The 113,197-nt window shown below is 48.1% G+C and carries 114 protein-coding genes and 2 tRNA genes (2 of these 116 only partly in view); 59 read left to right on the top strand and 57 right to left on the bottom strand.

The features are described 5' to 3' along the window. Positions 1–516, top strand: partial view of a multidrug resistance efflux transporter family protein gene (locus ACNI29_RS02675; RefSeq protein ID WP_419780643.1) — the 3' portion only. 417 nt of this gene lie to the left of the window's left edge; only the last 516 of its 933 coding nucleotides appear in the window; the start codon falls outside the window, past its left edge; it ends in the stop codon at positions 514–516. Here the strand turns inward: ACNI29_RS02675 and ACNI29_RS02670 are convergent. After that, positions 513–1,058, bottom strand: coding sequence for a cysteine hydrolase family protein (locus ACNI29_RS02670; RefSeq protein ID WP_419780642.1), 546 nt, complete (start codon positions 1,056–1,058; stop codon positions 513–515). The two genes, ACNI29_RS02675 and ACNI29_RS02670, sit on opposite strands and share 4 nt — an antisense overlap. Before the next feature lie 114 nt (positions 1,059–1,172). On the opposite strand from ACNI29_RS02670, the gene ACNI29_RS02665 reads away from it, so the two are divergent. Continuing rightward, on the top strand, positions 1,173–2,150 hold the full coding sequence (locus ACNI29_RS02665; protein ID WP_419780641.1) for a GlxA family transcriptional regulator: 978 nt from the start codon (positions 1,173–1,175) through the stop codon (positions 2,148–2,150). 149 nt (positions 2,151–2,299) lie between these two features. Continuing rightward, positions 2,300–3,097: a DUF4198 domain-containing protein gene (locus tag ACNI29_RS02660; RefSeq protein WP_419780640.1), complete on the top strand. Its 798-nt coding sequence runs from the start codon at positions 2,300–2,302 to the stop codon at positions 3,095–3,097. 47 nt (positions 3,098–3,144) lie between these two features. Here ACNI29_RS02660 and ACNI29_RS02655 read toward each other — a convergent pair whose 3' ends face one another. Then, positions 3,145–4,026: an MlaA family lipoprotein gene (locus ACNI29_RS02655; protein ID WP_419780639.1), complete on the bottom strand. Its 882-nt coding sequence runs from the start codon at positions 4,024–4,026 to the stop codon at positions 3,145–3,147. Further along, positions 4,023–5,261, bottom strand: coding sequence for an alpha/beta hydrolase family protein (locus ACNI29_RS02650; RefSeq protein WP_419780637.1), 1,239 nt, complete (start codon positions 5,259–5,261; stop codon positions 4,023–4,025). Before ACNI29_RS02650 ends, ACNI29_RS02655 begins: the two co-directional genes overlap by 4 nt. A gap of 136 nt (positions 5,262–5,397) precedes the next feature. Here ACNI29_RS02650 and ACNI29_RS02645 point away from each other — a divergent pair, with 136 nt between their 5' ends. Both ACNI29_RS02645 and ACNI29_RS02640 read left to right on the top strand, forming a co-directional pair. After that, complete coding sequence (locus ACNI29_RS02645; RefSeq protein WP_419780636.1) at positions 5,398–5,856, top strand: MarR family winged helix-turn-helix transcriptional regulator; 459 nt, start codon at positions 5,398–5,400, stop codon at positions 5,854–5,856. A 47-nt stretch (positions 5,857–5,903) separates the two neighbouring features. Continuing rightward, complete coding sequence (locus tag ACNI29_RS02640) at positions 5,904–6,920, top strand: methyltransferase (RefSeq protein WP_419780635.1); 1,017 nt, start codon at positions 5,904–5,906, stop codon at positions 6,918–6,920. A 72-nt stretch (positions 6,921–6,992) separates the two neighbouring features. On the opposite strand, the gene ACNI29_RS02635 is transcribed toward ACNI29_RS02640, so the two are convergent. From ACNI29_RS02635 to ACNI29_RS02595, 9 genes are all read right to left on the bottom strand, one after another. Then, the gene (locus ACNI29_RS02635; RefSeq protein WP_419780634.1) at positions 6,993–7,424 is read right to left on the bottom strand and encodes a hypothetical protein; all 432 of its coding nucleotides are present in this window, start codon (positions 7,422–7,424) and stop codon (positions 6,993–6,995) included. Positions 7,425–7,444: 20 nt separating this feature from the next. Continuing rightward, positions 7,445–7,978, bottom strand: a complete 534-nt coding sequence (gmhB, locus tag ACNI29_RS02630) for a D-glycero-beta-D-manno-heptose 1,7-bisphosphate 7-phosphatase (RefSeq protein ID WP_419780633.1) — start codon at positions 7,976–7,978, stop codon at positions 7,445–7,447. A 169-nt stretch (positions 7,979–8,147) separates the two neighbouring features. Continuing rightward, a complete protein-coding gene (locus ACNI29_RS02625; RefSeq protein ID WP_419780632.1) occupies positions 8,148–8,948 on the bottom strand; it encodes a tetratricopeptide repeat protein in 801 nt (266 codons plus the stop codon). A gap of 29 nt (positions 8,949–8,977) precedes the next feature. Then, on the bottom strand, positions 8,978–10,102 hold the full coding sequence (carA, locus tag ACNI29_RS02620) for a glutamine-hydrolyzing carbamoyl-phosphate synthase small subunit (protein WP_419780631.1): 1,125 nt from the start codon (positions 10,100–10,102) through the stop codon (positions 8,978–8,980). After that, positions 10,099–10,842: a 3-deoxy-manno-octulosonate cytidylyltransferase gene (gene kdsB / locus ACNI29_RS02615; protein ID WP_419780630.1), complete on the bottom strand. Its 744-nt coding sequence runs from the start codon at positions 10,840–10,842 to the stop codon at positions 10,099–10,101. The genes carA and kdsB overlap by 4 nt, the downstream gene beginning before the upstream one ends. Positions 10,843–10,863: 21 nt before the next feature. After that, on the bottom strand, positions 10,864–12,138 hold the full coding sequence (locus ACNI29_RS02610) for a 3-deoxy-D-manno-octulosonic acid transferase (RefSeq protein ID WP_419780629.1): 1,275 nt from the start codon (positions 12,136–12,138) through the stop codon (positions 10,864–10,866). A 61-nt stretch (positions 12,139–12,199) separates the two neighbouring features. Continuing rightward, complete coding sequence (locus tag ACNI29_RS02605) at positions 12,200–13,108, bottom strand: D-alanine--D-alanine ligase family protein (RefSeq protein WP_419780628.1); 909 nt, start codon at positions 13,106–13,108, stop codon at positions 12,200–12,202. Further along, the gene (locus ACNI29_RS02600) at positions 13,074–13,733 is read right to left on the bottom strand and encodes an HD domain-containing protein (protein ID WP_419780627.1); all 660 of its coding nucleotides are present in this window, start codon (positions 13,731–13,733) and stop codon (positions 13,074–13,076) included. The genes ACNI29_RS02605 and ACNI29_RS02600 overlap by 35 nt, the downstream gene beginning before the upstream one ends. 156 nt (positions 13,734–13,889) lie before the next feature. Then, positions 13,890–14,174, bottom strand: a complete 285-nt coding sequence (locus ACNI29_RS02595; protein WP_419780626.1) for a hypothetical protein — start codon at positions 14,172–14,174, stop codon at positions 13,890–13,892. Between the two features lie 407 nt (positions 14,175–14,581). Between ACNI29_RS02595 and ACNI29_RS02590 the strand changes: the two genes are divergently transcribed. The 3 genes from ACNI29_RS02590 (at position 14,582) to ACNI29_RS02580 (ending at position 16,807) form a co-directional block, all read left to right on the top strand. Beyond that, the gene (locus tag ACNI29_RS02590; protein ID WP_419780625.1) at positions 14,582–14,899 is read left to right on the top strand and encodes a TusE/DsrC/DsvC family sulfur relay protein; all 318 of its coding nucleotides are present in this window, start codon (positions 14,582–14,584) and stop codon (positions 14,897–14,899) included. A 252-nt stretch (positions 14,900–15,151) separates the two neighbouring features. Beyond that, positions 15,152–15,658 carry a Crp/Fnr family transcriptional regulator gene (locus tag ACNI29_RS02585; RefSeq protein ID WP_419780624.1) on the top strand — a complete coding sequence of 169 codons (507 nt, stop codon included), beginning with the start codon at positions 15,152–15,154 and terminating at the stop codon, positions 15,656–15,658. A 42-nt stretch (positions 15,659–15,700) separates the two neighbouring features. Next, a complete protein-coding gene (locus tag ACNI29_RS02580; protein WP_419780623.1) occupies positions 15,701–16,807 on the top strand; it encodes an endonuclease NucS domain-containing protein in 1,107 nt (368 codons plus the stop codon). An 89-nt stretch (positions 16,808–16,896) separates the two neighbouring features. Here the strand turns inward: ACNI29_RS02580 and ACNI29_RS02575 are convergent, their stop codons facing one another. Both ACNI29_RS02575 and lpxB read right to left on the bottom strand, forming a co-directional pair. Then, positions 16,897–17,607: a hypothetical protein gene (locus tag ACNI29_RS02575; RefSeq protein ID WP_419780622.1), complete on the bottom strand. Its 711-nt coding sequence runs from the start codon at positions 17,605–17,607 to the stop codon at positions 16,897–16,899. A 30-nt stretch (positions 17,608–17,637) separates the two neighbouring features. Continuing rightward, complete coding sequence (lpxB, locus tag ACNI29_RS02570; protein ID WP_419780621.1) at positions 17,638–18,765, bottom strand: lipid-A-disaccharide synthase; 1,128 nt, start codon at positions 18,763–18,765, stop codon at positions 17,638–17,640. 213 nt (positions 18,766–18,978) lie between these two features. Here lpxB and ACNI29_RS02565 point away from each other — a divergent pair, with 213 nt between their 5' ends. Next, a complete protein-coding gene (locus tag ACNI29_RS02565; protein WP_419780620.1) occupies positions 18,979–19,239 on the top strand; it encodes a hypothetical protein in 261 nt (86 codons plus the stop codon). A gap of 72 nt (positions 19,240–19,311) precedes the next feature. On the opposite strand, the gene ACNI29_RS02560 is transcribed toward ACNI29_RS02565, so the two are convergent. Next, positions 19,312–20,094 carry a prepilin peptidase gene (locus tag ACNI29_RS02560; protein ID WP_419780619.1) on the bottom strand — a complete coding sequence of 261 codons (783 nt, stop codon included), beginning with the start codon at positions 20,092–20,094 and terminating at the stop codon, positions 19,312–19,314. A gap of 107 nt (positions 20,095–20,201) precedes the next feature. Here ACNI29_RS02560 and ACNI29_RS02555 point away from each other — a divergent pair, with 107 nt between their 5' ends. After that, entirely contained in the window at positions 20,202–21,491 is a 1,290-nt protein-coding gene (locus tag ACNI29_RS02555; protein WP_419780618.1) for a phenylacetate--CoA ligase family protein, read from the top strand. A gap of 155 nt (positions 21,492–21,646) precedes the next feature. Here the strand turns inward: ACNI29_RS02555 and ACNI29_RS02550 are convergent, their stop codons facing one another. From ACNI29_RS02550 to rimP, 15 genes are all read right to left on the bottom strand, one after another. Next, positions 21,647–22,567, bottom strand: a complete 921-nt coding sequence (locus ACNI29_RS02550; protein WP_419780617.1) for a metal ABC transporter solute-binding protein, Zn/Mn family — start codon at positions 22,565–22,567, stop codon at positions 21,647–21,649. Positions 22,568–22,694: 127 nt separating this feature from the next. Then, entirely contained in the window at positions 22,695–23,600 is a 906-nt protein-coding gene (locus tag ACNI29_RS02545; RefSeq protein WP_419780616.1) for a metal ABC transporter permease, read from the bottom strand. Further along, positions 23,600–24,328, bottom strand: coding sequence for a metal ABC transporter ATP-binding protein (locus tag ACNI29_RS02540; RefSeq protein ID WP_419780615.1), 729 nt, complete (start codon positions 24,326–24,328; stop codon positions 23,600–23,602). The genes ACNI29_RS02545 and ACNI29_RS02540 overlap by 1 nt, the downstream gene beginning before the upstream one ends. After that, complete coding sequence (locus ACNI29_RS02535; RefSeq protein ID WP_419780614.1) at positions 24,329–25,243, bottom strand: metal ABC transporter solute-binding protein, Zn/Mn family; 915 nt, start codon at positions 25,241–25,243, stop codon at positions 24,329–24,331. A 3-nt stretch (positions 25,244–25,246) separates the two neighbouring features. Continuing rightward, a complete protein-coding gene (locus ACNI29_RS02530; RefSeq protein ID WP_419780613.1) occupies positions 25,247–25,876 on the bottom strand; it encodes a DUF6162 family protein in 630 nt (209 codons plus the stop codon). Between the two features lie 179 nt (positions 25,877–26,055). Next, positions 26,056–28,305: a polyribonucleotide nucleotidyltransferase gene (pnp, locus tag ACNI29_RS02525; RefSeq protein ID WP_419780612.1), complete on the bottom strand. Its 2,250-nt coding sequence runs from the start codon at positions 28,303–28,305 to the stop codon at positions 26,056–26,058. A 245-nt stretch (positions 28,306–28,550) separates the two neighbouring features. Then, positions 28,551–28,820 (bottom strand): 30S ribosomal protein S15, encoded by a 270-nt coding sequence (gene rpsO / locus ACNI29_RS02520; RefSeq protein WP_163292042.1) that lies wholly within the window; start codon positions 28,818–28,820, stop codon positions 28,551–28,553. Positions 28,821–28,892: 72 nt separating this feature from the next. Then, positions 28,893–29,825, bottom strand: coding sequence for a tRNA pseudouridine(55) synthase TruB (truB, locus tag ACNI29_RS02515; RefSeq protein WP_419780611.1), 933 nt, complete (start codon positions 29,823–29,825; stop codon positions 28,893–28,895). 184 nt (positions 29,826–30,009) lie between these two features. Next, positions 30,010–30,975, bottom strand: a complete 966-nt coding sequence (locus tag ACNI29_RS02510) for a DHH family phosphoesterase (protein ID WP_419780610.1) — start codon at positions 30,973–30,975, stop codon at positions 30,010–30,012. Then, a complete protein-coding gene (rbfA, locus tag ACNI29_RS02505; protein WP_419780609.1) occupies positions 30,938–31,291 on the bottom strand; it encodes a 30S ribosome-binding factor RbfA in 354 nt (117 codons plus the stop codon). The genes ACNI29_RS02510 and rbfA overlap by 38 nt, the downstream gene beginning before the upstream one ends. Before the next feature lie 44 nt (positions 31,292–31,335). Further along, positions 31,336–31,623: a DUF503 domain-containing protein gene (locus ACNI29_RS02500; protein ID WP_419780608.1), complete on the bottom strand. Its 288-nt coding sequence runs from the start codon at positions 31,621–31,623 to the stop codon at positions 31,336–31,338. 53 nt (positions 31,624–31,676) lie between these two features. Further along, on the bottom strand, positions 31,677–34,601 hold the full coding sequence (infB, locus tag ACNI29_RS02495; RefSeq protein WP_419780607.1) for a translation initiation factor IF-2: 2,925 nt from the start codon (positions 34,599–34,601) through the stop codon (positions 31,677–31,679). Between the two features lie 6 nt (positions 34,602–34,607). Beyond that, positions 34,608–34,847 carry a YlxR family protein gene (locus tag ACNI29_RS02490; protein ID WP_419780606.1) on the bottom strand — a complete coding sequence of 80 codons (240 nt, stop codon included), beginning with the start codon at positions 34,845–34,847 and terminating at the stop codon, positions 34,608–34,610. A 46-nt stretch (positions 34,848–34,893) separates the two neighbouring features. After that, on the bottom strand, positions 34,894–36,306 hold the full coding sequence (gene nusA / locus ACNI29_RS02485; protein WP_419780605.1) for a transcription termination factor NusA: 1,413 nt from the start codon (positions 36,304–36,306) through the stop codon (positions 34,894–34,896). 76 nt (positions 36,307–36,382) lie between these two features. Next, entirely contained in the window at positions 36,383–36,850 is a 468-nt protein-coding gene (gene rimP, locus ACNI29_RS02480; RefSeq protein WP_419780604.1) for a ribosome maturation factor RimP, read from the bottom strand. A gap of 423 nt (positions 36,851–37,273) precedes the next feature. On the opposite strand from rimP, the gene ACNI29_RS02475 reads away from it, so the two are divergent. The 12 genes from ACNI29_RS02475 (at position 37,274) to fliW (ending at position 48,409) form a co-directional block, all read left to right on the top strand. Then, on the top strand, positions 37,274–37,546 hold the full coding sequence (locus tag ACNI29_RS02475) for a hypothetical protein (protein WP_419780603.1): 273 nt from the start codon (positions 37,274–37,276) through the stop codon (positions 37,544–37,546). A 147-nt stretch (positions 37,547–37,693) separates the two neighbouring features. After that, the gene (gene flgF / locus ACNI29_RS02470; protein ID WP_419780602.1) at positions 37,694–38,461 is read left to right on the top strand and encodes a flagellar basal-body rod protein FlgF; all 768 of its coding nucleotides are present in this window, start codon (positions 37,694–37,696) and stop codon (positions 38,459–38,461) included. 24 nt (positions 38,462–38,485) lie between these two features. Continuing rightward, on the top strand, positions 38,486–39,268 hold the full coding sequence (gene flgG, locus ACNI29_RS02465; RefSeq protein WP_419780601.1) for a flagellar basal-body rod protein FlgG: 783 nt from the start codon (positions 38,486–38,488) through the stop codon (positions 39,266–39,268). A 132-nt stretch (positions 39,269–39,400) separates the two neighbouring features. Next, positions 39,401–40,405, top strand: a complete 1,005-nt coding sequence (gene flgA, locus ACNI29_RS02460) for a flagellar basal body P-ring formation chaperone FlgA (protein ID WP_419780600.1) — start codon at positions 39,401–39,403, stop codon at positions 40,403–40,405. 21 nt (positions 40,406–40,426) lie between these two features. After that, positions 40,427–41,125, top strand: coding sequence for a flagellar basal body L-ring protein FlgH (locus ACNI29_RS02455; RefSeq protein WP_419780599.1), 699 nt, complete (start codon positions 40,427–40,429; stop codon positions 41,123–41,125). Positions 41,126–41,183: 58 nt separating this feature from the next. Next, on the top strand, positions 41,184–42,317 hold the full coding sequence (locus ACNI29_RS02450) for a flagellar basal body P-ring protein FlgI (protein ID WP_419780598.1): 1,134 nt from the start codon (positions 41,184–41,186) through the stop codon (positions 42,315–42,317). 281 nt (positions 42,318–42,598) lie between these two features. Beyond that, the gene (locus ACNI29_RS02445; RefSeq protein ID WP_419780597.1) at positions 42,599–43,321 is read left to right on the top strand and encodes a rod-binding protein; all 723 of its coding nucleotides are present in this window, start codon (positions 42,599–42,601) and stop codon (positions 43,319–43,321) included. A 78-nt stretch (positions 43,322–43,399) separates the two neighbouring features. Continuing rightward, positions 43,400–43,879, top strand: coding sequence for a flagellar export chaperone FlgN (gene flgN / locus ACNI29_RS02440; protein WP_419780596.1), 480 nt, complete (start codon positions 43,400–43,402; stop codon positions 43,877–43,879). Continuing rightward, the gene (gene flgK / locus ACNI29_RS02435) at positions 43,879–46,002 is read left to right on the top strand and encodes a flagellar hook-associated protein FlgK (protein WP_419780595.1); all 2,124 of its coding nucleotides are present in this window, start codon (positions 43,879–43,881) and stop codon (positions 46,000–46,002) included. The genes flgN and flgK overlap by 1 nt, the downstream gene beginning before the upstream one ends. Positions 46,003–46,036: 34 nt before the next feature. Further along, entirely contained in the window at positions 46,037–47,605 is a 1,569-nt protein-coding gene (gene flgL, locus ACNI29_RS02430; protein ID WP_419780594.1) for a flagellar hook-associated protein FlgL, read from the top strand. Between the two features lie 145 nt (positions 47,606–47,750). After that, positions 47,751–47,990, top strand: coding sequence for a carbon storage regulator CsrA (gene csrA / locus ACNI29_RS02425; protein WP_419780593.1), 240 nt, complete (start codon positions 47,751–47,753; stop codon positions 47,988–47,990). Continuing rightward, positions 47,966–48,409, top strand: coding sequence for a flagellar assembly protein FliW (fliW, locus tag ACNI29_RS02420; RefSeq protein ID WP_419780592.1), 444 nt, complete (start codon positions 47,966–47,968; stop codon positions 48,407–48,409). The genes csrA and fliW overlap by 25 nt, the downstream gene beginning before the upstream one ends. A gap of 140 nt (positions 48,410–48,549) precedes the next feature. On the opposite strand, the gene flgM is transcribed toward fliW, so the two are convergent. Together flgM and ACNI29_RS02410 are read right to left on the bottom strand one after the other, a co-directional pair. Continuing rightward, a complete protein-coding gene (gene flgM, locus ACNI29_RS02415; protein ID WP_419780591.1) occupies positions 48,550–48,849 on the bottom strand; it encodes a flagellar biosynthesis anti-sigma factor FlgM in 300 nt (99 codons plus the stop codon). A gap of 58 nt (positions 48,850–48,907) precedes the next feature. After that, entirely contained in the window at positions 48,908–49,324 is a 417-nt protein-coding gene (locus tag ACNI29_RS02410) for a DVU0524 family FlgM-associated protein (RefSeq protein ID WP_419780590.1), read from the bottom strand. 233 nt (positions 49,325–49,557) lie between these two features. Here ACNI29_RS02410 and ACNI29_RS02405 point away from each other — a divergent pair, with 233 nt between their 5' ends. The 5 genes from ACNI29_RS02405 to mtnA are packed head-to-tail and all read left to right on the top strand — an operon-like array spanning position 49,558 to position 55,989. After that, positions 49,558–50,409, top strand: a complete 852-nt coding sequence (locus ACNI29_RS02405; RefSeq protein ID WP_419780589.1) for an NAD(+)/NADH kinase — start codon at positions 49,558–49,560, stop codon at positions 50,407–50,409. 6 nt (positions 50,410–50,415) lie between these two features. Further along, positions 50,416–52,161, top strand: coding sequence for an ARMT1-like domain-containing protein (locus tag ACNI29_RS02400; protein WP_419780588.1), 1,746 nt, complete (start codon positions 50,416–50,418; stop codon positions 52,159–52,161). Between the two features lie 6 nt (positions 52,162–52,167). After that, positions 52,168–53,448: an MltA domain-containing protein gene (locus tag ACNI29_RS02395; protein WP_419780587.1), complete on the top strand. Its 1,281-nt coding sequence runs from the start codon at positions 52,168–52,170 to the stop codon at positions 53,446–53,448. 39 nt (positions 53,449–53,487) lie between these two features. Further along, positions 53,488–54,933: an Asp-tRNA(Asn)/Glu-tRNA(Gln) amidotransferase subunit GatB gene (gene gatB, locus ACNI29_RS02390; RefSeq protein WP_419780586.1), complete on the top strand. Its 1,446-nt coding sequence runs from the start codon at positions 53,488–53,490 to the stop codon at positions 54,931–54,933. Positions 54,934–54,948: 15 nt separating this feature from the next. Then, positions 54,949–55,989 (top strand): S-methyl-5-thioribose-1-phosphate isomerase, encoded by a 1,041-nt coding sequence (gene mtnA / locus ACNI29_RS02385; RefSeq protein WP_419780585.1) that lies wholly within the window; start codon positions 54,949–54,951, stop codon positions 55,987–55,989. Positions 55,990–56,132: 143 nt separating this feature from the next. On the opposite strand, the gene ACNI29_RS02380 is transcribed toward mtnA, so the two are convergent. Further along, complete coding sequence (locus ACNI29_RS02380) at positions 56,133–56,813, bottom strand: substrate-binding periplasmic protein (RefSeq protein ID WP_419780584.1); 681 nt, start codon at positions 56,811–56,813, stop codon at positions 56,133–56,135. A 307-nt stretch (positions 56,814–57,120) separates the two neighbouring features. Here ACNI29_RS02380 and der point away from each other — a divergent pair, with 307 nt between their 5' ends. The 5 genes from der to ACNI29_RS02355 all read left to right on the top strand — a co-directional run bounded on the left by der (position 57,121) and on the right by ACNI29_RS02355 (position 61,085). Then, positions 57,121–58,473: a ribosome biogenesis GTPase Der gene (gene der, locus ACNI29_RS02375; RefSeq protein WP_419780583.1), complete on the top strand. Its 1,353-nt coding sequence runs from the start codon at positions 57,121–57,123 to the stop codon at positions 58,471–58,473. A 102-nt stretch (positions 58,474–58,575) separates the two neighbouring features. Continuing rightward, positions 58,576–58,670, top strand: a tRNA-Ser gene (locus ACNI29_RS02370). A gap of 171 nt (positions 58,671–58,841) precedes the next feature. Then, a complete protein-coding gene (locus ACNI29_RS02365; protein WP_419780582.1) occupies positions 58,842–59,498 on the top strand; it encodes a response regulator in 657 nt (218 codons plus the stop codon). A 119-nt stretch (positions 59,499–59,617) separates the two neighbouring features. Next, positions 59,618–59,709 (top strand) — tRNA-Ser (locus tag ACNI29_RS02360). A gap of 188 nt (positions 59,710–59,897) precedes the next feature. Next, entirely contained in the window at positions 59,898–61,085 is a 1,188-nt protein-coding gene (locus tag ACNI29_RS02355; RefSeq protein WP_419780581.1) for a tyrosine-type recombinase/integrase, read from the top strand. 20 nt (positions 61,086–61,105) lie between these two features. Here the strand turns inward: ACNI29_RS02355 and ACNI29_RS02350 are convergent, their stop codons facing one another. The 3 genes from ACNI29_RS02350 to ACNI29_RS02340 form a co-directional block, all read right to left on the bottom strand. Continuing rightward, positions 61,106–61,276 carry a hypothetical protein gene (locus ACNI29_RS02350; RefSeq protein ID WP_419780580.1) on the bottom strand — a complete coding sequence of 57 codons (171 nt, stop codon included), beginning with the start codon at positions 61,274–61,276 and terminating at the stop codon, positions 61,106–61,108. 282 nt (positions 61,277–61,558) lie between these two features. After that, the gene (locus ACNI29_RS02345) at positions 61,559–62,404 is read right to left on the bottom strand and encodes a hypothetical protein (protein WP_419780579.1); all 846 of its coding nucleotides are present in this window, start codon (positions 62,402–62,404) and stop codon (positions 61,559–61,561) included. Between the two features lie 393 nt (positions 62,405–62,797). Further along, positions 62,798–65,074: a putative bifunctional diguanylate cyclase/phosphodiesterase gene (locus tag ACNI29_RS02340; protein WP_419780578.1), complete on the bottom strand. Its 2,277-nt coding sequence runs from the start codon at positions 65,072–65,074 to the stop codon at positions 62,798–62,800. Between the two features lie 551 nt (positions 65,075–65,625). Between ACNI29_RS02340 and ACNI29_RS02335 the strand changes: the two genes are divergently transcribed. Continuing rightward, positions 65,626–65,862 (top strand): hypothetical protein, encoded by a 237-nt coding sequence (locus ACNI29_RS02335; protein ID WP_419780577.1) that lies wholly within the window; start codon positions 65,626–65,628, stop codon positions 65,860–65,862. Positions 65,863–65,900: 38 nt separating this feature from the next. Here ACNI29_RS02335 and ACNI29_RS02330 read toward each other — a convergent pair whose 3' ends face one another. After that, positions 65,901–66,200 carry a hypothetical protein gene (locus ACNI29_RS02330; RefSeq protein WP_419780576.1) on the bottom strand — a complete coding sequence of 100 codons (300 nt, stop codon included), beginning with the start codon at positions 66,198–66,200 and terminating at the stop codon, positions 65,901–65,903. Between the two features lie 322 nt (positions 66,201–66,522). Further along, the gene (locus tag ACNI29_RS02325; protein ID WP_419780575.1) at positions 66,523–67,491 is read right to left on the bottom strand and encodes a relaxase/mobilization nuclease domain-containing protein; all 969 of its coding nucleotides are present in this window, start codon (positions 67,489–67,491) and stop codon (positions 66,523–66,525) included. Positions 67,492–67,745: 254 nt separating this feature from the next. Between ACNI29_RS02325 and ACNI29_RS02320 the strand changes: the two genes are divergently transcribed. Together ACNI29_RS02320 and ACNI29_RS02315 are read left to right on the top strand one after the other, a co-directional pair. After that, positions 67,746–68,833, top strand: a protein-coding gene (locus ACNI29_RS02320) for an IS3 family transposase (protein WP_419780574.1) whose coding sequence is annotated in 2 segments (ribosomal slippage) — positions 67,746–67,998 and positions 67,998–68,833 — 1,089 coding nt in all. Because the reading frame shifts where the segments join, the coding sequence is not laid out codon by codon here. Between the two features lie 183 nt (positions 68,834–69,016). Next, positions 69,017–70,135, top strand: coding sequence for a carbon-nitrogen hydrolase family protein (locus ACNI29_RS02315; RefSeq protein ID WP_419780573.1), 1,119 nt, complete (start codon positions 69,017–69,019; stop codon positions 70,133–70,135). Positions 70,136–70,143: 8 nt separating this feature from the next. Here ACNI29_RS02315 and ACNI29_RS02310 read toward each other — a convergent pair whose 3' ends face one another. The 4 genes from ACNI29_RS02310 to ACNI29_RS02295 form a co-directional block, all read right to left on the bottom strand. Then, on the bottom strand, positions 70,144–72,819 hold the full coding sequence (locus tag ACNI29_RS02310) for a sulfatase-like hydrolase/transferase (protein WP_419780572.1): 2,676 nt from the start codon (positions 72,817–72,819) through the stop codon (positions 70,144–70,146). A 212-nt stretch (positions 72,820–73,031) separates the two neighbouring features. Next, complete coding sequence (locus tag ACNI29_RS02305) at positions 73,032–73,241, bottom strand: hypothetical protein (protein ID WP_320009258.1); 210 nt, start codon at positions 73,239–73,241, stop codon at positions 73,032–73,034. A gap of 183 nt (positions 73,242–73,424) precedes the next feature. Continuing rightward, complete coding sequence (gene mazG, locus ACNI29_RS02300) at positions 73,425–74,189, bottom strand: nucleoside triphosphate pyrophosphohydrolase (protein ID WP_419780571.1); 765 nt, start codon at positions 74,187–74,189, stop codon at positions 73,425–73,427. Position 74,190: 1 nt separating this feature from the next. After that, positions 74,191–74,751 (bottom strand): CvpA family protein, encoded by a 561-nt coding sequence (locus ACNI29_RS02295; RefSeq protein ID WP_419780570.1) that lies wholly within the window; start codon positions 74,749–74,751, stop codon positions 74,191–74,193. 259 nt (positions 74,752–75,010) lie between these two features. Here ACNI29_RS02295 and rfbC point away from each other — a divergent pair, with 259 nt between their 5' ends. From rfbC to qrcD, 5 genes are all read left to right on the top strand, one after another. After that, a complete protein-coding gene (gene rfbC, locus ACNI29_RS02290; protein WP_419780569.1) occupies positions 75,011–75,562 on the top strand; it encodes a dTDP-4-dehydrorhamnose 3,5-epimerase in 552 nt (183 codons plus the stop codon). A gap of 192 nt (positions 75,563–75,754) precedes the next feature. Further along, entirely contained in the window at positions 75,755–76,306 is a 552-nt protein-coding gene (gene qrcA, locus ACNI29_RS02285; RefSeq protein WP_163292081.1) for a menaquinone reductase multiheme cytochrome c subunit QrcA, read from the top strand. 13 nt (positions 76,307–76,319) lie between these two features. Then, positions 76,320–78,389 (top strand): menaquinone reductase molybdopterin-binding-like subunit QrcB, encoded by a 2,070-nt coding sequence (qrcB, locus tag ACNI29_RS02280; protein WP_419780568.1) that lies wholly within the window; start codon positions 76,320–76,322, stop codon positions 78,387–78,389. Positions 78,390–78,412: 23 nt separating this feature from the next. Next, positions 78,413–79,198, top strand: coding sequence for a menaquinone reductase iron-sulfur cluster-binding subunit QrcC (gene qrcC / locus ACNI29_RS02275; protein WP_419780567.1), 786 nt, complete (start codon positions 78,413–78,415; stop codon positions 79,196–79,198). Between the two features lie 14 nt (positions 79,199–79,212). Further along, on the top strand, positions 79,213–80,445 hold the full coding sequence (gene qrcD / locus ACNI29_RS02270) for a menaquinone reductase integral membrane subunit QrcD (RefSeq protein WP_419780566.1): 1,233 nt from the start codon (positions 79,213–79,215) through the stop codon (positions 80,443–80,445). A gap of 386 nt (positions 80,446–80,831) precedes the next feature. On the opposite strand, the gene ACNI29_RS02265 is transcribed toward qrcD, so the two are convergent. Genes ACNI29_RS02265 through ACNI29_RS02255 form a run of 3 tightly spaced genes read right to left on the bottom strand, consistent with a single transcriptional unit; the run spans position 80,832 to position 84,460 of the window. Next, on the bottom strand, positions 80,832–81,434 hold the full coding sequence (locus ACNI29_RS02265) for a hypothetical protein (protein WP_419780565.1): 603 nt from the start codon (positions 81,432–81,434) through the stop codon (positions 80,832–80,834). A 30-nt stretch (positions 81,435–81,464) separates the two neighbouring features. Further along, entirely contained in the window at positions 81,465–81,962 is a 498-nt protein-coding gene (locus tag ACNI29_RS02260; protein WP_419780564.1) for a Crp/Fnr family transcriptional regulator, read from the bottom strand. 2 nt (positions 81,963–81,964) lie between these two features. Then, entirely contained in the window at positions 81,965–84,460 is a 2,496-nt protein-coding gene (locus tag ACNI29_RS02255) for an ABC transporter ATP-binding protein/permease (RefSeq protein WP_419780563.1), read from the bottom strand. 126 nt (positions 84,461–84,586) lie between these two features. Here ACNI29_RS02255 and ACNI29_RS02250 point away from each other — a divergent pair, with 126 nt between their 5' ends. The 6 genes from ACNI29_RS02250 (at position 84,587) to aroC (ending at position 89,346) form a co-directional block, all read left to right on the top strand. Next, positions 84,587–85,036, top strand: a complete 450-nt coding sequence (locus tag ACNI29_RS02250) for an ATP-binding protein (protein WP_419780562.1) — start codon at positions 84,587–84,589, stop codon at positions 85,034–85,036. 99 nt (positions 85,037–85,135) lie between these two features. Continuing rightward, positions 85,136–85,474: an STAS domain-containing protein gene (locus ACNI29_RS02245; protein ID WP_419780561.1), complete on the top strand. Its 339-nt coding sequence runs from the start codon at positions 85,136–85,138 to the stop codon at positions 85,472–85,474. 155 nt (positions 85,475–85,629) lie between these two features. Beyond that, positions 85,630–86,982: an APC family permease gene (locus ACNI29_RS02240; RefSeq protein ID WP_419780560.1), complete on the top strand. Its 1,353-nt coding sequence runs from the start codon at positions 85,630–85,632 to the stop codon at positions 86,980–86,982. A 108-nt stretch (positions 86,983–87,090) separates the two neighbouring features. Beyond that, positions 87,091–87,507 carry a rhodanese-related (seleno)protein gene (locus tag ACNI29_RS02235; protein WP_419780559.1) on the top strand — a complete coding sequence of 139 codons (417 nt, stop codon included), beginning with the start codon at positions 87,091–87,093 and terminating at the stop codon, positions 87,505–87,507. A gap of 254 nt (positions 87,508–87,761) precedes the next feature. Further along, on the top strand, positions 87,762–88,292 hold the full coding sequence (gene aroL, locus ACNI29_RS02230) for a shikimate kinase AroL (protein WP_419780558.1): 531 nt from the start codon (positions 87,762–87,764) through the stop codon (positions 88,290–88,292). Between the two features lies 1 nt (position 88,293). Continuing rightward, the gene (gene aroC, locus ACNI29_RS02225) at positions 88,294–89,346 is read left to right on the top strand and encodes a chorismate synthase (protein WP_419780557.1); all 1,053 of its coding nucleotides are present in this window, start codon (positions 88,294–88,296) and stop codon (positions 89,344–89,346) included. A 42-nt stretch (positions 89,347–89,388) separates the two neighbouring features. On the opposite strand, the gene ACNI29_RS02220 is transcribed toward aroC, so the two are convergent. Next, entirely contained in the window at positions 89,389–90,312 is a 924-nt protein-coding gene (locus tag ACNI29_RS02220; protein WP_419780556.1) for a radical SAM/SPASM domain-containing protein, read from the bottom strand. 111 nt (positions 90,313–90,423) lie between these two features. On the opposite strand from ACNI29_RS02220, the gene ACNI29_RS02215 reads away from it, so the two are divergent. Both ACNI29_RS02215 and ACNI29_RS02210 read left to right on the top strand, forming a co-directional pair. Further along, entirely contained in the window at positions 90,424–90,717 is a 294-nt protein-coding gene (locus ACNI29_RS02215) for an MTH1187 family thiamine-binding protein (RefSeq protein ID WP_419780555.1), read from the top strand. 22 nt (positions 90,718–90,739) lie between these two features. Continuing rightward, a complete protein-coding gene (locus ACNI29_RS02210) occupies positions 90,740–91,231 on the top strand; it encodes a hypothetical protein (protein ID WP_419780554.1) in 492 nt (163 codons plus the stop codon). A gap of 8 nt (positions 91,232–91,239) precedes the next feature. Here ACNI29_RS02210 and ACNI29_RS02205 read toward each other — a convergent pair whose 3' ends face one another. Together ACNI29_RS02205 and ACNI29_RS02200 are read right to left on the bottom strand one after the other, a co-directional pair. Further along, positions 91,240–91,986 (bottom strand): UPF0280 family protein, encoded by a 747-nt coding sequence (locus ACNI29_RS02205; RefSeq protein WP_419780553.1) that lies wholly within the window; start codon positions 91,984–91,986, stop codon positions 91,240–91,242. 134 nt (positions 91,987–92,120) lie between these two features. Beyond that, positions 92,121–92,771: a lactate utilization protein gene (locus ACNI29_RS02200; RefSeq protein ID WP_419780552.1), complete on the bottom strand. Its 651-nt coding sequence runs from the start codon at positions 92,769–92,771 to the stop codon at positions 92,121–92,123. 372 nt (positions 92,772–93,143) lie between these two features. On the opposite strand from ACNI29_RS02200, the gene rpmH reads away from it, so the two are divergent. The 7 genes from rpmH (at position 93,144) to ACNI29_RS02165 (ending at position 98,876) form a co-directional block, all read left to right on the top strand. Then, complete coding sequence (rpmH, locus tag ACNI29_RS02195) at positions 93,144–93,278, top strand: 50S ribosomal protein L34 (protein ID WP_015850946.1); 135 nt, start codon at positions 93,144–93,146, stop codon at positions 93,276–93,278. Further along, positions 93,266–93,640, top strand: coding sequence for a ribonuclease P protein component (rnpA, locus tag ACNI29_RS02190; protein ID WP_419782077.1), 375 nt, complete (start codon positions 93,266–93,268; stop codon positions 93,638–93,640). The genes rpmH and rnpA overlap by 13 nt, the downstream gene beginning before the upstream one ends. After that, on the top strand, positions 93,640–93,903 hold the full coding sequence (gene yidD / locus ACNI29_RS02185; protein WP_419780551.1) for a membrane protein insertion efficiency factor YidD: 264 nt from the start codon (positions 93,640–93,642) through the stop codon (positions 93,901–93,903). Before rnpA ends, yidD begins: the two co-directional genes overlap by 1 nt. 29 nt (positions 93,904–93,932) lie before the next feature. Then, positions 93,933–95,552, top strand: a complete 1,620-nt coding sequence (gene yidC / locus ACNI29_RS02180) for a membrane protein insertase YidC (protein ID WP_419780550.1) — start codon at positions 93,933–93,935, stop codon at positions 95,550–95,552. Positions 95,553–95,603: 51 nt separating this feature from the next. Beyond that, positions 95,604–97,148, top strand: a complete 1,545-nt coding sequence (jag, locus tag ACNI29_RS02175) for an RNA-binding cell elongation regulator Jag/EloR (RefSeq protein WP_419780549.1) — start codon at positions 95,604–95,606, stop codon at positions 97,146–97,148. 89 nt (positions 97,149–97,237) lie between these two features. Beyond that, positions 97,238–98,617, top strand: coding sequence for a tRNA uridine-5-carboxymethylaminomethyl(34) synthesis GTPase MnmE (gene mnmE, locus ACNI29_RS02170; RefSeq protein WP_419782076.1), 1,380 nt, complete (start codon positions 97,238–97,240; stop codon positions 98,615–98,617). Position 98,618: 1 nt separating this feature from the next. Further along, positions 98,619–98,876 carry a hypothetical protein gene (locus ACNI29_RS02165; RefSeq protein WP_419780548.1) on the top strand — a complete coding sequence of 86 codons (258 nt, stop codon included), beginning with the start codon at positions 98,619–98,621 and terminating at the stop codon, positions 98,874–98,876. 123 nt (positions 98,877–98,999) lie between these two features. On the opposite strand, the gene ACNI29_RS02160 is transcribed toward ACNI29_RS02165, so the two are convergent. The 5 genes from ACNI29_RS02160 to ACNI29_RS02140 all read right to left on the bottom strand — a co-directional run bounded on the left by ACNI29_RS02160 (position 99,000) and on the right by ACNI29_RS02140 (position 104,473). Beyond that, on the bottom strand, positions 99,000–99,668 hold the full coding sequence (locus ACNI29_RS02160; RefSeq protein ID WP_419780547.1) for a TIGR04282 family arsenosugar biosynthesis glycosyltransferase: 669 nt from the start codon (positions 99,666–99,668) through the stop codon (positions 99,000–99,002). After that, on the bottom strand, positions 99,665–100,372 hold the full coding sequence (locus ACNI29_RS02155) for a TIGR04283 family arsenosugar biosynthesis glycosyltransferase (RefSeq protein WP_419780546.1): 708 nt from the start codon (positions 100,370–100,372) through the stop codon (positions 99,665–99,667). Before ACNI29_RS02155 ends, ACNI29_RS02160 begins: the two co-directional genes overlap by 4 nt. Before the next feature lie 179 nt (positions 100,373–100,551). Next, a complete protein-coding gene (locus tag ACNI29_RS02150; protein ID WP_419780545.1) occupies positions 100,552–100,902 on the bottom strand; it encodes a TraR/DksA family transcriptional regulator in 351 nt (116 codons plus the stop codon). Positions 100,903–101,064: 162 nt separating this feature from the next. Then, the gene (gene malQ / locus ACNI29_RS02145) at positions 101,065–102,576 is read right to left on the bottom strand and encodes a 4-alpha-glucanotransferase (RefSeq protein WP_419780544.1); all 1,512 of its coding nucleotides are present in this window, start codon (positions 102,574–102,576) and stop codon (positions 101,065–101,067) included. 103 nt (positions 102,577–102,679) lie between these two features. Then, positions 102,680–104,473, bottom strand: coding sequence for an alpha-amylase family glycosyl hydrolase (locus ACNI29_RS02140; protein ID WP_419780543.1), 1,794 nt, complete (start codon positions 104,471–104,473; stop codon positions 102,680–102,682). Positions 104,474–104,599: 126 nt separating this feature from the next. Here ACNI29_RS02140 and ACNI29_RS02135 point away from each other — a divergent pair, with 126 nt between their 5' ends. Together ACNI29_RS02135 and ACNI29_RS02130 are read left to right on the top strand one after the other, a co-directional pair. Beyond that, on the top strand, positions 104,600–104,953 hold the full coding sequence (locus ACNI29_RS02135; protein ID WP_419780542.1) for a hypothetical protein: 354 nt from the start codon (positions 104,600–104,602) through the stop codon (positions 104,951–104,953). Between the two features lie 324 nt (positions 104,954–105,277). Beyond that, positions 105,278–107,017 (top strand): bifunctional lysophospholipid acyltransferase family protein/GNAT family N-acetyltransferase, encoded by a 1,740-nt coding sequence (locus tag ACNI29_RS02130; RefSeq protein WP_419780541.1) that lies wholly within the window; start codon positions 105,278–105,280, stop codon positions 107,015–107,017. Between the two features lie 71 nt (positions 107,018–107,088). Here the strand turns inward: ACNI29_RS02130 and ACNI29_RS02125 are convergent, their stop codons facing one another. Then, positions 107,089–108,105, bottom strand: a complete 1,017-nt coding sequence (locus ACNI29_RS02125; RefSeq protein WP_419780540.1) for a threonine aldolase family protein — start codon at positions 108,103–108,105, stop codon at positions 107,089–107,091. 85 nt (positions 108,106–108,190) lie between these two features. Continuing rightward, positions 108,191–108,769 carry an SGNH/GDSL hydrolase family protein gene (locus tag ACNI29_RS02120; protein ID WP_419780539.1) on the bottom strand — a complete coding sequence of 193 codons (579 nt, stop codon included), beginning with the start codon at positions 108,767–108,769 and terminating at the stop codon, positions 108,191–108,193. A 202-nt stretch (positions 108,770–108,971) separates the two neighbouring features. Between ACNI29_RS02120 and ACNI29_RS02115 the strand changes: the two genes are divergently transcribed. After that, complete coding sequence (locus tag ACNI29_RS02115) at positions 108,972–109,799, top strand: metal ABC transporter ATP-binding protein (protein WP_419780538.1); 828 nt, start codon at positions 108,972–108,974, stop codon at positions 109,797–109,799. After that, a complete protein-coding gene (locus ACNI29_RS02110; RefSeq protein ID WP_419780537.1) occupies positions 109,792–110,601 on the top strand; it encodes a metal ABC transporter permease in 810 nt (269 codons plus the stop codon). The genes ACNI29_RS02115 and ACNI29_RS02110 overlap by 8 nt, the downstream gene beginning before the upstream one ends. A 63-nt stretch (positions 110,602–110,664) precedes the next feature. Here the strand turns inward: ACNI29_RS02110 and asnB are convergent, their stop codons facing one another. Together asnB and ACNI29_RS02100 are read right to left on the bottom strand one after the other, a co-directional pair. Beyond that, positions 110,665–112,536, bottom strand: a complete 1,872-nt coding sequence (gene asnB / locus ACNI29_RS02105; protein WP_419780536.1) for an asparagine synthase (glutamine-hydrolyzing) — start codon at positions 112,534–112,536, stop codon at positions 110,665–110,667. 144 nt (positions 112,537–112,680) lie between these two features. Then, positions 112,681–113,197: the end of a methyl-accepting chemotaxis protein gene (locus tag ACNI29_RS02100; RefSeq protein WP_419780535.1), read on the bottom strand. Its footprint extends 1,889 nt past the window's final position; 517 of the gene's 2,406 nt are visible here — the last part of the coding sequence; its start codon lies beyond the right edge, outside the window; it ends in the stop codon at positions 112,681–112,683.

Raw genomic sequence — 113,197 nt, 5'->3', positions numbered from 1 at the left:
AATATCGAGAGCGTGCAGGACAGCACTTGGAACGCGGTGTTGCTTGGTGCAGTTCCGGTATTTGCGGCGGCCTTTGCATATCCTTTCGGCAACCAGCTGGTCTGGGAAGCGCGTAATGGAGGCGGGGGGCGTATCCCCGCCCTTGATGATCCGGTCATGGATGATCCCTTTTGCCGGGTGTTGTTGCTCACGCTCGGATCTTTGCCGCTCTGGGCTGTTCTGATTGCTTTTACCCGGCCACCGCTTCCGCAGGCAGGGCAGATTTTAAATACCGCATTGGTTGCTGTTTTCTCCGGTATTGCCGCGACCAGTCTATTTCTCTACGCACGTCACAAGGCCCGTAACGCTGCTGAACTGGCCGCGGCAGATTGCACACAATCCATGGAAGTGCTCTTTTCGCTGGCTGGTGAAGTTGTGCTTTTGCACGGAGTCATGCCCGGGATGCTGGGCTGGTCCGGCATAGGGCTGACCATGCTCGGGCTGATTCTTTATCTCCGGGTCCAGAATGTGCGTTAGGCGGTTAATTCGTCTGCGCTGACCATTTGTGCATAGAACATTCCCAAAGATGCCATGAATCCGGCATGGACTTCAGCTGATCCGGCTTTCACTCCTTCAAATTCAAGGCTTGCCCCGCAGCAGGCATCATGTATCACTGTGCATTTGTAGTCCATATCCGCAGCTGCGCGGGTAGTGGCATCCACGCACATGTTGCTCATCATTCCACAGATGACCAGTTCTTCTGCGCCCAGTTTTTTTAGCACGCTATCGAGATTGGTTTGCAGGAAGCTGTTGGGGAAGTGCTTGAGCACAACAGTTTCATCTTCCAGTGGTTTTACGCATTCATGAATCTCTACACCCTCGGTTCCGAGCAGGAAAAAGAATGCCCCTTCTTTTATTGAGATGTGCTGGATGTGGATTACCGGAAGACCATTTCCCCTGAAATAGTTGAGGACCTGCGCGGCCTTGGTTCCGGTTTTCTCGCTATTGTCGAGGGTAAACTTGCCGCCCGGAAAATAGTCGTTCTGGATGTCGATGATGATAAGTGCTTTTTTACTCATTTTAATTCTCCTTGGTGGGGGTTTTGCTTTCAAGTTGAATTAATGCTGCCAGAAACGTGAAATCTTATAAGTGTCGCTATTGACAATAAACGCGTCTAAAACGACAGTGAAGTTATGAAGAACGTTGCAATCCTAGCTTACGATAATTGTCTGTCCAGTGCTGTTTCCGGCGTTTTGGAGATTCTGGCCATTGCTAATTCATATGCGCTGGAATCCGGGAACGGGATGCAGTTCTGCGGATTTGAGATAGTCAGTCCCGATGGGGAGAATGTAAGGGGATTTACTGGGCTTCCGGTGCAGGTGGCTGGTAGCCTGCATGATGTAGAGCCGGATATTCTGGTGCTCCCCCCGGTGTTCGGGGAAATTGATCTGTTGCTGAATGATGACGCATTGATGGAGCGTATTGCCTTTCTGGAAAAGCAGGGGACAATCATAACTTCAGCCTGCGCGGGATCGTTCCTCATGGCCCGGGCCGGATTGCTGGATGGAAAGCCTGCAACCACGCATTGGAAGCTTGCGCCTGATTTTTCAGCCCGTTTTGAAAATGTAGATCTTCAGGCCGGGCGCATGCTTATTGATGGCGGCAGTTATATCTGTGCTGGGGGTGCAATGGCTTGGCAGGATCTGGCCCTGCACCTTGTTTCCCGATTCATGGGCCGGGAGACGGCCGCAGCTTGCGCAAAGATACTGGTTATGGATTCCACCCGTGATGTGCAGAGCCCGTATTTTATGTTTGAAGCCAAGTCCGGGGGGCAGGGATTCAGTGATCAGCAGATTGCAGTGGTGCAGGAATGGATGCAGGAGAACTACAACCAGCCTATGCAGAATGCCCTGCTTGCAGATAAAGCCGGACTGGGGGAACGAACTTTCCTGCGTCGTTTCAAATCGGCAACAGGCATGACCCCTAATTCATATTTGCAGCAGTTGCGCATTGAAGCCGCAAGGCATTTGCTGGAAGTAAGCACCAATAGCGTTGAAGAGATTACGCTTGCGGTTGGTTATGACAACGGTTCATCATTCAGACGCTTATTTAAACGCATGACCGGGGTCAGCCCGCGAGAATACCGCAGTCGGTTCAGCAGGCTTGGTTAGTTTCGATTGCATGGGGCATGAGTGGTAATGATATTTACTTGATAATGAAAACGAAATTCGTTAGCAATTCAAAGGCAAAGTCTAACTGTATAAATATTGAGGATCACCAGATGATGAAAAAGTTGCTCTCTTTTCTTATGATGTTAAGTATGTTCTTGCCGGCAGCTGCCTCGGCCCATTCGTTGTATATTCAGTCCGGGCGCTACCATGTTTCTGAAGGCAAAAAGTCTCCGATGTTTTTTTGCTATGGACATCATGTTCCGGTTGATGATGCCGTGCGCATGAAGAAGCTTAATCATGTGAATGTGTTGCAGCCGGATTCCAAAACTTATAAGATCAAGCTCCGTGACGAGAAATCGCTGCATTCCTATGTCATCAATTATGACATGCCCGGAACTTATGTTCTCACGGCTGCAACCAATCCCGGTAATTTCACTACCTGGATGGATAAGAAAAACCGCAAGCGCCATTCCATCAAGCCCATGAGCGCCGTCACAGACCGGGCTTCGAAAATTGTTTCCAGCCTACGCAGCAGTCAGTGGACTAAGACCTATGTTGTCTGCGAAAATCCTTCCGCTGTTTTTCCGGCCATAGTGGGTATGCCCATGGAGTTGGTTCCGGCAAAAGATGTGTCTATGCTCAAGAAGGGGGATATTTTGGAAATGCAGGTCTATATGGATGGCAAGCCTTACCATGGTGATGGCTACTGGGATGCAACCTACAATGGTTTTTCCACCCAGGCCGAAGATATGTACATCCAGCGTCAGCAGATTTTTGACGGCAAAGTTAAACTTCCTATTGATGTAACCGGACGTTGGTTCGTCCGCTTCTTCACCAAGAAGAAACCGATTAAGGAAAGCCCGGATTTCCTGCAGGAAAAGAAAACCGCGACTCTGGTATTTGAAGTGCCTAATGAACGCAGAAGACCTAAAATTGATAGCCACTAAATCTATAAGCTAACAAAAAAGGGACCATTTGGTCCCTTTTTTGTTAGCTATTTTTTCACTTCGCGGTTCTTACGCGGCGTATCGAATTCTCGTTTCAAGTATGGTTTACCCCCGCTGGTGATGCCCAGTTCTTCCCGTTCCATGTCCAACTCGCGTTTCTTGGAGTACAGAAAACGGATCATGTCATACTCAAATGGAGAACCTGTCTGGTAGTAGCGGAAGGGGACGTTGGCGCGCAGGTCAAGGCCACGTATTGTGGATTCTCCCATTGCTATTGCTGTGCGGCCATCCGTTACCCCGGCAAGGTCGTAGACGTAGTTCATTTCATAAAAGAGGAGTGCGAAGTCACCGAGAGCACCGCCACTGTCTCGCACACTGGAAGGGCCGAGCAGCGGGAGTACTACATATGGTCCGGGGGGTACTCCCCAGACTCCGAGAGTATCCGCAAATCCTGTTTCCAGCTTTTTCAGATCCCATATGCTTGCGACATCGAAGATCCCCAGCACCCCGATAGAAGAGTTGATCAGGAAGCGGGAAAAAGCCCTGCCGACTTTGAGTCCGTTGAATTGCAGGATGCCGTTGGTAAAAGATTTCACTTCGTTCAGGTTGTTGATCGCATTGGTTACGCCGTGGCGCAAAGGCTGGGGCAGAACCGTGGTGTAGACATCTACCGCCGGAATATAAACGGCCCGGTCAAAGCGGGCGTTGAATGAATAAATATAGCGGTTCATGGAATCCCAAGGGTCGTAGACATTCAGGAAATCCAGCTCGGCCTCCTTTGTTTTTGCCTTGCCTCTGAAAGGTGCATGGGAAACCGGAGCGATAAAGCCTTGCGGTTTTAGATTAAGGGAAGGATCATCCTTGATGATGGTAGCACAGCCCGGCAGAAGCATGCAGAACAGCAGGAGTAAGATAAATTTGCGCATCATCTGATCAGCTCCTGTGCTTTACGCGCAAAAGGTCCGAACATTATATTTCCGCAATGTCCGCCGTGGGGAAAGAGGAAGGCCCGCTCACCGAAGGTGTTGCGCAGGAATTCTACATCCGCATCGTTCAGGATGATATCGTCTTCATTACCGAGTACGAAAATTTTGTCCGAGTTGCTCAGGTAATCCCTGATGCTCTCAAGATCGCAGTTTTTGACAAATTCTCCCTTGGTTGTTCCCGGCTTCAGGAATTGCAGGTAGGGCAGCAGGTATTCATCAATGTAATCCTCAAAGGTGATGGCCGCCGCGACCCGCATGTAAGGCATCAGGTTGTCAGTAACCCCTAACTGGCGGTTTACCGGGACGATGTATCCGGCGTTGAGGCAGACATCGGAGCTGAAAATCATGCTCGCTGATGACATTCTGAATGCTCCGGCAATAATGGCTTTCATGTCCATCTTGGAAAAGTTGATGTGCTGAGAGAGTGCGTAGAGGAAGTTGTCATCAAGGTCGATTATGTCGGACTGTACATAGATTTCCGAGAAGGCCTCGATGAGTTCGTTGACCACCTGCCGGGGTGTTTTGTTGCCGAGATTTTCCGGGCTGAGCCATGAATCAAAGCGCAGGGCTGATGAATAAAGGCTGACCGGAGGGTTGAGCATGAGTACCCGCTGGAAGTTGAAATCATGCCGCTCTTCATCCAGCTTGGACAGAAAAGCGGAGTGCAGTCCTCCAAGGCTGTATCCGGTAATGCTATACCCGTTTATTTTATATGCTTCTTCCAAATTTTGTTTGATCCAGCGCATGGCCCGGTATAGGTCTTCCACATCATGCGGAACGTATCCGGGTGCACCGTACTTGGAAAAACTGACCACGAAATTCATATGTGTAGGTGAAGACAGGGCGACCACGTGGAACCCGGCTTCATAAAAAAGCTGGGTCAGGAAATTCATTTTGGTCGAGTTATGCTCTGAACCGGTCCCGGCAACGATGAAAAGCAGCGGGGCTTCTTCATCATGCATAGCTGTGGAGTAGTAGAATTCTTCATTGTACCAGAAAATGTCCGGAATCCTGCGTTTCTCGATTACTATTTCACATTTTTCCGGGCTGGTTTTTTCTTTGAACTTATACATAAGTTCCGGCGGAGTGCCGAAAATGGTGGCTTTATAAGGATCAGCAATGGGAAATTCCGTTGTTTCTGCATGTGCATAACAGGCCATACTGAGTATGGTCAGCATTAATGCATAAAATAAAAAGAAAATATTTTTCCCCGGCCTCTTAATAGTACTTTGCATGGTCTATGTGTATCAACAGTCAAAAAATTTGTAAATTAGCGGTTGACGTTAATCTGTTTAGCTACTAAACACTATGATTATGAGAACGGTAGAAGAAATAATTCCCCACATGCGCGAGCTCGGCAGGGTGCTGGTCAAATACAATATGGTCGAGCGCAGGGCATTTGACTTTGGGATCGGTATTAAGCTGTACCCATCTGAAATTCATACTCTTTCTGCTGTTGATCAGCTTGGCGGGTGCGGGATAACAGAATTGGCCCGTGAATCAGGGATTACTAAAGGGGCTGCCTCACAATTGGTCAGCAAGTTGGTCAAAAAAGGTTTGATGGTCAAGGAGCCTGATCCGCAGAATGGTTCTAAAGTTGTCCTGCGGCTTACTGAGCTGGGGAAGAAGGCCAGTGTAAACCATTACAAGTTTCATTTGGATCACGATCGCGCATTTATAGACTATCTGCGTGCAATGCCTGAAGAGGAACTGCATATGTTTGATGAAATCTGTAGTAAGATGAATGAATGGATGGATAATTACCTAAAATAATTTTTTTACCCTAAGTGTTTAGTTACTAAACTCTTTTGGAGGATTCCATGAACTATCCCAAACCTGAGCAGGATTTTTCCCCGGTACACAGCCTGATCATCCGTGGCGTTACTTCGCAGGCAATAATGGAAGCGGTAAATTTCAAACTTTTCGATACGCTTGAGATGAAACCGGCCAGCGTGAAAGAGCTGGCAGAATTTTTTGAGTTCGATGAACTAAAGCTCGGAGCCATGCTTGATCTTCTGGAGGCTTGCGATTTGGTTCAAAGCTCGGAGGGCATGTATTCAAATACCCATCTCTCAACAGAATATATGGTCAGCACTTCGCCGCTGTATCAAGGGTTGGCAATGGGCCTGACTATGGACTTCTGCTCACTGATCAATAAGGATATGGGAGAATTGTTACGGGGTAAAGCCAGCAAGCGTGATGAGAGTGATACAAAATGGGCGGCAAAGGATGCCATGGAAGGGACCGCACAGGAATCACTCAGCAGCGGGCTGCATGAAACTGTTTATGCTATCAGCAATCTGCCGGGGTTTGACGGTTTTCGGCTCATGGGGGATCTTGGCGGCAATCATGGCAACTACACCATGTCGTTGCTGGCCCGCAATCCGCAGATGGATGGAATTATTCTTGATCTTCCACACGTGGTCCCGCTTGCAGAAGATCGCTGCCGGGAAATGGGTTACGGGGAGCGGGTTAGTGCTATCGGCCTTGATATGCGCAAGGATGAGCTGCCGCAGAAGGATTTTGACCTGATCTTCGCTTCGCATGTGCTTTACGCCTGCCAGGGTAATTTGAAGCCGATACTGCAAAAAATGGCTAAATCACTTAGACCCGGCGGCTGGTTTTGCGCTAACCATTACGCCAAGACCGGAAGTCCGATGTCGACCCAGACCATCGCATCCTTGGAAGTGATCACCACCTTTGCGGGGTATTTCTCTCATTTCATTGAGCCCGATGTGCTGGAAGCAGAATTGCGTGAGTGCGGGTTCGGGAATTTCCGTAGGGCGTGGAGCGATTCCAGTAAAGGTATAATGCTGGTCTCTGCCCAGAAGATTTAGCTTAACCCAACAGGAACGGCCCGTAATCATGAGTGATAACGGGCCGTTTAAAATTGTAGGCGTAGCCTAAGTTTAATCTTCCATCTCTACCAGCATGCGTGGTTCAGGAAGGTATTCGACGATCCATTTTGTCCATTGTTCCGGCTTGAGCAGTTCCAGAATTTTCTGGGCTATCTCGTGCCCTTCGAAAGGTTCTTTGTAGTCATCGAGAACTACGGCTCCTTTGAAGATTGGGCAGAAGTCGCCTTTCTTGTAATCTTCAATGGTAAAATCGAACATGTCGATCAGGAAGCCGTCCAGATTTCCTTTGGCAACCCAGTCAAAAATAATCTCATAGCCGGGTTTGCTGTGTCGGGAAAATCCATAGACCTCGGCGACTTTTTCAATTCCCTTTTCTTCGTCACCCATGTGGAAGCTTTCAGCCGTGATTTCCACATGAGGCTCAAGGGTTACCATTTCCAGAACAAGGTCTTGAAATTGTTTTAAGGTAAGGACTTTATTCATTTTAAATTTGCTTTTATGGATTACTTGTTCTTGATTATGAAATCTGCTGCATCAAGCAGGTCGTCGGCAATGTAGTCTGCCTTATCTATGCACTGAGGTTCTTCTTTTTGCCCCTTTCCGGTGCGGACCAGAATTGATTTGGCTTTGCGGGCCATGCCCAGTTCTACATCACAGAGCTTGTCTCCTATCACATAACACTCTTCCGGATTCATGCCGAACTCGGCAATGGCCTGATCGAACATGCCGGGGCCGGGCTTGCGGCAATCGCAATCCTGATCGGGGGCATGCGGGCAAAAGTAGACAGCCTTGAATTCAACCCCGTATTCGGCCAGAAGTTCAGCCATACGACTATTTACAGCGTGCATTTCTTTTTCCGAGTAGTAACCGCGGCCAATGCCTGATTGGTTGGTTGTGACCAGAAGTTCATATCCGGCATCCTGCATGGCCTTTAATCCCTGCGCTGTGTTCGGGAAAAGTTCAACCCCTTCAGGGTCACTCAAGTAGTGCTTATCAACAATAATTGTCCCGTCACGGTCAAGTAAAATATACTTCATAAGTGTTCTCATTAAAAAAGGAGAACTGAAAAAATCAGTCCTCCTTGAGTCTTTATATTATGCACCCGAGGCTCTACCGGAAAAGCCTGTTGAAAGGTTTTGGTAGAGTCCAGAGACCCTTTTTGCAAAAGGGGTGCTTTGGCCCCGTAGGGCCGTCGGGGGCATCCGTCTATCCTATTTTTTTCTGGGCAAATTTGAGCATCTTTTCTGCTTCAGCAAAACTGGGGTTAATGGCCAGAGCTTTTTCAGCTGCTATCGCCATTTTGCTCCATTTCTTCCAGTCGTAATAGAGACGGCCGGTATTGAAGTAGAGATACTCATCTTTCTGATTGATTTTGAGTGCTCTGAGATAATATTTCTCGGCAGCTTCAAAATCTTTCATTTTGCGCAATACGATTCCGATACGGTTATAAAGGAATATTGCGTTGGGATCGTTCTTGAGCGCTTCTTCAAGATATTCAAGTGCTTCGTTGTAGAGTCCGGATTTAATGAATTTGTCTGCAATTTCAGCACGTAGTTCAGTGTCATCCTTGAATTCACGGATAAGGGCGTTGAACAGTTTTTGGGCTTCGGAGACTTTGTCTTCAGCAAGAAGTGCCTGACCTTTGTCCAACTGGTCGGCTTTCCGCTTCTCCATGGCAGCCAGCAGTTGCTGCGCTCCGTCGCTGACTTTCTTCTGCAATTCATGCAGAATTTCACGCAGTGTTTCAAGGAGTGGCTTTTCTTGACCGGGAGCGTAGTTGATGATCAGCGGATAGTCTTCCCGCAGTTTTTTGTCACTGTTAAGGATGTGGACAGTGCTGTCGATCAGCTCCTGAAACTCCTCGCGCTCGGCTTTCATCAGCCCGCCTTTGAGCATGATTAGGACAGCATCATAGGCTGCCTGCACTGCAGGCATGGCTTTCTGCTGCTTGAGCAGGGAAGGGACAGTTGCCAGCTTTTTTCTGGCATTGGTCAGTTCACCGGACATATGTGTCTCCGACGTTTATTTATCGCATGTTATTTTCCGGTTGCTTCTTTTACCAGATTACGGAATCTGGCGAAGAAGTAGCAGCTGTCGTGCGGGCCGGGTGCTGCTTCCGGGTGAAACTGGATTGCGATGACCGGCTTGGTTTTGTGGGCAAAGCCTTCCAATGTTTCGTCATTAAGGTTCTTGTGGGTGATTTTAAGATCGGAACAGCCAGAAATGTCAACGCAAAACCCATGGTTTTGTGAAGAAATCTCAATTTTCTTGCTTTCCATGTCCATAACAGGATGGTTGCAGCCGTGGTGTCCGAATTTCAGCTTGAAGGCTTTTCCGCCCAGAGCCTGTCCCAGAATCTGGTGTCCGAGGCAGATGCCGGCCACGGGCAGGTCTTCACAGTAGGACTTGGCGTTCTTGACAGCCTGATCCAGAACTGCCGGGTCACCGGGGCCGTTGGAAAGGAATATTGCATCGGGATTGAGTGCTCTGACCTGTTCCTCGCTATAATGGGAGGGAACGGAAAGAATTTCAAAGCCCTGTTCGTCCAGCAGACGCAGAATGTTCCATTTTACACCGTAATCAATGAGGACAAGGCGTGGGCCTTTGCCGCTCCATTCGTAACCGTTGGCTACATCTACAGGGACGGGCTTGCCGTCTTTCCATGCATAGCAGCTTTCGGCAGTTACGGTATCAGCAAGGTTCTGGCCTTCCATGGTGGGCAGTTGTTTTGCCTTTTCGGCCAGTTTTGCGGGATCAAGTTCTTCGGTGGAAATAATGCCGCGCATTGCGCCGTTGATACGCAGGTGGCGGGTCAGCGCACGGGTGTCAATGCCCTCAATACCCATGACTCCTGCTTCTTTCAGGTAGTCGGGCAGGGACATTACAGAGCGCCAGTTTGAAGGGTGCTTACAGCACTCTTTTACGATAAAGGCGGCAACATGGACTTTTGCGGATTCGATGTCTTCTTCAGTGATGCCGTAGTTGCCGATAAGCGGATAGGTCATGCAGACCATCTGTCCGGTGTAGGAGGGGTCGGTAAGGACTTCCTGATATCCGGTCATGCCGGTATTGAAGATGGCCTCACCACCGGACTCTCCGGGGCCGGTAAAGGAAGTTCCTTCGAAGTAGGTGCCGTCTTCAAGTGCCAGAATGGCTTTCATATTTTCTCCCTCTCAAGAATCTTTATGGCTGTATCCAAGTCTTCTGGACGGTCCACTCCGTGGCAGGAGTGTTCGGTAATGGTGACATGGATGGGTATTCCGTTTTCCAGCAGTCGGAGTTGTTCCAGACGCTCTCTCTTTTCGAGAGGCGAAACGTCCGTGCCGGCAAAGGTTTCAAGGGCTTCCATGCGGAAGCCGTAAAGGCCGATATGTAGAAGGTAATCCCCGTCACCCTGATGGGAAAATGGAATGGGTGAGCGGGAAAAGTATAACGCCCGGCCATCTTTTGCAAGTGCTACTTTTACCCGATCTGGACTTTTGGCCTCGGCTGCACTGATGGGGGAAGCCAGTGTGGTGACCCGGACCCCGTCTTTTGCAAAGGGCAAAACCAGCTCTGAGATCATGGCCGGGTCCAGGCAGGGTTCATCGCCCTGAATATTGACCACAACAGAATTAGACGGCAGCTCCAGTTTGCGGGCCGCTTCCAGAACACGGTCAGTGCCGCTGGTATGGTCGGCAGCGGTCATCACCGCCGGGACTCCATGTTTTTCAGCCGCTTCCATGATAATTTCGCTGTCCGTAGCCAGCACAACCTTGTCCATCTCCGGACATTTGGAAGCCCGGTTCCAGACATGCCAGAACATGGGCTTGCCGCAGATATCTGCCAGAGGCTTGCCCGGAAAGCGGCTCGAATCATAGCGGGCCGGGATAATGCCGTAACATCCGTAAGTTATACTCATTTATTAAATATACTCTCAAATCTACAAATTACGTTTAATAGCTTCGCAAACAGCTTCGGTTCCGCCGCGCATGTCTGCGAGATATTTTTCAAAATCTTTCTTAACTTTTTCGGGTTTGAAGGCCCGTTTGCTAATATCGAGAAGGCCTTTAAGAACACCTTCCCAATCCTGCTCCTGACGGGCCAGTTTCTTCTCGAAAATTTCATCGCCGACCCATGTGAAGTTGGACCAGTAGGGGCCGATAACCGGGGTCACACCGTAGGCAAGCGGCTCAAGGAAGTTCTGCCCGCCTACCGGAGCCAGTGATCCACCGATGAAGGCTGCACGGGCAAGAGAGAATGCGGACTGCATTTCGCCGAAAACATCCCAAAGTACGATATGTCCGAAAGGTACGGTGTTCTCGATTTCTGAGCGCAGAACCCAAGGTAGACCTGCGTCTTCAAGCATCTTTTCCCATGCATCAATGCGGTGCATGTGACGTGGGAAAAGTCCGATTACGGTCTTAGGGCGTTCTTTTTTCAGTGATTCAGCCAGCTTGAGCACTTGAGATTCTTCTTCCTTGCGCACGGAGCCGAGGATGATGAACGGAGTCTTGGGCCGGAAAATGGAAGAGAGCGGGTTGGCGGTGTAAGGTATTGCCGCCGCTGTGTTGGTTCCGTCAAACTTGACATTGGGCATGGTTGAAATCTTTTCGATCTCAAAAAGAGTTTTGAAGCGGGTTGCATCGTCTTCGGAGATGGCGAGAATTTCTTCCGGGGCCACGGATTGGAAAAAATCGGGTAGAGCCATGTATCCTGCAAGGCTTTTAGTGGTCATACGACCATTAATAATGATCACTTTCACGCCGAGCTCTTTGCAGGCGGAGAGGAAACCGGGCCAGATTTCAGTTTCAATGAGCACAACCAGTTTCGGGCAGACAGCTTCAAGTGCCCTGCGGGCGATATCCGGGCTGTCGAATGGAAAATATGTTGTTGAAGCGGAAACGTTACGCGGATTAGGGCTTAGTCGATATGCTGTTCTCTCAAGCTCGGACATTCCCTGTTCAGTATTGGTGGTCAGCAGGAATTTTGTCGGGTTGGGCATGGAAATATTTTCCATGATACGGGTCGCGATCTTGGCTTCCCCTGCTGATGCTGCCTGAATCCAGACATCTGCGCGCGGGGGCAGGCTATGCTTGAGGGTGCGGCGGTCAAAGCCTTCCCTCAGCCTGTCATTCTTCTTGAGAAAGGGGATGGCGGCTTTCCAGCCGAGACCGTAAAGAAAAGATGCAGCTTTGAGTTTGAGTGATACTGACATGTGGTGATCCTGACGTTTCCGTTCCTTGGCCCGATGTGCTGTCAGACCTGTTGAAAAAAAGTTACTTCCGCTTTTTCTGTCCCAGTTCAATGAGCTTGGCAATCAATTCATTGAATGAATAACCTGCTTCCTGTGCGGCCTGCGGGACAAGGCTTGTGGGAGTCATGCCTGGAAGAGTGTTTACTTCCAGCAGATAGGGTACTCCTTCAGAAATGATAAAATCGGCCCTGCTGTAATCGCTCAAGCCCAGCAGCTTGTGGACTTTGACCGTAGACTGCTGAATCTGTTCAGTCAGTTCCGGGGCGATGGGGGCGGGGCATATTTCTTCCGCCCCGTCGAGGGCGTATTTACTATGGTAGTCAAAGAATTCTGCATTATCCGGGGGATTGATCATAATCAGGGGCAGCGGCTTGCCGTCGAGAATACCGCAAGTGACTTCAATGCCCTTGATGTATTCTTCAACCAGCGCGCTGTCGCCGAGGCTGAAAACAGTCTCAATGCCTTTGTCCAGTTCTTCCTGCGTGCGGGCAAAGGTCATCCCCAGACTGGAACCGCCGGTATTCGGTTTGATGAAAACCGGGACTTCCAGTTCTTCAAGTCCCTTGCATCCTTCTGCAGGGCAGATAAGTTCCCAGCGCGGGGTGCGGATGTTGTGGTGATCGAAGACGGTTTTGGTGGCCGCTTTGTTCAGGGTCAGGAATGAGCTTTCCGGCTGCGCACCCTGATAGGGGCAGTTTACCTGATTGAGCATAGCTTGAATCAGCCCGTCCTCACCTGGAGAACCGTGCAGGTTGATAAAGGCGAAATCAGCATGTTCAGCTAAAAGCAGGATGTTCTTAAAGTCTTTTGCCGGGTCAACGAATTCAACATCATGGCCGAGTTCCAGCAGGGCCTGTTCAATGCCTTTCGCGCCGCTCAGGGAGACTTCCCTTTCCTCAGACCAGCCGCCCGCAATCAAGAGAACATGCATTGAGATCAACTCCAATAAGTTTGCTGAGCCGTTCCTCAAGAATGAGGGACTGCTCGAATGTTTTGTGAATTCTTTGCTTGATATTTTCGGTCTTGCCGTAGCGGACCTTCAAATCATTGAATCGTTTTTCAAGTGTGGTGAATGAGTCATGCATCACGCGTTTGTCAGCGTAACTTATGACCAGCGGAAGGAAATATTTGTCTGCCTCAGGCTTGAAGGGCCAGAAAACATGGTGCAGAACCCCCATGGAAATGGCCGGGTTCCCGGTAAGCTGGATGGCCCATGCAGCACCGATCTGGCTGTGGTTGCCGCCGTGGTGAATGCAGTAACTTTTGGCAATATCGTGTAGCAGGGCGGAAGCCTGAATGGTCGGGATATCTACATCAACGCCTGACTCAAGGGCCAATTCAGAAGTTTGAACAGCAACTTTTGCCACAAGCATACTGTGGGCTTTAATGTTGTCCAGCATCTGGTAGTCGTCCCACCAGTCGATGCATTGGCGGGCGGAAGGAACTGTCCACGCCGGATCAATTTCCACCGCAGGCGGTGCGATCAGGGCGGACTCCATAGGAGGGTAACCGGGGGTAGGTTTGTCCGGAGTTTTTATCAAGCTGATTTTATTCATAGAAAAATTTCGTAACCAGTTACGGGCTGAAACTTCCTTTAGTTACCATTTTGTACACAAAAACGCAAAGCCCCGGATTTAGTATTTCCGGGGCTTTGCGTTTTCCAAAATATGAACAGCTCTGTTCAATGAAAATCGTTTTGTGCTACCTGTTTTCTATTCCGGTATATCTTCCTGCAGCAGGGGGTCGGAAAGAAGTTCCATAATTCTGGCCATGTTGAAGTCATGTGCCCCGTCAATAGCTCCTTCCTGTGCACTGGCTTCAACGGTCTGTTCCAGAAGCTGTTCCGGGTTTTCTTCGGTCGGTTTAAGACCGGCTTTGATGTTGGTGGAAACAGAGTCAAGTCTTTGTTCTCGGGTGATCCCGGAAGGTGCAGGGGTATCCTGACGTTCGTTTCTAACAGGCGTGTTTACTGATTCGTTAACAAAACTGATTTCCATTTTAGATCCTCCTGATTTTATGTAAATTTACAAAGCAGGAAATGTTCCTTAGGTGGAATGTTGTTTTATTTCAATGTCTTGGTGTTTGATTGATGGATAAAATTGCCGTGTTCAGTACTGTTGAATACAAAAGAAATGTAAAGATTTTCCGCTTTTTACTAAAGATGGAATTAATTTTGAATACCTTGGAAAGCTTCATTTAAAGGTCTCTTACTCACGGTTTGAACATTTTTGTGTGAAATATGCAGACTCGCACAATATTTTCCTTGAATTTTTTTTGCCAAGGTTTTAATTGGCACTTTGGGTGAGTGAGAAATTTTCCTCGAAATTGGATTTCGGGAAATTCACTATATCCTGTTGTTAAAGCGACAGGTCGCTTTTACGATTAATTTTTTAGGAGGTTTTACATGGCAATCGTTGAATTTCAGGGAAAAAGCTTTGACGTAGACGAAGACGGCTTCCTGCTCAAGTTCGAAGACTGGTGCCCCGAGTGGGTTGATTTCTGTAAAGAAAGCGAAGGCATCAAAGAGCTGAACGATGAGCACCAGAAAGTTATCGACTTCTTGCAGGACTACTACAAGAAGAACGGTATCGCACCTATGGTCCGCATCCTTTCCAAGGTTACCGGATTCAAACTCAAGCACATTTATGAGCTGTTCCCCTCCGGTCCTGGTAAGGGAGCTTGTAAAATGGCTGGTCTGCCCAAGCCCACCGGCTGCGTATAGTTTTGATTCAGTAAAAATAGTTTGTGAATTGTGGAGCAGTCGCGGTGATTGCTTCACAGCGAGTCCAAAGTCAGAAAAGCCCCGGGGATCGGCTCCGGGGTTTTTTTTGTTTAAATCAATATTGCCAGTGTCTTGTCGCAGATTCGTTCACCTGCTAATGGGAAGGGATAGTTGGGCAAGTGCAGAAGTCAGTGCGTTTACTGACCAGTTTAAACATCATTTATTATTTGGGGTTCAGGAGGGGAATTCAGTATGATCGAGTCGGATTACTTAAGCGCTTCAGACGATATTTTAGAACGTTTTTTGAAAATGCCTTTGTTCTGTTCTCTTGATGAGGACAAGATCAAAGACGTGGTTAACCTTTGCAAGATTCGCAAGTATCAGGAAGGCGAGGTGATCATAGAGGAAAACGCCTTTGACCATTGGATGTACATTTTGATTTCCGGCAAAGTCGGTGTGTATAAGAAAAACATCCAGATTAACGAGATGAAAAATTTCGGTGATATTTTCGGTGAAATGGGTGTGATTGACGGTAGTCCCAGAAGTGCTACAGTCAAAGCCACGAATAACAGCCTGTGTCTGGCTGTTGATGCCTCTGTGCTTGATCGCTTAAGTGATGAACGGAAACTTATTTTTCATGCGGCTGTTTTTCGGGTTATGGCTGAAAAAATATCTCAGCGATTGCGCGACGTGAGCGATGAACTTGTCGAGGCGCGTGAAAAGCTCGATAAATATGAGGCCAAGTTCGGGCCTATGTAGATAAAAATTTTACGAATGACAGTCTTTTAACCCCAGAAAGGTATGGCTGATAGAATGCCTCTCGAATTGAAAATCTGGAATATTAATGACGACACTCCCAAGGAAGTCGATCCGATTTCCATGGACTATGAGTCCCGGCTGGAGACAATTCTTTTCAAAGACATTTCCATTGCATCGCCCAACTGGATGCTGATAGGGCGGCAGGTTCAAACTTCTTTTGGCGGTTATATTGATTTACTGGCAATTGACCGTGACGGGAAACTTATTGTCATTGAGCTTAAGAAGAATCTGACCCCGCGTGAAGTTGTGGCCCAGCTTCTGGATTATGCTTCGTGGGTTCAGGAACTCCGGGCAGATGATATCTCCGGGATATTTGATAAATTTCAGGATAGGTACAACGGTCATCGAGCCGAGTCCCTTGATGCTGCTTTTTGCGCAAAGTTTAACGTTCCCCAGATGCCGCAGGATTTAAACGACGAGCATGAGCTGGTAATCGTTGCTGCGGAACTGGATAACTCGACAGAGCGTATTGTGGGATATCTGGCAGAGACCTACAGCGTTCCGGTGAATGCCGTTTTTTTCAGGGTGTTCAAAGACGGTGACAATGAATTTCTTACCCGCGCATGGCTACGCGATCCTACAGGTTTACCCAGCAACACAGAATCAGCTTCAGTTGTTGAGTGGAATGGGGAATGCTATGTTTCATTCTGGACTGGTTTTGACTGGAGCAAAGCTGCCAAGCTTGGATACATCGCAGCAGGTGGCGGGGAGTGGTATAGCCGGACTTTATGGTCTCTCAAAGAGGGAGACCGCATTTGGGTAAACATGGCTAACACAGGATATCTTGGGGTAGGCATTGTAGGCGGTCCGGCCAGATATGTGGATGAGTACGAAGTAAATGATTTTCAAGGGAAGACTGAGATTCTTTCCGAGCTGGAGGATGTTGATCCTGCTCTTCTGGAGTTTATTGATGAGCAGGATAAGAAGTATGTGGCAGTCCCTGTGGATTGGATTAAGACAGTTCCACGTGACAAAGCCATTAAGGAGACAGGCTTCTTTGGAAACCAGAATACTGTCTGCCGCCCTGTAGCTAAGAAGTGGGTTCACACCATAAATCGACTTAAAAAACGCTTTGAAATTGCAGAGTAATTGATCTGTGAAAATAAATCCCGGAGCTTTTATCCAAAGTTCCGGGATTTTCATTATCTAAGGCTGATCAAGAATTATTCTGATAAAAATTACCGCTGCACCTTCCCCACCTGCTGATCAATAGGCATGAAATCGGTTGATTTATACCAAGGTTCTTTGATGGTCACCGCTGTTTTGATCTCGTCGGTGATATCATTCTGCTGAAACTTATGCAGCATGAGAGCTGTATCGGCTTTTTGGTCGAATGCGGCAAAAAAATCTTTTTGTTCTTTGGTCAACCCTTCGTAGTCCGGGTGACTGAAGATGCTGTGAGCGGTAGCGGGATCAATTTTTTCTGCGAACCCTATGGATATTTTTTTCTTGGTTGATATGAGTTTGGAGTAAATACGAACAGCCGTGTAGTCGGGCAATGATTCCGGACTTGTTTTATCCCGACCGGGCAGGATCAGAAAGCTGCGGCAGTAATAATCTTCGCCTGCTATTTTGCGAGTGAACACTCCTGTATTGGGGAAATTTTTCCCCGGTACACGTTTGGGGCGGACATTCCAGTCCTGACGTACATCGAGAATCTCTATCCACGCACCTTTCCCACCTTCCGAGTCAGCATAAAAGTATGTGTGAATATTGGCTGCATTGATTGTTGCCTTGTATTCACCCTGATATTTCAGTTCGTTAAATTGTACTGTCAGTGACGGTGATTTGGTGGAGTAAAAGGCGTATTCTCCGGGAATCTTACGGGCCACACATCCACTGAAAGCCACTGTTGCCAGTAAAATGAACAGTACAAGAAATTTTTTCATGATAATCCCCGGTTGTTAAAAAGTGGAATGTTACCCCTTGTTAATATCATCCAAAATAATTTCAGCTGTACGCTCAGCCACACCCGGCTCGCCGATCATTTTACGCAGCGCACTGAGTTCAGCGCGGACTTCTTGCGCGGAATCAGGTTCGCTGACCCATTGCCGAATTTGGTTGTAGAAATTATCTGCGGTGGCTTGTTCCAGCAGATATTCCGGCAGGATGAGTTTGTCCGGGATTATATTGGCTAGGCTTACGTATTTGATATCAAGGATTTTCTTAGCCAGAAAACCGCTCAGTGCGGACATCTTGTAGGCAACCAGAGTCGGAGTGCCGATGAGCGCGCATTCCAAGGTCGCCGTACCGGATGCGGCCATTATGACGTTTGAATTGCGCATGAGGCGGTATCTGTTTTCCGGCTGATTTATGGTCACCGGAATATGGTCCGGCCAGAAATGGCGCAGCTTTTCTTCTTTCACTCCCGGTGCGCGGGCAATGGAAAATTTCAATTGCGGGAAATCCTTGGATAGCCGTTCCGCTGCCATGGCGAATTCCGGCAGTAGCGATGAAATTTCCTTGCTCCTGCTTCCCGGCAGGATGCCAACCAGATTGGGGTCCGGTTCGATGGCGTCGAGTTCATCCAGCGGCATGAGATCAAGCAGCGGGTGTCCAACGTATTGGGCATCAACCCCGCGGTCTTTGAAAAATTGTTGCTCGAAGGGCAGGATGCACAGAATCTTTCGTACATGTTTTTGCAGGAATTTTGCCCTGCCCTGACGCCATGCCCATATTTGCGGGGTGATGTAATAGTAGACCGGAATATCCAGCTTGCGGGCGATTTTTACCAGTCGGAAGTTAAAGTCCGGGCAGTCGATGAGGATTATGGCTTTCGGTCTTTCCGCTTTGAGGATGTCGCCGATCTGTCCGAAAAGTCTGAGCAACCGTGGTAGTTTGGGCAGAACTTCGGTCAGCCCTACCAGTGAGATCAGCTGCATGGGATAGCGTATATCGCAGCCCGCTTTTTCCATTGCGGAACCGCCCATGCCCATGACTTTCAGGCCGGGGTCGCGCTCCATGAGTTCTTTGGCGAGCCTTGCCCCGTGCATATCGCCGGATGCCTCTCCGGCGTTTATCCAGATACTGTTATTTCTAGTGGTCATATTGATCTCTTTAATGAAGTTTTAAAGCAGGATAGTACGTTTGCATTAATGAAAAAGCAACGGTGCATGAAATTGGTCAGTTATGGGTACTTCACGGGGGTTTGTTATCGTATATAACGGGAACCGCTTGCAATGATGAACTAAATAGTGTTATCTCCCAAAATAGGTAGTGAGGTACTTAAAAATTTCATTTATTCAAGGAGTATTATTAAAATGGCTCAAAAGAACGTAAAAAATATGATGGGCGTTCTGTCCGGGGTTTTTGCCCATACCGGTCACCTTTCCAAAGAAGAAGCTATGAAAATGGCAGGCATGGACGAGGCTGAATTCAATACTGTTTACGACAAGGCTGCAAATGTAGTGAAAAAACTTGAAAGCTACGACAGCGCAGCTGAAAAGTACGATAAATTTTCCGAACATCTCTGGGAAGAACTTCAGGAATACGTTAAGAAGTTCGGTCCCTTCGGAGTATAAATAATTTCCGTTTAACGGAACAAGGGGAGGAAGCTTTGCCCGTTTCCTCCCCTTTTTTTTGTTTCATCTGTTTTAGACTAAATACCAGTTCCAGAAAGGCTCGGCGTAAAGAATAGTCAGCATGGCTCCCAAAGCCAGAAATGGACCGAAGGGTATCATTGAGCCGTATTCCTGATCCTTATCAACCACCATCATGATCAGTCCGGCTACCAGCCCGGTGAAAGCCGAAACCGTTATTACCAGCGGAAGGTTTTGCGGGCCGGATAGAGCTCCGATCATGAACATGATTTTTACATCGCCCAGACCGAGACCTTCCACTCCCTTAAGTCCACGGTAAAGCAGCCGCAGCGACCAGAATAAACCACCGCCGATTCCAGCACCCAGAAGAGCACCTTCCCAGCCTACGGGGGTAAGCATGGCTGCGCAGGGGATGGCTGCAATTGAGCCGGGGATAGTGATTATGTCCGGCAGGATGAATGTTTTCAGGTCAATGAATGACGCCACGATCAGCAATCCACCGAAGAACATATAAACCAGCCATTGCACCGAAGGGCCGAAAGTGAGCATGAGCAGTACCGCCCATGAAACGGACACCAACTCTATTACAGCGTACATGGGGCTGATTTTCTGTTTGCAGGAAGAGCACTTCCCTCCCAGAAATAAATAGCTGACGAGGGGGATGTTCTCGTACCAGCGGATAGTGTGCCCGCAGTTCGGGCAGGTGGAGCGGCGCGGGTTGGTCAGAGTCTGTCCGTTGATGTAGCGGAATACTGCACAGCCGTAAAAACTTCCCAGAACAGCACCCAAAAGGGCTGCTGCCGCGAGATGAAAAATATTTATTGAAATTAGATGCATGTTGACCTTGGATAACTTGAAGATTTAGGGTGTCCCTGCAAAACAAACGATCCATACGTGGATACGATACATCAGATAATTGAACAAGCTTTCTACGGAGACTCAAAATGGGCGGCAAATATAGATTTATACCGGAACTTACTGCGGAAGATCTGGCTGGTAAGCAGCTGGAAGGATTGAAAAAGACTGTTGCCCATACCGCGGCGAACAGCCCTTTCTATCAGGAGCAGTATAAGAAGCAGGGAGTTGAGCCGGGTGACATAAAATCCCTTGAGGATTTACAGATGCTGCCCTTCACCACTGCCGATCACCTGAAGGAAGGTTACCCTCTTCCTTTGCTTTCCGTGCCAGAGGAAGACGTCGTCCGTATCCACGGTTCCAGCGGGACCACCGGAAAGCGCAAGATCCTTTCCTACACCCGCAATGATATTGAGACATGGAAAAATATGTTCGCTCGTTGTTACGAGTTGCCCGGACTGACTACCCTTGACAGGGTGCAGGTCTGTGTCGGTTACGGTCTCTGGACTGCGGGAGCGGGATTCCAACTTGGTGCTGAACATTTTGGAGCCATGACTCTGCCCGTGGGGCCGGGTATGCTGGAAATACAGCTTCAGATTTTGGAAGACCTCGGAGCTACCTGTCTTTGCGCTACCGGATCTATGGCTCTGCTGCTCGGTGAAGAAGCACAGAAGGCCGGGATCACCGAAAGGCTCAAGCTCAAACGCTGCATCTTCGGCGGCGAGGCTGTTTCTGCCAAGATGCGCAAGCAGTTTGAGGAATCCCTTGGACTGGAAGGCAGTTACGATATTACCGGTATGACAGAACTTTACGGGCCCGGAGCCGGAATCGAGTGCAATGCCCACGAAGGTATCCATTACTGGGGTGATGAGTACATTGCCGAGATTATCGATCCTGTGACCTTGAAGCCTGTGCCTGAAGGCGAGGTCGGCGAGTTGGTTGTAACCACCCTGAACAAGGAAGCTTCTCCGCTGGTTCGTTACCGCACCCGTGACCTGACCCGGATTATTCCCGGAGAATGCTCCTGCGGATGTTCCATGCCTCGTCACGATTACATCTCCGGTAGAAGTGACGATATGTTCATTTTTCGCGGGGTCAATATTTACCCCGGTCAGATTGCGTCTGTGCTGGAATCTTTTCCCGAAGCAAGCTCTGAGTACCAGATTTATCTTGAACGCAGGGAGGGGTTGGATCACATGTCTGTCCGTGTCGAACGTAATCCGGGTGTATCAGAAGCAAATGATGCGAACCTTGCAAAGGCCATTTGCGAAGAGATCAGGAAATTCATCCTTGTCCGGGCCAATGTGGAAATTCTCAAGCCCGGTCTGCTGCCCAGAAGTTTTGCCAAGACCAAACGCGTTTTTGACGAAAGAGGCTAGTTGTAGATGCCTCCGGCGGCCAGAGAAACTTTTGGGAAAAGTTTCTCTGGACTCTTCAAAACTCTTTATTTGGGCTTCGTTATTTTTGATTTTAAAATAGTACAAAAAGTCCGCAATATCTTTTTAGATATTGCGGACTTTTTGTTCAGGAATATCTACTTGAATCCTTTAAAAATTCTATCTAGATTCTCCGCATAAAATGCAAGCAGTCTTTTTCGTGCTGGAAGGTGAGGGGTGTTGGCAGTGACCAGCGTGGTCAGCACAACCGGGTGCGCTCCACTGTTCACGATAATTTCATATATCCTGCCTTGCGGCATGCGCTTACAGATTACCGCATTTACATCATTTTTAGTGATAGCTTTTTCCAGTGCCGCAACATCCTTTTCATCCCAATCAATTGCCTGCTTTTGGAGAGACTCAACCACTTCAATGCCGAATTCAGAGAGCAGATAATCAAAATCCCCGGTCAAACTGATTACTTCGGTTGATTCAAGCTCAATAAATTTAGATTCGTATTTGGTTCTCAGTTTGAAAAGATCCTGTTTGAGGGATTTCAGGTTGTTGTCGATGATTGCTGCCTGATCCGGGTAAAGGGCCATGAGGTCCTTGGCGATGAAGTCGGCCATTTTGGTCAGGTTGCCCGGTGAACGCCAGATAAATGGTGATACATATCCACTTCCTTTATCGCGGACAAGCTTGACCCCGGCCTGGGTTTTATCAACCGGGGCGGAACCGTCGATTTCCACAATGCGAACATTGGCCCGTCTGGCATAGGGGTATAGATTATCCTGCATCCAGATTGAGCGGATGGTTACGCAGGCTGCGGCGTTAGCTGCCTGTTCGTTAAATTTCCGGGCATGCTTCTTAAAGTATCGGGCCTGAGAATTCATGGAGTAGGTCGGGGGGACGCTCAGGATGGTTTTAATTCCGGTATCCTGAGTTAAAGTCTGGGTCAGCAGTTTTGTGGCTTTAAGCGAGGTTAATATCTGCATGCCTGAAGTCTGCAGATGTGTAGTTGATTGTCTGGCACAACCGAGCAGACTAAGTATCAGGATGAGTAGTAATGTTTTTTTCATATCTGAGTCCTTCAAAATATACCATTTTGTCCTAACGGCAATAATAGGGATTCTTAAGGGGCTTAGCTCCTTAAGCCGCCGGAGGCGAAATCAAATTAATAAAAGCGCGAAGCGCATCCCATTTTCCCTAAATTGCGGCTTCCCGAAAAGAGGGAAGCACGGTTCGCAGCAGTGAAGTTACCGCAAAGAAAAAAGCGGCCACGATGATGATTGCCCCGCCTGAGGGAACCGGTATTTGGTATTGCATGGGTATGACTACTCCAAGCAGGCAACTCAGGGTGGCGAAGAGCATGCTGTAGAAAAAAAATCCGCGCATGGATCTGCTGATATTGCGCGCTGCTGCAGCCGGGATGATGAATAGTGCTTCCACAAGCACCGCCCCGACAATCTTGAGCGCAGCAACGGTTATTACGGTGATGATTAGAATGAAGATATAGTCGACCAGTTTGACGTTGATACCGCGCACATGGGCAAGACTGGGATTGAAGCTGGCCAGCAGGATTTTATTGAACAGTGGCAGGCAGATTGCCACACAAAGCAGGCAGATAACAGCAAGTACGTTTATGTCAGTGTTATTTACGGTCAGGATAGAGCCGAAGAGGATATTGTCCAGCACATGCATATTAACCTTCCCGGTCACGTAGAGCAGTACACAGGCCCCCACAGCGAGCGATATGGATAGGAATACCCCGATTACCGTGTCCGAAGACATGCGGGTCCGGTTGCGGGTGTAGTTCATGAGCAGTCCGAAAAGAATGCAGAAGCCGAATAGCGAAACATATGGTGCTGTGTAAGGTTCGCCAAGGATGATGCCCAGCGCGACCCCGGTCAGGGCAGCCTGTCCCACTGCCTGTGAGAAGAAGGCCAGCCGCTTGGCAACGACCATTGTGCCGATACCGCCGAGAATCGGTCCTGCAAGCAGGGAGCAGATTAGAGCATTGATGACGAATGCGTATTGGAAATAATCGGGCAGTGTGCCGCTTTTGCCCATCTCCATGAGCGATGATCTGATCAGGTCGTATATGGATTCCATTATGCCGCCTGCCGTGTAGAACTGAAAATATTAAGGATACGTTCTGCTGTAAGTTCCTCTGTCGGGCATCCTGAGAAAAGAACCCCGCGATTGATGCAGGTCACGCAGTCACCGATCTCTTTTACTTCCATCAGGTCATGGTGGATGATCAGAATGGTCACGCCTTTGGCTTTCAGTTCTCGAAGCAGACCGCGCATGATAGCCGCACCGGCCTTATCCAAGCCGGTTGTCGGTTCATCAAGAATAAGCAGGGAAGGTGAGGGGAGCAGAGCTTGGGCAAGCAGTACACGTTGTCTTTCGCCCCCGGAAAGCTGTCCGAAGATTCGTTTAGATTTACCTGCCATGTTGACCTGCTCAAGAGCGGCTTTGATTTCGATGCGGTCTGTGGGGGAAGGTTTCATGAAAGCGGGTCTGCTCTGGCAGGTCATAGCCATGAAGTTCTCCACTGTTACAGGGAGAGTGGTGTCGTAGTTCAGTGCTTGGGGCACGTAGCCGATAGTCCGGTTTTCCTGCCAGTTGATATGGATATCTCCGGTGTGAGGCATCTGGCCCAGCAGGGAACGTAGCAGGGATGTTTTACCGCCTCCGTTGGGGCCTATGATGCAGTGCAGTGCACCGGAGTATATTTTGAAATTGATGTTGTTTAGAATTTCGGTGTTGCCAAGAGTCAGGCTGACATCTTTAAAGTTGATGCATGGACCGAATTCAGTTTTAAGTTCGGTGTTCATTTATTCGTCCGCCTTGATTTTGTGCGCTTCGATCAGGGCATCGGTCAGGGCTTTCATATTGGCCTCAATTCCGAGCTCAAAATCATCAGGAGAATAAGTACCCCCGGTCAGATGTGAGAGATGGCGAATCCGTATACCGGTCTCTTTGTGGATGGTATCGACGTATTTATCCGGGAAATGCATTTCGGTGAAAATGACATCCACATTAAGCGCTTTGATCTTTCTGATGGTCTTAGCCAGCTGGTTGGCGGTGGGCTTAAGGCCGTGGTTCGGTTCAATCACTGCTGTGACCTGCAGACCAAAATCCTGCAGCAGGTAATCGTAGCCGCCATGAATGGTCGCGCAACGGAATTCGACATCAGGAAGTTCAGCAATACGCTGCATGTATTTGGCTTTGAGCTTGCGTAGTTTGCGCACGTATTTACGGGCGTTTTGTTTGTAGAATTTGGCATAGTCAGGATCTATTTCAGCCAAATCAGATGCGATTGTATAGATTTGCTGGATTGAGGTTGTCACGGAGATGAAGGTGTGCGGGTTTACTATTTTCAGGTTGTCCATGTTTCCAGCCACCGGGATGAGTGAAACATCTTTATTGGCGAAAATAACCGGGATCTTGCCTTTCCTCTGGGCAGCTTCAAGGATTTCCATGGCAAATTCATCGTGACCGATACCGTTAATCACTAGTACGTCCAGATTCATGACTCGTTTTATGTCTTCCGGCTGTGGCCGATAGTTGTGCGGATTGAACCCTTCACCGATAAGCGGCTGCACAACTGCCCGATCTTTCACGATGTTGGTTACAAAGCTGTAGTAAGGATGGAGGGTGACGCCGATAACCAGTTTTTCTGCTTGTGCAGGTGCGGCAAGCGCTACAAACAACAGGGCTGCCAGTGTAAAAAATTTTATACGTAACATGATCTAACCTTTAATCCTTTTGACTTCATCTGCACCGCTGTAAGCGATGACTTCTTTCCAGCCTGCGGAGATAAATCCCTGATCTGTGGCGGCTTGCGGTGCTTGTTTCAGGGAAGACGGATGATACCAGATTTCATAAGGAGCGTGAGCAGGGGCTTTGTTGGTACTGCTATGCATTTTGTGATCGTGAACGAAGAGCAGGATGAATGACCCCGCAGGGGTGTCTTTATCCGGGTGACCGCTGTACAAGGCCATATCCACGGAACCAGCCGGGCGTAATTCGCAGCTCCAGTTGTAACTCCCGTTCTTTTTCCAGGCAGTGTCTTTAGTGAAAGGCGGCAGTAGTTCTTCTTCCAGCTGAACGACGCTAAGCCACTCTTCTTCCTCTTTATGAATTTCGTTTATTTCTATCGCTGCTGTGTACAGACCATTGAATACAGAAAGTTCTTTCTCATTCAGCGCTGAAAATGCTCTGACCTGAAAACTCGCTAATTCTGCAGCTTGAGACTTATGTTGATTCAGGAACATGAGTGTGGCGCAGGCAATGGATACAAGAACTGCTGCAAGCAGAACAAAAGCTGTTTCCCGCCCTTTTCCTGAAGGGCTGACTAACTGCCGCCGTGATTTGTCCATGATGAGTTCCTATTTTTGTTGTGATATTGGAGATGAAACTCATTATCGTTTGATGCGGTAAGCGTCAAGGAAAAGGAAGGTAATTTATAAAAAGAGTTGAAGGAGCTTTGTCTTTAATGATGAAAAAAGCCGCCGGATGATTCATCCGGCGGCTTTGAATATACTTATCTGAACAGTGACTATCTGCGACGTCTGTCGTCACGACCACCGGGGCGACCGCCACCGCGTCTGTCGTCACGGCGACCGCCATCACGTCCGCCGGGGCGTCCGCCGGGGCGTCCTCCGCCCATCTTGAATTTCTCAAGATCAACTTCCTGTCCGGCCTGCTCCATGAGCCATGCCTTACGGGAGAGACGGATACGGCCGTTAGGCTGTACTTCAACAACCTTGACGGTGATTTCCTGACCGAGCTGTACAACATCGGTAACTTCAGCGATGCGTTCAACGTCGATCTGGGAGATGTGTAGCAGACCTTCGAGACCGGGGAGGATTTCAACAATCGCGCCGATTTCGAGGATCTTCTTAACAGTACCCACGTAGTTTTTGCCCAGTTCTGCGGTCTGGTCGTAGTACTGAACCATCTCCACAGTCTTCTTGAGGGACTCAAGGGTGGGTGCGAAGATGGAAACTTTACCGGAATCTTCGATGTCGATGTCCGCTGCAGTTTCAGCAGTGATCGCCTTGATGTTCTTACCGCCGGGTCCGATGAGATCGCGGATCTTCTCAGGGTTGATCTGCAGTACTTCCATCTGGGGAGCGTTAACGGAAAGCTCAGCTCTGGGCTCTTCAATAACTTCCTTCATGTCGTCAAGGATGATCTGGCGGGCTTCTTTAGCCTGACCAAGAGCGCTGCGAAGGACTTCTGCGGGGATACCGGAGATTTTAATGTCCATCTGAATTGCAGTGATGCCTTCTTCAGTACCGGCTACTTTGAAGTCCATATCGCCGAGAGCATCTTCATCACCGAGGATGTCGGTCAGAACGTAGTATTCTTCGCCTTCTTTGCACAGACCCATTGCAATACCTGCAACAGGTGCGCTGATGGGTACACCTGCGTCCATGAGGGACAGGGTGGTGCCGCATACGGAAGCCATGGAGGAAGAACCGTTGGAGTCCATTACCTCGGAAACTACACGCATGGTGAAGGGGAACTTCTCAGCAGCAGGCAGAACAGGACGCAGAGCGCGTTCAGCCAGTGTTCCGTGGCCGATCTCACGACGGGAAGGAGCACGCAGGAATCTTGCTTCACCCACGCAGTACGGGGGGAAGTTGTAGTGGAGCATGAAGCGTTTGCTGTCTTCACCGATCAGGGTTTCAAAACGCTGCTCATCGCGTGTGGAACCCAGGGTGCAGACTGCCAGTGCGGAGGTCTCACCGCGGCGAAAGAGTGCGGAACCGTGGGTCATAGGCAGGCTGCCTACTTCCATGGAAAGGTTACGTACGGTGGTCAGGTCGCGGCCATCAATACGAACGCCTTTGTCCACAATGCGCTGACGTACAATTTTCTTTTCAAGGTCACCCATTACATCGCCGACGGCCTTAATTCTTTCAGGCTCTTCGGGGAACTTCTCTTCAACCAGAGCTTTTGCTTTGGCTTTAACTTCGGACTTGGCGTCTTTGCGTTCCATCTTTGCGGGAATGGTCAGCGCCTTGTCGAGTTCGTCGGTGAAGTTCTCGGTAACGAGAGTTATAACTTCTTCGTCTTTAACAGGTTCAGCCACTTCCATTTTGGGGCGGCCGACTTTTTCACGAAGAGCGTCCTGCAGGTCGAACATGGGAGCCATCTGCTCGTGACCCCATTCCAGTGCTTCAGCAATGGTGTTCTCAGACAGGAACTGGGAGCTACCTTCAACCATGATCACTGCGTCGCGGGTTGCGGCGAAGACGAGGTTGAGTTCGCTCTGCTCAGCCACACCTTTGTAGGTGGGGTAGAGTACAAATTCATTGTTTACGTAACCGACGCGGGCTGCAGCAACAGGACCGTTGAAAGGCAGGTCGGAGATGTGCAGGGCTGCGGAAGCACCGGTCATTGCCAGTACGTCGGGGTTGGTGTCGGTGTCAGCGGAAAGAACGGTTGCGATAACCTGTACTTCGTCGCGGTACGCTTTGGGGAACATCGGGCGGATGGGGCGGTCCATGAGACGGGAAACCAGAGTTTCACGGTCGGAAGGACGGCCTACTTCGCGGCGGAAGTAACCACCGGGGATGCGGCCTGCAGCGTAGGTTCTTTCAAGATAGTTACAGGTCAGGGGGAAAAAGTCGCGTGGACCGTCAGAGGGCATACCAACTGCGGTAACGAGAACAACAGTTCCGCCGGATTTGATCAGGACGGTCCCGTTGGTCTGGTTGGCCATGCGTCCGGTTTCCAGTGTAATGTCGAGATTGCCGACATGACCGGTAACGGAAGTGGGTTCAAAAGGTACTAACATTTAGATTCCTCTCTAAATAAGTTGTAATGACGGAACCCGGTGCTGTCCGAATTTTCCAGCCGGCTAAGGGAGGATTTCATTAGCGGGTATGAACCCCTTCCTCAGCCAACTAAAAATTGCTGTAGGAAAGCACGGATTCCAAAGTTCAATCTAACTACCATCTATACGATGTGTAGTCAGATGGAAACACAAATGTATGTATTTTTATAACAAAAAGGGGAGGGCAAGCCCTCCCCCGAAACTGCTTATTTGCGCAGACCAAGTCTTGCAATAAGATCACGGTAACGCTGAATGTCTTTGGACTTCAGGTACTTCAGGATGTTTCTGCGCTGGCCGACCATTTTCAGCAGGCCGGTGCGGGAGTGGAAATCCTTTTTGTGGCTTTTGAAGTGGTCGGTCAGGTACTTGATTCTTGCGGTAAGAAGAGCAACCTGTACTTCAGGGGAACCGGTGTCACCAGGCTTGGTCTGGTATTCTTCAATTACTTTTGCCTTGTCTTCAGCAGTCATAACCATAGCGTTATCCTCCAATTCACGTCGTAACGTGAATGTTTAGTTTGTGCCGGAAGTTGATATTCCCGCGGGGAATCAGCCCCACAGGCCGCGAAGAATTACCCAGAGAAGTTTACCGTCGATCTGTTTTGTCTCCATAAGAGCCAGAGCAGTTCCGTCAGGTTCAAGGAACATAGCCCTATCACCTTCGATAATTTCCTGATCAGCAGCAATATCCGCGACAGGTATTCTTGTCCCGTTCTTGATGGCTTTGGACATGTTTTCCGAAACGGTAAACCTGTGCCAATGGGGCAGGGCATCCGCCAAGGGAATAATCCGTGCCTCGAATCCTTCAGGATCGGCAAGAACCTCATCGAGGTTATGCGCTTCACTCAGCCTGTAAGGCCGACTTTCTTCACGCCTAAGTGATTCCATTACCGCGCCGCATCCGAGCCGCGACCCCAAGCTATGGACCAGGGAGCGAATGTAGGTGCCGGCAGAGCACCCAACCCGGAAACGGGCCAGTGGCAGAGTCACTTCCAGCGGTTCTGCATCAAATATTTCAATACTCTTAATTTTGACCGGGGTTTCTTCACCCTTTCTGGCCAATTCATAGAGTGGTTTGCCTTTATGCTTTGCAGCCGAATAGGCAGGAACTTCCTGACTAGTCAAGTCATTCCAGTGTAAAATTTCATTTTCCACCATTTTTTCCGTAATTCCGGAAATGTCGCCGGTGGAAGTTTCGGTTCCCTGAATGTCGTAAGTATCTGTAGTTTTTCCGATACTCAGGCTTCCGGTGTATACTTTATCATGTCCCAGCAGATAAGGCCCTAACTTTGTGGCCTGTCCGAGCATAACCAGCAGTACGCCCTCCGCCAGAGGATCAAGGGTTCCTGCATGGCCGATCTTGTACTGTTTCAACTCGCGCTTGATAGAATTCAGACAATCAGTAGAAGTCGGGCCGCTCGGTTTATTTAAAACCAGAACGCCATGTTTCTGAAAAGGACTTTTTTTAGGTTTTCTTCCCATAATATAAAATGCCTTCGGCGAGCCTTCCGGAGAGCTTAAACCCTTTTATTGCGCCCCTTCCTGGGGCTTACCACCCTTCGGGGTGGTGCTTTGAAGCACCGTGCAAATCCGCTTTTCTGAGGATTTGTGTCAATAGGGTTTAAGTGTCCCAAACCTTTTATTAAGGCTTCGCCTGTATGAAATTTTAATTCATGACCTTATCACCAATGGCGGCAATAAGTCTTTCACGGACAGTCTCGGGGGTGTTTTCAATCAAGCCGCCGGATGCATTCTTGTGTCCTCCGCCTCCGAAGAGTGAAGCCACTGCCTGTACGTTGTCGCGGGACTGTGAACGCAGGCTGAACTTGTAGCGCATGGGGCTGTCCTCGCGGATGAGTACTGCCACGCGTACTCCTTGTATGCGCAGGATAAAGCTGACCAGCCCTTCGCAGTCTGATCCGGTAGCACCTGTCTCATCAAGCATTTCCTGCGGGATGAAGAGCATGGCGGTCTGCCCGTCATGGTGCATCACAACCTTGCCGAGTGCGGTTGCCCAAAGGTTGATTCGTTTCATGGTCCACTGGTTGCGGATTTTAGGTACGAATTCACCCAGATCAAGACCGTAGCGCAGAATGTCGGCTATGATTTCGAGGGTCTCAGGCTTGGTGTTGTTGTAGGTGAAAAATCCGGTATCAGTGGCGATGGATAGGTATATGGATTCACCTAGTTTGTCGGAAAGAGAAATTTTAAACTCACGGGCGATGAGGGTGATCATTTCACCTACAGCCGGGCGGTTTGTATCCACCCAGTTGACGGCAGCGAAACCGGAATTGCCCATGTGATGGTCTATGTTTATAGATTTTTCCGGGTCCATGGCGTTCATGAGTGTTTCACCCATGCGTGGGGCATCGCCGCAGTCAAGGACGATATACCAACCGTCAAAACCCTTGGGGATTTCGGTCAGGATTGGTGCGGGAGTCTCGAACCAGTTCATGGCTTCAGGCTTACCGCTCTGGTTGTAAAGGCGGTAGCGTTTGCCTAGCTTTTCGAGAATGTAACCCATGGCTGCAGTAGAGCCTAAGGCGTCCCCGTCCGGGTTGAAATGCGCCGCAACGAGAAAGTCGTCTTCTTCTTTAAGAATCCGACATATCTCTTTCAGTTGAGCTTCCATATACCATCTCCTCAAGAAAGTTGTCGTGCACGAACCTGAGTTCGGGAATCTGACGGACACGGATACGTTTGCTCAGCTTGCTGCGCATGAAACCCTTGGCTTTGTCCAAAGCTTTGACTGCAGCGGCTATTTTTTCCTTGTCCCCGGCCATGGTGAACATCACCTCGGCAATTTTATTATCTTTGTTCATTCGCACACCGCTGATGGAAACCATCTCCAGACGCGGGTCGCCAATCTCTTCAATGAGCATTGTTGCAATCTCGCGCATGATCTGGTCGCCCATCTTAACGGAACGGCGTGATGTGGATGTTTTCATTCTTTATATCCTGTCTTTCAAAAAAATATTCCTGATCATAAAGATCAGGAACTGAAAATTTCTGTTTCGCAATGGATAAGTTCGGCCGGTGCCATAGCCTCGATCATAGCTAGGGCTTTAGATAAGGTCGATTCAACCTTGCGGGTTTCATTGGCAACTGTCACTGCGGCCAGCACTAATTTTTCGTGTACATCCTGAGCTTCTACTTCGGAAACACTGAGATTGAATTTGTTGCGCAGCTTCTGTTTTAAACTGAGAGCGACTTTACGCTTCCCTTTGAGAGATCTATTTCCGTGCAGCCTGAATTCCAGTGTGAGTACGCCGATGATCATATTTAAAATTTTAAAACAGGGACGGATTAAAATCCGCCCCTGATGTTTTTATTTTATTCGAGGGTTCTTGCAACTTCCACGACCTGGAAGGCTTCGATGAAGTCGCCTTCTTTGATGTCGTTGAACTTCTCAAGGCCGACACCGCATTCGTAGCCCTTGGCCACTTCTTTAGTGTCATCCTTAAAGCGTTTCAGAGAAGTCAGGGAACCGGTGTAGATTACTACGCCGTCACGCAGCAGACGAACCTGAGCATGTCTGGTCAGCTTGCCATCGACAACGTAACAACCTGCGATGACACCAACTTTCGGTACGGAGAAGGTCTGTTTGACTTCTGCCTGACCAAGGTACTCTTCCTTGATATCCGGAGAGAGCATGCCGCCCATCGCGTCTTTGATTTCGCCGACGAGCTTGTAGATGATGTCGTAGAAGCGGATTTCCACTTCTTCGCGTTCAGCGATTTCCTTGATCTTCACAGTCGGTCTTACGTTGAAGCCGATAATAATTGCCTGTGAAGCGGAGGCCAGCAGGATGTCGGATTCAGTGATCGCGCCTGCACCGCCGTGGATGACTTCGACTTTGATTTCGTCGGTAGCCAGCTTGGCAAGGGCTTCGTTGATCGCTTCAAGTGAACCCTGTACGTCAGCCTTGAGGACAACGTTGAGTGTCTGTGCATCCTGATCCGGCTTGGAGGCGAGGAAAGACTCAAGGGTAACCTTGGACTTACCAGCCAACTCGCGTTCGCGGTGCTTGAGTTTACGTTCCTGTGCAATGCGGCGGGCGACTTTATCATCAGCTACGCAGATAAATTCATCACCGGCTTCGGGGATACCGTCAAAACCCTGAATCTCGACCGGAAAGGCCGGACCAGCGGTTTCAATCTTGCGACCGCGGTCATCGAACATGGCACGTACACGTCCATGATAGAGGCCGCAGACAAAAGGATCACCCTGATTGATGGTACCTTCCTGAATGAGAACAGTACCAACAGGACCACGACCCTTGTCGAGTTTTGCTTCAACGATGTTACCGCGTGCGCCCTTGTCGGGGTTGGCTCTGAGTTCGAGAACTTCAGCCTGCAGCTGGACCATTTCGAGCAGGTTGTCGAGACCGGTACCCATTTTAGCGGATACGGGAACGAACATGGTATCTCCACCCCAGTCTTCAGGGACGAGGTCGAAGTCAGCCAGTTCGCGCTGTACGCGTTCAGGGTTGGCGCCTTCTTTATCCATTTTGTTGACTGCAACAACAATGGGTACACCTGCTGCCTTGGAGTGACTGATAGCTTCACGGGTCTGATCCATGACGCCGTCATCAGCTGCTACAACAAGGATAACGATATCGGTAACCTGTGCTCCGCGCATACGCATGGTGGTAAACGCTTCGTGACCGGGAGTATCGAGGAATACGATTTCGCCGCGGTCAGTGGCAACGTGGTATGCACCGATGTGCTGGGTGATACCGCCAGCCTCTCCGTCGGTAACCGCACTGTGGCGGATGGCATCCAGCAAGGATGTTTTACCGTGGTCAACGTGACCCATGATGGTAACGATGGGCGGACGGGGCTTGAGGTTTTCTTCCTTATCCGAATCAGAATCGCTTTTGGGAAGAAGCAGCTCTTCCTCAGAGTAAGATACGTTTTCGATTTCGTATTCAAACTCTGAAGCAAGCAGAGTTGCAGTATCAAGGTCAAGAGACTGGTTAATGGTAGCCATTACACCGAGTCCGAAGAGAGTCTTGATGAGTTCCTGAGCTTTGAGTCCCATCTGGTGAGCCATGTCGGAAAGACGGATGGCTTCGTTGAACTTGATTTTACGCTTGGCTGCCTTAAGCGGCTTCTGCTGAACAGGAGCCTGTTCCATGCGGCCCTTGTTCTTGCGGCCTTTCTTTTTGCCGCGGAACTTGCTCTCAAGTTCTCTCTCGTTATCGCTTTTGCGGTAATCTTTACCGAATTCGACTACACGCTTATCCTTCTTGAATTTCTTCTTCTTGCTCTGATCATTGCCGGGGGCAGGTGCTCCGGGAACGGGTCTTCCGCCGCCACCGGGACGACCACTGGGTCCACCGGGACGACCACCGGGTCCACCGGGACGACCACCGGGTCCACCAGGACGACCACCGGGTCCGCCGGGACGACCACCGGGTCCGCCGGGACGACCACCGGGTCCACCGGGACGACCACCGGGGCGACCGCCGCGACGGTCTCCATCGCTGTCGGAAGGACGGCGTCTTGCACCACCCGGACCTTCTGCTGCACGCTGGGCAGCCTGAAGATTAGGATCAGGTCTGGAAATAATTTTTACTTTAGGCGCTTCTATTTCTTTTTTCTTTTTGCGCTTTTTCTTTTTAGGCTCAGCTTCTTTAGCTTTTTCGCCTTCACCCGCAGGTTTTTTTCCCGCCTCGGGTTTGGGCTTCACAGGAGCCTCTTCTTTTTTGGACTCGGCTTTTTTAGCAGCCGGAGCTTCCTTTACGGCCTCTTTTTCTTCAGCAACCTTTGCGGCGGGGGGAGTATCCACTTCGGGAGCTGCAGGTTTTTCACTGGCGGGGGCTTCTTCTTTCTTGTGGAGTTCTTCAGGCTTGATGATTTTTACCTTGGGCTTCTCGTTTTTCACAGGAGCTTTCTTGGCGGGCTTTTTCTTTTCAGGAGCCTTTTCTTTGGGAGCGTCCTGTTTTTTTTCAACAGGAGTTTCTTTATTTTCTTCTTTAGCCGGAGCCTCGGCAGTTGCTTCGGGCTCATCAGCTTTAGCTTTTTTGCGTCCGCCTTTGCGACGGCGAACGATTACGCCGGGCTGAACTTCGCGCTGTTCTACTTTGCCGGACTTGCCGGTAAGTTCCTTACGGATCGCATCTGCCTGCTCCGTATCAATCGCGGCTACAGTACTTTTTGCCTGTACACCGTGTTCGCGGAGTTTTTGAAGGATATCTTTGGCATTGACCCCGAGTTCGGTGGCCAATTCCTTTACTTTGATTTTTGAAGCCATATGGTTCTACCCCCTGAAGTTCTTCTTCCGTGGCCGAAAAAATTTAAATCTTTCAAGGCATTTATCATTGTCGCAAACATAATATCCACGACTCTGCATTACCTTTTTCTCATCCGGAATAAGTCCGCTGTCGGAAGCCCCCTTGCCCACAACGAACCTGAACAGTTCTTCTTTGGCAAAACGCTGCCTGCAAATGACACATGACCTTGTCGGTACATGTTTTTCTGTGCTGTCCTTTCCGGTCAAATACAACTGCCTTTATTAAAATCTCCGGGGTTTCCCCCGGAGTGTATTATTCTTCTTCGTCAGAAGCTTGTGATTCAGCTTCTTCTTCGTCATCCGCATCTTCAGTGATTTCTTCTGCCGGAGCAGCTTCTTCGTCTGCGGATTCTTCTATCGGCTCTTCCGCTTCAACGGGAGCTTCGGTTGGAATCTCTTCCTGTACCGCTTCTTCTACAACATCCTCCTCATCTGCACCGATACCCAGCAGCATGATTGCGGACTTGATGTCCGACACCTTGGAAGGTGTCATGCCGGAAATGGACATGAGGATTTCTTCGGAAGCGTTGGCTACCTGACTTACGGTCTCGAAGCCGGCGGAAATAAAATTGTCTACTGGAATCTCAGCAACGCTGGCAACCTGATCCATGCCCTTGCTTGCGGCATTCATTTCGCCGTAGCGGCTTTCAGTGAAAACGTCGATTTTCCATCCCAGCAATCTTGAAGCCAGTTTTACGTTCTGACCTTTGCGGCCGATAGCTACGGTCAGCTGATCATCGGGAACGACAACTTCAAGGATCTTTTCTTCTTCATCAACTGCGATTCTGGTGATTACCGCAGGGGATAGAGCGTTCTGGGCATATTTAGCGATATCCTGACTCCAGACAACGATGTCGATGCGTTCGCCGCGTAGTTCCTGAACAATGTTCTGGATGCGGGAACCACGGATACCGACGCATGCGCCGACCGGATCAACATCACGGTCAAGAGAGTTAACCGCTACTTTGGCGCGCAGTCCCGGATCACGGGCAACACCCATGATTTTGACTGTTGCGTCGTCCACTTCGGGGACTTCCCTTTTGAAAAGTGATGTCATGTAGTCGGGATGTGAACGGGAAACCACGATCTGAGGGCCGCGGGATTCTTTCTGTACATCAATAATGAATGCCTGCACACGGTCGCCGCGTTTGTATCTTTCACGGGGAATCTGTTCGCCTTTGGGCAGAACAGCTTCGGTGCGGCCGAGGTTGATAATCCAACCTGTACGGTCGCGGCGCTGAATGATACCGCTGACGATTTCGTTCATGCGGTTTTTGAATTCATCGTAGATGATTTCCTGTTCCGCATCACGCATGCGCTGAATGATAACCTGCTTGGCGGACTGGGCGGCGATTCTGCCGAGATCTTCAACTTTGAGCTTGAAGCCCATTTCATCGTCGATCTGGACGTTGGGGTCATGTTCTTTTGCTTCTTCGAGAGTAATTTCGCTGATTTCGTCTTCAACTTCTTCGGCAACTACTTTGAACTGGTAGACTTCGATTTCGCCGGCTTCTTCATTGAAATTGACCTCGATATCCATGGCGTCGCTGTATTTGCGGGCCACAGAAGAACGAACCGCTTCTTCAAGGGTATCGATGAGCAGGTCTCTGTCGATCCCGCGGTCTTTGCTGATCTGGTCAATCGCCTTTTTGAGTTCAGAACCCATATCGCTCCTCCGCTTCGGCACAACTTCCGAGGCACAATTGTTGTGCCGGCCAGCCGAATGACTGCCTTATTAATTTTTATTTAAACTCATGAATGAGTTTTGCTTTTTTAATTCTATCCCATTCAATGTTGATGGGATCTTCCTGATCATCAAGTTTGAGGGTCAGTCCTTCCTCGTTGGTATCCTGAAGGAGACCTTTGAATTTCTTGCGGCCCTCAATAGAAAATACCAGGGCGATGTCCATTTTCTTTCCGATATATGCGGACACCTGCTCAGGTTTGAAAAATTTGCGTTCCAGTCCCGGAGAGGAAACCTCGAGAATGTATGCGCTGTCGATAATTTCTTCGACTTCAAGCATGAGACCTACATCTCTGCTTACTTCGGCACACTGGTCGATGCTCACACCTTTTTCGTTGTCGATGTAGATGATAACAGCCGGACGGTTGGCAGAGGTAACTTCCACTCCCCAAAGGGTCAGTCCCATAGATTCGATGGCAGGTTCCACGAACTGGCTAACTTTTTTGGCTAATGAGCCTTGTTCCACGATTTACCCCGTGTTGCTGGTTTTCAGGCGGACAAAATAAAAAAAAGTGGACCTGAAAAAGGCCCACCTCAGCATCTTAACCCAACAAAAGGTTATAAATTGAGGCTGATGCGAATGTATGAGGTTTGCCTGAAACGTCAAAAGTCTACGATGTATACCCATTGGGGACACTGAGATACACCCGCACCGAGTTCAGCAACTTAGACATAAGCCTGATCAATGTCAAGCCCAGAAAGTGTGTTTACGGCAGGAATAGGGAAATTGCAATTTTAGGAGCAGGATATACGAACATGATCTTTATCATTATATTATAACACCCGCAAGCCGATATCCTTTGACTTAAACCCCTTCTGTGTTTAAATTTGACTTTATCAGTTCTGGAATTATTATAATTAATAAGGAACAACAAAAAGGGATGCAAAAATGCCGGTACTTACTGATAATATCGTTGCCGGGCCTGCGGGCCATGTGACAGCAGCCCCCTCCGCGACCTTCAGCGCAGGTCCGGCTGGCTCCACTGTTCCCGGTCCTGCCGGGCAGGTGGATACTCTTCCCGCAACCCAAGGCGTGCGTAGTGTTGATGCGACTGTGCCTTTTGAAGTCACGGATGCTACTATTGGATTTCTTACTCCGGACGCAACCCAAGGAGTTGTTCCCGAGATCAGGGTGGGTGGAGTTATTTTCTGTACCGCCTGATAGTCTCGCCGTCATAGTTGAATATGTCCCGGTCAAGTTACGCTTGGCCGGGATTTTTTTTTATTCGAGTCTTTTTTTTGGCCTGCACTTTGCATGATAACGTGCACCAACTAATGCGAAGAGAATCTTCTTTCAGGAGAAAAAGACATGCGAGCCAGTATTTTCAGTGCCTTGTACGGGGCAATGTCCAATGAACACAGGATTGATATCAGTGCCAATAATTTGGCGAACGTCAATACCACGGGATTTAAACGTGACAACTGTGCTTTTCAGGACACCTTCATCCGTTTTGCCCACGACTCAGTGGCTGATGCAAAGCCCTATTTAAGAGACAAGGATATACTTCCCGAAGCAAAAATTATGGCTCGTCCAAGGCTTTCGGAAGAGGTTATCGACATGTCTCAGGGGTCCTTCCAGAAAACGGGCAACCCGCTCGACCTCGCCGTTCGCGGTGACGGATTTTTCAAAGTTCAAAAAGACGGCGGACAGTACCTTACCAGAAACGGGGTTTTCACACTCTCTTCTGAAGGAACTCTCGTAACCGAGCAGGGGTATCCGGTTATGGCCGGTGGTGGTGAGGTTAATCTCCCGCCGCGCTCTCGGGTAACAGTTGACGGTGAAGGTGTAATTTTCGCCGACGGTCAGGAAGTCGCTCGTCTCGATTTCGTGCAGCCTGCAGATTATCGTTCTTTGAAGAAAGACGGTGAGAATCTGTTCTCCAACGAAGGCGGCGAGGTTCCTGCTGAAGGTGAGGTAGCACAGGGCTACATCGAAAAATCCAATGTTGAAGTAGTTAACGAAATGGTTGCGATGATCGAGTGTCAGCGCAGCTTTGAAATGTATCAGAAAATGATTAGCACCACCGACCAGCTTGACCAGAAGGTCATTCAGCAGGTTGGTAGGGCAGCGATGTAATTCATAACTTAGGGGGATAAAATTATGATGCGTTCACTCTGGACCGCGGCCACAGGAATGGTTGCCCAGCAGACTCACATCGATGTTCTTTCCAACAACCTTGCCAACGTGAACACTCAGGGGTTCAAAAAAAGCAGGGTAGAATTTGAAGACCTCATGTATCAGACCATGCGTATCGCAGGTTCTGAAACTGAGGGCGGCAACAGACTGCCTACCGGTATGCAGATCGGTATGGGTGTAAAAGAGGTCAGCATCCACAAGTTCTTCAGTCAGGGTTCTTTTGAAAGTACCGGTAACCCGCTCGATATCGCTATCGAAGGTAACGGATTTTTCCTCGTGGACCGTAACGGCGAAGATGCCTACACCCGTTCAGGTGCCTTCAAGCTCGACAGCGAAGGGCGTTTGGTGACTTCCAACGGTTATCCGCTTCAGCCTGAATTTACCGTGCCCACCGAGGCTGTAAACATTGTTGTTTCCGAAGACGGTCACATTGCGGCTCTTGATAAAAACGGTACCGAGCTTTCCAGCGCGGACATTACTGTTTACGACTTCATCAATGAAGCCGGACTGAATGCTGTGGGTAAAAACCTTTATCTGGAAACCGAAGCTTCCGGCGCTGCCATTCAGGGTACTCCCGGTGAAGACAACTTCGGTACTCTTGCACAGGGTTACCTCGAAGGCTCCAACGTTGAACTGGTTGATGAAATGGTCGGACTTATCGTCGGTCAGAGGGCTTACGAGACCAACTCCAAGGCCATCACCACTTCTGACTCCATGCTCCAGACCGCAATTAATGTTAAGAGATAATTGAGGCGCTGATGCGCTTTTGACTGGTGATTTCGTCTCGGGCGGGCAGAAGGGCCAAGCTCCTTTGCACTCCCAAATAGAGGTGAGTGGGAACTATCCTGCTCTCCGGGTAATTTAAGGATGGATTTAATCATGACTAAGGCAGATTTGATCATAAACTTTCGCAGGTTAGCACTGATGCTTCTGGTGGCTGCCGGGCTGGCTGCTTTTGCAGCTTCCCCTGCCATGGCTTCGAAGCAGAACACCGACTGGCGGATCAAGATTAAATCTGCCGCCGTGGTCAACAATCCCCGTGTTACACTTGGCGATATTGCCGAATTCTACGGCGATCTTCCGGAACAGACCAAGGCCGACCTTTCAAGTGTCGAGCTGTGGAATGCTCCGGGCAAGAGTCGTAAACCGGTGCGGGTAAATCGCGACAAGCTGCGCGTTATCTTGCAGCACTATCTAGGTGAACTGGTTCGTAACTGCATTATTCCGTCTACCCTGACCATGCAGTCCGGCGGCAAGGTTATGTCGCAGGAAGAGCTTAAAAGGGCCGTTGTCAAAGTTATGACCCCATATGCAGAAGCCATGGGCGGAGACTACAAATTCAGGGATTTCAAGCTGCCGGCACACTTGTTTTTTAAAGATTCCATGGACGGATTGAGGGTCCAGATCCCCCGGGCCCTCAAACCGGGAAACAACAGCTTCAAAATGCAAGTTGTCAGCATAGACGGGCGGGTGTTGCGTCAGTTGGCCGGGACGGTCTTCGTAGACCTCTGGGCTCCTGTGCCCTGTCCGGTGCGGCCCATCAACCGTAAAGAAGTGATTACTCCTGATTTGATTACCTGGAAGAGCAAGAATATGGCCCACATGGGCAATAAAGTCTGGGATGGAAAGGGCGGCCCTTGGAGGGTCAAGATTCCCGTAGGAACCGGCCAGCCTATCATGCGCTCTTCAATTGAACCTGCCCCGGTCATCGCAAGGGGAGATAAGGTTACCCTCATGTTTCGAAGCAAGCACCTGAAGCTGACTGTTCCGGTGGAATCCCTTGAGGACGGCGGAGTAGGGCAGACTATTACGGTCCGTAATTTGCAAAGTAAGCGTAAAGTGGTTGCGACTGTTGTCAACGCCCAGACAGTTCAGGTTAAGTAACTAAGCGGAGGAATGAATAAGATGAAAAAATCAATACTGGCAATTCTGCTCTTCACGGCCTTTTGTGCTGGGTGTTCCCCTGCCAAGCAGGCTCCGACACCGATGCCGGTCATGACTCCGCCTGCGCAGTACGAACCGGAACCCATGAATAACCCCGGTTCCCTTTTTGCGGCTGCTGATTCTGAATATCTTTTTGATGACAACCGCGCCCGCCGCATCGGCGATATCGTGGTCGTCACCGTTTCCGAAACCAGTAAAGGCAAGCACACATCCGACTCCAAGGCTGAAAAATCAAACGATACCAGTTTGAGCGTGACAGGTTTCAGTGCCGGTATTGCCACTGCCATAGATCCCTTCAATATGAACGGTGCTTCCGGTGATAAACCCATGATCGGTTCTGCCACTTCAAATAACTTTTCGAGCAAGGGTGAGACCAAAAACGAGTCAACTCTCACCGCTTCTGTAGCCTGCCGAGTTGTCCGCATTCTTCCGGGGAACGTGATGCAGGTGGAAGGTGCGCGTCAGGTGCGCATCAATGACGAGACACAGGTTCTGGTTGTGCGCGGGCTTTTGCGCCACCGAGATATCGGTCCCAGTAACACTGTTGCATCCAACTATCTGGCAGATGCACATATCGAAGTCTACGGGCGCGGCATTCTTGCTGACAAGCAGAGACCCGGATGGCTTTCCAGAGTTCTCGACAACGTATGGCCCTTCTAGTCAAAGGGCTTGGCTTCTGAAAGGTTTTATAGAGTCATAGTGATTAATGGAGGAAAGGATGAAGTTCGCTAACAGGATGAACAGTATATCGGCAGGGCTGGCGGCAGGCTTACTGCTTATGTTCATCGTTCTCATGCATGCGCAGCCAGCGGAAGCTGTCCGTTTGAAGGATATCTCTTCTTTCAGTGGCGTGCGTGACAACGATCTGGTCGGATACGGACTGGTTGTCGGTCTTTCGGGAACGGGTGACGGAACCAACTCCGCGTTCACAATTACCTCCATGATCAACATGTTGGAAAAAATGGGTGTGCAGGTTGACCGCAGTTCCATCAAGCCCAAGAACGTAGCCGCAGTTATGGTTACTGCCAAGATGCCTGTTTCCGCCAAACCCGGTGCTCCGCTTGATGTAACTGTTTCCTCTATCGGTGACAGTAAGTCTTTGTTCGGCGGCGTGTTGTTGATGACTCCCCTGAAAGGGATTGACGGCAAGGTCTACGCCCTTGCTCAGGGAGCACTCACTGTGGGCGGTTTTTCCGCAGGCGGCGAGGCTGCCACAGCATCCAAGAACGTGGTTACCGTTGCCCGTATTCCTTCCGGTGCTACCATTGAACGATCTGTTCCTTTTCAGTTCAACCGTCAGCAGAAGATTACTATCAACCTCGGTGTATCCGATTTCGGAACCACTATGCAGGTAGTGAAGAGAATCAACAATGTTGTGGGCGGTTCCTATGCCAGCGCAGTGGATGCTTCCACTGTAGACCTTGCTATTCCGGATCAGTTCCGGGGTAACATGGTTCCGCTCATGGCTGCCCTTGAAAATATAGAAATTGCACCTGATACCAAGGCGAAGGTCGTAGTCGATGAAAAGACCGGTACTGTGGTTCTGGGGCGGAATGTGCGTCTGACGAAGGTCGCAATCGCCCATGGCAATCTGCAGGTGGTCATTGCTGAAGGTGCGGAAGTAAGCCAGCCCGGTCCGTTTGCTCCGGAAGGTGCTCAGACTGTAACTACTCCCGAAACCGATTTGCAGGTCGAAGAGGACAACAACAGACTCATGCTTGTTGAAGGTGCCACCTTGCAAGAGCTGGTTGACGGGCTTAACGCCATCGGTGCAACTCCCCGTGACCTGATATCCATCCTCAGGACAATGAAGGTTGCCGGAGCACTGCACGCGGAACTGGAAGTTATTTAAATCTAAGCTGATCAGCACAGCAACAAATAATAGATTATTAAGCCCGGCAGTTTACTGCCGGGCTTTTTATTTGGCTGAATTATGGGCGTACCAGCTCAGTCAAAGTCCTGACTAAACGGCTTGGAAGGCGTTTTATTTGCAGGAAATAGATAGGATGCGTTTGTGTTAAGCTAGTGTTTATAGTTGTTTATTGTTTATGGCGCGCAGTTTGCAAAGATGGAGTTGAAAGTGGTCCGGGCGGGAATAGTCCGGGGCCATGCATAAACTGGAGGAAAGCTAAAATGATAGAAAGCGCAATGAACACCGCTACTGCAAAGGCTAATGCCGAAAGCAGGGAACTGGAAGGCTTTAAGAATAAGCTGACCACTCTCAATGACCGGCTTTCCGGTGGAAAGGATGTTGATAAATCGCTCCGTGATGCTTGCAAAAAGTTCGAAGCGGTTTTCATGGGCAAGATCTGGCAGCAGATGCGCAAGAACGTTCCCAAGAGTGGATACCTCAGTAATCGTTACGAGCAGCAGTACACCGCCATGTTCGATAAGGACTTTTCTGAAAAACTGGCCGAGGGCGGCGGTATCGGATTGGGTGATATGCTTTATGACCAGCTGCGGTCAAAGCTGGACAATGCCAGCAAATCCACCCTGCCGGGAACAGGCAACTCCACAGCCCTTAAGACTCTTGATGATGTAGGGCGTCAAGGTTCCATTCATGGAACCCGTCTTGCCTCCATCAATGATGACGCCTCGAACGGTTTGCCGGGCATTCCCATGCCTAAGCCGGGCATCTCTCTTGAAGATGAGGATTTTACCTTTGGGCAGCGTGTTGAGCGTCAGGTGAATAGTGAGAAAGCTGCTGATCCAAAAGAACGGCCTCCTTTGAGCAGGACCGAGGCCATGGCGAAAATCGAAGAGCTGGCCCGTAAGATTGAGAAAGAGCACGATACTAAAGTTTATGTGCAGGGTGTTACTGCCGAGGAAATTGGCAGGAAACTTGCTGGTATATAAATAAGATTTTGTTAAGAAACGTAAGTAAAAGACAAAAAGTCTTTAAAAATAAGGTTTTAAACAGGGAGGAGAGGAACAATGATCAAGCTTATACAGGCAAATCTTGACAGGCAGTCCAAGGCAGTCTTGTTGCTCTCTATGCTTCTTCAGGAAGAATTTTCCCTGCTCATGAAAAAAGACCCGCAGGGCGTAACCGGAGTAGAGTTGGTAATTCAGGAGCTTATGCGTCAGATCTCTGCAGAGCGGATGTCTATGAGAGCTTTTGTTCAAAAAATTGACCCCTCCGCACAGAGACTCGGACAGGTTCTTCCCGCCATTGAGGATGTCCAGCGAAAGGAAATAGAAAAGCTGCTGGGCAAAATTGATGATTTTGAACAGAAGTGCGGTGTACAGGCCACCAAGAACCATCAACTGGCACAGGCTCTTTTGGAACAGTCTTCCTCAATGCTGGAATTTCTGCACAAGGAAATTACTCCCAAGCAGCAGAATGTTTATTCCGCACGGGGACGCTACTTCAATCCCAAGCCGCAGGCTGCTTTAGTTAACGGGAGGCTCTAATGCCTGGTGTTAATTCCTTGCTGAATTTGGGCACAGGGGCCCTTTTCGCATCCCAGTCGGCGATTTCTGTAACCGGTGATAACATTTCGAATGTTAACACCGAAGGATATTCCCGCCGTAATGTTCGTCTCGAAGAGAGCATGAGCATTAATTACAATCCGGGCCAGATCGGAACCGGAGTACGTGCTGCTGAGATTTATCGTAATTTCGACCAGTTTGTTGAGAACAGCTATAACGATAAAGCTACCATGCGTGAACGCTGGGATACTTTGTACAATACTCTGAGTAGTGTTGAGTCCCTGTTTAACGAATCCAAGGGATACGGGCTTAACTCCAGTCTGACCAAATTTTTCAATGACTGGCAGGATCTGAGCCAGCGTCCAAATGACGCAGCTTCCCGCCAGCAGTTGCTTAACGATACCACGAACCTTGTCAACTCCCTGCACAGTATGCAGAACGACATGACCCGCTATCAGCAGCAGGTCGAGGATTATATCAAGCAGGATGTAGCCAAGGCCAATGACATCATGGACCGCATCGCAGAGATCAACCAGCGTATCAACGTTGAGCAGGTTGACGGCCAGAATAATCCTAACGCCCTTTATGATGAAAGAGCGGTCCTGATTCGTGAACTTTCCGAGATCATGGATACCAAGATGATCGATAACGGAAAGGGTAATATCACTATCCTGACCGGAGCCGGGCAGACTCTGGTGGACGGCGATAAGCATTTCAGTATTTCTTATGACGGACCGCAGAGCCAGAATAATCTGAGTTCTACCTCAACATTCGACGGTCAGGCCTATTTCGCCGGTTCCAGTGAGTTTGAATACACTCTGGAATGCGTGACTGCGGGTGATGTAAGCGGTACCCCGCCTGCCGAGTACAGGGCTTCCCTTGACGGCGGAACTACCTGGCTCAAGGACGAAAACGGGAACGTTAAGACTTTTGAAGCTAACAGTGATACCGGAGCCATTCAGGTTGAAGACCTCAAGATCTGGTTCGGTACCGGTTCGGATTCCACTGCTACTCCTGCCAACCCCATGGCCAAGGGCGATAAGTTTACCATCGTACCCAAGAGTGCTTTGTACTGGGTTGAGAATACTTCCACCAAGGAAAACATCACCCCGCAGATTAACTTTGCCGGGCAGGATAATGAAAGAAGGATTACCGGTGGTTCTTTGTCCGGCTACTTCAACTTTCGTGATAACGCAGTAGGCAGATACAAAGAGCGTATGGACGCTGTGACCAAGGAACTGGTCTGGCAGACCAACCGTATCCACTCTCAGGGTGCAGGGCTGAAGCCCCATGTCTCCTTAGAGGGAACCTACGGTGTGGAAACTGATTCAGTGGCACTGGGTAGCGGTTCTTCCGGGCTGCCTTTTGCGGACAGGCTCCAGTCCGGTAACTCGCTGATGTATTTCTATAACTCTACTACCGGAGCCATGGAAGCTTCCGGACAGATTGATTTCAGCACAATCACCCCTCCGGGTGTGCAGAATTTTGATCCTTCGGTCCACTCCCTTGAGGATGTGGAGAAGGCTATTAATGATACCTTCGGTACTTATGTGACTGCATCCATCGTTAACCATAAGCTGCAGATTAACGCTGATAACGGCTATGAGTTCCAAATGGGGACCGACACCTCCGGCTTATATGCGGCTCTTGGTCTGAATACTTTTTTCAGCGGTTCCGAAGCAGTGGATATTGAAGTTAACGGTGCGGTGAACGGTGATGTCGATTTCATCAACGCCGGACACGTCAACGGCGCAGGTGAAGCTAACGAAGGCGACAATACCAATGCCCTCAAGATGAAGGAAATGGGGATGACCGATCTGGATATCACCACTTCCTTTGACGGGACCACCAAACAGACCCTGGTCGAATATTACGACGGGACTGTCGCAGTTGTCGGTGCGGATACCGGGACTGCAAAGTTTAATTATAATTTCCAGAATACGCTCGCATCCGATCTTAATGATAAGCAGCAGTCTGTTTCGGGTGTGAACATTGATGAAGAGATGAGTAACCTGATCAAGTACCAGCATTCATACACTGCTGCGGCGAAGTTGATCACAACTGCAGACCAGATGCTTCAGACCCTGCTCGGGATGAAGAACTAAAAGTGTTGCTTAATAAGGCTGAGGGAGAAAGGCTATGAGAGTATCGCAGCAAATGCTTTTCAATACGTATATTTCTAATATGAATACGTCTTTGACCAATCTGGTTGAGACAAATATTCAGGCGCAGACTCAGAAGAAGGTTAACCGACCTTCTGATGACCCTGTGGGCATGGCCCGTATTCTCGATCACCGTGAAACCCTCGCTACAGTTAAACAGTACCGGGATAACATTGATACCGCCAAGGGGTGGCTCTCTCTTTCCGACACTACCCTGACTCAGGTTTCGACCATCCTGACCCGTGCCAAGGAACTGGCCGAGCAGGGGGCATCCGGCACACTGACTGACGACAACAGGGAACAGATCAGTTACGAAGCACGACAGCTTTTCCAGCAGTTGGTCTCGCTCGCCAACACCGAGTACGAAGGCAAGAGTATCTATGCCGGGCATAAGGTGGAAGATAATGCCTTTGCTGAACGGCTCTGGATGACCACCAACGATCCCAATGTTTCCTCGCAGGATTTCACAATTACCGGCAGTGCGGAAAAAACTATAGTGGTCCAGTTTTTGGACAACGGGGTCATCGGTACTGACCCTAATATCAGATATCGCTATTCCAAGGACGGCGGTGATACTTTTGTTGACGGTGTTTTGACCGGAACAAGTAATACACTTGATTTCGGCGGCGTGACCATGACTCTTGAAAACGGCACTCCGGTAAAAGAAACCGCAGCAGGCAACACCAATGATACTGACGGTACATGGATGTGGATACGTCCGACAGCCGTTTATAAGGGTGATGATGAAGATGCCATTGATGTAGTGGGCATGAATACCGATCTCGGAGGCGGCAGAACCAAGGCAGAAGGCAGTTTCTCCAAGGATGTCGTGGTCAGGATTGATAATACCACAGACCTCGCCAGCCAGATTGATTATTCCTACAGTCTCGATGGTGGCGTGACATGGACTGATGGTAATGTGAAGACCGCTGACGGTGTGGCTTCCAATGCGGTGCTGACCATTCCCGGCGGTACTTTGACTATTTTTTCAAATACCGGTGGCGGCGGAACAAATGCTCTCGGCTCCGGAGCACAGTTTGTTGTCCACCCTGACACTGCGGCTATGAATGTCCAGATTCAGGAAAACGAATATGTGCGCATCAATGATGTGGGCAAGGATATTTTCGGCGGGGTTTACCAGCAGCCCGGTGCAACCGAAGCCAGTGTAGTTTTCAGTGGCGACAGCATGCTTGTGGGCAGTAATAACACGGCTACCCAGAATATGTTTGAGACAATGGGTAACCTTGTGGCCTTTCTGGAGACCAACAACCAGACGGGAGTTCAGCAGTGCCTCGAAAGTCTTAATCTTTCCCAGAAGCATATCCTGACCAAGGCAGCTGATGTCGGGGGCAGGGAGAACAGGCTTGCTGTGGCAGATCAGGTTCTTTCAAGTCTTGAGCTTAACGAGAAGGACCGTATTTCGCATATTGAGGATGTGGATGTGGGTGAGCTTATGACCAAGCTTTCCCAGCAGCAGATTGTTTATGAGGCGGTGCTGAAGAGTTCCTCCATGATTATGAAGATGAAGCTGCTTGATTATATATAATTTTATTAAATGTAGATAGTTGTGCTTGCCCGCAAGGGGATACTTGCGCTAAGACAGTCTCAGTGCTGGAAATGTTCTTCATAGTGGAGGGCATTTTCGATCAAAGCAGAAACAATCCAAAAGGATTATTTACACACATATTGATATGCTTATTTTGACCCGGAGACCGGGGGAAGCCCTATACCTGGATGACAACATAAAGATCACGGTATTAAGTGTTCAGGGACGGCAGGTTAAGCTGGGCCTTGAAATACCGACCGAGACTACTGTCTACAGGGAAGAGGTTTACCTCAAGATTAAAGAACAGAACCGTTTGGCGCTTGAAAACACAGAGCAGGATCTTCTTGCTGCGACCGAGTTATGGCAAAAGAAAGAACAAAAATAATCAGGACCCGTATCGGGGAAAGGGAAATTACCGACGACGGTATTATTTATTTTTCCCGTGGATTGATCGGCTTTGACGACAAAAGGGAATTCGCCCTGATCCAGATCAGCGAAAGCTCTCCTTTTCTTCTTCTGCAAAGCCTTGAAGATCCGGGATTGGGTCTTCTGGTGGCTGATCCCTACAGCTTCATGGACGATTACGAAGTCCGCTTGAGTGAAGCTGAAAAAAGAATTTTGCGGGTGGAAAATATCCGTCAGATTGCAGTTCTTGTAACCGTGACCATTCCCCCGGGAAGGCCGGATGAGACGACTCTTAACCTCGGTGGCCCCATTGTGATCAACTCTGAGGCTAAGCGGGGCATGCAGGTTCCGCAGGTGGACTCCAAATATCCGACACACTTCCACCCGGCGAACGATTAATCCTTTAAGTTCGGGGCATAAATTATATTTATGCCCGTGACTTAAGGCGTTGCCGGGTCAGCAGTGCGGGAAATCTCCCATTATATGACAAGCTTTTAAAGCGGTGGAATCCTCAAAGGGTTTCACCGTTTTTCATTTGTTCAGCGTAAAAAATCAACTTCATCGCGTATAAGGTTCATGGCCGTCTTGCGAATATCCGGCTTATAAGTACCTGAACGCACTTGTTCCCGCAGGTCTCTCACCTTCTGTTCTCTGGTATCCGGGCTCTCGGTGGCGGTCTGCCGTGCGGTTCCGAGGAGCTTAGCCTGTGACGAGACATTAACAACGTCCCGGCTCGGAGCTGAACTCTGCTGCTGGCTCTGAGTCTTGTCCGCAGCGTTGTTTACCCGGTTTTCAGAGTAGGCCTTGAGAGGGGTCTGGCTATACTGGTTAATCTTCATAATCCCCTCCGGGGTTACCAAATTTACAATAGTATGAGGTTGTCTGGAGCGGCCAGCATCAGAGCATGGTCCGGTCTACCTTGTCCAGTGTGATCTCCCAGAGACGGTTCATGACCTGCGCCTTTTCTTCGCGCGGGAGGTCAAAAACGCCTTCCGGGGTTTCTTTTAGAACTTGTACATCGCTACCGTCGAGTGGGTACTCGAAAACATAGCGGTCACCGAAATCAAGTTCCAGCTGTTCTAATATATCGGACACTACCGGATTTTCATTACCCGAGACGATTAAATTTTCTATAATTTCCCGGGAAACCTTCTCCACAAGCTCTCTGCGCCTTGCCTGCCTGGAAATAGTGACCGTGTCAGGAGACTCGGACCGGTTCAGGGCACGCCTGAATCGGGCCAGTCGCTTGGCGCTGGTCAGCTGCTTGCCATATGTTCGCAGCATATTACGTATTTCAGCAGGGTTGTTAGCCACAGTATATAATCCTCCTCATATACAGTATCGGCAGGTTTCAATATATACTTTAGGGTAAATTAAGGAAAAAAATGAAATATGTTTTCTTTTTTTTACAGTGGTTTAGGTGGGGATGGAAAAATAAGCTTAGAATCTGTGCAAAAAAAGTATAGTAGAAGAAGATAAGTTTTTATTCTTTATTTAAGGCAGCAAACAGTTGAATCTTGGGCCTCTTTCTAATAGGAGAGTTGTCTATGTCAAATAGTCAAGGTTCTGTTTTAATTGTAACCAAATCCGGCGGCGGGACTGCCGCTGAACTGGGTGGGGAGATTTCCGGCTGGCTAAAGCAGCGCGGTGTGGAATCACGGACAGTTGAACATCCGTGTCCTCCGGCTCGCATTAATGTTTCGGCATACCGGGAAAAAACTATGCTCGTGCTTGTCCTCGGCGGGGACGGTACTTTTATCAGCGTTGCCGGCAATGTAATTGACTGGCAGGTCCCGGTACTGGGCATCAATCATGGCCGGGTCGGTTTTCTGGCCGAGGTGCTTCCTGATGACTGGGAAACCGCGTTGGAAAATTTCTTCAGCGACGAACTTGATATTTCCCTGCGTACTGCATTCGATTACGAAGTGCAGCGAGGTAACGGGATTGTTGCACGCGGCGTCGCGATTAATGATCTGGTTATTTCCCGCGGGGCGGTTGCCAGAATTATTTCCCTCGACATCGGCCAGAAAGGGCAGTGGATTAAAAATCTGCGCGCCGACGGCTTGATTATCTCCACCCCTACAGGTTCGACCGCATATAATGTTTCCGCAGGTGGGCCTCTTGTTCATCCCGAGTTGGCGGCTATGTGTGTGACCCCGGTCTGTCCATTTCTTAATGGTATAAGGCCGATGGTTCTGCCTGTGGATACCCCGTTGACTATTGATGTGGGCGAGGCTTCCGGGGATGTTTACCTCACAGAGGACGGACGTGTTCCCTATCCTTTGAGTGAAGGGTATCGCATTGTTGTTTCCCGTCATAAGAATGAGCTTATGCTGGCTCGCATCCGCAGCAATACTTTTTTTGAAAAACTGAGAAGCAAGGGCTTCCTTACGGAGTAGACCCCAGTGAGCATTCTGCCTGATTTTCCCTCTATTAAAAATCTCAAATATGGCGAAGACCCGGTTTTTGATGCCTGGCTTCTGCATTTCATGACCGCAAACCATTTGGAGAGCAGCATTGATCCTGTCAAAAATGCTTCTCCTGAACAATTGAGCTTTATGGTTGCCCTTGAGGATGATCAGGTTTTTGCTCCCTGCTCGGATTGGCAGTTCAATAGACTGGTTACACCGGGATTGGAAGAGGATCTACTCGATGTTTATGTTTTTGTCTGGCGGGCTTTGGTCAAGCTGGTCAGAAACCATGTGTCCGACCGTTACCAGCGTAAGCTGATTCTGAATCTTTGCCGTCACAAATTCAGGCAGGCTCTTGACTCTTCCATTATGATCCCTTTACGGCTGCTCAAGAATATGATCACCATATTCCTTTCCCGCAGTGGTCTTGATGACCCTTATCGCAATCGCAAAGAATTGCTTTTCAGCCGGGGTAAAGCCTTTGTTGAAAGTGATTTTTTCAAGCAGTCTATGGAATCCTGTCCGTATCCGCCGCCGGACTGTGAAAATCTCGCTGATATGCGTTTCGAGTTGGATATGATTGAACTGGAGCGTATTTTCAGGCTTTCCAGTCTGCCGGATCAGTGGAGTCAGGCCTTGTTCGGCGAGGATTATAAGGTTTTTTCTAAAATGTATGGCCGTGACGAAGTTGATTTCAGCGCGGTGCGTGACCTCTTTCACGATAATGGCGGCGGGCTAAAAATTTTATTTATACCGGATGAAACCGGCGGGTTGATGGCAGACCTGCTGATGATCAAGTCCTTGCTGCGTCAGGGGCATAGCGTGATCCTCGCCCTGAAGGAAGGTTTCTGGTTTGATTCACCTACCTATTGGGACCGTGACAGTAACCATCTGTTGGCCGAGGCCCTGAAGGATGCCTTGTTTATTTCCGAGGAACGCATTTCCAAGAATGATCTGCTGGCCAGCTTGCGGGAGAATCCTTTCGTAGTTATCTCTGACGGCACGCGTGAACGGCTTAATCTCATTCGTTGCAGCGTGACTTTTGCCCGTGCATGGAAGGAGTCAGACCTGATTCTGGCCAAGGGCTGGGGCAATAGACGCAGGCTGATTGGTAACAGCAATCTTTTTACCCGCGATATAATTTGTTTTTACCGTAATCTTGAAGGTAGGTTTAAACTTGAATTCAAGGCCAAATCTCCTAAGGTAAATAAATTCACCGAGGCTGGAATTTCCGCCAAGGCAAATGAAATTATCGCCGAGATGCAGCAGGCGCGCAGCGAGCGTAAAGCGGTCATGTTCTACAGCGCTATCGTTGGCAGTATCCCCGGTCAAGTGGACACAGCCATTAAGGTTTTGAATACTTTTGTGGGCCATCTGCGCGACAGGCTGGCTGACACTTACATTATCAACCCGGCGGAATATTTTGAAGAAGGCATGGATGCTGATGACCTTATGTTCATGTGGGAGAAAGTTCAGCGTAGCGGATTCATCACCATCTGGAGATTCCAGACTTATGCCGATATCGAAGCCAGTTTTGAATTGATGGGGGAGAAAGTCCCTCCGGTCTGGGCCGGTAAGGATGCTACTTATTCCACCGGTTGTACCAAGGAAATGCACATTGCACAGGACGTGCAACGTCGCCACCGTGAACTGCAGATCATCGGACCAGGACCTGATAAATTCCTGCGCCGCCGTGAATATGGAGTCGGGCGGTTCAGCGATGTGGTCATTGAAGCATAAATCCAAATGAAAAAATATATTTCCATCATTAAGTTACTGGTTGTTTTCTGCCTGTTCTCTGCTTTGCTGTGCGGCTGTGCGACCAAGGTCAGCCCGGTCCCCAAAAAGCGGATTGTAACCCAGCGCACAAAAACCAAGGTCTGGAAAAGCAAACGGGAGAGCAATAAATTTGTTGCCGGTCCAGTGCGCTATTCCAAACTTCCGCAGCAGGCTTCAGCCCTCGCTGCGCGCAGGCTTTCCGCGAAAAGCCAGAGCATGAAATCGTGGCGGGAACTGGGGCCGCAGATTCGCAAATCCATTGAATATGTGCAGCGCAACCCGTCCGGAGGCTTGGCCCTCAAACGAAAGGACTTACGCCTCACCTGGGGGCAGTTGCGCAAATCCCTTGAAGATTTGGAAAGGTTGCTGCCCCGGCTGGACCGGAACCCGGAGTTGCTTGGCAAGTATTTTGTCTGGTATGAACTTCAGTCCGGAGCGGAAATGACCGGATATTATACTCCGGTTATCGAGGCCAGTCTGACCAAGAAAGGTCCATATAAGTACCCGGTTTACAGGCTTCCCCCCGACCTGCGTAAAGCTCGTCCGGGCCAGACCCATCCATGGTCCGAGCAGTTGCGTAAAGCTTACCGGGTTGAAAATGGAAAGATACTTCCGTATCATTCCCGCCGTGATATCGACGTCAAGAAGGTTCTTTCCGGGAGAGGGCTTGAGGTCGCATGGCTGAAAGATCCTGTGGATCTGTTCTATATGCATGTACAGGGAGGTGGAGTTTTGCGCCTTCCTGACGGACGGTTACGAACAGCCGTATTCAGCGGCAGTAACGGACTTTCTTTCAAAGGGTTGGGCAGTATCATGCTCCACACCGGGACTCTTAAAAAAAGTCAGCTTTCCCGCGAAAAGATCAAGGCATGGCTGCTTAGCCATCCGGAACAGATGTGGGAGTTGATGGCTAAAAACGAAAGTTACATCTTTTTCAAGATAACCCGCGGGCAGCCGCAGGCCGCTATCGGCAAGTCGCTTAAATCAATGGTCAGCCTTGCTACTGACCCTAAGCTTATCCCGCTTGGTTCCATTGTTTCGTTCCGCACGGATATCTATCCAAAACGTGGACAGCCTTCGCGTCGCGTGAATGGGGTAGGTCTGGCGCAGGATACCGGTAAAGCAATCAAAGGCACTCGCCTTGATTACTACATCGGGACCGGGGACGAATTTAAATATCCGGCGCATCACCTGAAAACGCATGTACCAGTATATCTATTGATAAGTAGATCTGCTTTGCGAAGATAAAAATATTTATAAATCTAGTTTGTAAGGAGCTTATATATAATGACTCAGTTTGAAACAGTAATCGGGCTCGAAGTTCACGCCCAGCTTAAGACCAAGACCAAGATTTTCTGCGGTTGTTCCACTGAATTCGGTAAGGACCCCAACGAGAACGTCTGTGAAGTCTGTTCCGGTATGCCCGGTGTACTTCCCGTGCTCAACGAAAAGGTCATGGAATACGCTGCCAAGATGGGGCTGGCCACCGATTGTACAGTGAATCAGAAATCCATTTTTGCACGTAAAAACTATTTTTATCCCGACCTGCCCAAAGGCTATCAGATTTCCCAGTTCGACCTGCCCATCTGCGAACACGGTCATCTTGATATCTCCTGGGAAGACGCTGATGGCGAAAAGCAGGAAAAGCGCATCGGCATCACCCGTATCCACATGGAAGAAGACGCCGGTAAAAACATTCACTCCGCTGCTGAAAATGCCAGCTTTGTTGATCTAAACCGTACCGGTGTTCCACTGATCGAGATCGTCAGTGAACCGGATATGCGCAGTGCTGATGAAGCTGTTGCCTACCTTAAAGGTTTGCGTTCGATCCTGCTTTACCTCGGCATCTGTGACGGTAACCTTGAAGAAGGTTCCTTCCGTTGTGACGCAAACATTTCCGTTCGCCCGTTTGGTCAGAAAGAATTCGGAACCCGCGCAGAGCTGAAAAATATCAACTCCTTCCGTAACATTCATAAGGCTATCCGTTACGAAGTTGCCCGTCAGATCGACCTCATCGAAGACGGCGAGAAAGTGATTCAGGAAACCCGCCTCTATGATGCGGACAAGGGCACAACCCATTCCATGCGCGGCAAGGAAGAAGCACACGATTACCGCTACTATCCGGACCCGGATCTTGTTCCGCTGGTTATCGCTGACGAATGGCTGGGTGAATGGCAGGCGTCACTTCCCGAACTGCCCGCAGAACGCAAAGCCCGCTTCATTGATGAGTTGAGCCTCAGCGAAGATGATGCTGAACTGATCAGTTCAGAAAAAGACATTGCCGATTACTTTGAAGCAGTGCTCGACACCCACAATGATCCTAAAAAGGTTGCCAACTGGATCAAGGGTGACTTTTTACGTGAACTTAACCAGTCCGAAATGGCTGTCGCCGATTGCAAATTTAAGCCTGAAATGATGGCTAAGCTGATTCAGCTTGTTGATAAAGACGTGATCAGTATCAAGATCGGTAAGGACATTTTCGGTGATGTTTTCGCCGAAGGTCTTGATCCTGAAAAGTACGTCAAAGACAAGGGACTGGTTCAGATTTCCGACAGCTCCTCCCTTGAGGCCGTGGTAGACAAAGTTCTGGCTGATAACCCGGACGAAGTTGAAGCTTTCAAGGGTGGCAAGAAAAAGCTGATGAGTTTCTTCATGGGCCAGATCATGCGCGAGACTAAGGGTAAAGCTAACCCCGGCATGGTCAGCAAGATGATTTCCGAAAAACTTTCTTAACCAAGCGAGATAGAAATGACCGAACATATTCAGTTTTCAGCCGAGAAAGATGCTCTCGTACTGCTTGATCAGCGTTACCTGCCCACCCGTGAGGACTGGTTCGACTGCAAGACCACCGATGATATCGTCGAGGCCCTCGTGGTTATGGTTGTACGCGGTGCTCCTGCTATCGGTGTAACCGCTGCTTACGGCTGCTACCTTGCCGGTCGCGAAGTTGCCGGAAGTGCTGATTGGAAAGCAGATCTGGAAAAGAATCTCGATAAGATCGAAAACGCTCGTCCCACTGCGGTTAACCTGCGTTGGGCAGTGCGTGAGATGAAACGCATCTGGGCTGAAGCCGGTGATGTTTCACTTGATGAACTCTGCGGTATCTGGCTCAAGCGGGCAAAAGAAATCCATGTTGATGACATCCGCATGTGTGAAGACATCGGTAAGTTCGGTGGTGAACTTATGGATGATGGCGATACCATCATGACCCACTGCAATGCCGGTGCGCTGGCTACTGCTGGCTACGGTACTGCTCTCGGCGTTGTTCGCGGTGCTGTTGATCAGGGCAAGAAAGTTTCTGTCATAGCCAACGAAACCCGTCCTTTCCTTCAGGGTGCACGCCTTACCGCATACGAACTGCATCGAGACGGCATCCCGGTAAAGGTTGCCTGCGACAACGCCTGTGCACTGCTGATGAAGAAAGGTCTGGTGCAGAAAGTTGTGGTCGGTGCTGACCGCGTTGCTGCCAACGGTGATGCTGTAAACAAAATCGGAACCTACGGCGTGGCTCTGCTGGCCCGTGAATTCGGTATTCCGTTCTACGTTGCCGCTCCGGTCTACACCATTGACCCCGAAACTCCCACCGGCGACGATGTACCTATCGAAGACCGCACCCCCACCGAAGTAACCCACGTGGGCGATCACCGCATCACCCCCGAGGGTGTGGAAGTTTTCAACTTCGCCTTTGACCCGACTCCCAACGAACTCATCGCCGGGATCATCACTGAAAAAGGCGTGCTGAGACCTCCTTACACAGAGGCTATCAAGAAGCTTTTTGAAGAAGAATAGTTTTAATGCCTCCGGCGGCCAAAGAAACTTTTGGAAAAAGTTTCTCTGGACTCTTCAAAACTTTTTAGTTGGCTTCGCCGTGTAGCGCAGTTGTTGCAATTGATTTTATAACGGACCTGAGTCTTATGGCTCGGGTCCGTTTTTTATTTAGGTGTTGCAAAATATTGCTTGAGAAGTTCTTCAAATAAAATGATGCGGACTCTGTTGTCCGGTCCGTCCCTGAAAGCGAGAACCAATTCTTTGGGGGGGAAGGAATGCAGGGTTATCAGGTTGTTGATCCCATGCCGTTTTGCAATGTAGTGCATAACTTCAGGACCGGATATTGCGGCTTTAAAGCGTTTGCTGGATAATTTTTTTACTAATGAAAGTTCGCTGTGGGTTATGTCAACTTTTTCCGGATGTGCCTCAATTTGTTTCCTGACATCGTCAGAATAAATATAAGATGGAACTATGCCGATCCTGTGGGTAAAGAGGTCGTCCAATCCTTTCCATTTCAGCCCTGACCCCTTATAGGTAACAACTCCGTATCCGGACCATGCAACAGCAGATGACGCCACGAAACCTTTAATTACTTCCTCATGCCACGCAGGAAAGTAGCCGACAAAATTTTTCCCGCCAGCCATTTGTTTAGCTCTTTGCCAGGGGTAGAATTCTACGACAAGCTCTATGCCCGCCTGCTTTAGAATTCCGCGAAGGGTCGCAATTGCTGATCCTTGCGAGGGGGTCTGGCTGTCAGAATATGGCTCCCAGTCGAGAGACGCAACTTTCCAAACGTCTGCTGCGTCGAGCGGAAAACTGAAAAGAAAGGTTAGAATAGTGCTCATTAAAAATGTACGCAAAGGCATTTGGTCTACTCCGGTAAATAGCACATGATTATTCTTTATATGATTATATGTGTTTTTGAGTCATTGTCATTATAATTATTGATGCTGAAGTGTAGGGAAGTTTGAATATGTATTCGGGTTGATCCTAATAAACTCTTTACAGTCCTACACTCATTGTGCCATAGGACTTCTTTAGGGAGATTTTAATAGCGGGAAGCAGATGTCTTCCCGCTTTTTTTGATATATATTGCTGCCCACGGTAACTTCTTTCCGTGTATTGATTTTTCATTTTTTTCGGAGGACGGCCATGCTGCCAACCATCGCACTTATCGGACGCCCCAACGTGGGAAAGTCTACTTTATTCAATAGATTGCTGAGGAAAAAAAGGGCTATTACACATGATATGCCCGGGATTACCCGTGACCGTATTTACGCGGAAGGCCATTTTGACGGTGTTCATTACGCACTGATTGATACCGGCGGTCTGGTCATGGAAAGTGATAATGATTCAGAAGAATTTCAGGGTGATATCTTCGAACAGGCCCGCGAAGCTATAGAAGAATCACAGGCTCTTATTCTTGTTGTTGACGGGCGAATCGGCATCACCCAGCTCGATGAGCAGGTTGCCGCTTACATCCGCCAGAGCAACAAGCCTATTCTGTTGCTGGTCAACAAAGTTGACGGTGCGGAGCTTGAAGTACAGGCTACGGCCGATTTTCATGCTCTTGGTTTCGAGATGATGGCTGTTTCCGCTGAACATGGTTTCAACCTGCTTGAGCTGCGTGAAAAGGTTGCCGACATGGCCCTTGCCACAGGTATTGAGTACGAAGAAGAAGACGAAGAGGCCAAAGGTCTCAAAATCGCCATGCTCGGCCGTCCCAATGCCGGCAAGTCTTCCATGGTCAACGCCCTGACTGGGGAGCAGCGTGTTATCGTCAGTGATATAGCCGGTACCACCCGTGACAGCGTGGACGTTACTTTTGAGAGTGGCGGCAAAACTTATACATTTGTCGATACCGCCGGGGTACGCCGCCGTACCAACATTACCGATACCATCGAAAGGTTCAGTGTTGTACGTGCACTCAAGAGCAGTACCAAAGCTGATATCACAGTCATGGTTGTTGACGCTCTGGCCGGTATCACCAAGCAGGACAAGCGTCTTCTGGAATACCTGCTGCGTGAAGCCGTTCCTTTCATTATCGCGGTGAACAAGATTGATCTGGTTTCCAAGTCCGAACGTTCTTTGCTCCGCGAGGGTTTTGAACGCGCACTGCGCATGGCTAACCATGTCCCTGTCGTTTATACTTCCTGTATTTCCAAATCAGGCCTCGGTGGAATTCTTCCGCTTGCCAGCAGGCTGAAAAAGGAATGTTCACTGCGTATCTCCACCGGTCAGCTGAACAGGATTATGAAAGATATCGTTGATAAGCACCAGCCTCCGGTTGTGAAGCGCAAGAGGGCCAAGTTCAAGTATATGACTCAGGCAGATGATGAGCCGCCGACCTTTATTTTCTTCATCAATGATGAAAGATTGATCAAGGCTTCTTACCATCGTTTTCTTGAAAACAGGCTGCGTAAAATTCTCAATGTGAAGATTGCTCCGTTGAATATTGTGTTCCGGTCCACATTTAGGGCAAAAGAAGACATAGTTCATAAATAATTCAAAAAATTTTAAAATTGTTGTTGACAATCCGAAGGGTCGGAGATATTACAACGCTTCCTGAGTGAGTGAAACGCATCGCGAATCATTCACCACATATACGGAGAGGTGGCCGAGCACGGCTGAAGGCGCTCGCCTGCTAAGCGAGTATAGGGCTTAAAACTCTATCGAGGGTTCAAATCCCTCCCTCTCCGCCACATGAAAGTACTAGGCAGTTGGAGTTAATCCAGCTGCCTTTTTCATTATGAGCCTGATGTTTGAATTTTGGGGTGCGTTCTTATGCTGTTGCATTGTGCAGTGATTTCCTGATAAGAACTATTATCTTTTGGGAAGTCGCAATTCTATTATCTCTTGGATTCAGGTGTTTGATGCTTAATTTGGTTAAAGTAGTTATAGCTGATGATCATGCTTTGGTTCGCGAAGGGCTTAAGACGATCCTGAAGTCCCAGCCCGGGATAAGCGTGCTTGGTATGGCCGAGAATGGCGAAGAGGCAGTACGACTGTGTAAGCGGCTTAATCCTGATGTAGCGCTCATGGATTTATCCATGCCGGTAAAAACTGGCGTGCAAGCAATTCAGGAGCTTTCCGGGGTTGTAAGAACAAAGTTTCTGGCCTTAACAGCCCATGTGGAGCCTGATCATATTTTTTCAGCCCTTGATGCAGGGGCCAGCGGTTACGTCCTGAAGACTTCTTCCAGCAAAGAGCTGGTCATGGCTATTGAGACAGTCATGGCAGATAAGGTTTACCTCACCCCTGAGATTTCAGCAGAGGTCGCCAAGGGGTTTTTGCAGAAGGAAAGAAGCAAGAGCAGCGACAGTCTCGATTCTCTTACCGAGCGTGAACGTGAAATTTTGAAGCACGTTCTTGGCGGTTATAAAAACCGCGAAATAGCCGACCTATTGGTGATCAGCATCAAGACCGTCGAGAAGCACCGTTCAAACCTGATGAAGAAGCTTAAGCTGCGCTCAAAAGCCGAGTTGCTGGCTTACGGCGAAGAGCTTAAACAAAAAGGTGTTTTCCTGTAGGGCAGAGATGCTTTCCACATGCTTTTAAAAGCAGTATTTACAAATAAATTTCTATGAATTAAATATAAAAAAGGGTTGACATTCAGCCCGAGTTCGGGAAAATTCTTTTCTCACGTTTTGGAGAGGTGGCAGAGTCCGGTTGAACGCGGTAGTCTTGAAAACTATTGAGGGTTTACGCCCTCCGGGGGTTCGAATCCCTCCCTCTCCGCCAGTTAATAATTCCACTCGATAGCATAGAGTGGCGAAAGCCCTGCAATAGCAGGGCTTTTTTGTTTTCTAAGTCCCACGAGATTTCATGGGGTAGGTTGATACAGACCTTTTTATTGAGTAAGAGTTTGAGTAACCAGTTTTTCGTTAGAAAGTTACTCAAGTCTTAACACTCAACATATGGACTCTTAAGTGCCCTTAACTATAAAACAAATTGAATTAGCCAAGCCCAAGAAGAAGCTGTACCGAATCACAGACAGCAACGGCCTTTGTTTAGAAATTACTCCAAGCGGTTCTAAAAGGTGGCGGCTTCGCTATCAATTTAATCGCAAAGCAAAAATGCTCTCTTTGGGGTTGTATCCAGAAGTGAGCTTGAAAGATGCCCGAAATCGTGTTTTTGAGATGCGTCAGTCTCTAGCTAAAGGATTAGATCCATCCAAAGTACGACAAGAGCAGAAGGCGAAGGTAGACGGCAGTTATAGTTTTAAAGTTATTGCAGATAAATGGTTTGCGAAAAAATCATTAACTCTGGCAAATAAGAAAGACAGACAAACCATATATGGCAGGCTCGTGAATCATGTATTTCCTTTCATAGCCGATAAATCCATTTTTGAAATAACGAATAAAGATATAGTTGCGATCCTTGAGCGTTTGGAAGCCATGAATCTGCATGAGACTGCCAAGCGAGTTAATTTAACTTGCGTGCATATTTTCAACTATGCCCGCGTATCAAATCCAGAATTGAGTAACCCTGCCAGCGATACCAAAGCGTTACTCATTCCCGCATCCAAAAGAGTTAAGCATTTTCCTGCCATAACGAAACCTGCCGAGATTAAGAAACTTTTGCGGAAGATAAATAGTTTCAAAGGTACTTTCAGTGTTGCACAGGCATTAAAATTTATTCCGTATACCTTTGTACGCTCTGGGGAATTACGTAGTGCTGAGTGGTCAGAAATTGATTGGGAAGCAAGAGAATGGCAAATTCCAGCTCATAAAATGAAAGCTCCGAGACCTCACATTGTCCCACTCTCCACACAGGTAATAGACATATTAAAGAAAACCCATCTTGTAACGGGTCATAATAAATATGTTTTTCACAGCGATCGTAGCAAGAAAGGGATATTAAGCGAGAACACCATAAATAAGGCCTTACGTAGTATGGGGTACGCAAAGGATGAAATGTGCTGCCACGGGTTCAGGACAACCGCGAGTACCCGTCTAAATGAGGAATTAAGGTACATGCCAGACGTTATAGAGCGTCAATTGGCTCATGGTGAGGCAAATAAGGTTCGGGACGCTTACAACCGCGCTGAGTACCTAGAAGAACGCCATAAGATGATGCAGGAGTGGGCTGACTATTTGGATGGGCTGGCGGGGTAGGTCCAGCCTTGTGTACTTTGTTATTTTACAAATTCCGCAGCTTCATTACTCAGCCGCCAAGCTTGGTTCTTAAAGATGGCTAGAACTTGATTGGCCTGTTCGGTCACATCGATCAGGTTTCCGTCTTCGATTGCTTGTTTACGAGTGTAGGAATAGATCATCCGAAACAGTGGATCGCAGTTAATTACCATCAGTAAATCTCCTTCAATTTCAAACTGTTAAATAATTCTGAAAATTGAAGGTTATCCTGATTGGTATGATTTGGTCACTGGGGTCTGGTGATTTTTTGGGTGATTCTGTGGATCAGGTGGGGATGTGGGCTGGTGGAATATTGTTTGAGATCGTTGCAGGTGCTACTGATTATTCGGTTGACCGAATTTGACGGTGGCGTGTTTCAAAAAAAGGTGGAGCGACAGAGACAATGCTCCGCGCTCCACCATAATTTCACAATTATATTCGATACGACTGGATTCTCATCCCAAAACGTAGGTAAACCGAGGCTCTCCAAATTTGGCTGTGGATTCAGCCTCAGTCATTGGATTCACGCCATAACGATTTGTATTACGGAGTACAGTCAATGTAAACTTTTCTATGGCATCCGCATCACTTCTAGCGTCATCACGTGAAATGCCCGTACTTGCTTCATAGTCCGCCGCAGCCCTCGCATAGGCATACGGAATCCCCTTTTCTGAGATTTTGTCATGTTCGCTCCGATTACTCTCTATCCAGTCCGTAATTTCTCCGAGCTTTTTCTGGGCAGCATCAAGCACTTCCCAAGTACCTTCTGAAGTCACTCGGCTCGCGAGTGCATGATACTTCTCATTCAGATCCACTTGAGGCCCACTGGCTGTGTATCTAAATTCAAGAAGCCCTGTATCATCCATTGCCTGCATTTGATCGACTACTTCTTGCCCAGCTTCTAAAAACTCATCATAGGATGCGCGGTATTTCTCCATGGCTTCCTGTGGGTTTGACATAACGTCGAGATAGTTAAATGTATTGTTAGCATGATATTGGCTGATGTGACTTTCAAGTGGCGTCAGTCCTATTGAAAAAGACTCTATATCTGCCGTAAAACTCACAGGACCTTCACCTTGCGATTCGTTCTGCGCAAGGCCAAACATCGTTACATGAGTATAGTTAGACAACTGATTCAAGTTACCAGAGTTATAGGAAGTGCTAGACTCAGTCTTCGTGGTAGCGGCATTTATTTCTTCCTGCAGGAAAAATTTTCCCGTATCTGGCTGTTTCTCAACTGGCTTACTATACTGCGCACACACACTGTACACCCCATTAAATTGAGTAGAGACATCATTCATTATCATTCTCCTTTGTAGGATAATAGCGAACTCTCAATTAAGAAAGAATTCAAAATCCTAAAACTAAAACAATATATTTCCCTCACTATTGAATAACCAACACAACATCTATGCATGAATGATACCGGAAAAAAATGCATTAATAGAGACATCCTCAGCTACGTTGACAGTGCATCAGTAAATCTCCTTCTATTTCATACTGTTAAATAATTATGAAAATTGAAGGTTATCCTGATTGGTTTGATTTGGTCACTGGGGGCTAGTGATTTTTTGGGGTGATTCTGTGGATCAGATGTGGGGATGTGTGTTCTGGTGGAGTTGATTTGGAGTTGTGAGTTGCTGCTGGTGCTTTGTTTTTTCCGATTTCTTAGTTTTATAAAAAAGAGTTAGCCCCTATTTACCCGAAAGATAACTCAATAATTCATGGACCTTAAGCGGCTTTGAATAATAATATCCTTGATAAATATCACACTCATATTTATTAAGAATTTTCTGCTGCTCAATATTTTCAACTCCTTCAGCTACTACATGCATATTCATATTATGCCCAATACCGATAATTGCCTTCACAACATCTGCCGCATCTTCTACATTGACAATATCTTGTATAAAACTCCTGTCTATTTTCAATTCATTGACCGGAAGTTTTCTGAGCATACTAAAGGAGGAATAACCTGTCCCAAAATCATCAAGAGAAATTTTTATCCCTTCATCTCTAATCGATTGTAACAAAGATGAAACATAATCAATATCATCAATAAAAACAGACTCTGTAATTTCTAATACGATATTTTTTTTATTAAGATTACTGGCTTCAACTGCGTGCAACAAATGTTCTTTAAAACCAGATAGCAACAACTGTTTAGCTGAAATATTAATTGACAAAGACAAATTTTCATCCCCGTTCAGCTTTATAATATGAGCAAAATCTGCAAGAGATCGTTCAACAACAAAATTACCCAATTCTTCCATAAGTCCGACATCTTCAGCAATGCCGACAAAATGCTCAGGGGAAACAAAACCAAGCTCTGCACTTTGCCAGCGAACAAGAGCCTCCACTCCATGAATATCACCGCTACTGCATAATTGAGGCTGGTATACTATATAAAGCTCGCCACGACTAATAGCAGCACGTAAATTACGCTCTACGCTGGCTTTCCAAATTACTACTTCCTTAAGCTTAGAATTATAAATACAGCAAACTTGTCTGGTCCTCTTCGCTTCATACATAGCCAAGTCTGCAGCCATCATTAAATCTTCTAAATCTTCGCCATCCTGAGGAAAGCTAGCCACACCAAGACTTGCGCTTACATGTAAAGTCATTCCAGCAACAAAATATGGCACAGAGACAGCAGAAGCTAAACTCTCGGCAAAAGAGAGTAGAGAATCATTGTTTGTTTCACGCAGCAGGATAAAAAACTCATCCCCGCCGTGCCGAAATAGATCTGAGCCATCCAAAGAAAACGATTTAAGTCGTTTAGCAACCTCCCTTAGGATCAAATCACCATACGAATGACCAAAAGTGTCATTAATCATTTTAAAATTATCCAAATCAATTAGAACCAGAGAAAAACGAGACTCGTCAACATTAAGCCACTTACTACCAACAGGCTCTATTGCACTTCGACTATATAAGTCGGTCAAGGAATCATGAGTTGCTGCATATAAAAGTCTTTCTTTAGTTTCTTTTTCTTTTTTAAAAAACCATATAAAAAAAATGGTCAACAGTATAATCATAACAGCAAAGACAACAACTCTAGTATAAAAACCATGACCAACAAACTTAGTCATAACATAGCTGGAAGGTATTGCAGTTTTAACCCATAATCCATAATGCCCTAAACCACGCAAAGCACAAAAGGACTCTACATTATTACAAATTAATGCATCACTTTTATAAATATAAGATTTTTGGCTTACACTAAATGACGCATTGTCTAGGTCATAACGACGCTTAATATTTGCCAATATTTCATCTAAATATTTTTCAGGAAGAGGATTTAAATAAAAACGCCTGTATTCTTCATCTTTCAAAGGATTAACATATACTCTCCAAAATCCCTCAGCATTAACAACTGAAGTTACAGCAGGTATAAAATCTTTTTTATGAAAAAATTTACTAAACGATTCTAGCTCTAAAAGAGTTGAAACAACTGCAACGACATTATTATGATCATCTCTTATAGCTTTGCGAAGTGGCAATACAAATTTATTAATATGTTCATGAAAATAAACTCTTCCGAGAACCATTCTATTGCTTTTTAACGTTAAAGCAAAACTTTCACTAGTTTCTTCCCGGTCCGCAAGACTTAAAACCTGCTTAGTAGATATTTCTGATCCTTCATATCTAATATCCGACTCTCCCCCCGGACTGAAAAGAGCTATTCCCATTGATGGTTTTATTCTTTTAGAAAATTTTGCTAAAATTATAGCTACTTGTTCAGTATCTTTGAATGCATTGTCCGCTAACAATTTACTAATGAGCGAATCTAAAACCATCTCCTTTTCATGCAATACAGAACTTACTGTAACTGCAAAGAGATCATTTATATAAACAATCTGTTCCTCAACTTCTTTCTCATAATTTTCATAGATAGAATATTGATTTAAAACAAAAGCACTAACAAGTGAAACAAGGACACCCAAAAATAACAATTGAATTTTATTCATATCACAAAACTAAAATTAGGTTATAAAAAACTAAACAAACAACATATCATCAATCACCGACAGCAAGTCAACGACAATCAAGGCATTGAACTACTTCACAAATTTAACAAAACATAAAATGCTATATAATTTTGATTTTCTGATCTCCACTGGCCAAGAATCAAATTATATACAAATCAAAAACCCACTTTGTAAGATCAACAACTACTACCAATTTGACATAATGCTTGCGTTGCTTCAGCTCTATGCCTCCATGCGTTAAGAGTTATAACCGACATCACAATATGAATATAACGAAACTAACATGCTCCACTTGACATAAACACTCTTGACTGAGTAATCAATCTCAAAGAAACAATAATAGAAATACACCTATACTTAAAATATTCTACTTTTAATTTTTCCTACTAATTGTGTGGTTTAAGAAGCGAGAAGTAGCAAGCCTGAATAAAAAAATGAGAGAAAATTTTGTTACAATCTATCTTCAGTTTGCTTCATTAATATAATAATTAAAATACAAACAAGCCAAAGAGAGGACATAGGGGGGATGTTTGAGACTTAGAAAGCCAAGCAATCAAGACAAGATAGGTTGTATAATTATAGGTGTTGAAATCATTATTGGAATTCTTTTCTTTTGTTGGATCACACTGAAAAGAACGGGGGTGGATAGTTTTCATTTTATCAGTACTGCTGCAGACCATATTGATGCAAAGATTGAAATTACGCACTTTGTTTTATGGATTGCAGTTGGATTACTTATGTATCATGCTTTATTCGAAAAAAAATGAGAAGCAGTGTCAAGCATACTAGTTTATTAAACTGGTTATCATCCCAGACCGTAGGTAAAACGACCAGACTCTCCAAATCTAGCTGTTGATTCAGCCTCGGTCATAGCATTAATACTATAGTGATTTGTTGCATAACGACTCACAGTCAACGTAAAGCGTTCAATGGCATCTGCGCCACTGCGGATAGCATCATCCCGTGAAATACCCGTACTTGCTTCATAGTCCGCTGCAGCACTGGCATATGCATAAGCCAGACCCTTCTCTGTGATATTGTCATGCTCGTTCCGATTGCTCTCTATCCAATCCGTAATTTCTGCGAGTTTTTTTCTGGGCAGCATCAAGCACTTTGGAACCACCTTCTGAGGTCGATCGACTTGCAAGTTCATGATACTTATCATTCAGTTCAACTACAGGTGACTCTGGTCCTTTTCACTTTACAAAACCCCTAACTTATACAACACAATCACCACACCAAACAAAACCCCAGCTAGCGAAAAAAGAAATGTAATTGCGATGTTTATGTAGGTGTTTTTCCGCACTTCATTTTGCATATAGTTATAGACTTCGCATGCCTCCTCATGAGCTTTTCCTGCTTGCTTGTTAATTAGGTTGCATGTCGCTATGCAGCGGCTTACGTCTCTTTCTAATAACTTCACGGCCTTAACGGGAAAATCCCTTGTTTCTTCGATTGTTTTTTCTACTGTCCGAGTTGATTCCTTGATTACTTTTTGAAATTCTTTCAAAAGCTTGATCAACTCCATGTTGCTCTCGATTTTGTGTTGCTCCTGCTGGCTCAGCAATCCCAAGCGGGCTTCCATCATTGTGATTTCGTCCACTTCTGGAGTCTCTTCTTTCGCAGCCGATAAATTCTTTATTCTTTTCATTTTGCTCATATAATCCTCTTTGTTGCAGTCCGTTCCAAGAGTAACTTTTGCCTAGGGAACTGCCTTTCATGGTTATTCCATTCAGCGCAAAACTAATGCCTCTGATATTTCCATTTTTGGCTCGGTTGAGTCGAACTTCAATATTGTTTGTGCTTAGTTTTTTTATAAATAAATTAAGGTTCTTGTATGCATTTAAAGCTTCTTTTACCTTGTTTTGCAGTTGCATTCTGATAGGCAATTCTCCTGTTCGGAGAGCTTTTTCTACTTCATTTTTGGTTAATGCTTTTGAATCGACTTCTTTGCTGTTTGCAACAGCTTGCAGGTCGTATTCTTTCTCTAGTTTTCGCATTAATTTTTCTTGCTTTCTAAAGTCATTACTGTCGCTTACAACTTCTCCTTGCATGGTCACTCGGTTAACTACAATGTGAATATGTGGATGTTCTGTGTCTGTATGTTTCGTCGCAATATATTGGCAGTCGCTAAACCCCATTGCTTGTATGTAGTCTTGCGTGACGTCACGCCATTCCTTGTCTGTCAGGCTTTCTTGCGGAGCCAGACTAATACTTGCATGGCAAACCACTTTTTTTAAATTGGGCCGCAAATTACGAATAGCTCCAAATTCCTGCGCCAACTCTCTCGGCTCTTTTTCAGCCATATTGGTTGTTAAAATAGATGCACCAGCTTTTCCGAGGTCATAATCCAAAGCTCCGCGAAAACCTGTGCCTTTTACGAGTTTAGCTATCATTCTTCGCAGCCTTGTTTAGGCCTAGCAGGTCGCAGCGTAGTTTTGTGACTGCTTCTTGCGTTTCGTTGATTAGTTGCTCTGGGATCGCGTTTCTGTCTAAACGATAACTAAGCTGCAAAAGCTGATTAAGATTGCTCCCTAGCTTTGATAATTCGGCGTAAGCTTGTCTGTTTACGGCTGGTCTGGTAATCCCCCCGAAAATTAATTGTTCTGAAAAGTAGAATTTTCTCGTAAAGAAGACCGAGGAGATTCAGATGAAAAAGTCACGCTACAGCGACAGTCAAATTTTGAGTATTTTGAAGCAGGCCGAGAATGGAGTTCCCGTTGCCGAGCTTTGCCGTGAACACGGAATGAGCAGTGCCACGTTTTACAAATGGCGTTCCAAATACGGCGGCATCGATGCATCCTTGATGGCTCGAATGAAAGAGTTGGAACGTGAGAACCGCCAGCTTAAGAAAATGTATGCCGAAGAGCGATTGAAAGCGGAAATCGTCAAGGAAGCTCTCGAAAAAAAGTGGTAAAGCCGTCTTGTCGGCGCAAGATGGCAAAGGCAGCCGTGAAGGAAGAAAAGGTCAATATCCGTCAGGCGTGCGAGGCTTTCAGCATCAGCCAAACTTGCTACAGGTACGAACCGAAGCTCTCCGCTGAAAATGAACTTGTTACCGACTGGCTAGTCCGGTTAACGCACAACCAACGCAACTGGGGTTTTGGATTGTGCTTCCTGTATCTGCGCAACGTGCAAGGCTTTTCTTGGAATCATAAGCGCGTTTACCGGATTTACCGAGAACTTGAGCTGAACATGCGCATTAAGCCTAAGAAACGGCTTGTGCGTGAAAAACCGGAACCTTTATCCCAGCCCGAATCTGCCAATCAAGTTTGGTCCATGGATTTTATGCATGACCAACTTGAAGATGGGCGCAGTTTTCGTTTGTTGAACGTAATCGACGACTTTAATCGTGAAGGATTGAGCATCGAAGTAGATCTGTCATTGCCTGCGGATCGTGTTGTTCGAACACTGAACCAGATTATCGAGTGGCGTGGCAAACCCGAAGCAATAAGATGCGACAACGGCCCTGAATACATAAGCAACAGGCTACTGCTATGGGCAGAAAAAGAAAAGATACGGCTGGAATATATCCAGCCAGGAAATCCGCAACAAAACGCTTACGTTGAACGCTTCAATCGGACCGTGCGGTACGACTGGTTGAGCCATTACATGTTTGAAAGCATCCAAGAGGTGCAGGATTACGCAACCAAATGGCTCTGGACATATAACAATGAATGCCCCAATATGGGCATTGGCGGCATCACTCCGATGCAGAAACTGAGAATGGCTGCATAGCCTCTACTTTTCAGGCCCCCTAAGAATGGGGGGATTACCCCCTGACTGAAAAGTCAGGGCCTTTTTTGTTGTGTATTTCCACTTAAGTTTTCCCCGTGCTCCATTGTTTTATTTCTGTTATCCTTTTGTTAGTCCTGTCCGTATTTTTCTGCGGCGGAATAATGGAATTCATAGGGGGATGAGATGAGAAAAGTGCTTTGTTTCTGTCTGCTGGGTTTGTTTGTTCTGACAACTTCAGTCTGTGCCGGGCCGCCTTGCCCTGATTGCTGTTCCCCGGAATATAAGAAGGCTGTCATGGACAGCTACCGAAAGTTGATGTTCAAAGTGTCGGTGTACGGTGATTTGCCCCAACAGGGGCAGGGTATCCGTTTAGGTGTTTATCAGGCGCAAGCAGATTGTGGGCCCGGTGCTTCGGCCAAGAATATGGATCGGCTGGAAAAGGTTGCCACTCAGGCCAAAGAGCGCGGCGTGCAACTGCTTTCATTTCCCGAGCTGTACGTGACCGGATATACTTTAAGCCCGGAGCAGGCCCGTAAGGTGGCTGAGTTTAGAGATGGCCCCAGTATTTCACGTGCCTGCAAGGTTGCAAAAAAAATGAATATGGCCCTGATTGTGCCTTATGCCGAGAAGGCCGAGACTACGGAGGGCCTGCAGTACTTCGATTCCATCGCTATCATTAATGAGAAGGGAGAGTTGCTGGACAGCTACCGCAAAGTGCAACTATATGCCGGGCAGGAGCGCGCAAATTGGTCCTTTGGTGATACTCCGCCCAAGATGTTTAAGGTCTTCGGCTTTCCCGTGGGGGTATTGAACTGCTATGAAAATGAATTTCCCGAACTGGTGCGCTCACTGGCCTTGCAGGGCGCAAAGCTTATTGTCGGGCCTACCGCTGCCGACTGTTACTATACCATGCCCAACGGCAAGCGCAGTGCCGTTCCATATCCTGATATATCAACGCTGCTTCTGCCGGCATTCGCATACGCCAACAACGTTTTCTATGCCTACAGTAATCGGGCAGGATATGAGAAGCGTGAAACCGGGGAATGGCATTACAGGGGCAACAGCATAATCATCGGTCCTCATGGTGATATAATTGTTCAGGCCGGGCATCAGCAGGATACTATGCTCATCGCGGACGTGATTCCCTCATACTACGGGGCCACCCATCCAGAGCAGGAATATTATTACCTGAAAGACCGCAGGCCGGATCTTTATAAGGAATTATTGAAAAACAAAGTCGACTTTCTGAAAGGCGGTTTCACATATCCAGTTCATAAGGACGGAAAAGAGATTCCCCGGTAAAGTCTGTGTTAATCATCGAAGAGATGGGTTTTCGGAACTCGCAGTAACGCGTTGGCCTCGACTCCGTTGATGCTGATCAGCCTGTGTATCGCGCGCATCTCCTCTTCAAGGATATAGCGGGCGCGGTCCGCCTGATGTCTGCGGAAATCGTCTTCATATAGCCGGACCATGTCGACAACGTTGCCCATAAAGTCAATGGTATTATGCATAATCCGTTGATAGGATTCGATGTTCGGCTGCATGTTGAATTGGAACGGGGTGCTTGCAACGATTAACGGTTCATCGATTATCGCAAAAGAGCGGATAAGACCCAAGCGGACGCACATATCCCAGCCCAGCTCGTTATCAGCACCGGGTTTGAAAATTCCAACTTCGTTGTGAAGGCTGCGTTTGTAGAGCAAGCCACGCAGATCACAGACGCCATGAATCATTTCGCGGACGTATGCCAGTGGGGCCACCTTTTGCGCCCTGTTAGTTTGTGCATGGAGAATGTACCCGCACTTGGCGGCGGTCATGTCCTCATGTCCGTCTACTTGCTCCAGCAAAGCGGCGAGGCAGTCGGGCTGTAATTTATCCGACACATCTGCCCAAAAAAGAAAATTTCCGCGAGCTGCGCACAGCCCGGCGTTATAAAGTTCGTGACCTCCGGCTGGGCGGTTGACGGTTCTGATGTTCATGTTCGGAAAGCTGTCGGCAAGTGAGTTAATGGGACCCAGCATATTCTCGGAACTTAAGAATATGATCTCTAGAGATTGTTCCGTCTGCTTGTATACGTTTTCCAAAAAGCTCGGAATTAATTTCAGGGAGGCCGCACTAGGTAATGGGGTCAAAATGCTGATTTTAAAATCATGTTTCTGTTCTTGGCATGGGATACAGGGACGCAGGACTGTCGGGTCTGAAGATAGGACCAGTCCTTTATTTACGTGTTTGATTTTGCCGTGTCTTTTCAGTTTGTGCCAAGTTCTACCGAGGGTATCAGCGCTGCTGCTCGCAAAACCTCCTGCACTGCGCAGAACTTCGGTTTGGAACATGGCGCAGGCTCCAATCTCATTGAAATGGGGCAGCGAGAAAGCTGCGGTCGCTGCTTTGTGATCAAAAATGCTTCCCAGCCTGGTAAACATGATCTCGTCAAGGCAGACCTCATTACCGATGTATTCCATTTCCCGGCGGTCATGGATGATCCGTTTCAGATTGGGGTAGGTGAGTGCTGTGTCCGGCTCTGCGAGGAACACTTCCCTTTGGGAATAGCAAAAGTTTTCCGTATACTGGCAGTCAGGTGAAGCTGTGACTGTGAACGGTCCTTTCGCCAGCTCCAGCCCGTAATTCAACATTTTTTGCAGACTCATTCCCTTGGCGTCTATGTGGTTCAGGAATAGTCGTTCATTAAAATTTTTACGAATGTTGTCTGAAACCTCTCCGCTTTCATCTGCGTCAAGCAGGATCAGCTCTGTCAGCAGTAGCTGGTCAAGCAAAGCTTCGATGGTCAATCTGGTATCATCGGACCAGCTGAATACGGGAAGGAGGATGCTAACTTCAATTTTCCCACGTATATCTTCTATAGTGAGACCTTTTTGTTCATATAATTCTCTGGCGCTATGCGGGCCATTCAAGACGATACTCTCATAGAAGTTATACAATTCATTCTGGATTTCAGGCCTTGTGCCCAGATAATCCTTAACGAATTCTCCTTCGGAGTTGTCATAGAGGGCTGTTGGTTTACCGTCTCCCAAATAAAGGGCCCACCTGTTTTTGCGCACGCAGGCATAGCTGGTTATTGCAGTTTTGTTTATGCTGTCACTGCGTTCAGATATTCCGAACAGTTCCGGTACAGGTCCGCCATGCAGAGTATCTTTAAGGCTGACACCCTGAGCTTTCATATCCTTGTCCAGAGCTAGGTCGAGCAGTGTGGGAGCAATGTCTATAGATCTGACCAGTTCATGGTGTTTTGCTGGTGCGATGTCTTCTCCGATAAAGGAGGCAAAAACACGTGTTTTGCTGTCTGCAAATCCCCATGTGATCATCTTATCGTATTCAATATAATCCTGATCAAGAATGCAGCCGTGGTCTGATGTTATGACTGCTATATCATCTGGTCCGGGGGCAAGTTGCTCCCAAAGTGACCGGAAATCCTGTGCTTGGGCCGCAATTACATTAAGATATTCTTCTGTAGACCAGCTTGAGCGTTTCATCCCGCCGAAGTCGTGGATAAAATAGAGGTGGAAATTTGCGAAAAATGGTTTCTGGCTTTGACGCACACGTCGGACAAAATCAGCGCGTTTCTGATTGTCGTAGTTCATGTGGGGAGCATTCCGGATGCCGGGGTAGCCTGCCTCATAAACGTCGAAACCACGTTTCGGCTGGCAGGAGTCCAGATTGCTGTCGGCCCAGCGGAAGGTTTTGTATCCGTGATGTTTGAAGTGTTCGGTAACGGTGAGTACATCGTCTTTGAAATCACGCAGGACCTGAACTCCGTGTCCGGTCATGCCCGTCAATCCGGGCCGCATGGATGCGAAATATGCTGGTGCTGAAGTGCGTGTTGACCCTCCGCAGGTCATCATATCAGTGAAAAGAGCTCCCTGTTCAAGAATCTCGTCTAATTCATTATAGTGTGCTTTTTCGGAAAGACATGAGGCCAGGCTGTCAGACCTGAGTGTATCAATGACAATCCAGATTATATTTTTCATTAGGCGCTCCTGTTTATGCTCATGGAAAGCGTGCAGACATTCAAAGAAAGAATTCTGCAAGATGCTTTCAGTCATCTAAATGACTATGCATATTTAAAAGCAATATTTATTCCAAAAAGTGGGGAGCGACAATAGATTCCGGCAGGATTTATTGCAGAATAAAACCCGGCTCAAAAGACCGGGTTTTATGTGTCAGGCGCACGGACTGCCCTTTAGGCTTTAGTGTTGGCAATAGTCCCAACGCCGGAGTATGCGGCACTGAGAACGCTTTTTTGGAAATCATAATCGGTACTGGTTGAAGAACTGAACTGGTCGGAGTTCATGTAATCAAGAGTTTTGGTTACAACTTGTGCTCCGAACAGCTGCTTGTCACTTACCGCAGGTGCGGCTTCCATGGTTGAGTTGATTCCTGTTATGTCCATAAACCCCTCCCGAAAAAGGGCAACATACGCGCCTATCTGTTAAATCGGACAAAACATAAATTACTTTAGGGTTAAAATAATAAAAGTTTGTATTTCTTAATTAACTATTAGAATGCTTGACGAAAAAAAATCCCCGCTATCAAAGTTGATAGCGGGGATTGATCATTCAAATCGGGGCAGGATTTATTTTACCTGTTCCCAAAGTTCGTTCTGTTCAATGAGGTTCATTTCAGAAAGGTCTTTGCCCTGTTCTTTGGCAAGGTCTTCCATCTTGGCGAAGCGTTCAAGGAATTTGTTGTTGGTGATGTCGAGTGCGCTATTGGCTTTGATTCCTTTTCGGCGTCCCAGTTCAATGAGTGTGAAGAGGTAGTCGCCGAATTCTTCCGTGATTGCCTCTTTGTTACCGGATTCGAGAGCGCTGTTCCATTCGTTCCATTCACTCTGAAGCTGCTCAAGACACTGTTCGTCAGATTCATAGGTAAAGCCGCTGCGGGCAGCCTTTGAGTTAATGCGGTAGGCTTTGAGCATGGGCGGCAGTCCCTTGGGCAGGGAGTCGAAAATCTTTTTGTCGCCCTCTTTTTCGCTTCTTTTGATCTTTTCCCAGTTGCGCAGAAGTTCTTCCTGATCTTCAACTTTGGTGTCTGCGAAAACGTGAGGATGGCGACGGATCATTTTAGCCGCGCCGGAGTCCACGGCATCAGCAAATTTAAAATCTCCTGCTTCTTCATAGCGCTGGGCAATAAACAGCAGCAGGAACATTACATCGCCGAGTTCTTCGAGGACTTCCTGCTTGTCCTCAGCGCGAATGGCTTCAACAAGTTCAAATGCTTCTTCGATTACGGAGTCGCAAAGGGTGAGCGGGGTCTGCTCTTTGTCCCAGGGGCATCCGTCAGGAGCTGTCAGGGAAGCAATTACATCTTTAAGTTTTTCAATGGATTTGGTGCTCATTTTAGATCGTGTCGCTTAGAGGGTTGGTAAGTTCCGAGTGGTCGGGAAACATAGATTTGATGTCTAATGAATCTAGAACATTGTCCGGGGCGAAGCTGATGAAAAAGCTCGCTGTCGACATAACTTTCGGGGCCAGTTTTGAATTAGTCAGGAATTCGGAATTAGGAGTGAAGCTGTTTAGGACGACAATGATGATGCCGCCGACGATAATTGCTTCTACAAATCCCAGAATTCCACCAAGAACCTGATCCGCCCAGCTAAGCATGGTCACGGTCAGTATTTTTTTAATGGTAACTCCGACAAGAAAGGCGACGAACAGGGTCGCTACTATAATTGAAAGATAGCTGAACGCCTTGACTGTTCCGGGGCCGTCAAAAAAAGTCTCGAAATAGGGCGCCAGAGTGTAGTGATACTTGGCGGCCAGGTAAAAACCTAAAATCAGGGAGAAAACAGAGATGGCTTCCCTGACTATTCCTCGCAGTAATCCCCGGAAGATGAGCATTCCTGCTATTACAATCAATATTATATCCAGTGCATTGAGGGCTAAACCTGCTGTTTGCATACCTAAATCCGTTTAGAATTTGATGTTTAGAGAAAAATAAAACCTATACTGGAAGCAAGAATCAGTTAGTTAACAATGAAGAGTAGCAGACCGCAAAAGAAAAGTGAATATCATGAATCTCCCTGAAAATAATAAAAAATATGCCAATCAAGTGAAAAATGAGGTTGTGTCATTTCGTGATCTCAGGTAATTCTCGGTTAATTTTGGGAGAACGGTTACTAGCGTCAGAAATTTGATTGCTCATGCTTGGAGGATATGTGTGAAGTTGATTGAAACAGAATTTCCCGGACTTGTGGTCATAGAACCAAAGGTATTCAGGGACAAGAGGGGCTTTTTTCTGGAAAGTTTCAATACTAATGTCTTTGCGGAAAATGGTTTACCTACAGATTTTGTTCAAGATAACCATGCGTATTCATCGGGGATCGGCGTAATTCGGGGTTTGCATTTGCAGATGCCTCCACATGCTCAGGCCAAATTGGTGTGGGTTACCCGGGGGGCTGTTTATGATGTGGTTGTTGATTTACGCAAAGGCTCACCGACCTATGGGAGATCGTTCAAAATTGAACTATCTGCCGAGAACTTTCTCAGGTTGTTTATCCCCAAGGGATTCGCGCATGGATATGAAACTCTGAGAGAGGACAATGAGTTCATGTACAAGGTCGATTACGGTTATTCCCCTGGCAGCGAGGCCGGGATCAGGTGGGATGATCCGGACCTTAATATCGACTGGAGTACTGAAAATCCGGTACTTTCTGACAAAGATCGTGAACTTCCGCTGCTGGCGCAATTTGAATCGCCGTTTGAGTTCTGATAAGAGCTTAGGCTGTTGCGCAGCAGGCGCTTATGCGCACTTCAATTGTAAAAAATAGAGAGTTTTCTCAACTTGATGAGTTTGTGAAAAGTTTCATATTCTCTTGACAGAGAAAGATTCTCTATTTTAGAAGAAATGGCGTTAATTGGTTGTTTATGTTTCACAAAACTTAAGGAGTAGTGGGGCGAGGTTATGGAGGAAAAAAGAACATCGAAGCAGTGTGGAGGAGTTCTTCCTTTCTTCATCGGTGTCCTTGCGAGCCTGATCGTCGGTTGGTGGGTTTTCCCGCAGGTTATTTATAGCCAGAAAACTCAGCCTATCGATTTCAGCCACAAGGTTCATGTTGAAGACGAAGGTATGGACTGTGAGTCATGTCACATGTTTCTGGAAGACGGTTCCTTTGCGGGTCTGCCTTCCAACGAGCAGTGTGCTGAGTGTCACGAAGATGTCCTCGGTGAATCCGAAGCTGAAGAAATTTACGTGACCGAGTATCTGCAGAAGGGTGTGGAAGTTCCCTGGCTGGTTTATCAGTATCAGCCTGATAACGTTTACTTTTCGCACATGGCACACCAAGGCTTCGAGTGTACGGATTGCCATCCCGACGTAGGCAACAGCGACACGCTGCCGACGTATTACGAAAACAGAATCAGCGGTTACAGCAAGCAGACCATGAAGATGTGGCAGTGTGAACGCTGTCATGCGGAAGTTGGTACCAGCAACGCATGTTACGTCTGCCATAAGTAAGTGAGGGACTGCAATGGGTATTGATCGCAGAACTTTTATTCAATTGGTAACAGGTGGTGTTGTTGGTTCACTCTTCACCCCTGTAATTTGGAAAACTCTGGATGACGCTTCAATCTGGTCTCAGAACTGGCCTTGGATCCCCAGATTGAAATACGGTGCAATCACTGAACAGGCTACTGTTGCTAAATTCGGCGCAGCTCCCTGTGCAGAGATTGTTAAATCCGTGGGCGGAAGCCCTTACCTCACCAGAGGAAATGCTGAAAACGAAATGAGCAAGGGCGGTGTTGATCCGGTCAGCGCCAGCGGCCCGCAGCTCATGTACAGTCCTTCTCGCATTAACGGTCCCATGAAAAAGACCGCAGAAGGCAAATACGAGTCTATCTCCTGGGAAGATGCTGAAAAGCTCCTCTCTGAGAAACTCGCAGCAGTTAAAGGACAGAAAGGCAAACTCGCTGTTGTTTCCGGTGATGCTACTGGTACTGCAACTGAGGTTCTGTCCGGTTTCGCTTCCGAAATGGGAGCTGACTGCTACTTGATGCCCTGCGAAGAGCAGGGTGCTGCCGTGGCTCTTTCCAGCATGGGTGGAAAAGGCCAGATCGGTTATGATTTGGAAAATTCCGATTTCGTCCTCTTTGTGGGCGCGGATGCCATGGATTCATGGGGTTCGGTTGTGAGAAACCAGTGTGTTTACTCCGCAAGCCGTCCCACCGGTGAAGAAGTTAAGACTTCTTACATTTACGCCGGTCCTTTCCAGAATAATACTGCCGCTGCAGCAGATAAGTGGGTTCCGGTAGCACCGGGTACCGGCGCTATCTTCTGTCTCGGTCTTGCTTACCATATGCTCAAGGCTGGAGCCACCGCTTCCGCTTCCGACTTCGCTGATTTCAAGACTCTGGTAATGTCCAGATTCTCTCCCGACAAAGTGGAGAAAGCTACCGGCGTTGCAGGAACCGAAATGGCTGCACTTGCTAAGAGTATGATGAAATCTTCCGCTCCCGTTGTTGTTGCCGGTTCTGAGTTCGCTCAGGGTGCTGGTGCAGCAGACGTTATTGCCGCTGCAGCTGTAAACATGCTGCTTGGCCGCGTTAACAAAGACGGCGGTATGAAGATTCTCCCCGAACTGCCCAAGGCTGTTGAAGCCGCCGCTGGCCGTTCCGAATTGGCTGCTAAAGACTTTGTCGGCTACCTCGCAGGTATCGCCGCAGGTAAAGTTGCAGCTCCTGAAGTAATGATGGCTTACGAAGCCAACCCCGTTTACGCATTGCCCCAGAACACAGCTCTGGCTCCGGCATTCGAAAAAGCGGCCTTCCTCGTAAGCTTCAGCACTTTTATGGATGAAACAGCTTCAAAAGCTGACCTGATTTTGCCCAACCCCACCAGCTACGAGCGCTTTGAAGATGCACAGACTCCTTACGGTGTCGGTGCAGCAATGCTTGCAGCCAGTGCTCCTGTTGCAGAGCCTCTCTACAACAGCAAGCCCACTGTAGACGTAGTTCTCGGCGTGGCTTCCGGTTTGGGCATTGATCTTGGATACGAATCCTCTGAAGCCGTTTATCAGGCTAAAGCCGAAAAAGTAGGCGCTGACTGGGATTCCCTCGTAGAAGGTGCTGCTTATGTATCCGATTCAACCGAATCCGGTTCCATCAAGTTTGCAGCTTCTGTCCTGTCCAAAGCTGTTGCCATGCCTAAAGGCGGCGAAATTGCTCTCGCTCCCTATTCTAAGCTCATCTTCGGTACTCCCACTGTGGCTATCCCGCCGCTGAACGTGGTTGCTATCAGTAAGTTTGAACTTTCTGGCAAAGACATCATGGTTCAGGTCAACTCCAAGACTGCCAAGAAGCTCGGCGTGTCTGAAGGTTCCAAGGTCAAGCTTGGCGGAGCAGGCGGAGAGTGCGCTGTCAGAATCCACATTAATGAAGGCGTAATGAATGATGTTATCGCCGCACCTCTTGGATTCGGTCACACTGCATGGGATGCATATTCCAGCGGTAAAGGCGAAAACATCTCCAAACTTCTCACCGTTGGCACTGAGTCCGGCACCGGTTTGTCCGTGTGGACCAGTTCTTTCGTGAGCATCGCCTAAATTAAAGTCAGGGGATTCACGTTATGCAACAAATGGAATTTGATACTAAATGGACCATGGTGGTTGATGTCGACAAGTGTACCGGTTGCGGTGCTTGTATGGTATCCTGCCAGGCTGAAAATAACATAGCTCCCATGGAGGAAGGGTCTAACAAGCTTAAGACCCTCACCTGGATGCTTGTTTACGAACTCAACAACGGTAAGGAATTCCCCAACAGGGAAGTTGCCTACCTGCCCAGACCCTGCATGCAGTGCGGTCACCCCGCCTGTGTTCCTGTCTGCCCGGTAGTTGCGACTACCAAGGATGAAGAAGGCGGAATCGTCAGCCAGATTTACCCTCGCTGCATCGGTTGCAGGTACTGTATGGCTGCGTGCCCTTACCACGCCCGTTACTTCGGATGGCTCGATCCGGTTTGGCCCGGCGGTATGGACAAGGCACTGTCTCCCTCAACTTCCACCCGTCCTCGCGGTGTTGTTGAGAAATGTAACTTCTGCCACTCCAGACTGATGGATGCACGTCAGCGTGCCCGTAACGAAGGTATGGACCCCAACAAGCTGCCTGACGGCTGGTATCAGCCTGCCTGTCTGGAAGCATGCCCCACTGGAGCAATCTCCTTCGGTGATGCTAAGAACCCTGAGCACAAAGTTCATGAACTGATCAAGAACCCCAATGCGTTCCGCATTCTGGAATCTATCGGTATGGATCCTCAGGTTTACTACATCAGCCGTCGTGAGTGGGTCCGTGAGCAGAGTGATAACGTAGCTCAAGGCAGCCATGATGAGAATCATGCTGCTGAAGGCAAGCACTAGGAGGGAGGTTTACCATGGATAGCAATCTCTTCCCCGAAGGCACAAAACGGTGCGGACTGGCCAAGTTTCTGATTTGGATGGCATTTCCACTCGCCATCCTGCTCTGGGGCGTCTACGCTGCCGGACAGATTTTCTATTACGGCATCGGCGTAACCGGCCTTGACAACTACTTCGGGTTCGGCCTCTGGATTACTTTCGACCTTGCGGTTATCGCACTTGGTGCCGGTGCATTTTTCACCGGATTTCTCAAGTACATCCTCAAGATCGATCAACTTAAAAATATTATTAACCTTGCAGTAGTCTTAGGATTCCTGTGCTACTCCGGCGCCATGCTCATTCTGACCATGGATATCGGGCAGCCCATCCGCGCATGGTTCGGTTACTGGCACCCCAACGTGCACTCCATGCTCACAGAAGTTATCTTCTGTATTACCTGCTACTGCACCGTTCTGATCATTGAATTCATTCCGCTGATCTTAGAACAGAAGCAGCTGAACAAGATTCCTTTCCTGCACCACTTTGCCCATCACCTTCACGTGAATATGGCTCTGTTTGCCGGTATCGGAACCTTCCTCTCCACCTTTCACCAGGGTTCTCTTGGCGGTATGTACGGCGTTATGTTTGGTCGTCCTTACGCTTTCCGTGAAGGTTTCTTCATCTGGCCCTGGACTTTCTTCCTCTTCGTTCTCTCCGCAGTGGGTTCTGGACCTGTCTTCACAGTTCTGGTTTGTACCCTCATTGAGAAAATGACAGGTAAGAAGCTGGTGGAATACAAAGTTAAAGCTCTGATGGGTAAAATTGCCGGTACCATGCTCTGCGTGTACATGTTCTTCAAGATCATTGACACTTGGGCTTGGGCTGTTGGCTACCTGCCTTCCGTTGGCCTGACCTTCGAACAGATGTTCTACGGTAACGTATACGGCCAGTGGCTGCTCTGGACTGAACTCGTGCTTTGCGGCATCGTTCCCGCAATCATGCTGATCACTCCTTCCATCAGAAACAACCCCAGCCTGCTGTACACCGCAGCTATTCTGGACTGCATCGGCGTAACTATCAACCGTTACGTATTCACAGTCCAGACCATCGCTATCCCTGTTATGCCTTTCGATAACTGGGAAATCTATGTACCGAACTGGGCAGAATGGGCTACCACCCTGATGATCTGCGCATACGGTGCTCTGGTGCTCAGCCTTTGCTACCGCTATCTGCCGATGTTCCCTCAGGAACTGAAGCTGAACAAGAAGTAGCATTCAGCTGGTTGCTTAATAAGTCAAAAGGCCCCGCTCGTGAGAGTGGGGCCTTTTCTTATTTGTGTGGTCTGGATAACTCTTATCTTATTTATGGTAGAAAATTATATTGAGGCAAGCTCATCAAATCCCAAGCCATAAAAGGAATGATGACAGCTGTTCTGAATCTCCGACACGCTTCTAGTTATGCACAATGCTTTTCCTCCCAAGCTCTTTAAGAACATTAGAGTTAGCTCGCTAATGAGAACTAGAAAATATGGTAGTTGGTATTCTTATTAAGGGATCTGGAAAATTTAATTTTACATTATTTGCGTACTCTGGCTGGCAAACAAAAAAATCCTCCCAGCAAAGCCGAGAGGATTTTATGTTTGTGCAGTTAAATTAATTTAATACGGGAGAAACCATTTCATTCCTTCCATCTTGGCGGGAATAGGTTTCTCCTGGGTGGCTGGATGTGCTTCGTCCCAGCATTTCATTTCTTCCTTTATCCAGTTAGGGCGGGAAAGCCTGATAGAGTTTCCTTTAGTAATGCTGTCATCATCGCCGCTGAAATGCTGTAGAATGAGGCTGACATTCCCTTCTGCGTCATCAAGAGACCATTTCCATACCTTAAGTGTGCCAAAGGGGTTGCCTCGCCAATCGTTGGGCTTACCGAATCGTTTTTCGATTTTTGCGTAGAGTTTGTTGAAAAAGTCCATGCTACCGTCCTGATACTTAAGCTTCATGCGTAAAATTATATCTTTACGCTTGCAGTTTCCTATAACTACATATCCGCCCCTGTATCCTTCCATGTCCTTTAACCCGATCCGTTTGATGAACTCTTCCTGCCAAGGTGAAGTTTCCGAATCCAGTTCTAGAATAGATCTGATTGTCGAAACATTATTTCCGATAGTTATACCCGCAACGGATTCAGGTGCATTCTTGGCAGCCGCTGCATTTGTTGCGAGAAGCAGGCATAACGCCGTGGTCATAAAGATAATCTTCTTCATATGAACAATCCTGTCTGTCATTAAACTGAACTAAATAAGGGTTAACCCGATGCCGGTAGTGCATCCGGAACATCCGGGTTTGTAATTGGAAATGAACCTTTCCTCCCAATTACTTATCATGCCAACTGTGGCTTTCAAGAATTTTCTGCTAATTTCCGGGTACTGTTCTTGGGCCTTTTTAAATTTTTCACTCGTCAATCTGATGCAGGTGCAGTCTGAAGTCGTTTTCAAAGTGAACAACCGTTTGGAGTCTCCGATCAGGGAAAGGGCACCAACAAAGTCGCCTGCTTTGAAAGACTGTATAATTGCTGAACCGGAATCAAGATATGCTTCCATAGTTCCTTCGATGATGAAGTAAGCTGATTGATCAAGGTCACCTGTGGCGAAGACTTCATCCCCGGTTGAGAATTTTTCGCGTACACAAAGGTAGGCGATCAGTTTTTGCGCTTCAAGGTCAAGACCTGAAAAGTAAGGGATTTCCCTCATTATCTCTAAATGTTCTTGATATTCACTTGTTTCTGCTGCCATGACTAATGCGCTCCATGTACGAGTTCATAAAGCAGTCCCTTGCGTTCCATAAGTTCGTCATAGGGACCGACTTCCATTAATTTACCAGCCTTCATAACTGCGACTTTATCGTAGTTTTTGATTGTATCCAGCCTGTGGATTACTGAAATCAAGGTTGCTTTGCCTTTCCACTTGGTTTCGAGCAGTCCCTGAATCCTGTTCTGTGATCTGTTATCAAGGGCGGAAGTTGCTTCGTCCATGATCATGATTGGAGGATTTTTGAGGAACGTACGGGCAATGGCCAGCTTCTGGCACTGTCCACCGGAAAGCTTGTCACCCTTGGTTCCGACCTGAAATTCCATTCCAAGTTCCACAACCGTTTCGAGGAGGTCTTCCTCGATAAGAAGTTGGATCATGGACTGGTTGATGGTGTCCTGCACCTTGGGATGATCTGTCTTTGGTTTACCGAAAAGGATGTTGTCCAAAATGGTCTGGGAAGGAATAAATTCAGTCATCTGGTAGAAGCTGAATGTTTCCGGCTTTTCTTCGGCAACCTTGGTGTTGAACATTTTTCGGCCATCAAGAATTAGTCCCTGCAGTACTGAAGGCAGGGCAACAATCTTATGTTTGCCGGGAACAAAACTAAGAGCCAAGTGGAGAAGCATTTCACGGTCCTTACCTTCAAGTTCCTGAAGGGGAATATCTTCGATGCGGGCTGTGAGTTGCTTGTAGCCGTCAAATTCCTCTGAAGGAATGGGGCTTTGCTGAAAGAAAACCTCATCCGGAGGGAGATTTCCCAGAATGTCAACAGTTTGCTTGGCAAGTTCACGCCCCAGGCTGAGCAACGGTGTTTCAAGCTGTGCCTCTTTAAGAAAGGTCAGGAAGTATTCATTACTTACCAGTTCCCGTCCAGAGAAGCTTGCGTCGTTGGCATGACCGAAGGTAATATTGCCTGCCACGCTAGAGTACTCAAGGTATTTGCCGTCACGATAAAATTCGACATGTTCGGCAAGCTTGTCTCCATAGTCGGAGTGGAAGTTCTTACGAACCCTGACAAGACGTTCGGAAAGCTCTGCTTCTTTGTCAGGATCAAGAAGAGTGTTCAGGCCGAAGCGAAGGACGTCAACAAATATCCCAGCCTGCTGAACAGCCTCGATCATATTGTCACGGTTCGGCATTTTCTGTTTTGCTTCAGGGTCACCTTCAAGGACAGCTGCACAGGAGTAAAGCAGGTTGTCTTTGATGGTTCCTGAAAAGATGAACGGTGACTGGGCGACAATACCCATGTTATGAACCATGTCGGCCTTAGTTAATTCTCCTACTTCGTAGCCGTCGATTTTTACCGAGCCGCCCGTATATTTATATAGCTGTGACACGCATTGCGCCAGCGTACTTTTACCACTTCCCGAGAATCCCACAAGAGCCATCTGTTCCCCGGGTTTAAGCTTCATATTGATTTGCTTAAGCAGCCTGATATTGCCGGAAACAGTGAATCCGAGGTTTTGGACTTCAATGTTGCCTTTGAGTTTGACAGGCTCTCGATCCTTAGGCTCAAGCTCGAATTCCGGTTTGGTGTCAAAGTATTCCATGACCCTTTTGTAGCGGACTCCGGCATCGTTATGGACTTGATAGAAATCCATAAGCTCTTTCCACGGATCATAAATTTTTTCATATGCGGAAAGAAAAGCAACCAGAGCACCAAGGTCGAACCGGCCCTGAATGGCAAGGTAACCACCAACGATAAAAAGCAGAAACGGTCCAAGATTCTGGAAGAAGTTGTTCAGGACTTTGATGCCCTGCTTGTAAAGAATCCAAGTGATCCTGATTTTGAATAGGCGGTCAACGAAAGCACCGTACTTGCGGTTCTCAATGCGGTAGGAACCGTTTCCGTGAATTTCGTGGATGCCGGAGATTGTTTCGTTGATATGGCTTGATAGGTATCTAGTGGTATCAACACGCTTTTTGTTTGCTTTGTTGGATCTTTTCTGGAGCTTGGGAACCAGATAAATAACAAAAGGATAGAGTGCGATGGAGATACCGGCCATAATCGGGTTCAGATAGAACATGTATCCGGCAAACGCGATAAGCGTGAGCAGATTAGTTACCGGAACAGCCACGGATTGCCCGACATATTCACCGGCAGGGGCAAGTTCTGTCACCAGCGATGAAACAACCATACCCGGGTTGGCCTTTCTAAAATATCCTAGTGGCAGCGTAAGGATATGTGCGTAAAGTTCTTTACGCATTTTTGCCAGTGCTTCCTGCCCGATATATGTCTGTAAAACAGTAATCAGGTATTTAAGCAGACTGGCAGAAACAACAGAAGCAATGTAAAATCCGCAATACATGAAAAGCAAGTCAACCTTGCGCATGCTAATAGCTTGGTTGATGATTTTTTTCTGCATTTCCAGCGGAATTAGTCTGACAGCTACTGTAAAAAAGATGACTACAAGTAATATGAGCTGTAACTTCATATTACTGTTTTTCACCCAGTAGGTTAGCGGGCGCTTGGTGATCATTGAGTACTCCTGTAGGTATAGATATCTAACAAAAATTTATTACCTTTTTGTTGACGCAGCGACAAGGGTTTTCTAACTTGTGTGTGGTAAATAGTATTTTCTGTCCATAATGAGAAAATTGGGGATATGGCTTTGGTAAATAATATGGAGCCGCAGACCGAAAGCGGCGTCACTTCTTCTTTCTCGCTGAAATCAGATATATCTGAACTGAGTGTCCTTGCCGAAAATATTGAAAATTTCGGTAACGATAATGGTATATCCGATAAAACAGTCTTCGAACTCAACCTTGTTCTTGATGAGCTTTTCACAAATCTTGTCAGCTATGGCTGTCAGTCGGACCGGCATAATTTTGAGATAATTCTTAAATTGAAGGACGGTCTGCTGACCCTGTGGATTCAGGATGACGGTCACAAATTCAATCCTCTTGAAGCTCCTGAACCGGATATGGAATGCGCGTGTGAAGAGCGCAAGATCGGGGGACTCGGCATCCATTTCATGCGTAAGATAATGGACAGTATTGAATATGCCTGGGTAGACGGCAAAAATAAATTGAAGTTGACCAAAAATATTCAGTAACTATATGTTGCTTTGTAGATAGCCAGTCCGCTGGACGGATTTTTATATTAACGGTGAATTGTGCAATGCTGCTGCCTGGGCAGCAAAACGGAGGAAAAGATGGGGCTTGAAGTCGGTGAAATTAAAAATGAAGGGATTATTACCTTTCAGCTGAAAGGGCGTCTTGATTCTAATACATCAAATGATTTTGAAGAAAGGCTTCTGAGTTCAATTCAGGGCGGAGAAAGCAAGATCATTCTGGATTTCGAAAACCTTGAATACATCTCAAGTGCCGGACTGCGAGTACTGCTTAAAGCGGCAAGAGAGCTTAAGGGCGGCGATGGTAAGCTGGTTCTCTGTGAGCTGAAAGATTACATCAGGGAAGTCTTTGACCTGTCCGGTTTCGTGTCTTTTCTGCCCATATACAATACCGTGGATGAGTGTCAGTCCGCATTCTAGACATTTATGAGCAATCAGGCCATAATTAAGGCCTGTTTTTTACAATAGAACTGCTTCCTGTGCGCTTTTGGGCGGGCAGGAAGTTTGTTTTTTGAAATAGTATTTGTTTATTGTTAATATAGCCGGATAGCTTTCCACATATACCGGAGGGAAAAATGAGCGGAATTTTCACATCACTTGCAGTAATGTTGTCCCCTAGGGGGCTGGAAGCAGTCGGACACGGAGCCGGTCTGGGCGGAGCAGCTTTTATGGTGCTGCTGGTGCTTGGTGCGCTTGTGTCTGTCTGTACTGCCCGCAGTATGGACAAGTTGTCTTCCGGGGAGCTTCGCGCCACCCCTTTGGATAAAGTTGCTTTCGGATTTCTTGACGTTGCGCGCTTCTTTACGCTGACTGTGCTGACAGTTTCATGGTTGGGCGTTGCCGGATATGCTCTTAACGAAATTTTTATCAGTTCCTACCCGAATCTTGGAGCATCATTTACCATTCTGGGCGTAGCGGTCTGGGCCTGCTTTCTTTCGGATAAATATGCAGGGGACCTGTTTGGCGGCGCTGTGACTCTGGCCTTCATATTTCTGGTTTATGTCGCAATTATGGTCAATCAGCCGGTTACCGGTGGCATGGGCTATCCCACAACAATTCCCGAAGTATTCAGCCCGCTGGTACCTGCAGCATTGCTTGAGGGCGGCCCAATGGCTTGGATGCAGCTTGTTTTTCTGGCTATACTGGCCTTTATCGGTTTTGATCTGCCTCTGGTCTTCAAAAATAAAAGCTCCCGTGCCTACCCGGCAATCTTTTTGGTTCTAGGCGCATTTGCGCTCTTCAGCTGGGCTGCGCTTCTGGTCGAGACCCCGGAATCCTTACTTGACTCCACTGTCCCGCATCTGAAAGTCGCCGGACATGTTCTTGATGGGAAAGGCCGTATGCTCATGGGCGGCACTATTATCTTCGCCACATTTGCAGCCGTTTTCGGCTTGTTTCAGCTTTTCGGCTACCGGGTTCGCGGTGCAATTGCGGATAGCTACAGTAAATACGCTGCAGGCGGAGCTGCTCTTTTTCTTGGTGCAATTATCGCTATTTTGCTGGGCAAGGGCTGGGCCGGAAAGGAAGAGCTGGAATCTTTAATTGCAGCCGGACTTTGCTTCTGGTTCGGTTCCTATGCTCTCATTGACCTGCTGGGTATCATTGCCATGCGCAGGGCACGTAAGTTCTACCTGCCGCGTCTGCTGACTCTGGCGCTGCACGCCATTGCTGCCGCATTCTGCTGCCTGCACATTGAATATCTTAACTACTTCCTCTACACCGTCGGCTGCATGGCTGTGGCCGGTATCGCTCTTGGTTTTACCATGAAGGAATATTGCAACTATCCTCCCCTCGAACCCTCTGAAGCAGAAGAGGGAGATTCTGAGGACGGAGAAGAAATGGAAGCCGGGGACTCTGACGAGGGAGAGAGTGATCCCGTTCAGGATGACCCGGAAAATGAAGAATTGAATATCGTTAGTTATAAATAATCGATTTTTACCTGTTTTTACTTGTCCTACGGTTTTGATCTGATAATATTGATGTAAACCTTTGTGTTTAAATCATTATTCAATACATTAAAATTCCGGGAGGTAAAGATGGGTAAGCGTTTGATATTACTCCTTGTAGCTGCAATTTTAGCGACAGCGGCAAGCTTCATGGTCTTTCCTGTGTCTGGGGAAGCGGCAGAAGTCCCGCGAGTCTCCAGTGAATACCTTGAGCGTAAGCTCGGCATGGATGGAGTGATTGTCGTTGATGCCCGCACCGGTTCAGATTGGCGTGGCAGTGAGTTCAAGATCAAGACCGCACTGCGCGGTAAGCCCGGAAAGGAAAAGGAATGGTCTGCTGATATTCCCAAGGATGCAGAGATTATTATCTACTGCGCTTGACCCAGCGAATACACCAGCTCCCGTGTGGGGCGCAGGTTGCAGAAGCTGGGATTCAAGAATGTGAACGCACTTCTTGGAGGTTGGCATCAGTGGCATCGTTTAGGCTTTCCGGTTGAAGAAAAGTGATTCAAGAGGGCACGCATTTATGCGTGTCCCTTTTTATTCTAAATAGTGGGGATAAGAATCCAAGCTTGACAAGCCGCCCCTGTTTCCGTTTAATTATTCATATCCGCTGAATGCTTTTCAGTCCGATTTCTCACAGTCCCGCCTGTGACCTTTTTCTTCATTACATTTTTCCGGTATGTCCAATCCTGATGGTAGATATGTATATTTGTATCTATTGACTTCAGTTTCTTATCATTATTTTTAGTGGGGGTATTATGCCATCCAATATTTACCTGATCGGCCCCAGAGCCTGTGGCAAGACCACCGTGGGCAAATTTCTTGCCGATAAGTTGAATCTCGAATTTTATGACAGCGATAAAGTGCTGGTTGAAAAGGCCGGCTGCGAAATTTCTGAATATGTAGAACTAAACGGCTGGGATGGCTTCCGTGATTTGGAAGTGGAAGTGCTTGGCTATCTAGCCGGGAAGCAGGGCGCGGTGATATCCTGCGGTGGCGGTATCGTGATCCGCGAAGAGAATCGGGCAGTGCTCAGTAATGATTTTACCGTGTATATTAAAACAGATGTAGAGATTCTCGCAAACCGTCTAATGCAAGACCCCAACCATGATCAGCGCCCGTCGCTTACCGGAAAGTCAATCGTTGACGAGATCCGTGAAGTTCTCGAAGAGCGCGAATCGCTTTATTCCGGCTGTGCAGCTTTTATTGCGGACGGAGCCGGGACAATTGAAAATGTTTGTAATCAAATTATAGATAGTTACCAATCCTGCAGCAAAGGAGAGAAATAGAATGAGCGGCAATACATTCGGTCAGATTTTTAAAGTTACCACTTACGGGGAATCCCACGGTCCCGGATTGGGCGGGGTTATTGACGGCTGTCCGGCCGGAATCAAACTCAGCGAAGAGACGATTCAGCTTGAACTGGACCGCCGCAAGCCCGGACAGGGGATTGCCTCTACTGCACGTAAAGAGGCTGACCGGGTAAAGATTCTTTCCGGTGTTTTTGAAGGACGCACTACCGGAACCTCTATCGGTTTTCATATTGAAAACACAGATCAGCGTTCCCGTGACTACTCGAAGATCATGAATGTGTTCCGGCCCGGACATGCGGATCTGACCTTTGATGCAAAGTACGGTTTCCGTGACTACCGAGGCGGGGGGCGTTCCTCCGGCCGGGAAACGGTTTCGCGCGTTGCCGGAGGTGCTGTGGCACAGGAATTTCTGCATCAGCAGGGTATCAGCTGCCAGGCATACACAGTACGTATCGGGGGAATTGAAGGGGAAGTGAAAGATCCGGAAAACGCATACGAAATGCCGTTCTTCGCAGCCGATCCGGATGTTATTCCCCGTTGGGAAGAGCGGGTTAAAGAGGTCCGGTCACAGGGCGATACCCTTGGCGGGGTAGTTGAAGTTCGTCTCAAAGGAGTCCCGGCAGGGCTTGGTGAACCTGTTTTCGATAAGATCGACGCCCGTCTTGCTTACGCGCTTATGTCCGTCGGCGCAGTGAAGGGTGTAGAGATCGGCTCCGGTTGCGCTGCTGCAGACACTCTTGGCAGTGAGAATAATGATTTTATGGATGAGGGCGGTTTTCGCAGCAATAATGCCGGGGGTATTCTCGGTGGTATTTCCAGCGGTCAGGATATCGTCCTGCGTGCTTATGTGAAGCCTATCCCGTCCATCAGCAAGCCGCAGCAGACTGTTGATAGGGATGGAAAAGGTACTGAAATCAAAATTGGCGGCAGGCATGATATCTGTGCCATACCGCGTATTGTCCCGGTGCTTAAGTCCATGGCTATGCTCACAGTAGCGGATTTTATTTTATTGCAACGGCGAATGGGCTAGGAATTTAAAAGGGGTGGATGCTTAAGCATCCACCCCTTTTTTCTAACCTGTGCAGGTCTTGCAAAGTTTTAGATTCGTGAAATCTCCAGCGTAGTACTGGCGGATCAGGGAAATGAAGTGATCCGAGTTCCAGATTTCCTCAAGGGTGTTTTTGTAAAGGTTGCCCAGCACCACAGTTCTGCGCCAGTCATGGCAACAGATGATTACATCTCCGTTGAAAAGCACGTATGCCTGTTTGAGGAACAGGTCACAGTCACGTTTAAGCTTGGGCTTAGATGCACTCAGGCCGCTTATGTCATCCCCGGCGCGGTTATCCAGCTGGTGGATCTTGAAGGTTACATCACGCTTGGCCCAGTGCTTTTGGGCGTATTCAAGTTCGTCATGGACGATGGTGGTATCAAGTGTAGTGATGGAAACCTTGGGGCGTTTGACTCCTTTTTTGTCTCTGATATCTAGAAATCTGTCTATGTTCTCCAGAATGTTGAACTTTTTGATGCCCATGGATTTTGTGTAGGTTTCTTCGGAGTAGCCCTGTACGGAAACCCAGAGGTGGCGCAGTCCGGAATCAATCAGTCTTTCGCTCATATCTGCAGTGAGCAGGGCGCCGTTGGTGTTGATCTTAGTACGGGTGAAAGGGCGTTTATTCTTTTCTATGTAGGCGATGCGTTCAGGAAGTTTTTTATCCATGAGCGGTTCATTCATTAGGTACGGGCTGACGCGCCCGATGAAATGCTTGCTGGTCTCATCGATAATTTTTTTGAAAAGATCATCTTCCATATGACCTTGAGGCTGTGTATTATGAGTGTGTTTCCAGCCGCAGAACAAACACATGGCATTACAATAGCTTGTGGTTTGGATCTGAATGGCGCGCGGAAATGAAGGACGGGGACGTTTTTTATCCTTGATCCAATTCATTAATTGTTGAAATTTACCTTCGTTTTCCGCAGGCATATAATATTCACCCATGTGATTTTACTCCTTGTAAAACTTATGTGGGGTAATTTAAGTGTCGGTATTCGGGAGGCCGAACTTATAATGAGTTGACAAGCAGTGTCAACGTGTATGGAGAAGCAGATAATGAGTGTTCTCGTTGAATTGACTATTTTTCCAACTGACAAAGGTGAAAGCGTCAGCCCGTATGTAGCGAGGGTTGTGAAGATTATCCGCGAATGCGGCCTGCCTTGCCAGCTTGGCCCTATGGGAACCTGCATTGAGGGGGAATGGGATCAAGTGATGGCTGTGGTTAGCCAGTGTTATAAGGCACTGGAGGCTGATTGCGAACGAATATATATGTTGATGAAAGCCGACTGCCGCAAAGGTGCGGTGGACAGGCTGCACGGCAAAGTTCAATCCGTGGAATCGAAATTGTAGACCGGGCGGGGTGGATATTCTGATGGAAATATTGAAGTCTGTAAAATACGCTATTTTGGCCTGTCTGCTGCTTTTTGTGTCCGGATGTGCCCATCTGGGGGTCTCGCATCTGGAGCAGCAGTCTTGGAAACTTGAGACTCCACGTACCATGAATATGGAGTTCGTGAATTTCGATTATGAAATTGTGCCCCGCAAAGACAGTTTCGGATTGCGGGGGATGGCCTACGTTAAAAAGAACAGCGTGCCCATGTGGGCCGGATGGATCGGAGAGTTATGGATACAAGGTTATCTGAGCGATATGGACGGAGAGGTCCTGGCTCAGGGGCTGCAAGTCTTCTCTCCGCAAAAGCTGGAAAAAGGCAAGGGTATTCCTTTTGACTTCGAATTGAAGCCGGATCAGCTTGATTCCGGTCCGCTCTATATCTCTTTCGGCTATCGTATGGCTCTCTACAAAAGCCGTGAAGACAGCAGCAATCCGCCGTTTATGGCGATTGAACGGGCAGTCAGCCAGTAGTCTATAGTTTAAAGAGCGATCAACTCAAGCTCGCCCCATGCTCCGATTTTGGAGTCGTATTGCACAAAAATTCCTTCAAGCCCGTGTTCAGTAAGAGTGCGGGCTTTTTCTATTACTAATGGAACGTCAGCAGGTGATTTAAGCAGATTGGCGAGGGCTGTTGCTGCCGCATCAGCGAAACGTCCGTCTTTGGCGCGGACAGTAACCAGATCTCCGCTTCCGAGGCTCAAAGAATGTCCGATGGTCCCGGAAGACGAGCAGATGGAAAGGGGAAATTCATCGGCTTCAACGGTAAGACCGATTTTTGTACCTGATTCAGGTTCGGAAAGTAGGCCGATTTTCCGAGGGCGAGTGGAATGCATGTAAATATCACCGCCGTTTTCAACTATCACATTCGCTGAAAAGGGCAGTAATTTACCGGCAACAAATTGGGCTACAGCACCGGCTACCGCTGCCATGGGACCTACTCCGCAAGCCTGTGCGCCATCTGCCATTGCTTTTATGGCCGGATGGACATCATTAGGAACAGCAACCGGCACGAGGCTGGTGGCGAAATCAGGATTGAGCACAAAGTGGGCCTGCAAAATGCCGCGAATCTTATGTACGGCATCAAGAGCCTGAGCACTTAAATCCTTTTCGGCGACAATAAATAAATCAGTCTGTTCGACAACGACCTGAAAGGAAGTTTCGTTTTCAGACAGTGCAATGCTGTCCCGGTATCTACGGGTATGGTCAGTATGAATTTTTTTACTCAAGGTACGGATCCAGAATTTAGCAAGAACTTCAAAGCGACAGCGGCGAAGCCAAATAAAAGTTTTTGGGAAGGGAGAGTCCAGAGGGGGAACCGTTTTTACAAAAAAGGTTTCCCCCTCTGGCCGCCGGAGGCTTCCTAGAAGCCTAAATCTTCGTTGATGAAGACTACATGGATGCGGCCTTTAGGCGCGGACTTTTCGGTAATCGCCCAGACGTTACAGATGCGATCCTTGGAATTACAGTCCTGACACTTACCGGTAACAGCACAGGGGGTCTTACGCTTCAGGCGCATGGCGTTAACAGGAGCAGCGTATTCTTTTACACGGCTGACAGCAGCATCGAGATCCGGACAGAGCTTGTTGCGGCCGACCAGAACAATGACATTGCGGGGGCCGAAAGCCATCGCAGCAACGCGGTTGCCTGTGCCGTCGAGGTTCACGAGTTCCCCTTCTTCGGTAAAAGCATTGGCACTGGTGATGAACAGGTCGGTCAGCAGCGCCTGTCTACGGCGTTCAATTTTTTCCGCCATAGGGGGGGTCACATCGTAGGTGTCGATAACTTTGACTTTCTGAAGTTTTTTAACTTTGTCGTAGACACCGGAATCAACAACGGTCATCGAGCCGCCGAAGCTGATGGACTTGGGCTTAAGCTTGGGAATAATTTTATCGAGAACAAGCGAAGCTGCAGCTTTCTGGCTTTTTGCAACATATGTTTCGTATCCGTTATCTTCAAAAACTTCTTTAATTTCTCCAAGCTTGATATCCCAGAAAGTTTGTACCGGTTTCATGCTTATCTCCTTGAAATCGTTTCAGTCCACGAGAGTGGAGCGGTTATGGATTGGGCCGCTTAAAAATAGTATGAAAAAAGCGGTGAAAAAAAAATATGCCCGTGTTACTCTGCTTTACACAAGTTAAGAGCATTCCACGTCAGCATTATGTATGAATTAACTTTGACAGTATGGCCGCATCGGGTTATGCGGACTTGTTTTCGTTTTGCAGCAGCATAGAATATTCAGAGTGAGATTAAAAGCACTTAGCTGCACGGTCACATTGAAAACATTTCTTGACGATATTTGAAGTAGGGGATATATGTTCCCGTTCCTCGTAGCCGGAATTTGGTCTCCGGCTTTACAACGTTATTATTTTTTGGAGAAATAGACATGAAAAGAACTTACCAGCCTAGTAAATGCAGAAGAAAAAGAACCCACGGTTTTCTCGTACGCTCCCGCACCAAAAACGGTCGTGCTGTTATCGCAAGACGTCGTGCAAAAGGTCGTAAAAGATTAGCCGTTTAAGTTGGACAAAGGAGCACAAGCTCCTTCGTAAGCCTGAATTTGATCTCTGCTATGAGCAGGGAAAAAAGCTCTTCACAAGGAGTTTTATACTCTTTGTGCTGTGTCATGGTAGCGGCCCCAGCGGGGTCCGTTTGGGCCTTACCGTGAGCAGAAAAAAAGGGCCGGCTGTGGTTAGGAACCGTATTAAACGGGTCCTGCGCAGTTTCTTCAGGTTGAATCAGGAACAATTTCAGATTCGTGCGGATGTAATTATTGTGCCCAAACGAGTACTGAACGGCAGGACTGTATCCTATGGTCAGGTCGAAAAAGAATTTCTTCCCATGATCGGCAAGATCAATAAACTTGCCGTTGATGGTGAGTAATGAGAAATCAGGGAATGCGGACTCTGTTTCTTTATCCTATACGCTTTTATCAGAAGTTTATATCCCCGTTATTTCCGGGGTGTTGTCGCTTTCATCCAACCTGCTCGCAATACGCCATAGAGGCTATATCCCTTCATGGAGTGCTTAGAGGGGGGATGTATGCTTTGTGGCGTCTGTTGCGTTGTAATCCGCTATGCAAGGGCGGATATGATCCCGTCCCCGTCCATAAAAAAGTTCCACCGCGCAGTCCCGGCTTAATTTGAGGGACCAATTTTTAGTGAGAAAATAAGACATGGAAAATAAACGCGTTATTTTGGCTGTAGCCCTTTCGTTTGCAGTACTTCTCGGCTGGCAATTCTTTTTTCCTCCCCAGCCGCAGCAGCCCGCGCCTGCACAGCAGGAGCAAACCGCTCAACCAAATCAGGCCGTTGATTCCAATGTCGCCGGACCTGTGTCAAACCAGTTGCCTGATCCCGCGTCTACAAGCGCTATTGTTTCCGCAAAGGGAACAAAACTTACCGTAGATACCCCTCTTTACTCTGCTGTGATCAATTCACAGGGTGGTCTCCTCGAGAGCTTCGAGCTTAAAAAGTTCAAAGCAACCATCGATGCTGATTCCCCCTACGTGGATATGGTCGGTAAAAATGCTTTGAACAAAGCTCCCATGGGGCTGATCCTCAACGGCATTCCCACCTGGGCTAACGGAGTTTGGGGATTTGAAGGCAGCGACCTTAAGCTGGACGGCGACAAACTCGGAACTCTGGTTTTCCGAGGAGATGTGGAAGGATTCAGAATTGAGCGCAGGCTTACTTTTCACTCTGATAACTACCTTATTGATGAAGACGTAAGGGTTATCAACAAATCCAACCCCAGCGGAATGGGCCGTATCGCATTCACCACCGCTACCAAGAGCCTGACCGCAGCTGATGACCGTTACAACCCGACAAGGATTGCTTGGTATAATGTTGAAGGTCTGGTTGAGCAGAATGACCGTGATGAACTGACTGAAACCGGTGTAAGTGAGACCGGTAAGATCAGCTGGGCGGCCATTGATTCTAACTACTTCATCCTCGCCCTCGTTCCCAGAGCTGATTCCATCACCATGAAGGGTAAACTGCAGGATGACATTTTCCGTATTGCAGCTGAGCAGAATGTCTCTCTGGATAAAGACGTTGAACGCAAGCTGGCCTGTTCCTACTATTTTGGTCCCATGGATGCACCGCTGATGGCCAAGGTTCCCGGTGAACTTTCCAAAGCTGTTGACTTCGGCTGGTTCGATATCATCGCCAAGCCCCTTGTTGTGGCTCTCGAGTGGTTCCACCAGTATACCAACAACTATGGTATCGCGATCATCCTGCTGACCATCGTAATCAAGATCCTTTTCTGGCCCCTGTCCCACAAGAGTTACAAATCCATGGAGCAGATGAAGCGTCTGCAGCCCATGATGGCCAAACTTCGCGAGAAACACGGCGACGACAGGGAAGCCCTTAATAAAGAGATGATGCAGCTCTATAAGACATACAATGTCAACCCGGCCGGCGGTTGCCTGCCCATGCTGCTGCAGATTCCTGTCTTTTTCGGACTGTACAAGGCGTTGATGGGAACAGTTGCCCTCAGGCATGCTGATTTTGTCCACTTCCTGCCTTTTACTGATATTGTCTGGCTGGCCGACCTTTCGGCAAAAGACCCGCTTTACATCACTCCTATCGTGATGGGTGCGACCATGTTCCTGCAGCAGAAGATGACTCCTTCCGCAGGCGACCCGACACAGCAGAAAATCATGATGTTTCTGCCCCTCGTGTTCACTTTTATGTTCCTCAACTTCCCTTCCGGGCTGGTTGTATACTGGATGGTGAACAACGTACTTTCAATTGCACAGCAGTGGATGATGATGCGCAACGTGAAGAATTAGCGCGTAAAAGCTGATCGGATTTAATGGAGTGAAGAACAATCAGGAGATAGAATGAGCGAATTCATGGAATTCCAGGGGAAGAATTTGGACGAGGCGATTAATAACGCCTGTGATCATTTTAGTCTGAATCGCGATAAACTTGAGATTGAGATAATCAGCGGAGGATCCACCGGAGTATTTGGTCTGGTGGGTAAGAAAAACGCAAAGGTAAAAGCGCGCCCCAGAGGTGCCGATAACCGTTCAGCAATGAATGATGATTCCAGAAGGGGAAGAGGACGTCATCAGAGAAGGGAACAGTCTGAACAGAGACCTCCCAGAAATGAGCGTCGCCGTGAAGAACAGGTTCCGGCAGCAACGGAAGAAACTCCTGCTGCTCCGCCAGTCGAACCTGAGGTTCCTGCGGTAAAGCCTGAAGCTGAAGTTGCTGTGAAAGAAGAAGGTGAAGTGGCTGTTAAACCTGATAGCGAAATGGCTGTCAGGGAGGAAGCACCTGCACCGGCTGTCGCAGAAAGCCCTGCTGATTCTCAGGACGAACCCAACGAAGAACAGGCTGATCGTCGTGAAGAGCGTCGTGAAGAGCGTCGCGAACCCCGCAGCATTATGGAGGGCGACCCCGAAGATATCGCTGCTGCTGTGCGTGAAGCACTCGAAATGATGATTGAACCCATCATTCAGGATCAGCCCAAACTCGAGATTGAAGTCGGTGAAGACCGTGTAAATGTTTTGGTAGATGATGAAGAGAATTCCGGTCTGATCATCGGCCGCGAGGGACAGACTTTGTCTTCCCTGCAGTATCTCTGTAACCGCATGGTCTCCAAGAAATTGCAGACTTCCGTACGTGTGCAGATTGATACCGGCGACTACCGTGAACGTCAGGACGAGAAGCTCCGTCAGTTGGCTTGGCATCTTGCCGATAAGGCCATGCACACCGGACGCGTTCAGTCCACAAAGCCTCTCAGCTCCTACCACCGTCGTGTTGTCCACATGGCCCTGCAGGAAGATAAGCATGTCAATACCCGCAGCAAGGGCGAAGGCCCCATGAAGCGCGTACTGATTCTGCCTCGCAGAAGCCGTGGAGGCGGTAGACGCAACGACAATTACAATCGTGGAAGCGACCGTTACGATTCCCGTAGCAATGATCGCAGCAATGATCGCAGCAATGATCGCAGCAACGACCGCAGCAACGACCGCAGCAACGACCGTAGCAATGACCGCAGCCGTGGTCGCCGCAATGATCGCACCGAACGTAATGATAATTATCGCGGACGTCGCAATGACCGTAACGAACGCACTGATAATTATCGCGGACGCAGTGATCGTAATGACCGCACTGACAACTATCGTGGCCGTCGCAATGACCGTAACGAGAATTATACCAAGCGTAGCGACAACTATAATCGGGAACGCGACGAGAACTTCGGTAACCGCGAAGAATTCAACCGTCCAGCTCCTTTTGATGATAATTACGGCAACCGTTACCAGCAGAATGACAGTTTCGGGAACCGCCAGTCGCGCTATAATAAAAACAGCCGCAATGACCGTAATAAAGACGGTAACAGCTCTAGCTATAACAACGACCGCTACAACCGTTACTAATTGTTCACGAGCGGTGAATAATGACTTTGAAAACCCCGTGGACGAATGTCTGCGGGGTTTATCCTTTCAGGGAGAATATTGATATGTCCATCACTTCCACCGGAACAATTACCGCAATCGCCACCCCTCCGGGTGACGGCGGAGTCGGAATTATCAGGATCAGCGGAGAAAAAGCCCTGACAATAGCTGAAGATATTTTTCGTCCGGCCAAGAAATCTTTTTCCGGTTTCAAACCGTACACCATGCACTACGGTACAGTTGTTGATTCTGAAGCTGTTGAGATAGATGACGTTCTTGCTGTATATATGCCCGGTCCCAATTCATATACCGGGGAAGATACCGTGGAGCTCAACTGTCACGGTGGACGGGCTATTCTTAGCGCTGTGCTCGGCGAGGTCATCTGCAAGGGAGCGCGGCTTGCCAATGCCGGGGAATTTACTTTGCGTGCTTTTCTGAACGGACGTATGGACCTCACTCAGGCTGAAGCTGTTGCAGAGATGATTCACGCTCCTTCCAGAGGAGCCGCACAACTGGCTAAGGTCAAGCTTTCCGGTGTACTCGGTGAACGTATAACCGGGCTTCGTACTCGTCTCGAAGAGTTGCGGGCACAGCTTTGTGTCGCTGTTGATTTCCCGGAAGATGAGCTTGAGTGTCTGCCCTTAGAGCAGATGCAGGCCGAAGTGGGTGATGCCGTAAAAAATATTTCTGAAATACTTTCCGGCGTTGAACGTACCAAAGCATGGCGCGAGGGTGCTCTGGCAGTTCTTTCTGGAAAGGTCAATGCTGGTAAATCCAGTCTGCTTAATGCGTTACTGGGACGTGATCGTGCGATTGTTACTGATATTCCGGGTACGACCCGCGATTTCATCGAGGAAACATTGAACCTTGATGGTTTACAGGTCCGGGTTGTGGATACTGCTGGTTTGCGTGAAACGAGTGATGCGGTTGAGTTGGCCGGACTTGATATGGGCCGAGACCTTGCTTCCCAAGCAGATTTAGTGCTTCTGATCATCGATGGTTCACAGCCTTTCGCTCTTGAAGATCTTGATCCGCAATTTGCCGTAATGAGCGCAGATTGCCTCGCGGTTATCAATAAATCGGATCTTGAGCAGTCCAGTCCGTCTCCTGCGGAAATTATGCGTGGGGCAGGCTATGAGGTTGTTGAAATTTCGGCCAAAAAGGGCCAAGGTATTGAGCGTTTGGCTGCTCATGTCCGTGAGCACATTTTAAAAGGAGCTGGCGAGCCGGACCCGGATGAACTCGTGCCCAACTCACGTCAGGCAGCTACTTTGAAAAAAGCCAATTCTGAGCTTAAAGAGCTTATGGCAGACATTGAAATGCAGATACCTTACGACTTGCTTGGTGTGCGCCTTGAGGCCGCTTGCAGTGCGCTTTCCGAAATTACCGGGGAGATTACACCGCAGGAAGTGTTGAATTCAATTTTCGAAAATTTTTGCGTTGGTAAATAATATGGATGACAGTAAATTTGTTGATCTGAAAGCCGTGACCTGTGGGCTTGTGCCTATCATTGTAAATCACTTGGATACCACTTCTAATACTGTTGTGGAATTTCAGGTAAGACTCGGAATACGTGAAGAACTCATGAGCGGATTCGGGACAGGTGGTAACTGGGATATCGAGGTTCTCGACGACCTTGGATGTGACCGTCTGCGCTTTACCCGTCGTAGAGAGTCTAACGAAGACAAACTGAATATTGTTGAGTATTAGTCGGAATGCTTGCGGCGGTCTCTTCCTGGGCTGACCCCTTCGGGGCGATGCTTTGAGGCGCTGGGCAAATCCGCTTTTCTGCGGTTTTGTTGGAAAAGTGTTTAAGAATTCCAAAACTTTTTATTAGTTTTGTGTAAGTCTGCTTTGTAGAATCGTACTTAACAAGGCCTTGCTTTTGGGGCATCGATGCGCGTTTGATGGGCTTAATCGTTTCAAGTCTGCAATTGTGTCCATGTCCTGATGTTCTGACAGAATTTCCGGTTTTATGTTAATTTTTTTGAGGCGTGAAATTGTCTCACCGAAGACTCTTTCCGTGCTCCATTCCATGTTTTCGAAGATGGATTTGGTCAAATAATCTTTCTGAAAACCGATCAGATAATACCCCCCGTCACTTGCAGGTCCAATGCAGGCGGGGGCTTTTTTTATATTCAGCATGGCCTGTTTCACTATTTCCGGATCAAGATCAGGTAAGTCACTTCCTGTAAGAATGGCGGTATTGCTGCCACCTTTGAAAGCTTTTTGCAACGCGTTGAACATACGTGCGCCGAGATTTTCGCCGTGCTGGGGAATATAATGGCGATCACCTAGCCAGTCCCGATACTTCTCTTCCGGTTGAAATGGATCGAAAGCTATTATCGGGCTGATACCGATACTCTCCAAATTATGCAGCATGTCTTCAACGAAAGCAGTATAAAGTTCGGCAGCTGTTTCAAATCCAAGGTCCTGCCCAATTCTCGTTTTGACCTTTCCTGCTACTGGAAATTTAACAAAAATTATGACCGCGCAACTCATGATCGTTTGCCTTTTTTGCGGTACATTTTTTTTAGAGTAAGGGGTTTTACGCCCCAGAAATGTAGAAGACGCAGGAAGGTATTGCGTAAGGCGCAGCAGAGCGGTCCGGCAGCTAAATAGCGGCGTGCTGAGGTTGTGATTGATTCCTTGAGAATGACTATTTCGAGCCGTTGCCGTTTAATATTCTGGAAAAATTCAACATCTTCCATGAGCGGAATTTCGGGAAAGCCGCCTAGCTTTTCAAAATTTGAGCGTGAAATAAAAATAGCCTGATCACCGTAGGGGACGCGCTCAATTCTACAGCGTAGGTCTGCTATGTATGCAATCCATTTCAAGGAGCGCTGATGGGTGTCGAAACCGAGTTTGAAGGCTCCGGCAGTGGCGCATGGCGCGTTAAGTGCTTTGCGGACGAGGGTACCCGCAGCGGGCGGCAGAGTTGTATCTGCATGCAGAAAAAGCAGGATGTCTCCCTCGGCCTTCTGCGCACCGTAATTCATCTGGACCGCACGTCCCGGAGGTGATGCGATGAGCTTCACCCTATTATCGTCTACAGCGGACAGGGTAGACCCGTCAGCGGACCCGTCAACGATTATTATCTCGCAATTCTCCTCGCAGTTTTTCTTTACATTCGCGATGCATGAGTTGATCGTCTCAGCCTCATTATAAGCCGGAATGATGACAGATATTTTCAAGATTGATGACATGGATAGATAACTATCCTGTTTCCCAAGCCCAATAAAGGGGAATATTTAAGCACAGCGTGGCGAAGCCTTCTTAAAAGTTTTTGCACGAGTCCCGAGAAACTTTTTCCAAAAAGTTTCTTTGGCTCTCGGAGCCGCCAGAGGCAATATATTTTACCCAAGGGCAGAGCGCCTCAAAATAATTAACCTACACGGCCGAGCTGATCTTCTTCCATACGGGACTGACAGGCTACGCAGAAGCGGGTAGTCGGGTTAGCTTTGATGCGAGCAATGGCGATTTCTTCCCCGCACTCTTCGCAGATACCAAAATCCCAGTTGTCTACACGGCTGATGGTTTCTTCGAGTTCTCCTATCAGCAGTGCTTCGCGTGCATGTAAGGCGAGATTTATTTTTTGCTCGCTGATGCGGGAAGCGTATTCGTTATCGTCTGCGCAGTTTTCTACAGCAGTGTCCCGTGTTTTAGTGCGCATGGTGAGTTCTGAAAGTTTTTCTTCAAGATGTTTCCTGATGCTTTCTCTCTGAGAAGAATTCATAATAACCTCCGACTTTTGTGGTGGAACCGATTAATAAATCCTTTGACTATGGGGCTTATACGCCTGCCAGTCCGGAAGAAAATCGCATTCCTGTTACGGAGGTGGAACAATTTTACAACACTATAAAAAAATCTGAATTTTCGATGTTTTTAAAGCACAGAATTAATCAATTTTGCTTGTGCGGCCGAAAAGTTCGGTCATTTCACCTAATCGTTCACGGATAAGTGGTGTCAACTGGCCGGGGGTAAGTTTCCAGCCCCAATTCCCATCAGGTTCACCGGGAACATTCATGCGCGCGTTTCCATCAAGGCTGAGCAGGTCCTGCACTTGAATCACACACAGGCAGCCGACGCTGGACATGAGCATACGGATCATCTCCCACGAAATCTTTGCATCATCAATCCAATCGTAGCCCAGATAAGCGAGCAGGTTCTTGCGGCTGATTTCGTCGGCATCATCAAGGAACCAGCCCCGATTGGTGTTGTTGTCATGTGTTCCGGTATAAACCACAGCGTTGCGTTTGTGGTTATGCAGAGCGTCACCGCAATAACCGATATCCTCTCCAAAGGAAAATTGCAGAATGTTCATACCCGGCAATTGAAAGCGGTCTTTGAGCCAGATCACGTCCGGGGTGATGTGTCCGAGATCTTCAGCGATAATCGGCAAGCACCCCTCTTCGGCAGTTAGCTTTTCAAAAAGCTGATGCCCCGGGGCGGGAACCCAGTACCCCTCCATGGCTGTTTCTGCATCGGCAGGAACTTCCCAATATGCGGAAAATCCCCGGAAATGGTCGAGCCGAACCCAGTGGTAAAGGCCGAGGTTATGCTTCATGCGACTGATCCACCAGCCGAAACCGTCATTTTGAAGGACTTCCCAATTGTAAACCGGATTACCCCAGAGTTGGCCATTTTTACTGAAATAGTCAGGGGGAACTCCGGCTACGCAGTATGATTCGCCGCTTTCGTCGAGTTTGAAAATATGTTTATTAGCCCAGACATCGGAACTGTCGTGGGTAACATAAATCGGTACATCGCCGATTAGTTCAACCCCGATCTCATCGAGATGGTCTTTCAGCTGTCCCCATTGGCGGAAGAAAATCCATTGGCAGAACTTTACAAATAGAATCTCGCGGTAGAGCTTCTCGCCCCAATGTCGCAGCCCGTCTTCCGTGCGGTCGCGTATGTCATCAGGCCATGTGATCCAACTGGCTCCTTTAAAATGTTTCTTGAGGGCTGTGAAAAGTGCGAAGTCATTGACCCAGTGCATGTTATCCCAGATGAACTGATTGAAGACCGGATCATCCAGCAGATCGTTAGCAACTCTCGAGAAAGCTTTGCGCAGTAGTTGTTCTTTAATTTCTCCAGCAGCATCAAAGTCGGCTTCATTGGAGTCCGGCAGAGTATTTTTGAGAATATCGTCATATTCGAGCAACCCGTATTCAACCATTAGCTCAGGGCTGATCAGGGTGGTGTTGGCCGCAAAGGCAGAAAATCCGGAGTAGGGTGAATTGCAGAGATCTGGAGCAGTGGGGGTGATGGGCAGAACCTGCCAGAACCGCTGACCGGCCTCGGCCAGAAAGTCTGCGAAATCATAGGCTGCGGGACCAATATCGCCCACACCGAAGCGGGAAGGTAATGATGTAAAATGTAAAAGAATGCCGCTGGAACGTTTCATTATCGGATCTCCTTCTTGCACTGCAAGGTATGCTTCAAGTCAGTGCTGACTTGAACATTATCATATTGCAGGGCAAGAGGGGAGATGTCCAGTTACGATGTTTTTACCTGATTGAAATATCCTCGGTGCGGACCATGAGTTCAGAATGTAGAAATAGAGCGAAGGATTGCCCTGCTATTGTAAGTAATCCATCCGAAGGGAGGATGGACGGAAGAGGGGCGGCCTCGCCACCATAACATTTGTTCGCGCTGTACATCTCCGTGGTCCAGACTCCTTCAGGAAGATGTGGAGCAATGCAGCATTCGGTTTCTTCTTTGCCGAAATTGAAGACCACCGCTGCGTATTTGCGGTCTCCTGAGGTGGGGTTTCTGAAAATCAGAATTGTGTCTGGCGCAATTTCTTGCACCTGACATCTGCTGCGGCAGGGTTCGTGAAGAGTGGGGTGTTCTTTACGAATTTTGATTAGTTTGCGGTATAGAGAAAGCATGGCCTGACCCTGTCTATTTTCAATATTCATCCAGTTCAGGCGGCATTCATTTAATGCGGATTCGTTCTCAGCGTCATCGAAAAAAATGAAAGGAGCAGTCTCTCCGTATTCCTCACCCATGAAAATCATAGGGATGTAAGGCGAAAGCAGGGTCGCACCTGCGCTAAGCTTTGCAGCTTCGAATCCTGCTTTTTCGATGATCCGGCATTTTGAATCATGACCGGCATTTTCATCATGCCCTTGTGAATAGACCACAAACATGCAGCCGGGCAGTTCTGATTTACTGCGCCCCTGAAGCCTGATGTAGTGGTCGGAGATTTCACCCCGGTAAGCAAATCCGTACTGCATGGCCGAAACCATGCGGTCTGGGTCCGCGTAATCCTTGAAATGGCCAGTACTGTTCCCGGTTATCCGACTTTGCAGGGCACAGTAAAAGTCATCATTGTATAAGGCGTCGAGTCCATATCCACCCTTTTCCGGGGGCATAACAGGGCGAAGGGCATTACGCTTGTCACCATTAATCAGTACGCAGGTGCGGTTGTTTTCGTGAGCAAAATTTTTGATCCGGGTGGAAAGTTCTTCAAGAAAATGTACCGGAGTCTGGTCATGGATATGGTCGGCGTCTTTGATTCGCAGCCCGTCTATCCGGTAATCACGCAACCATGACAATGCGCATTGAATATAGAATTCCCTCACGCCGTAACTGTATTTTTCATCAAAATTAAGCGAGCGTCCCTTGGGAGCGTTGTATTTTTTACTGAAAAAAGGTGCATAGACCGGGGATAAACTATCCACGGGAACAAGGCTGCCGAAAGACACGTCGAGTACAACAGCAATCCCTTTTAGATGACATTGCTTGACCAGTTCTTTTAATTCAACGGGACTACCGTATCCGGTGTGCACTGCGTAGGGGTAGACCGTATCATATCCCCAGCCCTGCGCACTTGAAAACTGGGCTACAGGCATTAGCTGCAAGGTGTTGATCCCCAGCTGCTTAAGATGTTCCAGTCTGCCTATGACTCCATTGAAATTTTTTTCCGGACTGAATGTCGCAACATGAGCTTCATAAATTATCATTTCGCTCATGGACAGACCGCGAAAAGTGTCCCCGGACCAGTCAAAAGAATGGTGGCCTACTACTGCAGAGACCCCCTCAAGTCCGGCGGGCTGCCAATGTGAGGCAGGATCAGGAGTGGATTTGAATTTGTCGAATTCAAAAGAATAAAGATCACCAGGAGCGATTTTTTCCAATGTGGTTTCATGAAAACCGTATTGAGTAGGGGTCAGTCTTTTGATGGTTTTATGCTGGTTTTCTACCTTAATTTTAACCTCTTGGGCATGCGGGGCAAAAATCCTGAAAGAGCATTTACCATCATCATGAAGTCGTGCACCGAAATACTTTTTATCCATAGTAGCGCCCGTGTTAAAATAAATTTGTTTTTAAGCTAGTAATAATGTATACTGATACCAACAGTCGGCTCGTCTTTTGCATGTGATTGAGTACTTGCATCTCGTAACAGCATCAGGAGGCAGACCATGAATAACCATGAATACCGTGAAGCGTCTGAGGAGCGGGGTAAGATCGCCCAAGTCATGGCTGGTGAAAACTCAATCCTCCACGAACTGGATTTTCAGGATGTGGCTATTTCCACCAACGCCGTAAAAACCCTGCGTAAAGCTGCCGTTGCAGTGATGCAAAGATTTATGCCCGGTAGCTGCCCTGAAAAGTTGACAAATTCACAGGCTGTAGCGTTTTTCATAGACCGTGTGTTTTGGGATCAGGACACCAAGGGGTTGATTCTGTGTGCCGATGTGGCGGAGCGCAGTTTCTGTATTCCAATCCCAAGAGAACATTGGCATATGAAAGTAGATCTTGGAACTATTCAATAGTTATTTTTATCACCTTTGACAAGTATAAAATAAAAGCAGGCAGATTTCTGTCTGCTTTTTATTATTTAACAAATATAGAATTGTCTGTTTTTTTGCTGTGGTTGAAATTGTTGAAATGTAAAACACCTGTCACTGCAGGGTAACACATGCGGGCAGTTACCCGGCTATTGTGGATAATCAAAAATCAATAGCAGGGAGCAGTCGATGGTTCGTGAAACATGTTCTGATTTATTCAGCTTAAAATCACCGTTTGAGGACCCTTTTAGAGAGGCTTTGTTTTCTCTGGTGGAAAAACCCTTGTCGCATCTGCTGTGTTTTCCCAGGTTGAACTCATTATATAGTCAGGTACATGACGAAGACCACTGGGATGAGAAGGCTCAAAAAGATTTCGTCAGTAAGGCGCTGAGTCTTTTAGGGGTTAATGTAGAGCTGAATAGTCAGGAACTTAAGCGTATTCCCAAAAGCGGTCCTTCCGTGGTCGTGGCTAATCATCCTTTCGGAGTTGTTGAAGGACTTATCCTGATGCAGATGCTCAGGGTTGTGCGTCCTGATGTCAAAATCATGGCTAATTTCATGCTCGGGCTTATACCGGAAATGAAGGAGTACCTTATTGCAGTTGATCCTTTCGGTCGTAAAGATTCGTACCTCGGCAATATCTCCGGTCTCAAAGAAGCAGTTAAATGGGTACGTTCCGGGGGGATGCTGGCCGTATTTCCTGCAGGTGAAGTTGCCAGCCTGAATATAAAAGGTGTCAAGGTTGAAGATCCGGTCTGGAGCACTACAGTGGGTGGGATTATCAAACGAACCGGAGCCTGTGCGACCCCGGTCTTTTTCCATGGGCGTAATAGTTTGCTGTTTCAGGCAGCCGGCATGGTCCACCCAAGTCTGCGCACCGTGCTGCTGCCCCGTGAAAATCTGAAGAAAAAAGCAGGTCCGGTGGAATTTGTAGTGGGTAACACTGTCAGTGGTGAACGTCTTTCTTCTTTTGAAAGCAAGCAGGAACTCATGGAATATCTGCGCTTCCGCACTTACGTGCTGAGTTCCCGGTTCAAAAAAAAGAAACTAGTCCTGCCTACTTTCAAGAAAAAGGAAAAACCAATCAGCGATCAAACCGCCCGGCGCAGAATTATTACCGAGCTGAGCATGCTCGGGCCTGATTCCGTTCTGGTTGAGAATAGCGAATTTGCCGTGCATGAAGTTCATGCGGCACATTGTCCGTTTGTGCTGCACGAAATCGGGCGTCTGCGTGAGAAGACTTTCCGTCAGGTCGGCGAAGGGACCGGACAGGCTGTGGATGTGGACCGTTTTGATAATACTTTCATCCATCTGGTGCTCTGGCATAAGGAAAGTGGAGAAATTGCCGGGGCATACCGCATTGCCCGTACTGATGAGCAGATCGAGCTTTTTGGCCTGAATGGCGTATACAGCCATTCTTTTTTCCGTTTTAAGCCGGAGTTCTTTGATAAAGTAACTCCTGCTCTTGAACTGGGTAGGTCCTTCATTCGTCCCAGCTACCAGAAGAATTTCTATTCGTTGATGATGCTCTGGAAAGGTATTGCCGCATATTTGGCGCGAAATCCCCGTTACCGATACCTTTTCGGATGTGTGAGCATTTCCAATGACTACAAAAAAATATCCCGCGAGTTTATTGCTGATTCGCTCATGAAATATAGCGGACGTGCTGATCTTGCCGTGCTGATTTCTCCGGTTAGGCCTTTGAAATTCAGGAAGCTCAAAAGCTGGCAGAAATATACCCCCGGTATTTCATCCTGTAATTCTTCCGATCTTGAAAAGGTGGTGCAGGATATCGAGGGCGGCGCTGGGATTCCGGTGCTGCTGCGCCATTATTTGAAAATCGGAGGCAGACTGGCCGGATTCAATGTTGACCCGGATTTCGGGAACGCTTTGGATGGATTGATCGTAGTCGACCTGATGGAAACTTCCGAGCGTAGTCTTTTTAAATTCATGGGTAAGGAACAGGGGCGGGTATATCGAGATTACCATCTAAGCCGCATGGCGTCGGAACAGGAAGGCAGCACAGCAAAAGATGAAAAAGTGGCTTAGCAGCCAAGTTCAAGGTTTATATATAGTAATCCCCCTCTTTTCCGGTATGGAAGGAGGGGGATTCTTACTTGTTAGATCAGCTCTTTCATAGCAGCGCAGAAGTCTTCAATATCTTCGTCGGTGGTGGACCATGAGGTCATCCAGCGAACTTCCCCTGTCTGTTCGTCCCAGACGTAGAAGGGGAATTTTTCCTGCAGTTTCTCCACAGCATGTTCGGGAATTATGGCAAAAACACCGTTGGCTTCAACAGGGCGGGTGATTTTTACACCCTCAATTGCTCCTGCCTTCCCGGCCAGTTTGCGGGCCTGAGAATTGGAGTGGGCGGCATTGCGTTTCCAGAGTTCATCTGTGAGCATGGCTTTGAACTGTGCTCCTACGAAACGCATTTTGGAGATAAGCTGCATGTTCTGCTTGCGCAGGTATTCGAAGTTTATGCCCGCTTCCGGGTTGATGAATACCGCAGCTTCGGCGCACATGCAGCCATTTTTGGTTCCGCCGAAGGATAAAACATCAACGCCGCAGTCAACGGTCATTTCCTTGAAAGCTACTCCCAGTGCTTCCGCAGCGTTGGCAATCCTGGCACCGTCCATGTGTACATAGAGGCCCTTGCTGTGCGCGAAATCGCAGATGCTTTTGATTTCATCTATTGTGTAAAGGGTCCCCAATTCAGTGTTCTGGGTGATGGAAACAACAGCGGGCTGGGCGCGGTGTACGTCGGGTTCAGAAGGAACCAGCGGTTTGATTGTGTCCACAGTAATTTTACCATTCACAGTTTCAGCCAGCATAAGCTTGATGCCCATGCTTTCCGGTGAACCGCATTCATCTACATTGATATGCGCATCTTCGGAACAGATAACGCTGTTCCAGCTTTGGCAGAGGTGGCGCAGGATCAGGGTGTTGGTAGCGGTCCCGGTGGTCAGGAAAAATATTTTTGCCTGCTGCCCGAAATGTTCTTTGAAGAGCACTTCAGCTTCAGCAGAAACCGGGTCTGCACCGTAGGAAGACATGTGGTCTTCGTTGGCGTCCATGATAGCCTGCATTATTTCGGGATGTACGCCGGAGTAGTTGTCACTGGCAAATGATCGCATGGGGAATATCCTTATCAAGTAAAGACAGCACTCCTCTAAGGGAATTCTGCCCGGTTCAAAATGGTGTTGTCGGAGAGGATGTTGTCTAACTGAGGTGGGGCAGGATGTAGGGGGAAATGAATTTGCTGATCATTTCAGCCATGATGCCGTAACCTTCGGCGTTCGGATGTACTCCGTCGCTCTCCTTGAGGGCATTGGTGTAAGCGGGATTATCCCGCAGAGGGGAATTAATATCCAGACAGGGAATGTCAAGCTTTGCGCATATTTTGTTGAATTCAGCAGTGATATTTTGTGTGCGTGCGTCTTTTTCCGGGTCGATAATGGGCGGCGGGGTGATTAAAAGCACGGGATGCTTATCTTTTGCATTGCGCAGTATGGATTCAGCACTGGATCTGGTTTGTTCAAGGCTGATATTTTTTACCGCATCGGGAGCTCCCATGCAGAATATCAACAATGTCGGTATATCCGGTAGAATCCGGCATTCAATTTCATTTTTCCAGCGGTCTTCAATGTGATCCGTGGAAGAGGCCCGTACTCCGAGATTGTATGCGCTGATCATCGTTCCCTGCGGATCGAGTTCTTTGCAGATTCGTCCGGGCCAGCTCAGTTTTTCGGCATCGTTCACACCCAGCGTGAGCGAGTCGCCAATGAATAGTAATTGCATTTTTCATATTCCTTTTAAAATGTTATGAAGCGTGGAATATTGTTTGTCTTTGATGAATGGGTAAAAGAATCATACAGTGTAACTCTTGTAAACATTATACTGCCATAAATTAGCAGGTAGGCGCAAAAAAGATAGTGCAATTCATTCTCAACTAAGATAAGAGCTTTTGGGCCGGAAAAAGTAAGGCCGGACAAAGGGAAAAATGAAAATTAATCTGGAAAAAGTTATACATTTTGATGAAGTCAGCTTCGGCTATGGGCAGCATAAAGTGCTGGATGAGATCAGCTTTGATATTCTGTCCGGTGATTATCTGGCCGTGATCGGTCCGAACGGAGGAGGGAAAACCACCCTGCTCAAATTGTTGTTAGGACTGATTGAACCGCAGCAGGGCAGGATTGAAATACTGGGTATGCCGCCCGGAAGGCATGGTGGCCGTATCGGATATATGCCGCAGTACACGACAGTTTCAGGTACGTTTCCCATTACTGTGCGTGATGCTGTTCTCATGGGAAAGGTTTCTCCCGGATTCAAGGGAGTTTTCGGTTTACGTTTCGGTAACAGTTCCGGTGGTGAGGTGGAAAAGGCCCTTGATCGTGTAGGTATGCTGGAACATATCGACCGCAGGGTTTCCGACCTTTCCGGCGGGCAGAAGCAGCGGGTTTTCATCGCCCGTGCAATTGTGGATGAACCGAAGATGCTGCTGCTGGATGAGCCGGCAGCCAGCGTGGATCAGGCGGGAAAAAGCGGTCTCTACTGCCTGCTCAAAGAATTAAATCAGGAAATGACCATCGTCATGGTCAGCCATGATATTTCGGTTCTCGGAGAAGGTGTTAAATCGGTGGCCTGCGTTAACCGCAAGGTCCATTTGCATGACCAGCCCAAAATTACCCGTGAACTGCTCAGCGAAGCATATGGGGAAACTATCAAGGGAACCTGTCCCATCGAATTAATCACTCATGGTGAACTGCCGCACCGGGTGCTGGAGTTCCATCCTGAATCCGATGACAACGAAGGAGATTGGAATGCTTGAGATGCTGAGTTATGAATTCATGCAGAATGCCCTTGTCGCAGGGGTGCTCGCTTCCATTATCTGCGGGATCATCGGTGCACTGGTGGTGGTCAACAGAGTCGTGTTGCTGGCCGGAGGCGTGGCCCATGCTTCTTATGGCGGAGTCGGTCTGGCTTTTTTTCTTGGGTTGCCAATGCTTCCGGTAACTACTGCATTTGCCGTTTGTGCGGCTTTGCTGATGGCTCTGGTGACCATGCGGGTCAAGGAGCGGGCCGATACCTTTATCGGTGTGATGTGGGCGGCGGGCATGGCTCTGGGGATTATTCTGCTTGATCTTACACCCGGATATAATGTTGACCTGATGAGTTATCTTTTCGGCGGCATCCTCGCCACGCCCAAGTCCGATCTGCTGCTTATGGCAGGGCTTGCGGGATTCGTGCTGCTGGTGGTTTTTACCTGCTACAAAGGATTCTGGGCCATGTCCTTTGATGAGGAGTTTGCCCGTTCTCGCGGTGTTCCGGTAACCCTGCTTTATTTCATCATGCTGGCCCTGATTGCGCTGAGTGTGGTCATGGTCATTCGGGTGGTCGGTCTTATTCTGGTTATTGCCCTGCTGACTATTCCGCCGCAGATAGCAGAGAGCAGGACCTCTTCGCTCTTTTCCATGATGGTGCTCTCTTCGATTTTGAGCATGGTCTTCTGCGTGAGCGGGTTGCTGCTTTCCTACCAGCTGAACCTCTCTTCAGGCGCAACAATCATTGCCGTAAGTGTTGCAGGATTCGCGCTTTCCGCAGTGGCGGGAAAATTGAGCAGCAGAGCTTGATCCCAGTTTATTCTTACAAAATTAAAAGGCACTTCGGATAATCCGGAGTGCTTTTTTTGCATTCTATACCCGACCGGCCTTATGTTCAATGGCCCAGAGGGAGAGGTTGAGAATGTTCCAGACGAAATTTTTATGTTTTTTGCGGCCTGAGACATGTTCTTCGATGCGGCTGTTCAATGCCTTCATATCGAAGAATTGTTCGAGAAAAGGAGTGGCCTGTCTGATGGCATCGCGGGTGAAATCCGCTGAATCTCCGCTGGTCCATTTGGCAACAGGCATGGAGAAACCCTGTTTGCGGCGGTAGAGGATTTCCTCAGGCAGGTATCTTTCAGCCAGCTTTTTGAGCAGGTATTTGGATTCCCCGCCCTTGAGTTTCAGTTCCGGGGGCAGGGTAGCCATGTAATCGAAAAGCTCATTGTCCAGCAGCGGGGAACGGACCTCAAGGCTGTGGGCCATTGATGCGATATCAACCTTTACCAGCAGGGCATCGGCCAGAAAATGGGCCGTATCCATCCAGAGTAGCCGTTCCACAGGATTATGTGCCTGAGTGCAGGCTTCGGCGGCAAGATTGTAAAACCATTTGAAGGCGGACTGTCCCAGCTGTTCGCGCATGGACGGATTGTACACTTCGTTTTTATAGCGAGCGGCTTTGTGTTCATTGCGCAGGATGAGTTTGAATTCCGGATGGAATTTGCAGATCATCTTGCGGCGAAGCGCACCGATTGCTGATTTGCTGTTGAATGCACTGGCGATATTCTTTTCAGGCAGCGGTTCATTGCCGATGAAAGGAGTCATTGCGGAAGCCAGCTTAACGTGGGTGTATGCCGAGTAGCCACAGGCCAGTTCATCTCCGCCGTCACCGCTGAGTGCCACGGTTACATGCTTGCGTGTGGCCTCGCTGAGCAGCATGGTTGCCAGCGCGGCATCATCGGAAAAAGGTTCCCCATACTGGCGCACTACCGCAGGAAGCATGTCTTCAAATTGTGCAGGGTCCAGATATTCTACATGATGGTTAACACCGAGATGCTTGGCTACTTTGGCAGCATGCCCGGATTCATCGTATTTTTTTTCATGGAATCCGATGGTGAAAGTGTCGATGGATTTGCTCCCGCATTCGGCCATGAGAGCTACTATGAGGCTGGAATCCACTCCGCCGGAAAGCAATGCCCCTAACGGTACATCACTTTCAAGCCTGATGCGGGTAGCTTCCATGAGCCGGGTATGCAGCTCTTCCAGAGCCTCGGACTCTGTGCATTCAATTTTGCGGGTAAAATCCAGAGACCAGTAGCGCTGTATGTTCAGCCCATTTCCATCCACAAAGGCGTAATGGGCGGCGGGAAGTTTGCGGATGGCTGAATAGATGGACAAGGGGGCCGGAATACAGCCTGTGCTCATAAACAGGTCTATGGCCTGTGCATCAATATCTTTTGAAATGTCGGGATGGGCAGCAAGGGCGCGTATCTCAGAAGCAAAGATGAAACCGCCGTTGACCCGGGCATAGTAAAATGGCTTTTTGCCAAGTCTGTCGCGGGCGATGAGCAGCTGCTGTTTTGATCTGTCCCAAATGGCGAAAGCGAACATACCGCGCAGCATGGCAATGCAGTTTTCTCCATACTCGGCGTAAAGTTTGAGCAGGACTTCCGTGTCACCGGATGAAGTGAAGGTATGACCTTTGGCGGTCAACTTTTCACGCAGGCTTTTGAAGTTGTATATTTCGCCGTTGAAAACGATAGTGTTCCCGGTTTTCGGGTCGGTCATCGGCTGGTTGCCGTGTGCGGAGAGGTCAATAATGGAGAGCCGTGTATGTCCCAGCTCAATGTTTTTTTCTGAATAAATCTGCTGGAAGTCCGGTCCCCGGTGGGAAATGAGATCAAGGATGGGTTGAATGCTCTGGGGCTGTTTTCCGGGTTGGAAGTGTCCTGCAATTCCGCACATGGTTGGTTTACCGCCGGGTAAGGGTTGATGTTTTTGAGTCTGTTCGCTGGTTACACAGTGTTTCCGGCCCGGTCAAGAATGGCCGGACGTAAAAAAAAGCGGCCCCGTATTGGAGCCGCTTAAATCATTTAATTGTGAGTCCGTTTAAGACTGCATATTGCGGATCAGTTCCTTGATGTTGGCGGCAAGCTTGGCTACTTCGGCGATAGCCATGGCAGATTGGACGGTGGTTTCAGCAGATTCAGCTGAAATCACGTTGATCTCCTCAGTTGCCCTGCTGATCTGTTCGCTGGAAGCGGATTGTTCTTCAGCTGCAGCAGCAATTCCTTCGATCTGGTCTGCAGAAGCTTCGACCATACGCACGATTTCATCGAGGGCGTTACCGGATCTGGAAGCCAGTTCAGTGGATTCAACAACAGAATCAACTGCGCTTTCAGTAACCCTGATGTTGGTTCTGGTACTTTCCTGAATGGAAGTGATGGCTTCGCCTACTTCTTTGGTTGCGTCCATTGTCTTTTCAGCCAGTTTGCGGACTTCATCGGCAACAACCGCGAACCCACGACCGGCTTCCCCGGCACGTGCGGCCTCGATAGCAGCGTTCAAGGCCAGCAGGTTGGTCTGGTCGGCAATGTCAGTGATTACGTTCATAACTTTGCCGATG

This window comes from Maridesulfovibrio spiralis (SeqCode) (genome assembly GCF_048571135.1).
GTDB classification, from domain to species: domain Bacteria; phylum Desulfobacterota; class Desulfovibrionia; order Desulfovibrionales; family Desulfovibrionaceae; genus Maridesulfovibrio; species Maridesulfovibrio spiralis.
Note: the sequence above shows the minus strand (reverse complement) of the source record. Positions and strands in the feature narration are given on the sequence as shown.

Coding starts and splice junctions, on each gene's coding strand:
- ACNI29_RS02110 (WP_419780537.1), top strand. CDS start 109,792: ATGCTTGAGATGCTGAGTTATGAATTCATGCAGAATGCCCTTGTCGCA.
- ACNI29_RS02155 (WP_419780546.1), bottom strand. CDS start 100,372: ATGTCATCAATCTTGAAAATATCTGTCATCATTCCGGCTTATAATGAG.
- pnp (WP_419780612.1), bottom strand. CDS start 28,305: ATGTTAGTACCTTTTGAACCCACTTCCGTTACCGGTCATGTCGGCAAT.
- ACNI29_RS02655 (WP_419780639.1), bottom strand. CDS start 4,026: ATGATGCGCAAATTTATCTTACTCCTGCTGTTCTGCATGCTTCTGCCG.
- ACNI29_RS02340 (WP_419780578.1), bottom strand. CDS start 65,074: ATGAATAAAATTCAATTGTTATTTTTGGGTGTCCTTGTTTCACTTGTT.
- lpxB (WP_419780621.1), bottom strand. CDS start 18,765: ATGACCACTAGAAATAACAGTATCTGGATAAACGCCGGAGAGGCATCC.
- ACNI29_RS02135 (WP_419780542.1), top strand. CDS start 104,600: ATGAATAACCATGAATACCGTGAAGCGTCTGAGGAGCGGGGTAAGATC.
- ACNI29_RS02350 (WP_419780580.1), bottom strand. CDS start 61,276: ATGGTAATTAACTGCGATCCACTGTTTCGGATGATCTATTCCTACACT.
- ACNI29_RS02510 (WP_419780610.1), bottom strand. CDS start 30,975: ATGGAAGCTCAACTGAAAGAGATATGTCGGATTCTTAAAGAAGAAGAC.
- ACNI29_RS02215 (WP_419780555.1), top strand. CDS start 90,424: ATGAGTGTTCTCGTTGAATTGACTATTTTTCCAACTGACAAAGGTGAA.
- ACNI29_RS02610 (WP_419780629.1), bottom strand. CDS start 12,138: ATGTCAGTATCACTCAAACTCAAAGCTGCATCTTTTCTTTACGGTCTC.
- flgG (WP_419780601.1), top strand. CDS start 38,486: ATGATGCGTTCACTCTGGACCGCGGCCACAGGAATGGTTGCCCAGCAG.
- ACNI29_RS02625 (WP_419780632.1), bottom strand. CDS start 8,948: ATGTCCGGTGAACTGACCAATGCCAGAAAAAAGCTGGCAACTGTCCCT.
- ACNI29_RS02590 (WP_419780625.1), top strand. CDS start 14,582: ATGGCAATCGTTGAATTTCAGGGAAAAAGCTTTGACGTAGACGAAGAC.
- ACNI29_RS02305 (WP_320009258.1), bottom strand. CDS start 73,241: ATGGACATAACAGGAATCAACTCAACCATGGAAGCCGCACCTGCGGTA.
- malQ (WP_419780544.1), bottom strand. CDS start 102,576: ATGAAACGTTCCAGCGGCATTCTTTTACATTTTACATCATTACCTTCC.
- ACNI29_RS02575 (WP_419780622.1), bottom strand. CDS start 17,607: ATGAAAAAATTTCTTGTACTGTTCATTTTACTGGCAACAGTGGCTTTC.
- ACNI29_RS02535 (WP_419780614.1), bottom strand. CDS start 25,243: ATGTTACGTATAAAATTTTTTACACTGGCAGCCCTGTTGTTTGTAGCG.
- ACNI29_RS02240 (WP_419780560.1), top strand. CDS start 85,630: ATGAGCGGAATTTTCACATCACTTGCAGTAATGTTGTCCCCTAGGGGG.
- mtnA (WP_419780585.1), top strand. CDS start 54,949: ATGACCGAACATATTCAGTTTTCAGCCGAGAAAGATGCTCTCGTACTG.
- ACNI29_RS02255 (WP_419780563.1), bottom strand. CDS start 84,460: ATGATCACCAAGCGCCCGCTAACCTACTGGGTGAAAAACAGTAATATG.
- ACNI29_RS02640 (WP_419780635.1), top strand. CDS start 5,904: ATGAACTATCCCAAACCTGAGCAGGATTTTTCCCCGGTACACAGCCTG.
- ACNI29_RS02140 (WP_419780543.1), bottom strand. CDS start 104,473: ATGGATAAAAAGTATTTCGGTGCACGACTTCATGATGATGGTAAATGC.
- ACNI29_RS02650 (WP_419780637.1), bottom strand. CDS start 5,261: ATGCTGACCATACTCAGTATGGCCTGTTATGCACATGCAGAAACAACG.
- ACNI29_RS02635 (WP_419780634.1), bottom strand. CDS start 7,424: ATGAATAAAGTCCTTACCTTAAAACAATTTCAAGACCTTGTTCTGGAA.
- nusA (WP_419780605.1), bottom strand. CDS start 36,306: ATGGGTTCTGAACTCAAAAAGGCGATTGACCAGATCAGCAAAGACCGC.
- qrcD (WP_419780566.1), top strand. CDS start 79,213: ATGGATAGCAATCTCTTCCCCGAAGGCACAAAACGGTGCGGACTGGCC.
- ACNI29_RS02405 (WP_419780589.1), top strand. CDS start 49,558: ATGTCAAATAGTCAAGGTTCTGTTTTAATTGTAACCAAATCCGGCGGC.
- ACNI29_RS02250 (WP_419780562.1), top strand. CDS start 84,587: ATGGCTTTGGTAAATAATATGGAGCCGCAGACCGAAAGCGGCGTCACT.
- yidC (WP_419780550.1), top strand. CDS start 93,933: ATGGAAAATAAACGCGTTATTTTGGCTGTAGCCCTTTCGTTTGCAGTA.
- ACNI29_RS02395 (WP_419780587.1), top strand. CDS start 52,168: ATGAAAAAATATATTTCCATCATTAAGTTACTGGTTGTTTTCTGCCTG.
- ACNI29_RS02560 (WP_419780619.1), bottom strand. CDS start 20,094: ATGCATCTAATTTCAATAAATATTTTTCATCTCGCGGCAGCAGCCCTT.
- gatB (WP_419780586.1), top strand. CDS start 53,488: ATGACTCAGTTTGAAACAGTAATCGGGCTCGAAGTTCACGCCCAGCTT.
- ACNI29_RS02295 (WP_419780570.1), bottom strand. CDS start 74,751: ATGCAAACAGCAGGTTTAGCCCTCAATGCACTGGATATAATATTGATT.
- ACNI29_RS02380 (WP_419780584.1), bottom strand. CDS start 56,813: ATGAGCACTATTCTAACCTTTCTTTTCAGTTTTCCGCTCGACGCAGCA.
- ACNI29_RS02345 (WP_419780579.1), bottom strand. CDS start 62,404: ATGAATGATGTCTCTACTCAATTTAATGGGGTGTACAGTGTGTGTGCG.
- asnB (WP_419780536.1), bottom strand. CDS start 112,536: ATGTGCGGAATTGCAGGACACTTCCAACCCGGAAAACAGCCCCAGAGC.
- ACNI29_RS02125 (WP_419780540.1), bottom strand. CDS start 108,105: ATGCGATCATTTGCCAGTGACAACTACTCCGGCGTACATCCCGAAATA.
- ACNI29_RS02315 (WP_419780573.1), top strand. CDS start 69,017: ATGAGAAAAGTGCTTTGTTTCTGTCTGCTGGGTTTGTTTGTTCTGACA.
- truB (WP_419780611.1), bottom strand. CDS start 29,825: ATGGGAAGAAAACCTAAAAAAAGTCCTTTTCAGAAACATGGCGTTCTG.
- flgL (WP_419780594.1), top strand. CDS start 46,037: ATGAGAGTATCGCAGCAAATGCTTTTCAATACGTATATTTCTAATATG.
- der (WP_419780583.1), top strand. CDS start 57,121: ATGCTGCCAACCATCGCACTTATCGGACGCCCCAACGTGGGAAAGTCT.
- aroC (WP_419780557.1), top strand. CDS start 88,294: ATGAGCGGCAATACATTCGGTCAGATTTTTAAAGTTACCACTTACGGG.
- ACNI29_RS02455 (WP_419780599.1), top strand. CDS start 40,427: ATGAAAAAATCAATACTGGCAATTCTGCTCTTCACGGCCTTTTGTGCT.
- infB (WP_419780607.1), bottom strand. CDS start 34,601: ATGGCTTCAAAAATCAAAGTAAAGGAATTGGCCACCGAACTCGGGGTC.
- ACNI29_RS02165 (WP_419780548.1), top strand. CDS start 98,619: ATGGATGACAGTAAATTTGTTGATCTGAAAGCCGTGACCTGTGGGCTT.
- ACNI29_RS02120 (WP_419780539.1), bottom strand. CDS start 108,769: ATGCAATTACTATTCATTGGCGACTCGCTCACGCTGGGTGTGAACGAT.
- ACNI29_RS02265 (WP_419780565.1), bottom strand. CDS start 81,434: ATGAAGAAGATTATCTTTATGACCACGGCGTTATGCCTGCTTCTCGCA.
- ACNI29_RS02585 (WP_419780624.1), top strand. CDS start 15,152: ATGATCGAGTCGGATTACTTAAGCGCTTCAGACGATATTTTAGAACGT.
- ACNI29_RS02600 (WP_419780627.1), bottom strand. CDS start 13,733: ATGAATAAAATCAGCTTGATAAAAACTCCGGACAAACCTACCCCCGGT.
- flgF (WP_419780602.1), top strand. CDS start 37,694: ATGCGAGCCAGTATTTTCAGTGCCTTGTACGGGGCAATGTCCAATGAA.
- ACNI29_RS02660 (WP_419780640.1), top strand. CDS start 2,300: ATGTTCTTGCCGGCAGCTGCCTCGGCCCATTCGTTGTATATTCAGTCC.
- ACNI29_RS02310 (WP_419780572.1), bottom strand. CDS start 72,819: ATGAAAAATATAATCTGGATTGTCATTGATACACTCAGGTCTGACAGC.
- ACNI29_RS02330 (WP_419780576.1), bottom strand. CDS start 66,200: ATGCTGCCCAGAAAAAAACTCGCAGAAATTACGGATTGGATAGAGAGC.
- ACNI29_RS02670 (WP_419780642.1), bottom strand. CDS start 1,058: ATGAGTAAAAAAGCACTTATCATCATCGACATCCAGAACGACTATTTT.
- ACNI29_RS02500 (WP_419780608.1), bottom strand. CDS start 31,623: ATGATCATCGGCGTACTCACACTGGAATTCAGGCTGCACGGAAATAGA.
- jag (WP_419780549.1), top strand. CDS start 95,604: ATGAGCGAATTCATGGAATTCCAGGGGAAGAATTTGGACGAGGCGATT.
- qrcA (WP_163292081.1), top strand. CDS start 75,755: ATGGAGGAAAAAAGAACATCGAAGCAGTGTGGAGGAGTTCTTCCTTTC.
- fliW (WP_419780592.1), top strand. CDS start 47,966: ATGGCAAAAGAAAGAACAAAAATAATCAGGACCCGTATCGGGGAAAGG.
- ACNI29_RS02325 (WP_419780575.1), bottom strand. CDS start 67,491: ATGATAGCTAAACTCGTAAAAGGCACAGGTTTTCGCGGAGCTTTGGAT.
- ACNI29_RS02580 (WP_419780623.1), top strand. CDS start 15,701: ATGGCTGATAGAATGCCTCTCGAATTGAAAATCTGGAATATTAATGAC.
- ACNI29_RS02605 (WP_419780628.1), bottom strand. CDS start 13,108: ATGCATGTTCTCTTGATTGCGGGCGGCTGGTCTGAGGAAAGGGAAGTC.
- ACNI29_RS02545 (WP_419780616.1), bottom strand. CDS start 23,600: ATGGAATCCATATACGACCTGATCAGATCATCGCTCATGGAGATGGGC.
- ACNI29_RS02565 (WP_419780620.1), top strand. CDS start 18,979: ATGGCTCAAAAGAACGTAAAAAATATGATGGGCGTTCTGTCCGGGGTT.
- qrcC (WP_419780567.1), top strand. CDS start 78,413: ATGCAACAAATGGAATTTGATACTAAATGGACCATGGTGGTTGATGTC.
- ACNI29_RS02160 (WP_419780547.1), bottom strand. CDS start 99,668: ATGAGTTGCGCGGTCATAATTTTTGTTAAATTTCCAGTAGCAGGAAAG.
- carA (WP_419780631.1), bottom strand. CDS start 10,102: ATGAAAGCCATTCTGGCACTTGAAGACGGCACCTACTTCGAAGGAACT.
- ACNI29_RS02220 (WP_419780556.1), bottom strand. CDS start 90,312: ATGGGTGAATATTATATGCCTGCGGAAAACGAAGGTAAATTTCAACAA.
- ACNI29_RS02445 (WP_419780597.1), top strand. CDS start 42,599: ATGATAGAAAGCGCAATGAACACCGCTACTGCAAAGGCTAATGCCGAA.
- flgK (WP_419780595.1), top strand. CDS start 43,879: ATGCCTGGTGTTAATTCCTTGCTGAATTTGGGCACAGGGGCCCTTTTC.
- flgN (WP_419780596.1), top strand. CDS start 43,400: ATGATCAAGCTTATACAGGCAAATCTTGACAGGCAGTCCAAGGCAGTC.
- ACNI29_RS02540 (WP_419780615.1), bottom strand. CDS start 24,328: ATGAACACCGAACTTAAAACTGAATTCGGTCCATGCATCAACTTTAAA.
- flgM (WP_419780591.1), bottom strand. CDS start 48,849: ATGAAGATTAACCAGTATAGCCAGACCCCTCTCAAGGCCTACTCTGAA.
- ACNI29_RS02530 (WP_419780613.1), bottom strand. CDS start 25,876: ATGGACAAATCACGGCGGCAGTTAGTCAGCCCTTCAGGAAAAGGGCGG.
- csrA (WP_419780593.1), top strand. CDS start 47,751: ATGCTTATTTTGACCCGGAGACCGGGGGAAGCCCTATACCTGGATGAC.
- ACNI29_RS02115 (WP_419780538.1), top strand. CDS start 108,972: ATGAAAATTAATCTGGAAAAAGTTATACATTTTGATGAAGTCAGCTTC.
- ACNI29_RS02555 (WP_419780618.1), top strand. CDS start 20,202: ATGGGCGGCAAATATAGATTTATACCGGAACTTACTGCGGAAGATCTG.
- rpmH (WP_015850946.1), top strand. CDS start 93,144: ATGAAAAGAACTTACCAGCCTAGTAAATGCAGAAGAAAAAGAACCCAC.
- flgA (WP_419780600.1), top strand. CDS start 39,401: ATGACTAAGGCAGATTTGATCATAAACTTTCGCAGGTTAGCACTGATG.
- aroL (WP_419780558.1), top strand. CDS start 87,762: ATGCCATCCAATATTTACCTGATCGGCCCCAGAGCCTGTGGCAAGACC.
- ACNI29_RS02595 (WP_419780626.1), bottom strand. CDS start 14,174: ATGGAAATCAGTTTTGTTAACGAATCAGTAAACACGCCTGTTAGAAAC.
- rbfA (WP_419780609.1), bottom strand. CDS start 31,291: ATGAAAACATCCACATCACGCCGTTCCGTTAAGATGGGCGACCAGATC.
- rpsO (WP_163292042.1), bottom strand. CDS start 28,820: ATGGTTATGACTGCTGAAGACAAGGCAAAAGTAATTGAAGAATACCAG.
- ACNI29_RS02245 (WP_419780561.1), top strand. CDS start 85,136: ATGGGGCTTGAAGTCGGTGAAATTAAAAATGAAGGGATTATTACCTTT.
- gmhB (WP_419780633.1), bottom strand. CDS start 7,978: ATGAAGTATATTTTACTTGACCGTGACGGGACAATTATTGTTGATAAG.
- kdsB (WP_419780630.1), bottom strand. CDS start 10,842: ATGAGTATAACTTACGGATGTTACGGCATTATCCCGGCCCGCTATGAT.
- ACNI29_RS02200 (WP_419780552.1), bottom strand. CDS start 92,771: ATGAAACCGGTACAAACTTTCTGGGATATCAAGCTTGGAGAAATTAAA.
- ACNI29_RS02665 (WP_419780641.1), top strand. CDS start 1,173: ATGAAGAACGTTGCAATCCTAGCTTACGATAATTGTCTGTCCAGTGCT.
- qrcB (WP_419780568.1), top strand. CDS start 76,320: ATGGGTATTGATCGCAGAACTTTTATTCAATTGGTAACAGGTGGTGTT.
- ACNI29_RS02450 (WP_419780598.1), top strand. CDS start 41,184: ATGAAGTTCGCTAACAGGATGAACAGTATATCGGCAGGGCTGGCGGCA.
- ACNI29_RS02210 (WP_419780554.1), top strand. CDS start 90,740: ATGGAAATATTGAAGTCTGTAAAATACGCTATTTTGGCCTGTCTGCTG.
- ACNI29_RS02645 (WP_419780636.1), top strand. CDS start 5,398: ATGAGAACGGTAGAAGAAATAATTCCCCACATGCGCGAGCTCGGCAGG.
- ACNI29_RS02260 (WP_419780564.1), bottom strand. CDS start 81,962: ATGGCAGCAGAAACAAGTGAATATCAAGAACATTTAGAGATAATGAGG.
- ACNI29_RS02475 (WP_419780603.1), top strand. CDS start 37,274: ATGCCGGTACTTACTGATAATATCGTTGCCGGGCCTGCGGGCCATGTG.
- mazG (WP_419780571.1), bottom strand. CDS start 74,189: ATGAGCACCAAATCCATTGAAAAACTTAAAGATGTAATTGCTTCCCTG.
- ACNI29_RS02550 (WP_419780617.1), bottom strand. CDS start 22,567: ATGAAAAAAACATTACTACTCATCCTGATACTTAGTCTGCTCGGTTGT.
- ACNI29_RS02150 (WP_419780545.1), bottom strand. CDS start 100,902: ATGAATTCTTCTCAGAGAGAAAGCATCAGGAAACATCTTGAAGAAAAA.
- yidD (WP_419780551.1), top strand. CDS start 93,640: ATGAGAAATCAGGGAATGCGGACTCTGTTTCTTTATCCTATACGCTTT.
- ACNI29_RS02365 (WP_419780582.1), top strand. CDS start 58,842: ATGCTTAATTTGGTTAAAGTAGTTATAGCTGATGATCATGCTTTGGTT.